The organism is Thalassospira sp. MBR-102, from assembly GCF_040549275.1.
Lineage (GTDB): Bacteria > Pseudomonadota > Alphaproteobacteria > Rhodospirillales > Thalassospiraceae > Thalassospira > Thalassospira xiamenensis.
This window is the reverse complement of sequence record NZ_JBEPTC010000013.1, coordinates 1-115,343: the sequence shown is the minus strand read 5'-3', so window position 1 is coordinate 115,343 and position 115,343 is coordinate 1. Positions and strand designations below refer to the sequence as shown.

The following is a 115,343-nucleotide window of genomic DNA, read 5'->3' as shown; positions in this document are numbered from 1 at the left end:
CCGCCGTTCCGATGGCCGATCTTCAGGCGACCTGTGCATGGCGGCGCGACAATGGCCGTGAAGACGAAACCGTTGCCCGACGTGGCCGTCTGTTTGATCTTGTGGTCATTGGCCGCGAACCGCGCGAAGCTGCCGCGTCGCTTACTTTTGATGCCGCCCTGATGGAAACCGGTCGTCCGTTGCTGGTTGCGCCGGAAAAAACACCCGAAACCGTTGGCGAAAAAGTCGTGATTGCCTGGAATGGCGGAGTGGAAGCCGCCCGTGCCGTGACATCGGCCATGCCACTTTTGCGTACGGCCAAGGAAGTCACCATCGTCAGTGTCGGCGAAGTCCCCCATGGGCGTGCCTGTGCCAAAGCATTGGCCGAACAGTTCCTTTGGCACGGAGTCGAGGCACGGGTGTCCGAATTGCCCGAACAGTCGCACGTTGCTAATGCCTTGATATCCGAGGCAGAAAAGGTCGGTGCCGATAGCATCGTACTTGGCGCTTACAGCCATTCGCGGTTCAAGGAGATGATCCTTGGCGGTGTTACACAGGATATGCTGGCAAAATGCACTTTGCCGCTTTGGATAATGCATTGACCCATAGGTCACGTAACATCCTGAAATCCGGATGATTATTTGTATGATCATTGGTATATGACAAAAAAGGCGTAGTCTTTTGCGCCTTTTTTGTTGCGTCTGCGAACAAAACCCGCCACCGTTACTGAAATCTTACAAAGACGACGGCCCGATCAACGAGGCCTTCGCCCGATAAAAGAACAGTGGAAGAAACGTCTGGCAGGGGAAAATCCCATGTTATCACTTCGCGATGTCATTGATTTCGCATCCATGTCCGAGGATCTGAGCCGGGAACTTACCCGTCAGAATGTCGGCTTGCCCGATCTTGGCGCTTTGGTTGCAAGCTATTCCGGTGTTGCTGCTGGCCCTGTTAGCAATTGCAATGAAGCACCATGTGCCGCCAACGATGTGGATGGCGAATAACTTACAAAGTCCCTGATGTCCCGATCAGAACAGGTTGATCTGGTCTTTTCACTTTCGCGAATTCTTTTTTTCAAAGACATCTTCTTCGCACCAATCCAGAACATGATTGGGCACGGGGCCCAGCATGTGACGCACGGCGTCAAATCCGTTGACCGGATCAAGCCATCCGGCGATATGGTTTGGCCCGATCACGGCGGGCATCCGGTCATGGATATGTGAAATTGCCTGTGCGGGGGCGCAGGTGATGATGACCGCCTCGCGTCCGTTTTCAAGCCCGGCAAACAGCACTGGCTGATGATCTGGCAGGGTGATGCGGGTCTTGTGCTTTGCCCTGCCGTCCTTGCGCCATTCAAACCAGCTTGTCGCTGGTATCAGGCAACGCCGATCCAGCAAGGGGCGAAAGGTTGGTTTCTGATCAAGGGTTTCGGCACGGGCATTGATCAGTGGCGCATTCAGCGTTGAAACGCTTAACCCCCAACGGCGCGAGGCAGCCTTTTGACCCGGCAGGATCACAATCACCGGATCGGTCGGGCGTCGAATGCCAGACAGGCTTTCAAATGCGGCTTGGTTCGCGTCTTCCAATGGCTTTTCGGTATCTCGTCGATCTGCATCCCGCCCGTCTACATCGCGGTCGGCTGCAAAATCCGATGCTTCCTTGCGAATGATATCGCTAAGGTCGATGGCCAGTTGTGCCTGAAACGCGTTCATGTCGTTGATAAGCTGGTATTGGCTGCACATCGGATTGTCTGTTCGTTCCTTAATTGACAATGATCATAGCCGTTTGACTGGTTTTGATACAACCTTCGTCCTATATAGGAACGCGTGTTGCGATGCGTGCTTGCGACGGATCGCAATGCTATAAGAAGATGACGATACGATATAACGTGCCACGTCGGCGCGCGGGATTTGAAAGAGCCACCCAATGAATGCCACTGCCCCGAAAACCGTTGTCCTGACTGGCGCAAGCCGGGGGATCGGCCATGTTACGGTCGGTTATTTTGCCGCGCGCGGCTGGCGGGTGATTTGCTGTTCACGTGAAGCTCCGCCGCCCAGTTGCCCGCGTGATCCGGCTCAGGGCATTCATATTGCCGCCGATCTTTCCAAACCCGAAGATGTCGAGCTTTTCATCAAGCAGGCCAACGAAGTTCTTGGCGATGATCCGCTGCATGCATTGGTCAATAATGCCGGGGTATCGCCCAAGACGCCGTATAAAGAACGGCTCGGCTGCCTGAATGGCGATATCGAGGCATGGCGTGATGTCTTCGAACTGAACTTCTTTACCCCGTTGACTTTGTCGCGCGGCTTTGCCGCAGCCCTGCATCGCGGCAAGGGGGCGATTTGTAATATCACCTCGATCGCGGGCCACTATGTTCATCCGTTTGCCGGATCGGCTTATTCCACGTCCAAGGCCGCCCTTTCGGGGTTGACACGTGAAATGGCGGTGGAGTTTGCCGAACTGGGCGTGCGGGTCAATGCCGTGGCACCCGGCGAGATCAAAACCGCAATGATTTCCCCGGAATACGAGGCACTGGTGCCGCGTATTCCGATGAACCGAATGGGCACCCCCGAAGACGTCGCCGCCGCCGTTCATTATCTGGTGGGGGAGGACAGCAGCTATGTTACCGGTACGGAAATTTTCGTAACCGGTGGGCAGCATCTGTACTGATTTTGCAAGTCTGTAGGGCTTTGATCGAAAAAAAACAGCCAGGAACTTACGGCTGTTTTTTATCGGTGGTGGTTCGAGGAAATGTAAAATGCCGAATCATATTCAGCCTTGCCCGCCGGAATATCATCAATCAACGGACGTGCCATGAAATACTGTTCCGGGACGCCGTCCAGTTTCAGGTCGGGCAGGGGAGCAAAGCCGAACCGGCTATAATAATCAGGTTCGCCCAGAACCACGCACCCCGCCGCATCATTGACCCGCAAGCGTGCAATGCCAGCCTGAATCAGTTCCGATCCGATGCCAAAACCCTGTCGGTCGGGACACACCGCAACCGGCCCAAGGCCGAACCAGTCGATATTTTTACCATCGATGGTAATCGGTGAGAAGGCTACGCACCCGACAAGTTCGTTATCTTCAATCGCGACAAGCGAAATGCTGAGCTTGCCCTTTTTGCGCAAGGCATCGACGATCAGATGTTCAGTTTGCTGACTATGAGGGGCTGTTGCGAATGCGCTGGCCAGCAATGCATGGATTGCCGGAATATCGGACTTTGTCTCATCGCGTATAAGCATGATCGTCCCGTCCCATCCTGTGACTTCACGCCTGCTACCTGCAGGTCTGTCACACGACTATAACGGGAAAATCAATTAGACCAACAGGCTTTTAAGCCAGTCGCGCTTTTGCTCCAGCCGACGGGCTTCCATATCAAGCCATCCGGTAAACGGGGCGGCTTCGTTTGCGTGGTCTTCACGCAGTGCCAGAACGCGATCAAGTTCCAGTTCGCAAACGTCATGCAGGATTTCGATCTGGTCGCGACGGGTTTCGTCATCAAGCAGATGCAAGAACCGCATTTTAAGCGCCATGACAAGCCGCGAAAGTTCGCCCGACGTATCGCGAAGCGTGCCCTGCATCAATTCCTGAAATTTATCGTGCCCGGCCTTGGTCAGCGACAATTGTGCATCTGAATAGGACCCGCTATTGCAATCCTCGCGCACCAGCCCTTCAAGCTTCAGAAGCTGAAGCGAGCTTCCCATCATATCAAGCGATGGCCCCATGATATGGGCGGTAAAATGACGCACTGAATTGGCCAGATCGGCATAGCTGATCGGTTTGTCCGAAAGGGCAAGGGTGCCAAGTGCGCAGAGGCGCAGACATTCTTTGGGCAGCAATGTTCTATCCGAATACATAAACGGTCCCTGTCATGTTGCAGGCACCTATGTTAACGCGAACGGTTCTTAATTGCAAGATATCGATGCCGGAGAAACTCCGGCACCGGTGAATATAGATCACAATCATGATTCCGCAAACAGACTGTCAAAGACATATCGTTCCCGTTCAGGGGGCAACGACGTCATGAACGGTCAGTTCCCGGACTTCACCATCGGGCGTTTGCCACCAGATGGTTTCACCCTTTCTGATACCGATCAGGGCTGCTCCAACCGGTGTCATGACCGAAATCCGCTGGGTGGATATGTCCGCTTCGGTGGGCATGACAAGAATTATGGTTTGCATGCCACCGGTCGCATTGTCGCGGAATGTGACTTCCGATCCGATGGTGATGGCATCAGGGGGGAGTTCGGATCGTGTGGCGATCACGGCCCTGTCTATTTCGTCAAGCAGTCGGTTGGCGACAATCGGGTTCCGGCCAATATTGGCCCGTGCAAGATTTTCAAGCTGATCGGCGATGGTCTGATCGATGAAAACGGCCGGATCATGGGACTGGGTTTCAGTGAAGGTTTTGATAGTGGTTTGCATTTCGAAAAGTCCTTTGGATGGGATGTGATGTTGCGAAACATAAGGTCGCAAACAGGATTCAGTCGAACGGGACCAAAAGCTCACCCCCCTGAAGGGGGAGCCTTCTGACTGTGCGTGGTTTCATGCCGATAAAACTGCGCAAATCAACGACGTTCGGATCGCGACTGTTGCCACCAGTGTTGGCTGAGTGATCATTGATATTGCCAATCATGGCTTTGAGGCTTGGTTAGGTTCAGGCTCAGGAACGATGTCTGTGGCGGTTGATCATTAATCGAAAAGCAGATGAAATCGCCCGGGCAGAGCCAGCCTGTCAGAGGGCGCAAAGTTTCAAGTCGTTTGAATTTCTGGGAGCGACCGATATGACGCGTGCGCACATCGTGTGTTTGCGTGCATGTGATGCTGTTTGGGGGAATGCCACCCAAAGCACGGCATTTCAAAGCTGTCATTGTAATCCTGCCTGCCAAACGATCCGGTTGGATGTTCATCGAAGGTCATTGAAGGTTTGACTTCAAAACCCCGAGTGCAGGTATAGGAATACGTTCCTCACCCCACTCGGGGTAAGGCTCCTGCGAGAAGGGAACCCGCATTGATTACAAAACGAATGTTTAATTGCTGCTTCAACATGACTGGATCAGTCTAGCATAACGGTCTTGAAATTGAATGATCTTATTGGTGCATAAAAAGCAAGACCGGCACATGGTCATGTCTGTGCCGGTCTTATGTGTTCCGTCGCGGATCGCGTGATTTTCCGCTTTATGCCGCTTTTGCGATGCCCAACTGGCCCCAAACGGTCAGAAGTGAATCGATCAGGTGATCGATCAGTTCATCATTGTGAAACGGGCCGGGGGTAAAGCGCAGCCGTTCTGTGCCGCGCGGTACGGTCGGATAGTTGATCGGCTGGACATAGATGTCGTGATCAAATAGCAACCGGTCGCTGGCTTCCTTGCACATGCTGGCGTCGCCCACCATCAGTGGCACGATATGACTTGGCGCATCCATGACCGGAAGACCGGCGGCACGCATACGTTCACGCAGCGTTTCGGCACGTTCTTTCTGCGCTTCGCGTTCGACATTGCTGTCTTTGAGGTGGCGAACCGATGCCAAGGCACCAGCCGCGATGCTGGGCGGATGGGAGCTGGTAAAGATAAAGCCGTTGCCAAAGCTGCGCACGAAATCGACGATTTCGGTTTTACCGGCGATATAGCCGCCAATAACGCCAAAGGCCTTGGCAAGCGTGCCTTGGACGATATCAACGCGGTCCATCACGCCGTCGCGTTCGGCGACGCCGCCGCCGCGCGGGCCATACATGCCAACCGCATGGACTTCGTCGAGATACGAAATCGCGTTGTATTTTTCGCACAGATCAAGGATTTCGGCGATCGGTGCGATGTCGCCATCCATTGAATAGACGGACTCGAACGCAACGATCTTGGCGCGGTTCGGCCCCAGATCGCGCAGGATTTCTTCAAGATGTTCGACGTCGTTATGTTTCCAGATCCGGCGTTCCGCCTTTGAATGGCGCATGCCTTCGATCATGGAATTGTGATTGAACGAGTCGGAAATGATCACACAATCCGGCAGCTTCGAGCCAAGGGTCGAAAGCGTCGTCCAGTTGGCGACATAGCCCGATGTCATCAGAAGGGCTGCTTCCTTGCCATGCAGATCGGCGAGTTCATTCTCGAGCGCGACATGCAGATGGTTGGAGCCGGAAATATTGCGTGTGCCACCCGCCCCGCCGCCCTGACCGGTGACGGCGTTTTGCATGGCTTCAAGAACCGTGGGATGTTGCCCCATGCCGAGATAGTCGTTTGAGCACCAGACCGTAATTTTGCGCGGTGTATCACCGTTATCGGGGTGATACATGGCCTTGGGAAATTCACCGACAATACGTTCAAGATTGGCGAACACGCGGTAACGGCCTTCAGCCTTGAGGCCGGACAACGCGTCTTTAAAGAAGGTGTTATAATTCATCTTTTGTGTCTTTCGCCTGTCTCTTTACCGCGGGTACGGGCTTGTGTCTCATCCCGTTCTCTCTCCCTTGGTAAAGCTCTGGTCCTGGCCGGATATGCGTACATCTCCGGTTCAGCATGGTCCCGTCTGACCGGGTCTTGATAACTTCCTTATCGGACATGGCTTCCGACTTGGCATTGACCCTTGTCAAAAATTTTAAAGCGATTCCAGTTTCAGCTAAAACTTTTCAGCAAAGCTTCACTGCGAACCACGCTGTCAAAGAAGGCGTCCATTCATTGTGTGTCGATCACGCCATCTCGTGGCGTTGGGCGGTTCCCCATTCACTTTCCAATTTGGCGCTATTGATCGCATTTGGCAAGGTTTTGAAAGGACTTCCGACCCACAATTAAATCAATTTAAACAAGCGGCAAAATCTATCGATTGTTTCATTTCGGAAGTTTAAGGCTATTTCCCTGCCGCCGTATTCGTTGGAGTGCGGCGGCAGGTGCTTGTTTTTAATGTGTTTTCTGGAATGTTATGGATTTAGCCGAGGCTTTCATGCCAGTCCGCAAGGGCCGCTTCGACCTTGTCGAACATGTCATGAACCTGTTCTTCGGTAATGATCAGTGGTGGGCAAAAGGCAACGCTGTCACCAAGTGCACGCAGGATCACACCGTGGTCCATACATTTTGCAACAACCGCCTTACCGGCAGCACCGACAGGCTGCATTGGTGTTTTCAGGCATTTGTCAGCGACCAGTTCAAATGCGCCAATCAGCCCGCGTCCGCGGGTTTCGCCGATATGTTCAAATTTGTTCAGGTCCTTAAGGCGTTTCTGGAACGGCGACATGACATTGCGGACATGTTCGACAATACCGTCCTCTTCGTAGATGCGCAGCGTTTCAAGGGCGACTGCGGCCGCGACCGGATGGCCGGAATAGGTAAAGCCATGGCCAAAGGTACCAATTTCATCGGATGCCTTTTTCGCCGCCTGATAAATCTTGTCGTTGATGAACAGGGCCGAAATCGGCTGATAGGCCGATGAAAGCTGCTTGGCGACCGTGATCATGTCGGGTTTGAGCCGGAAGGTTTCGGTGGCAAACATCCGCCCGGTCCGCCCAAAACCGCAAATGACCTCGTCGGCAATGAACAGGATATTGTAACGATCCAGAACTTCCTGCACCTTTTCGAAATAGGTGCGCGGCGGCACGATGACGCCACCGGCCCCCATGATCGGTTCTGCAATAAATGCGCCGACGGTTTCCGGGCCTTCGGCCTGGATCAGGTCTTCAAGCTGTTCGGCCAGACGGGTCGCGAAATCTTCTTCTTCCTCGCCGGGCTGGGCTTCGCGCCAGTAATGCGGGGTTTCGGTATGGATGATGCGGTCAATCGGCAGATCAAACATTTTGTGATTGCCCGGAAGCCCTGTCATCGAGGCCGCAGCCACCGTCACCCCGTGATAACCCTTCTTGCGCGAGATGATCTTTTTCTTTTCCGGCTGGCCGATGGCATTGTGATAATACCAGACCATCTTCACCGCAGAATCAGTTGCTTCTGAACCGCTATTGGCAAAGAACACCTTGGACATCGGGACGGGTACAAGTTCAAGAAGCTTCTCGGCCAGATCAATCGCCGGGTTGGTGCTGCGCGATGCGAATGTGTGATAGTAGGGCAGGGTTTCAAGCTGCTTTGTTGCTGCTTCAACAAGGCGCCTTTCGCCAAAACCAAGCGATGCACACCAAAGACCGGCCATGCCCTCGATAAAATCGCGGCCATTGTCATCGGTCACGTAAATCCCGTGGCCCTTTGAAATGATATGCGGCCCGGTTTTTTCGTGCGCGGCCAGGTTGGTATAGGGATGCAGATAGCTTGCGATATCGCGGCTGGCCGCGGAATTGCCTTTGGCCGATGGGGCAGTTGGGGCGATGGTGGCGTCTGTGGTCATGATAACCTCTGTTTCGTGCAGGAAAGTTCCTGATGCTTTCAGGCACTTTAGTCAGCATTCTGCGGGTTGGAAATCATTAGTTGGGCCCTGTTCTGGCGAAGATCCTTTGGCGGTTCGTCAAAACAGAAATCACCAAAACAGAAGCCCCAAAGCAAAACCGGCCGGGCAAGGGGCACCGGCCGGATTGGTAAAGATGTTGTCAGTCGTAACCTAGTGCGACATCAGAACCGGAACCGTCATATGCCGCAGAAGATGTTGGGTCACCCCCCCCAACATCAGTTCGCGAAGGCGCGGACGGCCATAGGCGCCGCAAAGGATCAAATCGATGCTTTCATCCGCCGCACGCGACAACAGAAGATCGCCAACACTGATGCCACTGGCATTCATGCTTTCCTTGCGGACATTGACACCGTGGCGTTCAAGCCGCGATCCGATATCGACACCAGGCACCGGAATGGAATCACGTGCCCCCTTGTTCGGATCGGCACAGAGAACGAGGGCCGATTTGGCATTTTCAAGAAACGCCATGCCGTCATTCACCGCACGGACAGCTTCGCGATAGGGTTTCCATGCAACCATGACGCGTTCGCCAATCGTTTCGAACCGACCGGCATAAGGTACGACCAGAACCGGGGTGCCAGCAGTGAGAATGGCCTTGTCGGGCATTTCCGAGGTCGAGGACGGGTCGGCACTGTCCGGATCATACTGGCCCAGAACCGTCAGGTCGTGATGGCGCGCATACATGGCAACCGTGTCGGCAATCTCGGCTGCAGAACATGGTGTTTCCTGCCAACTGAAGGTTACACCGGCATCTTCGCAGGCTTTGGCGAAGTCGCGCTTGGCTTCCTTGGCGGTTTCGGCCATTGCAGCACGTTGCTGATTGATGATTTCCTGGGAAATCTGAACTTCCATGAAACGCGGAATTTCCGCATAGGGCAGAAGAAACAGCCCGGTCAGGTGGGCTTTGTGCGCTTTGGCAACTTTCAGGGCAACCGAAAGCCGTTGGGCGCAAGGGGCCGAATTGTCGATATGAACAAGGATATCCCGATACATCTGCCAGTCTCCTTTTCCGGGCAGCCCCGCCTTCGATCAAGGCGGCTAGCGTGGTTATGAGAAGCAGTCTAATGCGATCAGTGCTGGCGTTCTTTGTTCTATCTCAAATTACACTTACCGCGTGTATAGAGTGTCGCGTAACCCTGTGGCGAGAAAATGACTGTCCGTGAATTGGCTCAGCCGTCGGCAGGACGTGACATCATCGGAATGGCCTTTTCCATGGTCGGGGTACTGTCATCGGGCATCGTGGCCGGACCAGATGATGACGTTCCTGCGGTTGGATCGGTCATCATTGGTGCGCCGGCAGACGGCATTGTTCCCATGCTGTCGCCCGAAATGATCGCAAGGCTTTTGCGCAATTGCTGTGACAGGGTTGACCAGTTGGTCTGCAGCGTGTTGCAGGCTGCCGGGTCGTTTTGCTGAACACAGCGTTGCGCCATGCGATCAAGTATACCAAGGGCGATACGCGCCTCGTCTATTTGCTGGCGCTGCATATCGGTGATTGCGGCCTTTTTCGGATCTGGCGCCATGACAAATTTGTCATTTGCAGTATTTGCTGGCGCATTTGCGAATGTTGACGTGGTCGGGCCACCCCACGGGGTTACGATTTCCGCCGTGGTATTGGTGGGGGAATTGCTTTGTGCGGTGGGCTGCACGCAGCCCGACAGCAGTGCCGCAGAAACAACAAGACCGGACAGGAGGCCAGCGCTTCTGATCTTCATGACTTGCTCCTTTGGCCGCAAGGCGATGTGCGCCGGGCCGTTCCCTTTACCTTACAGTGCCATTTATTGTACGGCCTTGCTTTTGCTTGTGAATATATTGGACCCAGTTACGCGTGATGTCCAGAAAAGGGCGCGTGACAGCTTATTGACCCCGGCTTTATTACCGAGCTGGCGATATCAAGCGGGGTTCGTTCTTAAGCGCATTTCCGAGCCATTGCAGAACCAGCTTGATGCGTTCAATGCGTTTGAGTTCTGGATGTGTAAGCACCCAAAGCCTGTTTGGTACGAATTGATGCAGAGACGTAACGCGTTCAAGATCTGGGATCGCCAGATCAGCAGGCAGGCAAGCATATCCAATTCCGGCGCGAGCAAGGCCTGCCATTGCAACAAAATCATCGCTACGATGGATGATCCGGTCAGCGTGGTTTTCGTCGAGCCATTTAAATACCGGATGATTTCTTAGGGCTCCGCTGGCGCCGATAAACCCACCGGGCAAGCGATCCGGAAATTTCATGGCATTGAAATTCTGCTCGGTTTTTTCCGCCATATCATGATTTGCGTAAAGTCCCCAATCTATCTTGCGAACTTCGCGGCCGACAAGATATTCGGGCGGGAGTTCCGCGACCCGTATCGCGATATCAGCATGGCGTTCTGCCATGTTGAATTCCTGATTACTTGCCAGAAGTTCAAGGCTGATATCTGGGTAGGCCGTCTGTAAGCGGGCAAAATAATCAGGCAGAATGAAATAGGCAAAGCTTGTCGGTGCGGTAATTCGGACCGTCCCAGCAGCGGCAATATCGCGCCCGGAAACACTTAGATTGATAGCTTCGAAATTGTTCAGGATTTGCCGGGCGGGACCAAGCATCTCTTCACCTGCTTCGGTCAGGCTGTAACGGCCTTTGATCCGTTCGAATAGGCGTGTTCCGGTTTCTTTTTCCAATGCATGGATATGGCGAAATACCGTTGTATTGCTGACATTTAGACGTTCGGCCGCTTTTTCAAGTGACCCGGCGTCGACAACGGCAAGAAACGATTTTACATAATTCCAGTCCATTTTGGCCTTTCAAATTTGCAATGTATTTATTCAAAATTGCCTATTTATTGTAAATTTGCAAATTCATACGATGGAGCCGATAAAGCCAGACAACCAAGAGAGAGCAAAATGATTGGTTATACATCGATTGGGACGAACAACCTTGCTACGTCCGGGGCATTTTACGACGCCATTCTTGGCATGATGGGGGCCAAGCGGGTGATGGAGATGGAGGATTTCATTGTCTGGGCACGCGCGGAAGGAGAGGCCAATTTTTCGGTTCATTTGCCTTTTGACGGCAGGCGGGCAACCGTTGGGAATGGTGTAATGATCGCCTTGCAGGGAAAATCAAAGGACGAGGTCGACGCCGTATACAGCAAGGCGATCAGCGTCGGGGCAGTATCGGAAGGGGAACCGGGCGCGCGCGGCGGTGATGATAGCGGTTTTTACGCAGCCTATTTTCGCGATCCGGATGGCAATAAAATCAACATTCATTACATGTCGTGATTTGCCTGAAACTTGGCGGTTTTTGGGAGAAAACGGCTAAAAGGAGGTGGGGGTGGAACATCCGCATTTTAAGCTGATAGGCCACCGGCTGTGCCCGTATGTGCAACGGGTTGCAATGGTTATGGGGCACTACGCGATTGATCATGAAAGGGAAGATATTCGTCTGGAAGACAAGCCAGCCTGGCTTGAAAAGTTCAGTTCGGAAAGGCAAGTGCCGGTCTTGCTTCTTGACCAAACGCGACCGCTAACCGAGGCTGCGGTTATTTGCGATTATCTCGACAGGATTAATGGTCGTGCGCTTTATCCGGTCGATCTGATTGAGAGTGCCGAACACAGTATCTGGATTTTACGAGCAGAGCGGATATTGTCGCTAACTGCAGATCTTGTGTATCGGGCTCATAATGAGCACGACTGCGATCTGACATTGCACAGGATCGGCCTGATCTTGGCCATACTCAACAAGAAGTTTGAAGCCGCCGGACCCTTTCGCGAGGTTGGGCTATGCATGGTCGATATGGCCTATGCGACCGCGTTTCGGGCATTTCCGGTATTGGTATACGGGCTTAACCGGGATTTGTTTGCGGGGTTTGAACATGTTCGTGGCTGGAGCGAACGATTGTTAAAAAACGATATCGTGCGGACGGTAGTCCCCCAAACGTATCATGGGGAACTTCATCATTTTATCGCATCAAGACAAAGCTACCTGGCCAAAAGGCTATCGATGCTTCCGGTGCCACAAAAGCCCGCCTTATCTGCCTCCCAATAACTTTGTCAGATTACAATTAACGGACTGAAAAGCCATCAATAGTGTATGTAGACTGTTGATGGCTTTTTTCTTTATGTTTTGTCTCGCGACACCATGGCGATGATGGTTTCAAAAAGTTCCTGCTTTGCCTGATCGGCGGTGATTTCGCCGGTTGCCGCTGCGTAAGAAAGGGATTCGGCTGCGCCCAGAAAGCCCCAAAGGCGGGGTATTGGTATTTTACCGGTCGGGCTGAAAGGGGACAGGATATCGCGGCATTTATCAATGAACAGAATGTGATAGTCGCGTTTGACCTGTTCCAGCTCCGGCGATCCGGCAAGTGATGCAATGACACCCGAAATTTCGCGCCCCTGTGACAGCACGCAATCAATATAGGCCGATGCGATCACCGATGCCTTGTCGCGCAGGGTATGGCTGCTTTGCGCAAGGGTAGAGTCCATCAATGCTGTCTGACGTCGATCGTAATCCTGATACAGCGCGATCAGCAAACCCGATCGTGTTCCGAAATGATCATAGACCACCGGCTTGGTGACTCCGGCTTGTTCGGCAAGACTGCCAAGGCTGAGTGCCTCGGTCCCGTCGTCATGGATCATCTTCCATGCAACGTCGAGAAGTTGCCGATTGCGATCTTCGCGCGCCATCCGTTTGCGTGGGGTATGTGACGGGGACTTTTTTGCGTCGCTGCTTGACATTTTTATATACCAAAAGTAACTTGCAGATAGTAACTTACTTATAGTATATAGTGATTGCCGTTGAGTGGCAATTGCCTAGCAAGGAGGTATGTCATGCGCGCGCTTGTTGTTGTCGCCCATCCAAATTCCGGTTCGTTCAGTCATGCGGTTGCCAATTATATTGGTAAGGGCATTGAGGATGCCGGACCTGAACACAGTTTCGAGTTTGCTGATCTGTCGGCCGAAGGGTTTGATCCGCGTTTCAGCCAGGATGATATCGCGGCCTTCGAGATGAGGGCCCCGTTCCCCGACGATGTGCTTGCCGAACAGAAACGGATTGATGCCGCCGATACGCTCGTTCTGGTTTTTCCGATTTATTGGTGGTCAATGCCCGCGATCCTGAAAGGCTGGATTGATCGGGTGTTTTCAAATGGCTGGGCTTATGAGGATATTGACGGTGAAAAGGTGATCAAAAAGCTGAACCATCTGAAGGTTCATCTTGTTGCAATTGGCGGTGCAGGGCTTGGCACATTTGCCCGGCATGGATATTTCGGGGCAATGAAATTGCAAATCCATCAGGGCATTTTTGATTATTGCGGAGTGGAAGTCGCAACTTCGGAATTGATGTTGCTCGCCGACGGCAATGACCCTGCGGAGCTCTTGAAAAAAGCACGCGAGGTTGGGGCGGCGATCCCGGCAAAGGTAACAAAGCCGGAATTGGATATGGCGGGATAAATCCCGTTAGACCGGCCATCAAAAGCAAAACGCCCGCAGGGAAAATCTGCGGGCGTTTGAGTTTGGCAATGTGCTGCTGGCTTAGTCGTGCTTGCCGCCATGGGCCTTGGACCAGCCGATCGGGTCGGCAAGGAAGGCGCGAACGCCTTCGATGGCTTCTTTGGGGAAGTATTTGCCTTCTTCGGCAACCGCCAGAATATCGGCCCAGGTTGCCAGGTAATGCAGTTCGATATCGTCTTTTTTCAGTTCTTCAAGCGCATTGGGGAACACACCATAGAAGAACACGACAAATGCATGTCTGCATTCGGCACCGGCTTCGCGGATGGCATTGACGAAGTTGACTTTCGATGCGCCATCGGTGGCAAGGTCTTCGACCAGAAGGACGCGCTGGCCTTCGTGGATGTCGCCCTCGATCCGTGCCTTGCGGCCAAATCCCTTTGGCTTCTTGCGGACATACTGCATCGGCAGGTCCAGAACATCGGCCAGCCAAGCGGAATAGGGGATGCCCGCGGTTTCACCACCGGCGACCGCATCAAATGCCTCGTAACCGGCCTTGTCGGAAACCTGACGGGCGGCAAGTTCCATGACCTTGCGGCGTGCGCGCGGGAAGGAAATCAGTTTGCGGCAATCAATATAGACCGGGCTCGCCCAGCCCGATGTCAGGATATAGGCCTCTTCCGGGCGGAAATTCACAGCCCCGATATCAAGCAAAATCTTTGCGACGGTTTTGGCAGCATACGAGCAATGCGCGGTCGAAGTTTCGTTGGTCATGGCGGCTATACCCTTTTCCGGATCGAATATTTGCGCACGTCTTAGCGTTTTTGGACGCAAAGCGCAAAGAAAAGCCGCTGTCCGGCTGGTCAGGATCAGGTGCCCGGCGATGTCGGGGGCAAATTTGCGGGCAGCAGGACCGGATGCGAATAAGACAATGCCGATTTGAAATGGCATTATTGATATCTGAAATATCATAATTGCAGTTTTAAATGCGTTTTGTTAGGCTTCGATCATGTGTGAATGAAGGATGCGCCCTATGATTACCGCGGGACAAATGCGTGCGGCGCGTGCGTTGCTGGGCATTGATCAGAAAACGCTGGCCGAAATGGCCGGGATTTCGGTGCCAACCATCCAGCGGATGGAGTCCAGCAAGGGTAATGTGCGTGGTGTGGTTGATACGCTGACCAAGGTCGTCGAAGCACTTGACCGTGCCGGGATCGAATTGATCGGGGATAACGTGCCCAGCATGGCAACCGGGCGCGGTGTGCGTCTGAAAGAACCGGAAATAAAACCGACACTGCCAGACGAGCAGGGCGAACAATAACGACCGCAACAATTTTGCGACGGCGACCGCCGACTTATGCCGACGATCCCGCCGCCTTTTGCAAGGCTGCCGGAGACTATGGAAACCAGAACCTCGAAAACCAATCAGGCATCCGACCCCGGATATGCCGACCTGTTTACCCCAAAACTTGTAACCGTCCTTCGCGAAGGTTACGGGTTTGCGCAGTTGCGGGCCGATGCGATTGCCGGTTTGACGGTGGCGATTGTCGCCTTGCCGTTATCAATGGCGATTGCGATTGCATCGGGCGTTTCCCCCGCACAGGGGCTTTATACCGCGATTGTCGGGGGGATTCTGGTATCGCTCCTGGGGGGCAGTCGCTTTCAGATTGGCGGACCAGCGGGGGCTTTCATCGTTCTGGTCGCAGGTACGGTTCAGACGCATGGCCTTGATGGCTTGATCATTGCCACTATCCTGTCGGGATTGATGTTGCTCGCCATCGGGGCGCTGAAGCTTGGTACCTATATCAAATTCATTCCCTATCCGGTGACGGTTGGCTTTACTGCCGGGATTGCGGTGATCATTTTCGCAAGCCAGATCAAGGATTTGCTGGGGCTGACTTTGTCAGGCAAAGAACCGGGGCCGCTTTTGGAAAAGCTCCCGGTGATCTGGGCGGCATTGCCGGGGATCGATCCGGTGACGGTTGCGTTGTCCGGCGCGACGATCCTTGTGATCATCGGCAGCAAACGGCTGCGCCCGCATTGGCCGGGCATGCTGATTGCGGTGGCCGGGGCCGCATTGGCAACCGCGTTGTTCAATCTGCCGGTATCGACCATCGGCAGCGTCTTTGGCGGTATTCCCGGTGACTTCCCCATGCCCATCTTGCCGGAATTCACCCTTGCCAAGGTCCAAGCGGTTTTGCCCAATGCGATTGCCTTTGCGCTTTTGGGGGCGATTGAGTCGCTTTTATCAGCCGTGGTGGCCGATGGCATGACCGGCCGACATCACAGATCGAACTGTGAGCTGGTGGCCCAAGGGGTGGCAAATATGGCGTCGGGTCTGTTTGGGGGCATTTGCGTGACCGGCACGATTGCAAGAACGGCCACCAATATCCGGGCCGGTGCGCATGGGCCGGTTTCGGGCGTTTTGCACGCGCTGTTTTTGTTGTTGTTCATATTGGTTGCTGCGCCGCTAGCCAGTTTCATTCCGTTGGCAAGCTTGGCCGGGGTGCTGGCGATTGTGGCATGGAACATGATCGAAAAGCACGCGATAGCGACCTTGCTGCGCGCATCGCGTGGCGATGCGGCGGTGTTGCTGGTAACATTTTTACTGACGATTTTCCGCGATCTTCTCGAAGCAATCGTTGTTGGATTTGCCCTTGGCTCGGTTCTGTTCATTCAACGCATGTCGAAAACAACCGCAATTGCCACTCACAGCCCGTTCGTATCCGAAGATCGGGCCGACGGTACGACCGGCGGCGGGGCATCGGATATTTCATCGACAACCGACCCCGACATCATGATTTACCGGATTACCGGCGTGTTCTTTTTCGGGGCGGCGGCATCCATTGGATCGGTTCTGGACCGGATTGGTGATACGCACCGGGCATTGATCATTGATTTTGCCGCTGTACCGTTTCTCGACTCAACTGCGGCCAATACGATTGCGGGACTTGCCCGCAAAACACGCGGGTGCGGGATCGAGGTGATCCTGACCGGCACATCGCATGACCTTCGACGGGAACTGTTTGCACATGGTATCAAGCCGCCGCTGGTTCATTATGAAACCGATATCGAGAAGGCGGTCGGGCGCCTTCGCGCGCATGGATTGCGTAACGTCACGGCATCCTGAGTTGCGACCGCAAAGACAGTGATAATGACCCAAGCCCTTGTCAGGCATTGGCAAAATCCGGTTTTGGGTTTATTTGGTATAGCTTTACCGAATTAAGCTGAAAGGCACTGCCATGTCGCAGGAAACCGGACTTGCCGTCGATATCAATGACGGCGGCATTGCAACCATCACCATTTCGCAGCCGGAGCGCAAAAACGCGCTGACCAAACCGATGTGGGGGGAGCTTGCCCGGATTGCCGATGATCTTGGCGGGGATAATAACCTGCGCTGTATCGTTATTCGCGGCGGCAGCGGGGCCGGGTTTGGGGCCGGAGCGGATATCCATGAATTTGTCCGCGAACGCGACGGGTTCGAAAAGGCACGTGATTATGGAATGCTTCATGCCGAGGCCTTGCAGGCGCTTCGGGTCTGTCAGCATCCGGTCATTGCCGCGATTGACGGGCCGTGCATCGGGGCATCATTTGTGTTGGCTGCGGCGTGCGATTTGCGGATTGCGGCCGATAACGCCAAATTCGCCGTGCCGCCGATGAAGCTTGGCGCGACGCTGGGCTATCCGGAATTGCAGATCATGCTCGATCTGCTGGGCGAGGCGGCGTTGTTTGAAATCCTGCTTGAAGGGCAGGTGTTTGATGCCGAACGCGCACGTGAAATCGGCTTTGTCGTCCGCCATGTGGCGATTGAGGCGTTCGATGCGGAAATCGCATCAACCGCCGCCCGTATTGCAAGCGGCGCACCCATCACCCAACGCCTGCACAAGAAAATGATCAATCGCCTCAAAGAAGGTGGTGCCATCGGTGCCAAGGAATTTGACGAAGGATACCGCGCCTTTGACAGTGCGGATTTTAAGGAAGGTTACACCGCCTTTCTGGAAAAAAGAAAAGCGGTGTTCGAAGGCAGGTAACGGTCAGATCACAATGGCAAATCCGGTGTCAGCGGCACATCGGTAATGCCGTAATCAAGGCCCATCTTGTGCAGCTCGCTTGTGATTTGCGATCTGTGATGGGTTTGGTGGTTGAAAAGCTGCATCAGGAAAAGCTGGCGCGGCAATTTGCGGGTTACACCATCCAGCCCCATCAATTCGCGAATGTCATCCTGCCAGCTGTGATCATTGGAATCGACGAATGCGGCAATCTCGGCGTCGGTTTCGATCCGCATTTTGCCGAGCATTTCGAAATCATCGGCCATTATGGTACGGGCATCAAACGGTTCGGCCTGTCCGGTTTTCAGGATACCGAGGATGCGGTGATCAATATACAGCAGATGGTTCAGCGTTGCATGGATGGAGCCAAAAAACATGCCGCGGTCACGACGGCGTTCCGCGTCGCCGATCTGTTCGCAAAGTTCGTACAGAACGCCATTCTGCCAGATGTTGTATTTGGCCATGGCGCGGCCATAATCGTTGAAATTCATCTTTGCCATTTTGGTGGGGCTCCTGTCTGGCTTTAATTGACTGTGTTTAGTCGGCGGCAACGACAACGGTATCGCCGCTTTGCGCCGGGGCGGGTTGTTCGATCTGTTTTGCCTCGGCCACGAAATGCACCATGACATTGGCGAAAATGCCAAAGGCCAGCATTGATGCGGTCGCAGGCAGGAGGCTGCCGTCATGAACCTGTCCGATGATGGTGCCTGCCAAGGCGCCAGTGGCAAACTGGATGGTGCCCATCAAGGCGGTTGCCGTCCCGCCGATATGCGGGAAATACTGCATGAAGGCCGCAGTTGCGTTTGGCGCTGTCAGCCCGATCATGCCAACGGCGACCATCACAAGTGGCACAACCGCATAAAGGGATGGTTCGAACACATTCACCGCAATGAACAATCCGATTACCGCCGCCAGTTGAAGGCCGGTGCCGATCGCCAGTATCTGATGACATTCAAGCCGTTTCAGCAACGGATTGTTCAGCCGGTTGCAGATCACGATGACAATGACATTGGCTCCGAACAGATAAGGGAACTGGCTGGGTGATACGCCAAAATAATCAATATACATGAACGGGCTGTCGGTCAGGAAACTGAACATCACCGCACTGGCGCCGGTATGGGCCAGCATGAAACCAACCGCCTTGCGGGTACGCAGAACTTCCAGATAGGTCCACAAAACCCGTCGCGCAGGCCCCGCATAGCGTGGGCGCAGCTTGGTGGTTTCAGGCAGCTTGAACCAGACAACCACCAGCATGATGCTGCCATAGATCACCAGCAGAACGAAAATTGCCTGCCACTGGAAATAAACCAACAGGGCCGAGCCGACCGTGGGCGCGACCAGCGGTGCAATCATCATGATTACCGCGATCAGGGCAAACATACGGGCCGCATCTTTGCCGTCAAACAGGTCGCGGACCGACGCACCGACGATGACAAGGGCAAAACCGCCGCCAATCGCCTGGATAAAGCGCATGACGTTGAGCGAGAAAGAACTGTCGACAAAGATGATCATCGCACTGGTGATGATGTAAATCACCAGTCCGACAAGGGCGACCGGACGGCGACCTACGCGATCCGAAAGTGGCCCGCCAATCAGTTGCCCCAGTGCAAAGCCGATCAGGAACATGCTGATCGATACTTCGACATTGTGGGTCGGCGCACCAAAATCGACCGCCATAGCCGGGATGGCCGGCAGGTAGGTATCAATCGCAAAGGGCGCAGTCGCGATCAGGGCGGCAAGCAGGATCGCAAGGCGCTTGGTATTGATCGGGGCGCTGGCATCTTTATTCGCCATGACTTCCGTATCCGTTTCTTATGGTGGCAGGTGGGGTGCGATCCGTCCGGTTTCTGGTGTAGATATTTAACGGACTTCCTTAATGCTGGCCACAATGACAGGTAATGGGGCAAATTCGCCGACCCCCGGATAACGGGAGGTGCGAAAATTCCGGTCAGATAGGGCCGTGGCGTTAGGAAGGCTGCGCCGTTACGAGTGACGGGGCCGGGTGGATCGCAACCTGAAACGATTCAAGTCATGCTATTATCCACGTAAATTCTGTTTTTTCCAGCTCGGCGATTTTTGCGGGCTGAATATCAGCTATGCATATAACCGTTTGAGGCGTTGGAAGAATATAGGCGGCAAAAGAAAACGGCACCCGCGATGGGGTGCCGTTTGCAAGGTTTTCGGTTTTCACCGGCCCTAATAATTCATGACCTTTTCCGGGCCCATCAACATGGTCGGAAGCCATGTCGAAATTGCCGGGATGTATGTCACGATGATCAGGAAGACCAGAAGGATCATCAACCACGGCAAAGCGGCGCGAACCACTTGAACCAGCGACATTCCGGTAATGCCCGACGTCACGAACAGGTTAAGTCCGACCGGAGGCGTGATCAGGCCGATTTCCATGTTCACGACCATGATGATACCCAGATGGATCGGATCGATACCGAGCTTTATCGCGATCGGGAAGAGGATAGGCGCCATGATCAGAAGGATCGCCGACGGCTCCATGAAGTTCCCGGCAATCAGCAGGATGATGTTGACCACAATCAGGAAGGCCCAGGGCTCCAGACCCCAGTTGATGATGGTTTCAGCAATGGTGTGCGGAATGCGTTCGGATGTCAGCACATGAGCAAACAGCATGGCGTTGGCAATGATGAACATCAGCATGATGGTCACTTTGCCTGCCTCAAGCAGCACGTGGCGGATATCCTTGTCGAACGGGATCATGGCAATGGCCTTGCCGATTTTCGGAAGGTTATGGCCAATAATGGCAGCAAAGCTCATGCCTTTTTCCGGAACCCATGCAACGCCTTTTATCGGCCCCATATCGCGATAGAACACGATGGCGACCAGCATGGCATAGACGGATGCAACGGCCGCGGCCTCGGTCGGGGTAAATATCCCGCCATAAATGCCGCCCATGATCACAACAACCAGAAGCAGGCCACCCGATGCTGAAAACAGGCCTTCAAGCCATTCGGTAACGCTCGGACGATCCTGTTTTGGCAGTTTCTTGATCCGGGCCACGATATAGATCACGGTCATCAGCATGATGCCGGCAATCAGACCGGGAATAACACCAGCCAGGAACATGCGACCAACGGAAACCTGGGTTGCCGCGGCATAAACCACCATCACGATCGACGGCGGGATCAGAATGCCCAGCGTCCCGGCGTTACAAATCACACCGGCGGCGAAATTGCGCGGATAACCCGATTTGATCATACCGGCAATCACGACGGAACCGATGGCAACAACCGTGGCCGGGCTTGAACCCGAAACGGCGGCAAACAGCATACAGGCCAGAACCGACGCCATGGCAAGACCGCCATGGAACCAGCCCACCGTATCGACGGCAAATCGGATCAGGCGGCGTGCCACCCCGCCAGTCGACAGGAAGGTCGAGGCAAGGATAAAGAACGGAATGGCCAGAAGGGTGTAATGTTCCATCCCGTTGAAAAGCTTTTCGATCAGGGTCGCAAGCGAGTCTGATCCGAAAAACAGGATGGTGGTGATGGATGACAGGCCCAGCGCCACGCCGATCGGGGTGCCAAGCGCCATCAACGCAAACAGCGTGATGAACAGATATGCGATTGTCATTTAAGGCGTTCCCCCGCGATCATTTATCGTTGTCGCGACGGACGATGCCGTCGGCCATGACGTCGGCTTTGTCGCCTTCGCCAATGGTTTCGATCGCCTCGCGTGCTTCATCGGCAAGCGAGAATCCGTTTTGCTGACCCGAAAGAATACGCCACAGGACCTGTCCGAGACGGAACAGCAGCAACGCACCGCCAAGTGGCAGGATCAGATAGACGACCCACATCGGGATCGGGGAATCTTCGGCCTCGATACCGATCATGTGATAGAAGGTCATGCTTTCCCAGCCGCCATAAAGAATAAGCGCGGCATAGGACATGCAGACCAAAGCAACAAAGATACCGGTGATGCGCTGGGCGGGTTTTGCAAACAGTTGAACAAGGGCATCAACCCCGATATGGGATCCGACCTTGACACCATAAGACATGCCGAAAAGCACAAGCCAAGCAAACAGAAATTCGGTGATTTCCATCGACCAGGTCATGCCGGAATTGAAGCCGTAACGAAGGACGACATTGACGAAGGTCAGCATCGTCATGGCGGCGAGAAGGAGGGCAATAATGCCCTCCTCCAGCCGGTCAACGACCGTTTTAATCATAGCGGTAACGGTCCTCTAGGTTCGAGGAATTACTTGTTGCAGGCGGCAGCGGCTTCGATCAGATCGGCACCGATATCGCCTTCGAACTGCGCCCAGACAGGCTTCATGGCTTCGCGCCATGCTTTGACATCGTCAGCAGACGGTTTGACGAGTTCGGTTTCACCCGAATCAACGATCAGCTGGCGCTGTTCGTCGGCCAGTTTGCCCGACAGGCCGTTGGCATATTCGGTTGCCTCGTCCATGGCCTGTTTCAGGCCAGCCTGGATTTCCGGATCAAGACCGTCCCACCATTTGGTCGAGGTCACGACGAGATAGTCGAGAAGACCGTGGTTGGATTCAGTGATGTAATCCTGAACTTCAAAGAACTTCTGGGAATAGATGTTCGACCAGGTATTTTCCTGACCGTCAACAACGCCGGTCTGAAGTGCCGAATAGGTCTCGGCGAATGCCATTTTCTGAGGAACGGCATCAACAGCTTCGAACTGTGCAGCAAGTACGTCCGAGCTCTGAATACGGAATTTCAGGCCAGCAGCGTCAGCCGGGGTCAGCAGCGGCTTGTTGGCCGAGAGCTGTTTCAGGCCGTTGTGCCAGTAACCAAGACCGGTAAGACCCTTGTCTGCCATCGACAGCAGCAATTCCTGGCCTTTTTCGCCTTTCTGGAAGCATTCAACAGCTTCCATGTCGTTGAACAGGAACGGAAGATCGAACAGGCCGAGCTTCGAGGTCCATTTGCCGAATTTCGCAAGCGACGGTGCTGCAAGCTGGACGTCACCACGCAGCATTGCCGGCAGAACCTTGTCGTCATCGAACAGCTGCGAGTTCGGGTAAATTTCGACTTTAACCTTGTCACCAAGGATTTCTTCGGCGCGCTTTTTGAAGAATTCAGCGCCCTGGCCCTTCGGGGTGTTCGGGGCAACCACATGGGCGTATTTGACAACAACCTGTGCGGACGCCGCGCTGGTCATGCCAAGAACGGCTGCCATTGCAACGCTGGTTGCGAGAAGTTTTTTGGTAATCGGACGCATCAATAGTCTCCCTATAAGCTTTGTGCGTTTTCCCAGTAGCGCGCCAATTATCGGCGTCGTTCAGGTCGCCGTTTGGCGCTGGGGTGCAACACTGCAATTGCCGGGCCAGTTCTGCATATCTGTCATTACGATAAGTAATATCAGCGGTTTGCAGTGTGTTTCGCAATGGTGCGGTGCAGCGTAAGTTCTTCTTTTTGTTGTCTTTCCCGCACATCCCTTCTTCGCAATGTGCGGTCTTCCGCACAATATCTCAAGTTGAAAATGCAAAATTTTTATCGATTGCAGGATTTTTGACGCAGGCGGGGCGGGTGGTTGGTAGGACCAATTGCAAAACGTGCGGCAAAGGCTTATCCCGCCAGTCGCTTTGTCAGATTACGGGCAGTATTGCGGGGCGATTTGCCCTGATCGTTCCTAACCGTCTGATTTATTGCGAAACTCTGCCGGGACGATGCCGTATTTGGCAAGTTTGTCATAGAAGGTTTTGCGCGGAACGCCCAGTGCATTGACCGTTGCCGTTACATGGCCGCCATGCTGACGGAGTGCCTCGCAGATCACGCCTTTTTCAAATGCTTCGACTTGCTGGGGCAGGGACAGGACATTTTCGGTTGCCTGTGCGCTGTCACCGGCAAACGGATCAAGGCCCAGAACCCGGCGTTCGGCAGCGTTGCGCAATTCGCGGACATTCCCCGGCCAGTCATGGGCAGTCAGGCGGGCGATTTCCGTGCCGTTCAACGGGGCAAATTCCCGGCCAAACCTTCCTTGCGCCTCTTTCATGAAATGCTGGAAAAGAAGGGGGATGTCATCCTTTCGATCACGCAATGGCGGGATGTGCAGTTGCACGACATTCAGCCGGTAATACAAATCCTCGCGGAATGCCCCGCGTGATGATGCCTCGCGCAGATCAATCTTGGTTGCGGCCACCACGCGCAAATCAATAGGTTGCAACTTGTTCGAGCCCAGCCGTTCCAGCGCGCGTTCCTGCAAAACCCGCAGCAGTTTGACCTGAAGCGATAACGGCATGCTTTCGATTTCATCAAGGAACATGGTGCCCTTGTCGGCAAATTCGAATTTGCCGATACGCTTGTTCTCCGCCCCGGTGAATGCGCCCGCTTCGTGGCCGAACAGTTCGGATTCAATAAGGTTTTCAGGCATTGCGCCGCAATTGACTGCCACAAACTGGCCGGGGCGGCCTGATGCCTCGTGCAGGGTGCGCGCAACCACTTCCTTGCCCGCACCTGTTTCGCCATTGATCAGGACATGGGCATCGGTCGCGGCGATATTGCCAATCAGCGTGCGTAGCTTTTCCATGGCAGGCGTGCGACCGATCAGGCCCGATACTTCCTTGCTGTGGCGGGCCAGTTCGGCCTTGAGCGTCCTGTTTTCAAGAACCAGCTGCCGATGGGCCATGGCCCGGCGCGCGATATCGATGAAATGATCCGGGTCGAACGGTTTTTCGATGAAATCAAACGCGCCTTCGCGCATCGCACGCACCGCGGTGGCAACGTCACCATGTCCGGTGACAAGGATCACCGGCATTTCCGGCTCAACCTTGCGCACCTGAGACAGCAATTCCATGCCGTCCATGCGCGGCATGCGGATATCAGTAATCAGGATTCCAGGCCAGCCGCGGCGAACACGTTCCAGCGCCGAACCGGCGTCACTGTGGCATTCGACAAGGATGTCGGCAAGCTCCAGCGTTTGCTGTGCGGCTTCCCGCACATCTTCGTCGTCATCGACAAACAGAACGCAATGGGCCGAGTTATTCAAATGCCTTCCCCTTTTAATCCGTTCCGGATCACGGGGCGATCATACGATGTACCAGCAGATCCGTTTCCGCGCCTTCTGTTTCGGCGGTTTGGCCGGATGTTGTATCAGGCATCGGCGATGCCGTCGAGGTTGATGTGCCGTCATGCCCGGACACCTGTTCTATGCATCGCAATTCAATCGTGAAACAGGCCCCGCCCATCGGGCGGTTTTCCGCACGTATCGTGCCGCCAAAGCTGCGCATGATGCCATAACAGATCGAAAGCCCCAGCCCCAGCCCGTCACCAAACGGTTTGGTGGTGAAGAACGGGTCGAACAGTTTGGGCAAATTTTCGGGCAGGATACCGGGGCCGTTATCGGTAATCGCGACCAGAACGCGACCATCCTTTTCCTCAAGCATGATACCGATTTCGGGGAATTCCTCATCCCGGCAGGCATCGGCGGCGTTGCTCAGGATATTGAGGAATACCTGTTCAAGCTGGTTTTCCTCGGCGGTGACTTTTGGCAGGTTTTCCAACGGCTGATAACGTATGTCGGCCAATCCGGCCCGGCCGGTTTCGCGCAGCAGATCAATCGCCTTTTCCAGCGGTTCGGCCAATTGCACCGGATGGGTGTCATGTTTTGGGCGGCGGGCAAAGGTTTTCAGATGGTTGGTGATCCGACCCATGCGTTCGGTCAGTTCAGAAATCCGGCCCAGATTACGGCTGGCGGTTTCGTCATTGCCGCGCGCAATGAATTTAAGCGCGTTTTCGGCGTAACTTCGAATGGCGGTCAGTGGTTGATTGATTTCGTGTGCAATGCCAGCTGACATCTGGCCAAGGGCGGCAAGTTTGCCAGCCTGCACCAGTTCGGCCTGTGCCGTGCGCAGGGCGTCTTCGGTGCGGCGGCGTTCGCTGATTTCCTCGGCAAGGCGGAGGTTTGTGCTCATGAGGTCGGCGGTGCGAAGCCGCACCTGACGTTCCAGTTCACGTTGCGACCAGTCGCGGATTTCTATTTGTTCGAGCATCGCGCGACGGCGTTGCAGCAGCACAAAAATCGTCCCCATGATGATGATATGCATGGCCCCGCCGATGAAGCCCGCGGTCAGGATCGACTGATCAAGAACCGCCTTGTCGGTCAGCAGATAAATATTCCAGCCCTGTTTGGGCAGGGGGCTTCGGATCACAAGATATGGTTTGGCATCATTTTTGGCTTTTCCGCTGGCTTCGGCGTCTGGTTTTGCCGTTGCAGCTTGCCCTGATTGAAGGGTTTCCGGAGTGATGACCTGTGCTGGTGCAAGTGACAGAATACTGATCCCGTCATCGCCGGGCCATTCGCCCTGATGAACGGGCATCGGATCGAGCGGGTATTCACCATATTTGCGCGAAAGCATCAGTTCAGGCCGGTCTTCGGGCGGAATACCGGTCAGGGCGCGAAACCGCCATTCGGGCCGTGATGTAATGATGACGATGCCGTTTTCATCGGTTACCAGAACATTCTCGTTCCCGCGTGCCCAGCGTTGGACAAGGGTTTCAAGGTGGGTCTTGACCACCATCACGCCTTCGAATGCCGCCCCGTTCGGGCGGACCGGATGCGAGATATAATAACCTGGGACATTCGACGTGATGCCAAAGGCAAAGTAATGCCCGGTCAGTCCGGCTTCGGCCTGTTTGAAATAGGGCCGGAACGCAAAATTTCGCCCGACAAAGGATGCATCGCTGTTCCAGTTGCTGGCCGCAATTGTTGTCCCGTTGCGATCCATGAAATAGATGTCGGATGCGCCACTGTCAGCGGCGAGTTTTTCCAGATAGAGATTGACCTCGGCCGCGTCCGACGGGCTGGAATGCAGGGCAAGGTCAAGGATACGTTTGTCACTGGCAAGCGTGATCGGAAGGTATTCGTGTTCCTTGATCGCTCCCTGAAGGTTGGAACGATAAAGTTCCAGCTTGTTGCGGCCGTCCTCGGTGATTTCGACAAGACGGGTTTCGCGCCACAGTTCCGTGGTCAGCCAGACGGTAACCGGCAGCAATATCAGCATTCCGGCCAAAACCAGCCGTGCACTTCGCTTTGCGGATATTGATGTCTTGAGCATTTCCCGCCAGACCGTTTCAAGAATTATGCCGGGGTATTATGATGACATATTGGTAACAATGCATAGCCGAAAAAGGCTTCGCGTGTCAGGCGCTTGATAAAAGTGCGCACTGTCTGTACCAATCAGGAAACGATCTGGCCTGATCGTGGCCCCACGTTTCCTGCCTGGACGGGAAATCCATATTCCGACAAGGATGTGACCCTGAATGACCGATGATGATGCACGCCTGATCTGGGTTCTGGCCGATGACCGTGCAGGAAACGTCAATCAGGCCATCGGTGTCGCAGAAGCACTGGCACAGCCCTTCAAGCGGGTCGATATCGGTTATACCAATCTGGCACGGTTGCCCAATGTTATCCGCCGGGCCAGCCTTTTGGGGGTGGATACCGGATCACGGGCGCGCCTTGTCGCACCCTGGCCCGATCTGGTGATTGCCGCAGGACGTCGTACCGCACCGATTGCCCGCTGGATCAAAAAGCAAAGCAACGGCCATACACGCATATGTCAGATCATGCGTCCGGATGGGGGCGAGGGGGCGTTTGACCTGATTGCGGTCCCGGCCCATGACCGGATGCCAGCGCGTGACAATGTTGTTGAAATCCCCGGTGCCCCGCATCGGGTAACCGAGACGCGGCTTCTGATCGAGGCCGATCTATGGCGGCCGCATTTCAAGGGGCTGCCAAGCCCGCGCGTGGCACTGATCATCGGCGGCAGCACCAAAAGTACGGTATTCACCGCGGATATGGCCCGGGAACTGGTTGGTCGGGCGATTGAGGCGACCGGGGCCATTGATGGTAGCCTGCTGGTCACGACCAGCCGTCGCACAGGCCCGGAGAACGAGGAGATCATTGCCGAAATGCTCGGCAATTCGGGGCTTGCCTATCATCTGCATGATTGGAGCTCGAAGGCGGAAAATCCGTATTTCGGGTATCTGGCGCTGGCCGATATCATCCTTGTTACCGGAGATTCGGTTTCGATGTGTTGCGAAGCGGCTGCCGCACCGGGCGGGGTTTATATCTATGCCCCCGATGGCATCGCAGGCCCCCGCCATCAACGTTTGCATCAGTCACTTTATGACGGTGGATATGCGCGGCCCTTGCTTCCCAACACGGAAATCGTGCCGTTCAGGCATCCATCCCTGCAACCGGCCCGAACGGTAGCGCAGCGGTGCCTTGAACTGCTAAGTGCACCTGTTTCCTGATCTGCCAGAATCCGCGATTTTATTTTTATCGTGATAGTGATCGTTACGGAAGTCGGATACCGTTTCCGTGCGGATCAATATGATTGACCAGAAAATCGATGAAGGCCCGGATGCGCGCGGCAAGATGTTCATGCCCGGCAAAGATCGCATGGATCAGCTGTTCGTCATTCGGGTTCCAGTCGGGCAGGATTTCAACCAGTGTTCCGGCCTTCAGATCGCCCTGAACATGGAACCGCCCCAACCGCGCCATGCCGAGCCCTGAAAGGCAAAGGCGGCGCATGGCCGGGCCGCTGTCGCAGAGGAAATTGCCCGATACCGTCCGGCCAAACCGTTCGCCGGTGTCGGGATTGGTGAAAGGCCATTCATTCATCGGGATCGGGAAGTTGAACCGCAGGCAATTGTGACTGTCCAGTTCGTCCGGATGGCCGGGCAGGCCGCGTTTGGCAATATATTCCGGTGATGCGACGATGGTGCGGCTGCTTTCGATCAGTTTGCGGGCCTTTAACGATGAGTCGGGCAATGATCCGGATCGGATGGCGATATCGGCCCGTTCCTCAAGCAGATCAATGATCCCGTCGGTCAGGGAAAAGTCCAGCTCGACCTCGGGATAGCGTTCGAGAAATGCCGGGATCAGCGGCTGAACATACATCACGCCAAACGCGATGGAGGCATTGACGCGCAACCGGCCACGCGGGGCGGCCTTGCCGCCGCTTGCGACCGCACGTTCGGCATCGTCGATTTCATCAAGAACGCGCTGGGCGCGGACCAGATACATTTCGCCTTCGGGCGTCAGTTGCAATCCGCGCGTGGACCTTACCAGAAGCCGGGTCGCCAGCCGGTCTTCGATCCGTGTGACAAGCTTGCTGACAGCAGATGGCGACAGATGCAGTTTCCGCCCGGCTTCGGAAAAGCTTCTGAGTTCCGCGACCCGGATGAAGACTTCCATTTCCCCTGCGCGATTATCCAACTGATCCTCCGGCTTTGAATTGAATTCAAAAGCATTTGTCGCGCAATCCGGATTATCGTGCAAGCATTCCATCGGCATAGTGGGCGGCAATGAACGGGGCGGGATGCCCCACCAACCATTTGTGCCCGCAGACGCATGGCGCGCGGGCCGGAGAATTGAAATGCCGCTTGCTTTATTTGCGTTGACGATCGCGGCCTATGCGATCGGCACGACGGAGTTTGTTGTCGTCGGCCTTTTGCCGACCGTGGCAAACGATCTTTCGGTGACCCTGCCGATGGCCGGGTTGATTGTCAGTGTCTATGCCCTTGGCGTCACATTCGGTGCGCCGGTTTTAACCGCCCTGACCGGGCGCATGCACCGCAAGACCCTGATGCTGGGGCTGATGGGGGTGTTTGTGGTTGGCAACAGTGCCGCCGCCCTTAGCCCGAGTTATGAAATGCTTCTGGTTGCGCGGGTGATTTCGGCCTTTGCGCATGGTGTGTTTTTCTCCATCGGGGCGACGATTGCCGCCGATCTGGTGCCGGAAAACCGCCGGGCATCGGCGATTGCGATGATGTTCATGGGGTTGACGGTTGCGATTGTGACCGGTGTGCCGCTTGGCACCTATATCGGTCAGATGTTTGGCTGGCGGGCGACTTTTTGGGGTGTTTCGCTTCTTGGCGTGATTGCCTTTGTCGGGATTGCGGCTTTGCTGCCCTCGAACCTCAGCCGGGCAGAGCCCGCACGCCTGCTTGATCAGGTGCGCGTGCTTGGCAGTGGCCGGTTGCTTCTGGTGTTTGGCATGACCGCTTTTGGTTATGGCGGCACGTTTGTCACCTTTACCTATCTGTCTGCCGTGCTTCAGGATATTACGGGTTTCAGTGAATCCAGTGTCAGCCTTATCCTCGTTGCTTATGGGCTTGCGATTGCGGTTGGCAACCTTGCCGGGGGACGCATTGCGGATCGGAACCCGGTCCGGGCGCTGACCATCCTGTTTGCCTTGCAGGCCGTCACACTTGTGATCTTTACCTTTACTGCCGTGTCGCCGATCCTTGCGGTTATTACGCTGGCGGCCCTTGGTTTCCTGCAATTTGCCAATGTGCCGGGGCTTCAGCTTTATGTCGTGCAACTGGCAAAGCTGCACCGGCCGGGCGGGGTGGATGTTGCATCGGCGCTGAACATTGCGGCCTTTAACCTTGGCATTGCGATTGGGGCGTGGGTTGGCGGGATTGTCGTGTCCTCGTCGCTTGGCCTGTCGGCAACGCCTTGGGTTGCGGCCCTTCTGGTCGCGTTTGCTGTCGGCCTGACCATGATCAGCGGCGCGCTGGACCGCCGGTCCGATAACGCCCTTCAGACCGCATAACCGATATCGGGGGTGCTACGTCCCGTGCACCGGATGTGGCACCCCTTTGCCGGAAAGACTTGTTTTAAGGGGCTTTCTGGCGTTTTCTGATTGTTCGCCCCACAAAACCGGTTTTGATATGTCCATTTCGACTGCCCTGCCTGCTGCCGTTCCTGAACATTTTCCGCGCCAGATTGCGGTTCTGATCCTTGTTGTTGTTGCCTGTTCCTTTGCCGGGAACCATGTGGCGGCAAGGCTGGCATTTGAAAACGGCACCGGGTTGCTTCTGGCGATCCTGTGCCGGTCGGGGGTGGCGTTGGCCATCCTCATCACGCTTGTGATCTGGCAACGCCAGACGGTCCGGCTTCCGGCCGGAAGTCGGAAATGGCAGATTTTGCTGGGGCTTCTGGTCACCATTCAAAGCCTGTGCCTGTATTCGGCGGTGGCCCGCATTCCGGTCGCACTGGCCCTTCTGACGGCCAACAGCTTCCCGATCATTCTGGCGTTGCTGACCTGGGCGTTGGGTGGGGCGCGACCGACATTGAAATCGGCGGCCCTGATGCTGTTCATCCTGTCGGGGCTTGTCCTGGCACTTGATGTGCCCGGCGTTCTGGCGATGGAGGGTGATGTCGGTGCGAACTGGTGGCAGGGGATTGTCTTTGCGCTTGGTGCGGCAACGTCCTTTGCCGTGGCCCTTTGGGTGACCGATCACAAATTGTCGGCTTTGCGCGGATCGGTGCGCAGCATGTTCACCATGCTGATTGTGTTTGCATCGATGATCGTGGCCGGTTTCGCCGAACTGGTGCCGGGCGGGATGAATTTGCCCGCGGCAACGCCTGGCTGGCTTGGTCTTGGTGCATTGGTATTGCTTTATGGTGGTGCCTTTTCCGTCCTGTTTATTTCGGTGCCGCGGCTGAATATGGCGCGCAATGCGCCGGTGATGAATATGGAACCGATTGCCACCCTGCTGTTTGGCTGGGTGGTGCTGGAACAGATGATCAGCCCGGCCCAGATGCTGGGCGGGTTGGTCGTGATTACCGGGATTGTCATCCTGACGCTGCGCAAATCGGCCTGAGTGCCGGAATTATCGGAACCTTCGGGTTTGGCAGCCGTTGCGAAGACAGTCGCGACATTTTCAATGAGGAATTCAGATGTTTGATGTATCTGCAAATGGTGCGGTGATTCCCGCCCTTGGCTTTGGCACTTTTCGCATGCCCGAAGCCGACGTTCTGCGTATCGTGCCACAGGCGATCAAAACCGGCTTTCGCCATATCGATACGGCCCAGATTTACGACAACGAAGCCGCGGTCGGGCAGGCGATCCTTGATAGCGGCGTCCCGCGCAAGGACATCTTCCTGACCACCAAGGTCTGGGTCAGCAATTACAGGCATGATGCCTTTATCAAATCGGTCGATGAAAGCCTTGAAAAGCTTAAAACCGATTATGTCGATCTGCTGCTGTTGCATTGGCCGAACAATGATGTGTCGCTTGCCGATCAGATCGGGGCGTTAAACGAGGTCAAGCAGGCCGGCAAGGTGCGCCATATCGGGGTCAGCAATTTCAACATTGCCCTGATGGACGAGGCCGCCGCGCTATCGGATGCGCCGCTTGTGACCAATCAGGTCGAATATCATCCGTTCATTGATCAGACCAAGGTCATGGACGTTGCGCGCAAACATGGCATGGCCCTGACCGCCTATTATGCGATGGCCGATGGCAAGGTGCTGGAGAATGAGCAGCTTGGCGAGATCGCCAAATCGCATGACAGGTCGGTCGCACAGGTTGTTCTGCGCTGGTTGTTGCAGCAGAATGATGTGATTGCCCTGTCGAAAACCGCAACCGAAAGCCGGGTCGCGGAAAATTTCGACATCTTTGATTTCGAACTGAGCGGCGAGGAAATGCAGGCCATTCATGGTCTGGCCGATGAAAACGGCCGGATCGTCAGCCCCGACGGGTTGGCACCCGATTGGGACTGATGCTGCTTTCAGGAAGCGACAGGGCCGGGGAAACAGATTTTCCCGGCTAAGATATTGAGAAATATATCTTTTATGTCTTAATGAGTTTTGATTAGGAACTTTTTCCGGTTTTCTGGAAAAAAGTTCTTGATTTGTTCTTTTCGTTGTGGCATAAAGATAAAGTCAACAGGACAAATGGGTCCGGAGACAAAACCCGCAAAGCGTGATTCGCTTTTGCGGGTTTTTTGCGTTTCGGGCGGCAAAAACAGGAATGAGACGATGACAGGGCAGCGATCTGAAAGGCCGCAATGGCGAGGGCGGTATCGCCAAAGGGACGTTCATGGCGCATGGAAAAGTCATTACGGGGGTGGTGCGATCAGGCCGTAAGGCCGTCGGATATTTGCGAAAAACTGTGGTTTATCATGACGGGAGAGTTGTGCCCTTGGGGCAAGGGCGTTTGAACGGGGCAGCGAGAGCCGGGGCCAATTTGGTTCGGTCCAGTTCAGCCCGGTCGGTGAAGCGTGACAATGCCGAGAATCAGCGGGCCCGAATTGCGCCCGGATTGGATCGGCACTGGATCGTCTGACCGGGATTGGCTGGCAGGATCGTCAGCGGGCTGGTGGACCGTTTGGCGATGCCGAAAGGCTGGTCATCGATGGCGGGAGTTGTGTGTCTGCCATGCGGCAACATGTGGCCCTTGGGGTGAGGTGCGTTTGCGGCGTCAACCGAGGGCGGTAGGTGCTTGTTCAGGGCAGCGGGGTCCGTCCGGGGTGCGGTTGGTGGCGGTTGGCAATGCCGGGGGCAACGGGCTTGGCGGGATTGGATCGGTTTGCCCGGAGCGGCGGGCAGGATTGCTTGCCAGCGGGGCGAGGTGCGTTTGTGGTGTCCATCGAAAGCCCGAGGTGTTTGTTCGGGGCAGCAGGGACTGGGGCTAGGTCGGTCTGGTGCAATCCGGTTCAGTCCTGTCCGTCCAGCCCACCTGGTCGGTGGCGTTTGGTGATGTCGAGGGCAGCAGGGCTGGTTGGCTGGCAGGAATGGCCTGGCGATTGATCAAATCGTCATTCCGGGCGCAGCGGAGCGCAGACCCGGAATCTGCGCCCCATTGAAAGAGCTGGATTCCCGCCTTCGCGGGAATGACGGTCAGGTTGGGAATGCCGATCAGGTTGGGAATGACAATCGGATTGGGAGTGCTGTGTCAGCGGTCTGAGGGCCGGGTTATCCGGCCCTGTTGACAGCCACATCTAGACCGCCTGCGAATGCCGCCCGTGGGCGTGATCAAGATAGGTGTCAAACGCCGCACAAACCGCACGGACAAGCGGGCGGCCGTTTTCGGTCAGGTGGATGTGTGTGCCGTTAACTTCGACGATGCCATCCTGTGTCATGGCGCGGACCCGGTCGATTTCGCATGTGAAGCGGTCGACGGATGTGCCGTGATCGGCGCAGATGGCGGCGACATCAACCGTCAGGTTGCACATCAGTTCGTTGATGATGTCGCGCCGGATGCGATCTTCGTTGCTAATCGCGATACCCTTTTCAATCGCACATTTTCCGGCCTCTACCGCGCGTTGCCAGCGAGCAAGGGCCGGGTCGTTCTGGGCATAGCCGTGCGGCAGGGACGAAATCGCAGAGGGGCCAAAACCGATCAATGCTTCGGCGCGGTCGGTGGTGTAGCCCTGAAAATTACGATGTAACAGGCCGCTTTTCTGCGCGATGGCCATGGCGTCGTCATCGCGGGCGAAATGGTCAAGGCCGATGGCGCTGTAACCATGCGAGGTCAGTTGGGTCTGGATGGCTTCGTACTGGGCCCAGCGGGCTGCGGTGTCAGGCAGGGCTTCGGTCGGGATCAGGTTCTGATGCTTTTTCATCCATGGCACATGGGCATAACCGAATACCGACAGGCGGTCGGGGTTGAGCGTAACCGTCTGATCAACGGTTTCGATGATGCTTTCCACGGTCTGGAACGGCAGGCCATACATCAGATCGACATTGATGCCCGAAATTTTGTGCGCACGCAGACGGGCAATGACATCTTCGACCAGCTCAAACGATTGCACGCGGTTGACCGCACGTTGCACAAACGGGTTGAAATCCTGAATGCCGATGCTGGCGCGGGTAAAACCGCAATCGGCCATCACATCGATAAATTCCGGTGTGGCCGTGCGCGGATCCATTTCAAGGGCGACTTCGGCATCGTCAAGGATATCGATGCGGTCCGTCAGATCGGCCATGATCGCGCGGAGGTCTTCGGGTTTCAGTGCCGTCGGGCTGCCGCCGCCAAAATGAATGTGCGACACCTTGAAACGATGGGCGGGATCAAGCTTTGACAGCAGGCTTGCGATTTCAGCCCGAAGGGCGACAACAAAATTGCCGACCGGGTCATATTGCTTGGTGATTTTGGTATTGCAGCCGCAGAACCAGCACATTTCCCGGCACCACGGAATATGCAGATAAAGCGATAAGGGTTGTGCGGGATCGAGGTCACCCAGCCAGCTTTCGAAAACCCTGCCATTTACCGACGCACTGAAATGCGGTGCGGTCGGATAGCTGGTATAGCGTGGCAGACGCAGGTCGTATTTTTCGTAAAGGGCGAGTTGCATGACGGACATCCCGAAAATTCGTTCTGTCCGTCTTTTGCATTATTCCAAATTCATCTTCCTTGATATGCGTCAAGGAGCGGCAAAGCGGGAAATTACAGATGCTTGAAAGCCGAAATCAGATCAGCCCGCAGGATCGCCAGCCGTTCATTGCCGGTTTCCTCGTCATATGGTTCGGCCTTGCCGACACCCCAGATCGGGCCGGGCCATGCGGCATCATTTTTGAACCGGGCCACGACATGACAATGGAGTTGCGGGACCATGTTGCCCAGCATCGCGACATTGGTTTTATCGGCGTTGAAACGGCGTTTCAGCGTTGCAGAAACAATCGCGCATTCATCACCCAGCAATTTGCGTTCATCCGCGCTCAGATCATCATAATCGACCAGATTGGCGCGTTTTGGCACAAGGATCAGCCACGGATAGCGGGCGTCATTCATCAACAGGACATGGGACAGCGGGCCATCGGTGACGAGATCGGTGTCGGCGGCAAGTTGTGGATGAAGGGCGAAGTCGTTGATCATGGGGGCCTCTTTTGGGGCTTGGGGGGCTTGGGGCGGATGAATGTAAAATCTTATAATCGGAACGCATCAGCTTGTCGTGCGTTCCGGTAAGAGGACAAAAATGTCCATCCAATTGTTGTTTTTGAATAACTTGCAATAATCGTGGTTTGTGCGTAGCTAGAGCCGGGGTCGGACAAATGCGATACAGGAGCATGACCGGCATGGCGGACAGAAAGCGGGTGGTAATCGTTGGCGCAGGTTTCGGCGGCATGAGTGCCGCCAGGAAACTTGCGGGCAAGGATGATGTTGACGTTGTCCTGATCGACAAACGCAATCATCATCTGTTTCAGCCGCTGCTTTATCAGGTGGCGACGGCCGACCTGTCACCGGCCGAAATCGCCTGGCCGATCCGCAGTATTTTCAGCCGCTATCCCAATGTTTCCGTCTTCATGGGCGAGGTCACCGGGCTTGATTTGCCAGGCAAGCGGATCATCGCCGGGGATCGCGACCTTTCGTATGATTATCTGGTGATTGCGACCGGGGCGGTGACATCCTATTTCGGGAATGATCACTGGGCGATGGTAGCACCGGGCCTTAAAAACATTACCGAGGCGACCGATATCCGCAAAAGCCTGCTTCTGGCGTTTGAGCGCGCGGAAAACAGCGAGGATGCGGAAGAACGGCGTCGGTTGCTGAACTTTGTTGTGGTTGGCGGCGGGCCGACCGGGGTTGAGATGGCCGGGGCGATTGCCGAACTTGCCAAGCAGGCATTATCCCATGATTTTCGCCGGATTGACCCGCGTGATGCACGCATCATCCTTGCCGAAGGTGGCCCCAGATTGCTGGGCGCATTCCCGGAAGATCTATCGGAATATACCCGAAAATCCCTTGAAAAAATCGGGGTCGAGGTCCGGGTCAATCAGCAGGTTTCAGACATTACCGCGATGGGTGCGCAGATCGGCGATGAATTCATTCCGAGCGCCAATGTGATCTGGGGTGCGGGTGTCCGGGTTGATCATCTGGCCGACTGGACCGGGCGGGAATGTGATCGGGGTGGCCGGGTGATGGTCAATACCGATCTGTCGGTGCCGGGATATGAGGATGTTTTTGTCATTGGTGATGCTGCGCATGTGCCGTGGCGCGATGGCATGACGGTGCCGGGGATTGCGCCAGCAGCCAAGCAGCAGGGCAAGTATGTTGGCGGGCGTATTCTTGATCATATGGCAAGCCGTGAAACACCGCCATTCGCCTATCGTCATGCCGGAAATCTTGCGACGATTGGCCGTCACCGGGCGGTGATTGACCTGAACGGGTTCAAGCTGCGCGGCTGGCTGGCGTGGTGGTTCTGGGGGCTTGCGCATATCTATTTCCTGATTGGTTTGCGCGCGCCCGCCCTTGTGATGGTGCAGTGGGTGTGGAGTTATCTGTTTCGTAAAAAGGGTGCGCGCCTGATCACCGGATTGATGGCGGGAGAGGTATCGGAACAAATAAGTCCAGCGCAAAAACCGGCACAAAAAACGGCAAAAACACCACCGGGAGAATGAGGGGCGTTCGTCCCCCGGTGATGGTGCCGTCATGTTGTTCAGGCCGTCATGGCGATATCGGAAACCTGCGTATGACGTGCCTGCAATTCCACGACGATATCGGTAACCTTTGCCTCGGCACCGGCGATGGATTTTTGGGTGCGTTCATCGCCGAATTCGTCATATTCGATGGCGGCACTATGTTGATCGGTGATGCCGATATATTCCAGCGGGGCAAAGACGCCGCCTTCGACATGGTTAAGATGGGCGACACGTCCGCCCGGATCATATCCGAAATCGCCGCGCGAGGATAAAACCACCAGTGATTTGCCACCGGTCAGCATCGGCCAGTAGGGGACGCCATCACGCGACCGGTCAAAGCCGAAGGTGACGCCGACGCGGACGATATTTTCGATCCATGCCTTCATCTGGGCAGGCATGCCGAAATTATACATCGGCACCCCGGCAACAATCACATCGGCACGCAGCAATTCGGCAAGCAGTTCGTCGCTTTCGGCCAGAACCTGATGCATCCAGTCTTCGCGCTGATCGGGTTTGGTGAAGGCGGCGTGAACCCAGTCACCGGTTACCGGGCTGGGCGGATTGGCGCCGACATCGCGATAGATGATTTCGTCATCCGGGCGGGTGGCGCGCCATTGTTCGATGAATTTGGCGGTAAGGCGGCGCGAGTGGGAGCCGTGGGCGCGGGTGTCGGATCGGCCGGGGCGGGCGCTGCTGTCGATATGAAGGATGGTTGTCATGGGGCACCTTTGATCGTTAATGATGATCTGTGATAATCTGTGTTCATCTGTTTCGATTTGCGTTGCCCCATATTTGACTTGGATACAGGTTTTGATCAAAATCGAATATCTCAGCCAATAGATGAATTGAGTTCATCCATATGTCCTTGCCCCCGCTTGCGACGCTGCGTGCTTTTGAGGCCGCCGCCCGACACCTTAGTTTCAAGCGGGCGGCGTCCGAACTTGCCGTGACGCCAACCGCGATCAGCCATCAGGTGCGATTGCTTGAAGAAACGCTTGGTGTGCGGTTGTTCGATCGCAAGCCAAGGCAGGTGACACTGACCGCCGCCGGGCAGGAACTTTATCCGACGTTGCGCGACGGCTTTGCCGGTTTTGCCGTGGCGATTGACCGGGTCAAGGCGCGCAAACCCCAACGCGGGCTGACGGTATCGGTGCTGGCATCGTTTGCCGCCAAATGGCTGTTGCCGCGCCTTGGCGGTTTTCAGACAGCACATCCCGATATTCATTTGCGGCTGCATACATCGGCTGAGACGGTTGACCTTCATTCGGGGATGGCCGATGCGGCGGTGCGATATGGCAGGGGGCCATTTCCGGGGATGGTGGTGCAAACCCTGTTTGCCGACCGGTTCGCGCCGGTTTGCAGCCCGATGTTAAACATCCGACAGCCCAACGACCTGCGCGGGCAGACCTTTTTGCATCTGGAATGGTTGCGCCCGGACGAGGCAACGCCGACCTGGGCGCGGTGGTGCAAGCGGGCCGGGTTGGATGATGTCGATTTATCAAGCGGGCTTAGTTTCAGTGACGATACCCATGCCATTCAGGCCGCGATTGCGGGGCAGGGTGTTGTTCTGGCCAGTTCGGAAATGGTGCGCTCGGAAATCGCCGCAGGGCTTCTGGTGCAGCCATTCGGCCCGGTGATGGAAGGGCATCATTATCACCTGATCCATACCGGCAGGAGTGCGAACATCAAGGAAATCGAGGCATTCGGTGCGTGGCTGGCGGACGAAATTGCCAAAGATGGTGCCGTGTGATGAAGGTGTCCGGGGTGCCGTCCTGCTTTGGCATTGACGCGGCGGCGGCGATGCGAAACCATGATATTCCGAAATCATCCCCCAAGCAGGTGCCCGATGCCCCGTTTTAGTGCCAATCTTTCATTCCTGTTTGCCGATCTGCCGTTTGAAAAACGGTTTGCCGCGGCGGCGGCGGCCGGGTTTGGCGGGGTCGAATATGTCGGCGCCTATGACATGCCGATGGCCAGCGTCAAATCGCTGCTGAGCGATAATGGCCTTGAACAGGTTTTGTTCAACATGCCGACCGGCGATTGGGAAAAGGGCGAACGCGGGCTTGCCTGCCGGCCGGGGCGCGAGGATGCGTTTCGCGATTCCGTGGTCAAGGCGCTTGATTACGCAGCCGCGACCGGATGCAGGATGGTGCATTGCATGGCGGGTGTGATGGGCAAGGGCGAAGATGCCGGGGAACTGGCGCGGCTTTATTGCGACAATCTGCTTTATGCCGCCGATCTGGCCGAACAGGCCGGGGTCAAAATCCTGATCGAGCCGATCAATCCGCTTGATATGCCGGGATATTTGTTAAATTCGGTCGAACAGGCCGCCGTGATCCTTGATCAGCTTGATCATCCCCATCTGGCGCTGCAATTCGATATTTATCATGCGCAGATTGTCGGCGGGAATATCGCCGCGCGTCTGGACAGGCATCTGGACAAAACCGCCCATATCCAGATTGCCGGTGTGCCGGGCCGCCGTGAACCCGATAGCGGCGAGCTTAATTATCCGTTCCTGTTTTATATGCTGGATCGGGTCGGGTATGACGGCTGGATCGGCTGCGAATACAAGCCGCATGGCGATACTGTGGCGGGGCTGGAGTGGATACGCCCGTGGATGCCGAAACCCTGATCAGGGTTATTCAATCAGGATGGCGCGGAAGTCGTTTACGTTGGTCAGGGTCGGGCCGGTGATCAGGAGATCGTCGATTTTGGCAAATGCGCTATAGGCGTCGTTATTGGCCAGATATTCCCGCAGATCGACGCCTGCCGAAATCGCCTTTTGCCAGCTTGTCGGGTCGATGATGGCACCGGCGTTATCTTCGCTGCCATCGATGCCGTCGGTATCAATCGCAAGCGCGCTGAACCCGGCATGATCGCGGAACTGGATCAGGAGGGAGAGCAGAAATTCGCTGTTGCGGCCACCACGGCCGCCCTTGGCGCGGACCGTGACGGTTGTTTCACCACCTGATAACAGCACACAGGGTCTGGCGGCGGGTTGGCCGTGATTGGCGACCTGATGGGCGATCCCGGCATGGACGATGGCGACCTCGCGTGCTTCGCCTTCGATGGCGTCGCCCAGAATGACCGGATTGATGCCAAGGTCACGGGCGACTTTGGCCGCGGCCTCCAGACTATCCTGCGGGCGTGACAGCATGATCACTTCATGCCCGTCAAAGCATCTGTCGCCCGGTTTGACGGTTTCATGGATGTCGTTATTCAAAAGTTCGGTCGCGGCAAGCGGGATTTCGATCCGGTAACGGCGGATGATATCAAGCGCATCCTGCCCGGTTGTCGGATCGGCAACCGTGGGACCGGATGCGATGATTGCCGGATCGTCGCCCGGTACATCGGAGACCAGATAGGTGACCATGCGCGCAGGCGCACAGGCGGCGGCAAGCCTGCCGCCCTTGATCGCGGACAGGTGTTTGCGCACACAGTTCATTTCGGAAATGGTTGCGCCGCTATGAAGCAGGGATTTGCTGATCGCCTGTTTGTCTTCGAGTGTCAGACCCGGACCGGGCAGGGCCAGCAGGGCCGATCCGCCGCCCGAAATCATGCAGACCACCAGATCATCGGGACCAACGGATTTGACGATATCAAGAATGCGCTGGGCGGCCTTTTGCCCAGCGGCATCGGGGACCGGGTGGGAGGCTTCGACAATTTCGATTTTGTCGCACGGGACGGCATGACCGTAGCGGGTGACGACCAGACCGGAAATATCGCCATCCCATGCCTGTTCAAAGGCGCGCGCCATATTGGCCGATGCCTTGCCCGCACCGATGACGATGGTTTTGCCCTTGGGCTTTGACGGCAGGTTGCGCGGAATCTGGACCGCAGGATCGGCGGCCTTTAGGGCGGCATCCATCAACTGCAAAAGCGTGTCGCGCGATGTCGTCATGTCTGGTTTCCCTGATTGGTCGTATTTTTATCGTTCTTGTAATTGTCTTTGTATTTGCGGCTCAGTTCGGTTTGTTCACTGCGGCCAGTTTGAAATATTCGATGACCGCCTGTAAATGTTCGGACATGGCTTTTTCCGAGGCGTCCGGGTCACGGGCGGCGATGGCTTCGACAATCGCATAATGATGTTCCTGCACCATCCGGTCAAAGGATGGGCCGGACAGATTGTTAAAGCGGATTTCGGTCAGGGCGGCCTGCAGTACATCGTGAAGCATTTTCATGACGTGGTAATAGATGATTGATCCGCTGGCGCGGCCGATCATCATATGCAGGCGATGGTCATCATCGGCACGGTATTTCGGCGCGCGACGTGGATCGTGGGCCTGCCGGTAGGCGATGCGCAGCAGTTCGATATCCTCGTCACTGGCATTGATGGCAGCCCGCCGTGCGGCCCATGTTTCCAGCGTGCAGCGGATTTCCTGCAGGTCACGGAGGTTGTTAAGCGAATCCCGGACAAGATCGGTCATCGCGGTGTCCATTTCGACCCCGGTGGATGACAGGACTTCGGTGCCGCCGCCCTGAACCGCGCGAAGGTAACCACGGGTTTTAAGCTTTTGCAGGGCGGCACGGACCGAAACGCGGCTGACTTTCATGTCTTCGGCAAGCTGTCGTTCGCCCGGCAGACGGTCCCCGGGCAGGAACATGCCCGCAGTGATCATGTCGAGAAGCTTGTCGGCAACCTGATCGGCAATCCTTTTGGGCCGGTTGGCATCAACCGTGTCGGAAGATTGTGCAGGTTTGACAGGCGGCATGTTTTGAACACTCCAGCAGCGACCGAGACCAGCCGACAATGCGTTTCGTTTTATTGGTCATACCACTTTACGGGATGTTTTGCGTTGCTGCAAAGTGTCCGTTGAACTGTTGTAAAGGGGGCGTGCGGGCGAGCTTGTCAGTCCTGCAATAAATTGATAGTTCAACGGGGTCCGATTGCCGGTCTGTGCCGGTTTTGGACCCGAAAATTTCAAGCTGCCCCAATTTCAGGAGAATTCGCGTGAGCCACCATACCGGGTCGCTGCTGGGCCATGATGATCCAGCACCGTTTGAGGTTTTGAACGAGAACGGCAAGGGGCATTCGCTTTTTGTCTGTGACCATGCGTCGCGCGAAATCCCCAAAAGCCTTGGTACGCTGGGCCTGCCGGAAGAAGAACGCAAACGCCATATCGGTTGGGATATCGGCGCGCGCAAGGTGACCGAAATTCTGGTGGAGCGGTTTGATTGCCCGGCGGTTCTGGGCGGGTTTTCGCGGCTGGTGATCGATTGCAACCGGCAGCTTTGGGACCCGACCGGAATGCCCGAAATCGCCGATCAGACCGTCGTGCCGGGCAATAAAAACGTTTCACCGACGGAGCATATGAAACGCATCCGCGAGATTTTCCTGCCCTATCACGGTGCCATCGAAGAACGGATTGCCAATTTCCATGCCCATAAAATCGTTCCGGCCCTGATCGCCATTCACAGTTTTACCCCGGTTTTCCAAGGGTTTGAGCGGCCGTGGGAAATCGGCATTCTTTGGGATCGCGATGATCGTATTCCCGTACCGTTGCTGGCAAAGCTTCGCGAACAGAATCCCGATTTGACGATTGGTGATAACGAACCCTATTCCGGGCAGCATATGGCCGATTACACCATCGATCATCACGGCGAAGCCGGTGGATTGCCCTGTGTGTCGATTGAAATCCGGCAGGATCTGATTGATACTGATGCGGGATGTGAAAAATGGGCCAAAATCCTTGGCGATGCGTTTGTCGACATCCTGGCCGACCCGAACCTTTATAAAATCAGGAGAGACTGATTTGGCGGTGTCCCATTCGCGCGAACCGGGCTTTTCCATCGGGATCGAGGAAGAATTCTGGCTGGTGGACCGCGAAAGTCGCGATCTGGCGACGGACCCGGCAGCGGATTTTCTGAAAGACTGCAAGGATGCGCTGGGCGATCAGGTATCAAGCGAATTCATGCGCTGCCAGGTCGAAACCGGCACCAAGGTTTGCAATAGTGCAGCCGAGGCCCGCGACCAACTGACGCATATGCGCAGCACGGTTGCCGATATTGCCGCACGTTATGACATGGCGTTGCTGGCGGCATCGACCCATCCGTTTGCGCAATGGGACAGCCAGAAACACACCGAGGGCGAGCGTTACAGCACGATTGCGCGTGACCTTCGCACGGTTGTTGACCGGCTTCTGATTTGTGGCATGCATGTGCATGTCGGGATCGAGGATGATGACCTGCGGATCGAGCTGATGGCGCAGGCGAGTTATTTTCTGCCGCATCTTCTGGCACTGACCACCAGTTCGCCATTCTGGCGGGGGCGTGATACCGGGCTTCAGACCTTCCGTCTTTCGGTGTTTGATAATTTGCCGCGTACCGGATTGCCCGAAGTGTTCGGATCATGGGCGGAATATCGCCGCCATGTCGATATGTTGATCCAGGCCGGGGTGATCGAGGATGGCACCAAGCTTTGGTGGGATTTGCGCCCCAGTGACCGTTGGCCGACGCTTGAGATGCGGATTGCCGATGTCTGTACCGATCTGGAAGACGCGATCTGTGTGGCGTCGATCACGCGATGCCTGATGCGGATGCTGTATCGTTTGCGGCGCAATAACCAGCGTTGGCGGATTTATTCCAACATGCTGGTGCGTGAAAACCGTTGGCGGGCGTGCCGGTATGGAAGCGACGCCGGGGACAAGACCGGGCTGATCGATTTTGGCCGGGCGGAGATCGTGCCCTATGCCGATCTGCTTGAGGAAATCATCGAACTGATCCGCCCGGATGCCGAACATTTCGGCTGTGTCGCGGAAGTCGAACATGCGCGCACCATTATTGCACGCGGCACAAGCGCACGCCGCCAGCGCGAGATTTACACCGATGCGGTGAAAAAGGGGGCAAGCCCGCGCGATGCGTTGCTTGCGGTGGCCGATCACCTGATTGCGCATACGGTGCCAGGCGAAAAATCGGCGGTCTGACAGCCGTTTGGAAGCCGTTTGGAAGTTGCCGGGCGAACGGGTCTTGTCATGGCAAAGCGCATTGAGTATCGTCGCGCCGCATTAAAATTCAGCGCACCGGTTTCCGCTGCGCAATCATGATCGGAGAATATCAGGAATGACCGAAGTCGGTGGAATCGCAGCCGATCAGCTTGCGAGCTATGTCGAACGTATCGAACGCCTTGAAGAAGAAAAGGCCAACCTGATGGCCGATATCAAGGAAGTTTACGGTGAAGCCAAGGCGCTTGGTTATGACGTGAAAATCCTGCGCCAGATTATCCGTCTGCGCAAAATGGAAGACCACGAACGCACCGAACAGGAAGAAATCCTTGAGGTTTACAAACGTGCGCTTGGCATGAGCTGATCTGCTGTGTCAGGAGTGTCGCGCCAAGATGCAAAGCCCGCTTTCGAGCGGGCTTTGGTTTTTGTATCCTGTGGCAATGAATGACCGGACCCGCCCCCAAATCACAAGCGAAGTCACAGAAGGCGTTTGCCGTCTTTTGTATCATCACCGCATGGCATGCCTGACCGAACTTAGGCTTGGTAACGGGCGGAGGCTTGATGTGCTGGCCCTTGGCGAAAAGGGGGATCTTTGGGCGATTGAGGTCAAATCGTCGGTCGAGGATTTTCGCGTTGATCAGAAGTGGGAAAGCTATCTTGATTATTGCGACAGGTTTTTCTTTGCCGTGACGATGGAATTCCCGCGCGACCTGATCCCGGTTGATGTCGGGTTGATCGTTGCCGACCGGTTTGAAGCGGCCATTGTGCGCGCGGCACCTGAGCCGGACCGGAAACTGTCGGCAGCGCGAAGAAAGAAATTACTGATTTCATTCGGAAGGACGGCAGCAGGCCGGATGACTCCGGGGGCGGACAGTGAAATCTTCGTGCTTTAAATTATAAATGGCTAAATTAGAAAACAGTATAAATCTGTGAATGTATAAGTCTTTGTTATGTAATACTTATACGATACCCCGATAGGAAACGGATACCTTAGGGTAGTATTTCTTGTCTCATTTTTGAACTAATATCCTAACAAACATGTCACTTGGTTGTGCTAGTGGTCGCTGACTACACTCTGCCGCGCGGTCAGGTGATAGAAGAAAATATCCCTGGAAACGATCAAGATCGGTTCATGCCGCGGAAACCTGTATGACGGGGTGCATTTTTGCGCGCCTGTCGGATCGTGGGGGTACGATGGCGGGGATGGGACGGGCTGCGAAAGCGTTAGCAGGCCACGGGCTTGTATCGGGGGACGGCATCGGGACGCGGGGGCGTCATATCCGGTATGCCGGTCCGAAGCTTATCCGGCGCGGGGCTGCACATATATCCGTGCCCGGCCATGCCCGGCACATCACCACATTTTCAATAAAAACAAACGGTCGGCATTTGCCGCGCACGTATTTCGCAGCCTGCGAAATGGTGCGGGCGGATGATCGCTGTGTCGCCAATGACGTGGTTAAGGGACATCGCAAAAACAAGGGTGACGCCATAGTCACCACCTTCCGGGAAGCTGTTGGGGCAGCAGCCTGATATCCTTGTAGTTACAATTGGTTAGAACGTTACAGAATGAAAACTTTCGTCAATCTGAATATCGGTACCAAGTTGGCGGTTCTGCCGCTGATCGGGGTTATCGCCATTGCCATTGTGGGCGTCATCGGGGGACGCGCGATTGTATCACTTAGCAACGGTCTGGAATTTGCCGTTTCGGAGGCCTATCCGGAGGTCCGCGACATCAGCAATATCGACCGCAATGTCACAAAGGTTCATCAGACGGTCTATCGTCTGCTGTCATGGTCGGCCGCAGGCGTTGACGAAGACCGCATGAGCAGCGTGAATGCGGAATTGCAGTCGCAGATTACGGCGGCCCGCGATGCGTTTACCCAGATGCTGGGTGATCGGAACATGCAGGGGCCGGAACGCGAAATCGCGGAAGGCGCGGCCAAGCTTTACGAAGGTTACCTTGCCAAGATCGACCAGGTTCTGGGGATGCTTGATATCGAGTATACCGGGGCGCTGAGTTTTTCGTGGTCAGCACAGTCGGATTACGAAAGCCTGATGGCGACATTGGCCGAGCTTCGTGAAACGGCGGAAAACCGCATGGATGTTGCCAGTTCGGATGCGATGGCAGCCGGCATGGCAGCCCAGAATCAGACAATCATTGCATCGGTTGTTGCCGTCCTTGCGATGGTGTTGATCAGTTTTGCCATCACGCGCGTGATCGGCGTACCGGTCAAACGGTTGACGGCGGTGATGCGCGAACTTGCCGATGGAAGGGCCGATATCGATGTGCCCTTTACCGGGCGGACCGATGAAATGGGCAGCATGGCAGGGGCGGTTGAAGTGTTCCGCCAGAATGCCGAAAGTTTGCAGGAAGCCGAGCGCAAACGCATAGAGGACGAAGCCAAGGCGGCCGAGGAAAAACGCCGGATCATGCAGGAACTTGCCGCCGAGATCGAAACATCGGTCAAGGGAACGGCAACTGCGGTCAGTGCCGCAATCGAGGAAATCGGCGCATCGGCCAGTGCGATGCTGACCAATGCCGAACGCACCGATCAGCAAAGCGAGAATGCCTATGATGCGTCGGGCAAATCCAGCCGCAATATGGGCGAGATTTCAGAGGCCGCCAACAGCCTTGCGGCCGCGATTTCCCAGATCAGTAATGAAATCCAGGAAAGCAGCCGCCGCGCACAGGCCGCAAGCGAGCAGGCACTGGATGCGGATGCCAAAATCCGCAAGCTTGAAGAAGCCAGTGTCCGGATCGAGGATGTGGCGGCACTGATCGGCAATATTGCCGAACAGACCAACCTTCTGGCCCTTAACGCGACGATTGAATCGGCCCGTGCCGGGGATGCCGGAAAGGGCTTTGCGGTTGTGGCCAACGAGGTCAAGAACCTTGCCAGTCAGACGGCACGTTCGACCGAGGAGATTGCGACCGAAATCGCCAATGTCCGCACGGAAACCGTTCTTGCGGTCGAGGCGATCCAGACGATTGTTGCCAGTGTCAATGACGTCAACGGTATCCTTAAAGCCATCGCCGATGCGGTGCTGGAGCAGGGGACGGCCACCGGCCAGATCAGCAACAGCATTTCGGAGGCCGCCGGGTATGCCGAAACCGTATCAGGCGGGATTGGCGATGTACGTGAAATTGCCCGTGCCACCCGCGAGTCCGCGGATTCCGTCGGGCAGGCAACCGGCGAGCTTGGCCGCCAGATGACCGGTTTGAGTTCATCTGTGGACGGGCTTGTCGCCCGTTTGCGGGCGGTCTGATCCATTTTCCATTTTTCTTCCAACAGGTTCATCAAAGGGGATTACCTGATGACAACATTTATGCGTCTTTTTGTTTCTGCCGTGACCGCACTTTGCCTGACCACCGGCCTTGCACAGGCCCAGGACAAGGCGGCAACCGCACAGGAACTGGTCGATAAGGCCATCGCACTTTATGACGAAGTTGGCCAGGATCAGTCCTTTGCCACCTTCAACGACAAGGACGGCGAATATGTTTTTGACGAATATTATGTGATTGTCGCCGATGGTGAAAAGGGCACGTTCCTGACGCATGCGATCAATCCGAAGCTGATCAATAATCCGAAAATCTGGGATCTTCAGGATGTGAACAGCAATTTCATCATTCGCGACATGGTGGAAACCGGCAAGACGAACCCGGATGGTGGCTGGTCCAACTATACCTGGACCCACCCGGAAACCAAGAAACTTGCCGAAAAGAAAACCTGGGTAAAGCCGCATGACGGCAAAATCTTTATGGTCGGTTATTACGAATAACGGGTTGCCGAATCGTGGAATTACAGAAGGTCGCCCAAGTGGCGGCCTTCTTTATTTATGATATTGGCGATCATGGAAGTATATTTCTGCCTGTGACGACCGTCACATCAATAGTGAAATAAAAGTTACGAAGAATTTTACTGGTATAGTCATTTGCGATTTCACACTATTCGATGGTCTATATTTGTTCCAAACTTTCATAAGTTTGATGTCGAATGGTAAATTATCTTAAATATTGAATAGGTTATAATGCTTGTAGGGTAAGGACCCATTAATTTGGTTGAAATGGTCAATCAGATTTGTGCGGATACGCGAAGCAAAGCCGCAGGAAGATATATATCTTTTAAGGCTTTGCGACAAAGTAGCCCGTGCAAATCTGATTGATCCGAAGGACAGGTGTTATATTTGCGAACTCCGACGTCAAATCCCTTGTCCGGGATGCCGACCCGCACTGCGGGCTTTTCCTTGGATTTCGCAAATCTAACACCTGCCATTCCAATCAAATTAATGGGACCTGACCCTAGCTTCGTAGGCCCGCGCAAGACGGGCCGATATCTCCTGGGTGGAAGCGCTGGCAACTGCGGCGTTATTCCAACGCAGCGTTCGGGTGTTCAGCCGTTTAACGGCAAATGAGTGGGAGATAGCTGTGAGAAAAGTCAAACGGGCAATCTTTTTGTCCGGCGGGGGACCTGCCGTCGGGCTCAGTATCGGGGTTCTGAAACGACTTCAGCAGGAACCCGATATCACGTTCGATATCTGGTCTTCTGCCTGCATCGGTGCGTGGTTATCTGTGGCCTGGCATCAGGCGGACGAGGGACAGGAACTTGATCAGACCATCGGGTTTTTCCGCAAGATATTCCGCCCGGCAAGCGTTTATGACCGCTTTCCGATTGCATCGGCCTTTGCGCCGGATTTCTTTTCCGATTTCGCCAACCGGCTTTCCTATTTCTTTAACCCGGACAGTTATCAGGGGCTGATCGTGCCAGAAGCGATGGCCGAAGCCGCCGAGCATGTCCGCCATTTCATGGGCAATCCGAAATACTGGACGCCCCATAACCTTAACGATGTGCTGTTGAATGGTATTCTGGCGGTCAATCCGCTGTCGCGCTTTATGGTGGGCGCGATGTATCAGACCAAGACCAAGGGATTGGCGAAAATCTATTCGCCAGACAGCATGTTCCTGGATCGGCTTGATTTTGACCGGTTGTATCAGCCCGATAAACCAGCACTTTTCCATAATGCCTATAACCTGACACAGCAGCGGCTGGAGCTGTTTACCAACAAGCCCGATCATTACAATCTGCCGCAAATGAATGCGCAAACGCTTTGTGCCTGTTCGGCCCTGCCGTTTATCGAGGAACCGGTTGAAATAAACGGCGATACCTATTGCGAGGGGGCGACGGTTGATACGGTCAATTTCTTTGATTTCCTGCATCATCATCCCGATGTCGAGGAAGTCTGGGTCAGCCGTATTCTGGACCTTAAGCAGGTGCGTCAGCCGGAAAATCTTTATGACGCGCTGAATAACCTGATCATGCTGTTTGCCGCATCGGCAAGCGAGGATGCCGTCAAGGCCTTCAAGCGTGAAGTCGCCGAAAGCGGGCGAAAGATCGACATCATCGAAATCCCGGTTTCACCCCATATCAATTACGACTGGACGTGGGAGAACCTTGATCGCGGGATTGATGACGGTTATCAGGCGACCGATGACATGATCGCCAGTTACCGCAGCCGACAGCTTCGCGAACATCCGGTGCGTGATCTGCGCCGTCGTGCGGCACGGGTTCTGCCCGATCTGCATTTCCCGTTTGGCGGGCCACGGCCAAGACTGGCGTAAGTAACATCATCAAACAAAGGGGCCGCTGATCTGATCATGCGGCCCCTTTGATTTTGGAAGGCCTCGTTACTCGGCGGCTTTCAGATGTTCCGGCGGGTTGCGGAACTGTTCAAGCAGTTCGGCCTTGCGGGTTTTGACCTTGTCGATATTGCGATCCTTGATATGGCCGTAACCACGGATCTGTTCGGGCAGGGCCAGAAGGGCGTTGGCAATGCGGGCATTGTCGTGATTAAGACCGTTGATGACCTCGTCCACCAGTGCCTCGTAATCGGCAATCAATTGACGTTCCATTTTGCGTTCATGGGTACGACCGAACGGGTCGATTGCCGTGCCGCGCAGGAATTTGAATTTGGCAAGAATGCCAAAGGCGCTCATCATCCAGGGGCCAAAGGCCTGCTTTTTCAGATGGCCGGTTTCCGGGTCCTTGTCGGCGAAGGCCGGTGGGGCGAGATGGAAACGGATTTTGTAATCGCCGGTGAAGTTTTTGGCGAGTTTGGCCCTGAAAGCCGGATCGGTATAAAGGCGGGCCACTTCATATTCGTCCTTGTAGGCGAGCAGCTTGAAGTAATATTTCGCCACCGTCCGGGCCAGATCATCGCCATCATCAAGGCGTTTTTCAGCCGCCGCAACCCTGTCGACCAGTGCGACGAACCGGTTGGCATAGGCTGCGTTCTGATAATCGGTCAGGAAGGCTTTGCGTTTGGCGACAATTTCCGAAAGCGTGGTGGCAATCGGATGTGCCTCTGCCTCGTTCGGGCCGATGACATCAAGGACGCGTTTCGGATCATGGGCAAACAGGCGGCCCCAATAGAAGGACTGCTTGTTCATATCAATCGCGACACCGTTCAGATCAATCGCCTGCATCAGGGCTTCTTCGGTGATCGGGATCAGGCCGCGCTGCCACGCAACACCCAGCATGAACAGGTTGGTGGCAATCGAATTGCCCATCAGGCGGGTGGCGATATCGCTGCCTTCGACAAAGTTCACGGCATCCGCACCACAGGCGTCCGAGATGACCTTCATATGCTCGTTTGATTTCAACTGGAAATCGGGGTTGCGGGTAAAGGCACCGGTGACGGTTTCATGGGTATTGATCACGGCCTGGGTAAAGTTGCGGCGCATCTTGGCAAGGCCTTCGAAGCTTGCCGCGACCAGAAGATCGCAGCCCAGCACCACATTGGCCTCGCCCGCCGGAATGCGGGCGGCATGGAGTTTTTCCTGCGTATCGGCAAAGCGGATGTGGCTTACGACCGCACCGCCTTTTTGCGCCAAGCCCGCCATATCAAGACCGACAATGCCCTTGCCCTCGATATGGGCGGCCATGCCAAGCAGGGCCCCGATGGTCACGACACCCGTGCCGCCAACGCCCGTGATCAGAACCGACCATGGATCGGTGATATCGGGCAGGGTCGGGCGCGGCAGGCTGGCGAAGATGGCATCGCCTGCATTACCGCTTTTGGCAGCGGCTTCGGGTTTGCGCAGCGATCCGCCTTCGATGGTGACAAAGCTTGGGCAGAAGCCATTCAGGCAGGAGAAATCCTTGTTACAGGCGGACTGGTCAATGGCGCGCTTGCGGCCAAATTCGGTTTCGACCGGCACGACGGCCAGACAGTTGGATTTTTCACCGCAATCGCCACAACCCTCGCAGACCAGATCGTTGATGAAGACCCGTTTGGGCGGATCGACCATCAGTTTGCGTTTGCGACGGCGGCGTTTTTCAGCCGCACAGGTCTGATCAAAGATCAGGATGGTGACACCTTCGATTTCACGCAGTTCTTTCTGGGTGTTTTCCAGTTCGTCGCGATGACGGATATCAACACCATCGGCAAAATGCGATGCGACCGGATATTTATCGGGTTCATCGGACAGAACGATGATGCGTTTCACCCCTTCATCGGCCATCTGGCGGGTGATTTGCGGCACGGTCAGCGGACCGTCAACCGGCTGGCCGCCGGTCATGGCGACCGCATCGTTAAACAGGATTTTATAGGTGATGTTGACACCGGCCGCGACGGCGGCACGCACCGCAAGCGACCCGGAATGGTAATAGGTGCCATCGCCCAGATTCTGGAAGACGTGCTTGGTGTTGGTAAACGGGGCCTGCCCGATCCAGGTGACACCTTCGCCGCCCATATGGGTAAAGGTTTCGGTCGAACGGTCCATCCAGTTGACCATGTAATGGCACCCGATCCCGGCCATGGCACGGCTGCCTTCGGGGACCTTGGTCGAGCTGTTATGCGGGCAGCCCGGGCAGAACCACGGAATGCGCGCGACATCCGGGCGTGGTTCGGCGATTTCGCGTTCTTTCTGTTCCAGCCAGTCGATGCGTTCGTGGATTTTCGGGCTGTCATAGAAACGGTTGATGCGCTGGGCGAGGACAACCGCGATGCGCGCCGGGGTCAGTTCATCCATCGAGGGCAGAATCCATTCGCCCTTTTCATCGAATTTGCCGATCACGGTCGGGCGGACATCTTCGCGCCAGTTATAAAGCTGTTCCTTGACCTGGTTTTCCATCACCGCGCGTTTTTCCTCGACGACGATGATTTCCTCAAGCCCCATGGCAAATTCGCGCACATCGTCGCGGTTGAGCGGCCAGCTCATGCCGACCTTCAGCACGCGAATACCGATCTTGGCGGCATCGGCCTCGGATATGCCAAGGTCATCGAATGCCTGCATGACATCAAGATAGGCCTTGCCGGTCGTGATGATGCCAAGCCGTGCATTCGGGCTGTCGATGACGGTTTTGTTCAGCTTGTTGGCGCGCGCATAGGCAAGGGCGGCATAGAGTTTGTATTTCATCAGGCGGTGTTCCTGATCCTTTGGCGTGTCGGGCCAACGGATATGGAGCCCGCCTTCGGGCATGTCGAAATTATCGGGGATGATCGGCGTGATGCGATTAGGCGCGACATCGACCGCAGCCGAACTTTCAACCGTTTCGGCGATGGTTTTCATCGCGACCCAGCAACCGGAATAGCGGCTCATGGCCCAGCCGTGGATCCCGAAATCAAGGATATCCTGCACCCCCGACGGGTTCAGAACCGGGATTTGCGCATCGATAAAAGCATATTCGGTCTGATGGGGCAGGGTGGATGATTTGCAGGAATGGTCATCACCGGCCAGAACCAGAACACCGCCATGTTTTGACGTACCGGCATAGTTGGCGTGTTTGAAAACATCGCCTGAGCGGTCAACACCCGGCCCCTTGCCGTACCACATGCCAAAGACGCCATCATATTTGGCGTCCTTGTACATATTGACCTGCTGGCTGCCCCAAACGACGGTGGCGGCGAGGTCTTCGTTTACGCCAGCCTGAAATTCGATCTGCTGTCTGGTCAGGAATTTCTTGGCGCGCCAAAGCTGCTGATCAAGGCCGCCCAGCGGTGATCCGCGATAACCGGAAATGCATCCGGCAGTGTTCAGGCCTGCGCGCGCGTCAAGCTGGCGCTGCATCAGGGGCAATCGAACCAACGCCTGGATACCGGTCAAATAGACCCGGCCTTCTTCAAGCGTATATTTGTCATCAAGGCTAATTGCCGCCAATTGTGCCATGACCAGTCTCCCTCGGGATCTCTCTCTGATTGCGGGGTCGCGTGGGCCAGTTGCGCTGCTTTTATTGATATAAGTTTACGCGCAGGGTTTTGGTATGGCCCGTAAAATTCTCTTTGCTGTCATTGGCGTTCCGGCTTTGGCGTTTGGTCGGGACGGATCGCTGTCTGACAGGATAATGGTAATGAATGCTGACCTTTTTTCAAATCAACTCGCATTGCAATGTGCAAAACGCCTGATTGCACTGGTTGACGTTGGGTCAACTTGATATTTACTTATTCCGGTACCGATTTGCGCGCAATTTTATTGCGGTCGTGCTGCGGTGCAAAATTACCGATGTGATCGAGTCTATCCTCGGCAACATCAAAGTCGGGTGTTAAGGTCGGCGCGGGTTTTGGGTGCTTTAGGGTCAAGACCCATTAATTTGATTGGAATGGCAGGTGTTATATTTGCGAAATCCAAGGAAAAGCCTGACGTGCGGGCGGCATCCCGGACAAGGGCTTTGACGCGGGAGTTCGCAAATATAACACCTGTCCTTCGGATCAATCGGATTTGCACGGGCTACTTTGTCGCAAAACCTTGAAAGATGCACATCTTCCTGTGGTTTTGCTTCGCGTATCCGCACAAATCTGATTGACCATTTCAAACAAATTAATGGGCCTTGACCCTGAGAGTTGGAGCATGAAATGGATCAACGTGTATCGCTGATTACACTTGGCGTGGCCGACCTTGACCGGTCGCGGCGTTTTTACGAGGACGGACTTGGTTGGAAAGTCAGCGAGATGGTCGAGGGGCAGGTGGTTTTCTATCAGCTGTCCAACGGGCTGGCGCTTGGCCTGTTTGGCCGTGAAGATTTGATCAAGGACGGGCAGTTTGAGGATGATACCGGTGCCCGTTTTGCCGGTCTGACGATTGCCTATAACGCACGGGACGAGGCCGAAGTTGATGCGGTGATGGCAGAGGCGAAAAAAGCCGGTGCCGTCATTCAGAAACCGGCGGAAAAGGTGTTCTGGGGCGGGTATTCCGGATATTTCCGCGATCCGGACGGGCATGCCTGGGAAGTGGCGTATAACCCGTTCTGGAAACTGGATGCCAAGGGTAATCTGACGATCCCGCAGCCGGAATGATTTTAACTGCGGCACTAAAAAAGGCCCTGCCGGTTATCAGCAGGGCCTTTTGTATTTAACTGGCTTTGTGTTTGCGCAGATGGGTCAGGAAATAGATCAGCCCCCCGGCCAGCAATCCCCAGAACGCCCCGGCAACCCCGAAAAAGGATAGACCGGCGGCGGTGACAAGGAAGGTTACGGCGGCGGCTTCGCGGGCGTCATCATCCTTGAAGGCGGCAACCACCGATCCGGAAAACGCCCCGATCAGGGCAAGGCCTGCGACCGCTTCGATCAGGATCGAGGGGGCGAGACTGACAAATGCGGTGACAAGCCCGGCCAGCAAGCCGAACAGGATGTAAAACACCCCGCCAAAGGCCGCCGCCCAATACCGTTTTTTCGGATCGGGATGGGCATCTTCGCCCGCACACAGGGCGGCAATGATCGCGGCAAGGTTGACGGCGTGCCCGCCAAAGGGGGCCGCAAGTAACGAGAAAAAGCCGGTGGTGGCAAAAAGCGGACCGGGCGGGGTATCGTAGTTATTGGCGCGCAAAACTGCCGTGCCGGGAATGTTTTGTGATGCCATGGTGACGATAAACAAAGGCAGGGCAATGCCGACCAGACCGGCCAATGTGAATTCCGGTATGACGAATTCGACCGGCGGCACGATGGCACCACCAAGACTGCCAAGCGTGTTTTCGGGGAATTCGACACCGACCACCATGACAATGATGAAGGCCAGCAAGGCCGCAGGCACGGCAAACAGGCGATTGATCCGCCCGACCACCAGCCAGGCAATGACAATCGGCAGGCCCAGAAGCGGATTGAACGCAACCGCCTTGATCGGTGCCAGACACAGGCCTAGCAACACACCGGCCAGCATGGCATTGGCAAGCGGGGCGGGGATGGCGGCAACCGCACGGCCCAACGGCTTCCAGATGCCGCAGATGATGATCAGGATCGCGCAAATGATAAACGCCCCGACGGCCACGGCAAAACCGCCGTCAATTGCACCGGACGTTGCCAGCAATGCCGCGCCGGGGGTGGACCATGCGATGCTGATCGGCATGCGGGTACGTAGCGACAGATAGATCGAACACAGACCCATGGCGACCGATAGCGCCATCAGGCCCGATGCTGCCTGATCGGGCGTTGCGCCAACGGCACCAAGCCCCTGAAGGACGACGGCAAAGGAACTGGCCGATCCGACAAAGGCGGCAAGAATGCCCATGAACAGATTTTGGGGCGAGATATCGCGCAGCATGGTGGCTCCGTCAAACAGGTAAAACGGATGGATGGGAAATGCGGTGGCAGAGCGGGTGAATTTAGTGGGATCGTGCGATACAGACCAGAAAAAAAGAAAGCCCCGCAGGCCTTTGCCGGGGGCTTCTTTTGTAGACGGTTATTCAGAGCAGGTGATCAAAGCATGTCGCGCTTGGTGTGCGGGGTTGCCACCTCGTGGGTGCCGATCAGTTTGGCCTGATGGCGGGCAAGGATATCTTTGGCGCGGTTTTCCGTTGTGTCGTCGGGTGTCTGAACCCATAGCAACAACCCGTTGTCATCAAGCTCGTCCTGCAATTCGCCGGAATATTTTTTGCCGATCATGGCGGCGACCACACCGCCGGCCGCAGCACCGATGCCACCGGCACCGACGATGGCGGCAATGGTTGGTGCAATCGGGCCACCCGCGGCAATCATGACGCCTGCGGCACCAAAGGCGGCGGCATACATGGGGGCACCGACCAAGACGCCCTCCGCATTGCCAATCGGGGTGGGGGCGGTATAGGCAAGCGGGGGCATGTCGGGATCGTTATCGATATCTTCGACCTTGCGATAGACATGGCCCAGTTTGTCTTCGATGGTGCGTTCGGTTGCAAGCAGGCTTAGATCGGAATGTTTGAAGCCGGCTTCTTCCAGATCCTCTGCGGTTTTTTGCAGGGCAGGAAGGTCATGAAAAACGCCAACGGTTTCGTTTCGGGTCCTGAGGATGGACATTGTGGCCTCCTTTTATTGAAAGGCTCCCTGTCTAACCAACGTGCCGATGCGCCGATTGGTTCCGCAAATTTTTCAATATGTTGGAATGATGCCAGAACAAAAACGGCACCCGCATGGGGTGCCGTTGGTGATCTTTATGGTGCCGGTCTTACCGTTCGGTGATCTTGAATTCGATACGGCGGTTGCGGCGATAGGCGATTTCGTCGTCGCGGTTATCAAGCGGCTGATATTCGCCAAAGCCCGCAGCAACCAGCCTGTTTGGCGGCACACCGCGTTCGATCAGGAATTTGACCACCGAAATGGCGCGTGCCGCCGACAGTTCCCAGTTTGACGCGAATTTCAGGTTACGGATCGGAACTTTATCCGTGTGACCATCAACGCGCATGACCCAGTCAATGTCATCGGGGATTTCGGCCGAAATGGTTTTCAGGGTATCGCCAAGCTTTGCCAGCTGTTCCTGACCGTCTTCGCCAAGATCGGCGGAGCCGGATGTGAACAGGACTTCGGACTGGAAGACAAAGCGGTCACCCACCACGCGGATATCCTGACGGTCGCCCAGAACTTCGCGCAGGCGGCCAAAGAATTCCGAACGATAACGCTGCAATTCGGCGACCTTGGTGGCAAGGGCGGCATTCAGGCGCTGCCCGAGATTGACGATCTGGGCCTGGGCGTCTTCGTTCTCGCGCTCGGACGCTTCGAGGGCGGCTTCGATGCGGGCAAGCTGCTGACGCAGGGCCAGCATCTGCTGGTTCAGGGCGGCGACCTGTGCCTGTGCCTCGGTGCTGAGCTTTTTCTCGTCTTCGAGTTCGGCGGCGCGCGAGGCCAGCAGGGCGGAAAGTTCGTCGATGCGGGTTTCCTGATCGGCAAGCTGTTCGTCGGCTTTTTCGCGTGCGGTGCTGAGCTCGGCCTCTTTTTCCTCAAGATTGGCAAGCGCTGCCAGAAGTTTCTTTTCCATCTCGTCCGCAGACAGTTCGGCGGCGGAAAGCTGGCTTGCGAGGGCGGCGGCACGGTCGCGCAAATCGTCGCGCTGGTCACTGGTGTTGGAAAGTTCGGTCGTGAGCTGTGTCAGTTCGAGTTCCATGCGCTGATTGTTGGTGCGTTCGAGCGACAAAAGATTGGTCAGCTCGTTCACCTGTGCGGTCAGGTCATTCAATGCCTGATCACGTCCCGAAAGGGCAGCACCCAGATAGACCTGTGCGACGACGAAAATCATCAGCAGGAAAATGATCACCATCAACAGCGTGGCCAGGGCATCAACAAAGCCAGGCCAGGTGTTGACGTCGCGATTTCGGCGGCGTGACAACCCGGTCATGCGATCAGCCCTCCTCGGCGATCGCGGCGATGGTGCGGGCCAGAAGCTTGATCTCGCTTCTGATTTCCTGGGTCGATTGCTGACGGCCCATGGTCAGTTCCTCGCCAACGCGGGCAAGGGTGTTATCGAGCGAGCGGATATGGGCGCGGGTATTGTCATCAATGCCGAAGCTGCCGATTTTCATCGAATCGGAAAGCTGATCAAGCACGGGTTTCAGATGCATCTGGTTTTCCGCCAGCTTGACCATAAGCTGCTGTTCGGCCTTCATCTGATCGGTCAGGGTCGAAAGTTTGTCGGCCAGGTCGATCAGGGTGTTATGCGATTTGATCTGCGAGCTTTCGGACCGCTGGATCGAGTTTTGCAACCCTTCCATATTATCGGCCATCTGTTCGATCAGGGCCGAAAGATAGGCCGGAACCGACTGTTCCCCGTCCGAAACCGGACCGCCCGAAGACAGGCGGGTAAAGCCCGAAAGCCATTCTTCAAGTTCGTTAAAGAAGCGGTTCTGGGCCTGACCGGCCTGCATGTCGATCAGACCAAGGGCGAGCGAACCGGCCAGACCGAAGAGCGAGGACGAGAACGCCGTTCCCATGCCGCCAAGCGGCTCGGCAAGGCCCTGTTTCAGTTCGTTGAACCACAGATCGATATTCTGGCCCGAACCAACATTGACATCACCGATGACATTGGCAACCGAGTTGACGGTCTGAAGCAGGCCCCAGAAGGTGCCAAGCAGGCCAAGGAAGACCAGAAGGCCGACAACATAGCGCGACAGTTCGCGGCTTTCATCCAGACGCGAACGGATCGAGTCCAGAATGGTGCGGGTCGCCATGGTCGAAAGTTGCGGACGGTCGCGGCGCTGTTCGGCCATCATGCGAGCCATGGGCAGCAACAGTTTCGGCGGGACCTGAGACGTCAGACCCGGACGGTTGCGACGGAAATCTTCGATCCAGGTGACTTCGGCCGACAGGCCAGCAACCATGCGGAAGGTATAGATCACACCGACAACAAACACGCCAAGGATCAGTCCGTTCAGAACGGCGTTGGCCATGAACGCATCGGAAAGTGCCGGAAACAGCAAGGCACCGACGGCGGCGATGATGGCGATGAAAATCCCCATCCGCGTCAGGTAGCTTCCCGGTTTGGTCACGACAGGAAGGGTTGCCATGCCGTTGGCCGAATTATTGCTCATGACGGGTCAATCCTAGCGTTGAACGGTTTTGATATCGACACGATCAGCCGGACCGGACGGCACATTGGCGCCCAGCGCACGGACATCGATGCGCGTGGACCGCACACCTTTGTCGATCAGGTAGGAACGGACCTGCAGGGCACGCGAAAGCGACAGACGGCGTGCCTTGCTGGCGTTGTTGGAATCACCTTCGGCATAGGCCTGAAGCTGGATACGCATGTTTTCATCGCTGCCCATGTTCTTGACGATGCTGTCAAGCTGGGTGCGGGCGGCGTTGTTCAGCTCGAAACTGCCGGAACCGAAGGCAAGGCTGTATTCACCGGCACCAGATGGTGCGGATGCAACCGGGTCCTTGGCCGCAGGCGGAACAGCGGCGGTTTCCGCAGCCGGTTTCGGTGCGGGTGTGGGTGCAGGTGCAGGTGTGCTCGGCGCAGTTGCAACCGGTGCCGGTGCAGCTGGTGCCGACGGTTGGCTGTCGGAACGCTGTTCCAGCATTTCCTGCGGCGAGGTCGTAGTGTCAGGTGCCGGGCTTGGGGCGTCTGGCACGTTTGATTTGTTCGGTACAACCGGCTCAGGTGCGGGCGGCGGTGGTGCCTGTTTGGTTTCCTCGGCCGGAAGCGGCGGGGCTTTGGGTGGCTCGACCTCGGCCGGTTTTGTTTCGACTTTCGGGGCCGGTTCGGCCTTGGGGGCCTCGGCCATTTCCGCAACTGGCGCAGGGGCCGGTTTTGGGGCCGGGGTCGGTTTGCCTAGCGGGACCGGTGCGCTGCCGCTGGTTGCCTGTGCGGCGGCCGGGCTGGCCGGTTTGGCGCGCGGTGCGGCGGTGGGTTCGGGCCGGTTAAGGGCGATCACCTGATTTGCGCCATCATCGTAGGATGGGCTGGTGGTGACACCGGGGACACCATAAAACTGCGATTGTGTCGGAACGTCGTTGCTGCCCGAACCGTCGATGACAACGGTTTCAAATCCGTCGCCATAGGTTGCGCCACCGGTATCCTGCGCAAAGCGGTCGGCGGCAAGGAATTCTGAATGCGGGCGGGTTTCAGGATAGATCAGGTCGCTGCCGGCAATCGAAATATGGTCACGCGGAACCGAGGGTGAAAGATAGTTCGGTACGGTCGGTTGTCCGCCAAACCCGTCGGCAACATCCCAGTTTACCTGTACGTTGCTGTCAACGGATACGGGGGTGTATTGCTGTGCGGATGCTCCGCCACTGACAACCACGTTACCGCCCAGTGCGGCCATGAATGCCAGCACCGAAATCTTGGAATACCCCATCATCAAATCGCAGGCCCCTTGTTACCCTGTGTTTGAACACGTTTTTTTATAACGCACAGTTTTGTGTCGATCTTTTGGCACATCGTTTTGTTTGGCGTGCCACCCCGGTCTGCTCACGCGGATAAATCCATGATCAGACGGCAAGTACCATAGCTTAGAGCTTGATGATGAACAACCGCTTTGACCGGCACATGCACGTGAATGCAAAAAGGGCATCCGTGCGAAAGCAGGGATGCCCTTTCAAAAAACGGTAATAAAAGCTGATACTTACTCGGTAACGGCTTTTTTAAGCGTCTTGGCCAGCACGGGCTGGATATAGTCGTTGGCGGCAACGACGCTGCCGGTGCCAAGCATGTTGGTGCCACCTTTGGCATCGCGGACATAGCCGCCTGCTTCGGTGATCATCAGAAGGCCTGCGGCGATATCCCACGCGTTAAGATGAGATTCCCAGTAACCGTCAAAGCGACCGGCGGCGACATAGGCCAGATCAAGCGATGCGGCACCCATGCGGCGCACACCGGCACAACGATCCATGACCGAATGCAGCTGCTTTTCAAACGCGGCGTGATCGCCATGCCCGATATGGGGAACGCCACATGCCAGAACGCATTCGTTCAGACGACGGCGGCCCGAAACACGCAGGCGACGGTTATCAAGATAGGCGCCAACGCCTTTTTCGGCCCAGAAGAATTCATCCTTGGCGACATCGTAAATGATGCCAGCGATGATTTCGTCACCCTTTTGCAGGGCCACGGAAATCGCAAAATGCGGAATGCCGTGCAGGAAGTTGGTGGTGCCATCAAGCGGATCGATGATCCAGCGGTGCTCCGGATCGGAGCCCTTGATTTCGCCGCCTTCTTCCATAAGGAAACCATAGCCCGGACGGGAACGTTCAAGTTCTTCGCGCAGACGTTTTTCGGCACGGTGATCGGCCGCAGAGACGAAATCTGCCGGGCCCTTCATCGATACCTGAAGGTTTTCGACTTCACCGAAGTCGCGTTTAAGTCCATAGGCCGCCTTTTCGACGGCCTTGAACATGACATTGATATTAGCTGAACGACGGGCGGCGCCACGCACGGCTCATCTCCCGGTGTTTGAAAGTAAAAAAGGAAGGCCCAAGGACGAATGTCCTTAGTCTTTTGCACGTTCGAGATAGGTGCATTCGGTCGTGTTCACGACAACGCGCGTACCCGATTCAATATGCGGCGGAACGAGAATGCGAACGCCATTATCAAGAACGGCCGGCTTGAAGGAAGAAGACTGGGTCTGCCCTTTGACAACCGCGTCGGCTTCGACGATCTGGCAGACAACATGTTCGGGCAGGGTCACGGCAAGCGGTTCGCCTTCGAAGGATTCGATGGTAACAACCATCCCGTCCTTAAGGAAAACAGCAGGCTCGCCGATCAGGTCGGAATTGACTGTGATCTGTTCGAAAGTTTCGCTGTCCATGAAGGTGATCATGTCACCATCGGCAAACAGATAGGTATATTCATTCTGTTCCAGACGAACACGTTCGACGGTTTCCGAAGCCCGGAAACGTTCGTTCAGCTTGGTGCCGGTACGAATGTCTTTGAGTTCAACCTGGTTAAACGCACCGCCTTTACCCGGCTTCACAGCCTGGCATTTTACCGCACGCCACAGGGCACCTTTATGTTCGATAAGGTTACCCGGACGGATTTCGTTGCCGTTGATTTTCATGGCACCAACCGTTCTTTCAGATCACAGATTCACGATGTAAGCGGGACACCCGTCCCATTAAAGTCGGGCTTAACTACCAGTTTGGCGAATTTGCTGCAAGCAGATTGATCAGGGTTTGCGTGCATGGCAAACCGTCATTCGCGCATGGCTGTCGCCAAATCCCTGCGGTAAAAAGGGGATAAACCGGGCTGGATTTCAGTCCGAAGCAGCAGCAATCGCGGCCTTGATTGCCTTCGCCCCGGCCTCGGGACCGTCCGGATGGTTCCAGACTCCGCCCGTGACGGCAATGAAATCGGCACCGGCTTCGACAATCGGGCCAAGGTTATCGGCCGTGATGCCGCCAATCGCGACACAGGGCACCGTGGTAAAGGTCGTCCAGATTTCGATGATTTCGGGGGTGACGCTGGTTTTGGCTTCTTTGGTCTGGGTCGGATAGAACGCGCCAAACGCGACGTAATCGGCCCCTTTTTCGCCAAGCTCCATGGCGCGGTGGCGGCTGTCATAACAGGACACGCCGACAATGTGTTCTTCGCCCATGATGGCGCGCGCTTCGTCGTAGCTGGCGTCTTCTTCGCCGACATGCACACCGTCAACGCCCGATTTTTTGGCAATGTCAGGGCGGTCATTAAGGATCAGGGGAATGTCGCGGTCCGAGCACAGCGGCAGGATCGCATCAATCGCCTTGCGGATTTCATCATCGGAAACGTCTTTGAGACGCAGCTGCAAACAATCAATCGCACCGGTATCAAGCACGGATTTCAGGCGGTCCGGAAATACGGCCAGATCGATTTTGGGCGGTGTCAGAAGATAAAGGCCGGTTTGGTCGTCTGCGTTCACAATGGTCATTCCTGATCAAAAACTGCGTATCATGTAACGTTTCATCACCCTTTTGGCAATCACCCAGCCAAAAACGCCGCAAGGCGACGGTCAAGTTCCGCATCGGGCAGATGATCGTCACCGGTTTCGTAAATCCGGTCCGGGTCGGGCAGGGCGGTGCGTATCTGGCATCCCGATTTTGAGCCGAGATTTTCAAGCCGGGCTTTCAGATCATCGGGCAGATCGTCATCGAGCAGGACCGCATCAATTCCGGCCTCCATCGCGGCCAAGGCCGATGCGCGACGTCCGCGACAATCAAGGATGCCGTGGATGAGGGCATCGGGAAAGTCGGTTCGTAATCTGGCGATCAGGGTGGCAAACCATTGTGCACCAAGCGACGCCCCGGCATTTTCCGGCGACAGCAGATTGATCCGCGCACGCCCTGCAACGCGGCAGGCCGATTGCCCGCCTGCCATGCCATGAATGCGAATGAAAAGGTTTGTGGTGTCTTTCATCGGGGCAAAATATCACCGGGTCGGGATTTGCCAAACAGAAAGGGCGACCCGAAGGCCGCCCTGATCCGGATAGATACCTTCAAGTTCCGATTAAAGGAACTTTGCCATTGCAACGGCGGTATCAGACATACGGTTCGAGAAGCCCCATTCGTTGTCGTACCAGGACAGGATACGGACGAAGTTGCCGCCGATAACCTGGGTCTGGGTGACATCAAAGGTCGAGCTGTTCGGGTTGTGGTTGAAGTCAATCGAGACCAGCGGAGCTTCGCAAACGCCCAGAACGCCTTTGAGCGGGCCGTTTGCGGCGTCCTTGATCGCGGCATTGATTTCATCAGCCGTGGTGTCGCGACCGGCAACGAAGGTCAGGTCAACCATCGAAACGTTCGGGGTCGGGACACGGATGGCGGTGCCGTCAAGCTTGCCTTTGAGTTCCGGCAGAACCAGACCGACGGCCTTGGCCGCACCGGTCGAGGTCGGGATCATCGAAAGCGATGCTGCACGGGCGCGGCGCAGATCCTTGTGCAGGCTGTCGACGGTGTTCTGGTCGCCGGTGAAGGCGTGAACGGTGGTCATGAAGCCCTTGGTGATGCCAACGGTCTTGTTCAGAACGTCTGCAACCGGTGCCAGGCAGTTGGTGGTGCAGGACGCGTTCGAAACGATGATGTCGGATGCGGTCAGGCTGTCGCTGTTGACACCGTAAACGACGGTTTTGATGTCGCCCTTTGCCGGGGCGGAAATCAGAACGCGTTTGGCACCGGCGGTCAGGTGTTTGCCGGCACCCGCTTCGTCAAGGAAGATGCCGGTGCATTCGAATGCGATATCGACATTCAGAGCGCCCCACGGCAGGTTCGCCGGGTCGCGTTCCGAGCAGACCTTGATCGCCTTGCCGTCGATGACAAGGTCGTTGCCTTCGGCTTTGACGTCATTGGCAAGAACGCCATGAACGGAATCGTATTTCAGAAGATGTGCGTTGGCGACGACGTCACCCAGGTCGTTGATGGCCACGACTTCAACATCGGTACGGCCGCTTTCAACGATGGCACGCAGAACCAGACGGCCAATACGACCAAAACCATTAATCGCTACGCGAATAGCCATTCATCCCTCCAAAATTATGATGATTGGTACCTGGGGAGTATCAATCACGGCTTGGGGTTTAACCCCATAGAAAAAAGGCCGGATCGGCATATTACCGATCCGGCCCCTTGAATTAAACGAGTTCTTTGGCCGCCTTGACCAGCGCCTCGGCGGTGATGCCGAAATGCTCGTAAAGGACTTCGGCCGGTGCCGAGGCACCAAAGCCGTGCATGCCAATGACTTTGCCGTTGTCGCCAACGTATCTTTCCCAGCCGAAGACCGACAGGGCTTCGATGGCGATACGCGGTTTGTCGCCAAGGACTTCCTTGCGGTATTCCGGTGACTGTGCGTCGAACAGTTCCCAGCTTGGCAGGGAGACGACGGCGGCATTGATGCCGTCGGCCTTGAGTTTCGCCTGGGCGTTTACGGCAATTTCGACTTCGGAGCCGGTCGCGATCAGGGTGACCTGACGATCACCGTCGCAATCGGAAATCACGTAACCGCCGCGCGCGACAAGGTTGTCTTCGCGGTATTCGGTGCGCAAGGTCGGCAGGTTCTGACGGGTCAGCGCCATGACGGTCGGGCCGGTTTCGTTGGTGATCGCCATTGCCCATGCTTCGGCGGTTTCAACCGCATCGGCCGGACGGATGACGGTCACGTTCGGCATTGCGCGCAGGGACGCGACATGTTCGACCGGCTGGTGGGTCGGGCCGTCTTCGCCAAGACCGATGGAATCATGGGTCATGACATAGACAACGCGCTGGTTCATCAGGGCCGACAGACGGATTGCCGGGCGGCAATAGTCGGTGAAGACCAGGAAGGTGCCGCCATAAGGCAGAACACCACCATGGAGTGCGAGACCATTCATGGCCGCCGCCATGCCGTGTTCACGGATACCGTAATAGATATAGCCGCCATGATAGCCGCCATCAGCGGTGATCGGGGCCTGAACGCCGGTTTTGGTGTTGTTCGAACCGGTCAGGTCGGCAGAACCGCCGATCATTTCCGGGATTGCCTTGGTCAGAACTTCAAGAACGTTCTGGGACGATTTGCGGGTTGCGACTTTCGGCAGTTCAGCGGTGATCTGCTTTTTGTAGTCGTTGAACGCATCGATCCAGTTTTCCGGCAGTTTGCCTTCGACGCGGCGTTCGAATTCGTCTTTGAGGGAGGCTTCGAGATTTTCGAAACGCGCACCCCATGCATCGAAATCGGCCTTGCCACGCGCACCGGCATTGCGCCATGCGCCGAGAATGTCGGCGGGAATGTCGAACGGCTCAGACGTCCAGCCGAGTTTTTCACGCGCACCGGCAAGTTCGGTCGCGCCAAGCGGCGAACCATGCGTTGCCGAGGTGCCACCCTTGGTCGGGGCGCCAAAACCGATAACGGTTTTGCAGGCGATCATCGAGGGGGTATTGGTGGTTTTTGCCTTGGCAATCGCGGCTTCGATGGCGACCGGATCGTGGCCGTCAATCTGCTGCACGTCCCAGCCTGCGGCTTCGAAACGTTTTTTGTGATCTTCGGACGTCGAAAGCGAGGTCGGGCCATCAATCGAAATGCCGTTATCGTCAAACAGGACGATCAGTTTCGACAGTTTCAGGTGACCGGCCATCGAAATGGCTTCCTGGGAAATGCCTTCCATGAGGCAACCGTCACCGGCAATCACATAGGTGAAGTGATCGACAACATCATTGCCAAAGCGCGCATTCATGATGCGTTCGCCAAGCGCGAAACCAACCGAGGTTGCAATGCCCTGACCCAGCGGGCCGGTGGTGGTTTCGATACCGGCACCATGGCCGAATTCCGGGTGACCGGCAGTACGCGAACCCATCTGACGGAAATTCTTGATCTGATCCAGATCGAAATCTTCGTAACCCGTAAGGTGCAGAAGCGAATAAAGCAGCATTGAGCCGTGACCAGCGGACAGGATGAAACGGTCGCGGTCGGGCCAGTGCGGGTGCTTTGGATCAAATTTCAGGAATTTGGTATAAAGAACAGTCGCGACGTCTGCCATGCCCATCGGCATGCCGGGATGTCCGGAATTGGCTTTTTCGACTGCGTCGGCCGAAAGAAAGCGGATGGCATTGGCCATGCGGTTGTGTTCTGTTTGCGTCGTCATTGGATGCGGTTCCTGGGGGTTTCGCGGTCGGGCGATGAAAACACTTTTGATACATGTATTCCATGTTAACGGAATTCGCGCGGAACATGCCCGTACGGGGGGCATCCGTCAACCGCTTCTGTCGAAAAACTGCGCCAATTGTCCTAATTGTGGTTAACGAAAATGACAAACATGCCGGGTTGCCAAGGTGCATGTTGACGCGTCCTGATCCTGCCCCCTATGTTGCCGTTTGGCCCGGCGTTCCCTGTATCCTTTCGGTTCGGTGAACGGTGCGGGTAACGTTGCGCATGTCATGACGGGCTTTTCCATACGGTTTCCGGGCATTATTCCGTGGGGCAGATATTTGATGCCACGGGTTTGTTCGGCAACAAATCAGCCTTTTTCATGACAAAGTCGGTTGGCAGGGTGGCCAATCTTGCGATTGGGTACGGGTTTTGCCTGTGCCGACCGGGTAGTTTAACAAAGCTGGATATTGAATATGTCGCGTTTGCTAGAAGCGAGTATCCGACTTAAAGCGGCCATCGACAGTCTTGATGCTGCCGTGGAGTCGCGTATGGCCAAGGATATCGGAAATCAATCCGATGCTGCCGGTGAAGTCGAAACCCTGAAAAGCCAGCTGGCAGCCGTGCGTCAGGATTATGACAAGCTCGCAACAGCAACCCAGACCGTCTCGGCCCGTCTTGACGGTGCCGTGGGGCAGTTGCGTCTGGTCCTTGATGATGATCGCGAACAAAGGCAGGCATAAAATTCATGGCACAGGTTTCAGTACGAATTAACGGGCGCAGCTATGATGTTGCCTGCGACGATGGTCAGGAAGAACGCCTGATGAACCTTGCGCAATATGTCGATGAGCGGGTTCGAGAGATTGCCGGAGCGGTTGGTCAGATTGGCGAACAGCGCCTTTTGGTGATGACCAGTCTTCTGATTGCCGACGAGCTGGGCGACATGCATGAAAAATTGCGCAAGGGCCAGACAAGTGTCGAACCGGAACCCGGCAGCGTAAGTGCGGCCGAAGGTGACGCGATTGCGGAAAACATGGAAAGCATGGCTGTTCGCATCGAAGCTATTGCGCAAAAGCTTTCGCAGGACTAAGTTCCGGACGCTGACTGTTTTCGATGCGCCGTTCGCGGTGATCGGGTGCAGCGGCAAATCGGGGGCTGCCCTGTTCGTCAGGTTCGCTAATTCCCGGGGCCGATGCTCATTTCTCTAGGGAGCTGTCCCTGTCGAGGCCGTGGTCTCGTTATACGGCGCCCACCTGCACACGCAGGTCACGAGGAATTACCACATGGCCAACGGCAGCGGTGGCTCCCACTTAATTCATATCCCCAATTTATCTATGTTGTGCATCAATCGGTGCGTCTGACAGGGGCATCGGTTACAGGCATGTCCGGATTTCGGGCGTGCGACGAAACGGGAAATACAATGCGTTTACTCCATCTTGGCGACGTTCTTGGCCAATCCGGTCGTACTGCAGCACTTGAAGCGTTACCGATGCTGCGGGACCGTCTTTCGGTCGATATCGCGGTGGTAAACGTGGAAAATTCGGCGCATGGTTTTGGTGTGACGGCGAAAATCTGCAAGGAATTCTATGATGCCGGTGCGGATGTCCTGACGACGGGCAACCATGTCTGGGACCAGCGCGAAATCATTGCCTATATCGATGAAGATGAAAAACTGCTGCGCCCGTGGAACTTCCCCGACGGGACACCGGGCAAGGGCGATTACGTTTTCAAAAGCCGTTCGGGCAAAAAAGTTTGCGTTGTCAACATGATGGGGCGGTTGTTCATGGACCCGCTTTCGTGCCCGTTCCAGGGCGCGAACAAACTTTTTGCCAAACACAGGCTTGGCAAGAATGTTGATGCGATCATCATCGATTTCCATGCCGAAACCACGTCGGAAAAAATGGCGTTTGGCCATCATTGCGACGGGCGGGCATCGCTTGTTCTGGGGACGCACACCCATGTGCCGACGGCGGATGCCCAGATATTGCCGGGTGGAACGGCCTATCAGACCGATGTCGGCATGTGCGGCGATTTTGATTCCGTGATCGGGATGAAAAAGGAAAATTCGGTCCGCAAATTCATCACCAAAATGCCGACCGGCCGGTTCGAACCGGCAGACGGCCCGGCAACGGTGTGTGGTGTTTATGTCGAAACCGACGATGCCACCGGCCTTGCCAAACGGATCGAGCCGGTCCGGATCGGCGGGCGGCTTAAGGGTAGCTGGCCCAGCGCCTGAATATTGTCGATATCGCTAACGTATACGTCACGTGGCGAAGTAATCTTTTGGCTGTTGTGAGTTCACAAGTATTAAATCAGCTACGTTTTCCCAACAGTCCACACCTGAGATTTCTAATCCATCTTTCAGATAAGAAACTGCGAGGAGCGTGGATTGTAGGACTATGCATACTCTGAATATAGGGGAGGCTAGTGAGTTGATGACAATTTCAGTTTCTTCTGAGCTCTTGATCCTAACTACACCAAGGTCGACCTCTCCTAAATAGGAGCTAGTGTTAAACTGAGCAGTAACCTTACCGCGAGGTGAGACCAATGTGTCTGTTTTGTCAATTGGTGTCGGGTCCGATGTATAGTGGGTGGAGACTCCTGCGGTTAGAGCATTTTTCATCATAATCGCAAAGCCTTGGTAGGTGATAACACCTCCAGAAGTTTTAATGTTGAAAAATGAACCTGAAATCTTTCTCCAGATACGTAGCAACTGCCCATATGCATTTTTGACTAAAGTGGGTGATAAGGAGGAGTGAGGCAGGTGTGATTTTGGAAATTTTGCATGCTGTAACTTACAGCGAACATCTTGGTATTGAGTTTTCACAATATATTTAACAGGTGATTCTCCTTTTGGGACGAATTCAGTCAAAGATATATTTTTGTGTATCATGGTGAGTGCTCTTTCTAACCACTTTCTTTCCCCTTCATTATTTTTCTTTGGGTGCAAATTATTTAGTTGCGCCTCAAAAGCTAGAAATAGATTTCTATAGGCTTCAAACGAGTCATCAGAGCATTGCGAAAGGCGGTAGTATCTGAAGGATTCATTCCAAACGGGGACAGGTTCAGGTGTCGGAGGCACTAAATTACCCTCGGAGTCAGTATGTTGTATCTCGACATTTATCCCCATAGGCATAGGGAACTGGTTGTAGGTTGTTAGAATTGTTTGTTCGTCTTTAGTGTGCACGCAGATGTTGCTAGTCGCTGGGGCATTTACGGTCGTAGACATGATGCCTTGAACTGATAAAATATCGAGAAATTGCTGGATATGCTTTAGCCCGAACGATTGAACTTCTGAGTGAGATAAACGCGACGTTGTCCTTGCTACGATGTATTTGCTGGATGATTGAACTTCAACAATCCACTCAGAATCCGGAATGTGAAAAATAGTTGATACCGGTGAGGCCGAGGTTAGAGAATAAGAGACTCCAGATTTGTAAATACCGTCAAAGCCATCATCACCTGCGATAAAAAAATTGCCAATCTTAGCCAAGATCACCTCGCTTATTTCTTATCAGTATTAAAAGAAATATTGAATTGAGACTGTATCGGGTTTTCTTTTGTCCGCAAATTAAAAGGCCCGCCGAATGACGGGCCTTTCAGCACAATAAAGACAGTGGGTTGTGATCAGGCTGCGCGACTGCGGGCCTGCTCGCGAAGGTCTTCGAGGATGCCGTTGATGCGCGCACGCAAGGCTTCGACCTTGTGCGAGGCATCCTGTGCGGTGCTCAGAACTTCGCCCGACAGCTGGCCGGTTTTGCCGGTTTCACTTGCCACATCATTGATCGAGGACGAAACGGTTCGGGTGCGGTCGGCTGCACTGCGGACGTTACGCGTGATCTCGTCGGTTGCCGCACCCTGTTCTTCAACCGCGGCCGAAATGGTGGTGGCAATCTCGTTGATGTTTTCGATGATGCGACCGATATCCTCGATGGCGGTAACGGATTCCCCGGTCGCCTTCTGGATGCCGGAAATCTGACCGGCAATTTCCTCGGTCGCCTTTTCGGTCTGGTTGGCGAGGTTTTTGACCTCGGCGGCGACAACCGCAAAGCCCTTGCCCGCATCGCCAGCACGGGCCGCTTCGATGGTGGCGTTAAGGGCCAGCAGGTTGGTCTGTTCGGCGATGTCGGTGATCAGTGCGATGACCTCACCGATGCGGTTTGCCGATTGCGACAGGCTGACCACCAGCTGGTTGGTTTCCTGTGCGCGGTCGGCGGCATTGTTGGAAATGCGGGTCGATTCCGCCATCTGGCGGTTGATTTCCGCGTTCGAGGCCGAAAGCTGTTCGGTGGCGGCGGCAACGGTTTCGACGTTGCCGGTGGCTTCCTGGGCCGAAGATGCGACATCTTCGGTCTGGCCGGAAACCAGTTCGGCGCTCTGGCTCATTTGACCCGACACACCCTGAAGCTGTTCGGCGAGGGCGGCGATTTCACCGACCGCACTTTCGACTTCGTTTTGCAGGGTATCGGCAAGGCCAAGCAGTTCATCGCGGAGTGCTTCGTTGCGTTCACGGTTCAGGCGTTCTTCTTCGGCCTGAAGTTCGCGCACCTTAAGGGCGTTGTCCTTGAACACCTCGACCGCGCGGCCCATGGCGGTGATTTCGTCATTGCCCTTGACCGGGACGTCGATATCAAGATTGCCATCGGCCAGTGTGACCATGGTGGTTTGCAGACCAGCCAGACGACGCAGAAGGTTGCCACGCACATAGACCACATAAATGATCAGCGAGATCAGGATGGCCGCACCGGCAACGCCATACATGATCTGCGAGCTTTGCGCATTCAGGGTCTGGGCCGATCCGGCGGCCGCGTCGACATCCGATTGCAGGCTTTCGACCAGTGCCTTGACGCTGTTTTCCATGTCGGCGGCGTATTGGGTGCTTTGATCGACGATCTGCTGCTGGGTTGCGGCGGCTTCAAGATACTTGATCCGCAAGTCAGGAAGACTGCCATCGCCAATAGAGAGTTCAAGCATGTCACTGACGATGTTGGAGTAGAACTTTTTGAGTTTTTCGTTGTCGAGACCTTCGATCAATTTTTGCAGCGATGTGAAGCTGCCGCGGACCTGCACGCTGATGACCGAAAGCCGGGTCGGGTCGTCGAGCGAGCTTGATGTCAGGATCGTGTTGACGATGTCGCTGCCCATCCGGCTGAGTTCAAGAACCGGTCCGCGCGATGCAACGGCATCGTCGAGGTCGTAAAGCAGTTTGGTTGTGCGGACCTGATCTTCGTAGGGCAGGGGATCGCCTGATTTGCGCAGATCTTCGACGGAGGCATTGATCCCGGCAATGGTTGTCTGGGTGAAAGACAGGAGCGGGGTGATCATGCTGCTGTAACGCCCGCTTAGCTGCTGAAACTTGTTCAGTTTTCCGGCAATGTCATCGGCGATGGCAAACCGGTTCAGGGTCATTGCATGCAGATTTTCCAGCGCGTCGCGCAGATTGGCACTGTTGGTATCAATACCATCGAGGATTTCGGCTTGAAGATTTGTTTCGCGCAATTGCGCGACATTTTCGTCAAGCCCGGCCAGCAGCGTATCAAGTTCTGCTTTGACAGCCTGTTCTTCGTCGGGGGTTTTCGATGCGATGATCCGCGGCGCGATGGCCACGATCTTTGCGCTGTCGGTCGCGAGTTGTTGTGCCGAAAACATCGGCGGCAGTTTCGAATGCGTGATGTCCGCAAGTTCGGAGCCGAACTTGTCGAAGGATATGACGGCGACGGTGGCCGCCACGACGGCCATCAGGCCGACAAGTGCAAATGATGCCGCCAGTTTCCCCTGAACGCCGAAGCCTTTTGCGGTCTTGTTGACCGGCTTCTGGCGATCATCAGATTTGATAGTCTTTCCCATTACTCACCTAACCCCGATTACGCATAAGCAGCGCACCGGCATCTGTCATGCCGGTAACACGCGTCTGTTTGATTTTCCTGGATGAAACCTTCCTGTGGTTTCCGCATTCGGGGAGTCCCGCGATATCGGTTAGGAACGATAAGGATGCGCGACAATTGAAGGCGGAAGTTCTTGTTTTTCTTATGTTGAAAATTTCTATAGCACACGCGCCGGTGCAGAATAACCCAAATGTTTCTCTAATGTGGCAGTCCTGTCCATCTGGATAAGTCCTTTGTACAAAAGCTTGTGGCCATTCTGACCAATAGAAAAGGCCCGCCGGGTGGCGGGCCTTGCACAGAAGAAGGTTTGGCAGATTTCGGCAGATCAGGAGGCGCGATCACGTGCCTGCTGACGGAGATCCTCGAGGATGCCGTTGATCCGCGAACGCAGATTTTCGACCTTTTCGGATGCGGTCTGTGCCGTTGCCAGAACCTGACCGGAAAGTTCGCCGGTTTTGCCGGTTTCACTTGCCACATCATTGATCGAGGACGAAACGGTGCGGGTGCGATCAGCCGCACTGCGCACATTACGCGTGATCTCGTCGGTTGCCGCACCCTGTTCTTCGACCGCGGCCGAAATGGTTGTGGCAATTTCGTTGATGTTTTCGATGATGCGACCGATATCCTCGATGGCGGTAACGGATTCCCCGGTCGCCTTCTGGATGCCGGAAATCTGACCGGCAATTTCCTCCGTCGCCTTTTCGGTCTGGTTGGCGAGGTTTTTGACCTCGGCGGCGACAACCGCAAAGCCCTTGCCCGCATCGCCGGCACGGGCCGCTTCGATGGTGGCGTTAAGGGCCAGCAGGTTGGTCTGTTCGGCAATATCGGTGATCAGTGCAATGACCTCGCCGATGCGGTTTGCCGATTGCGACAGGCTGACCACCAGCTGGTTGGTTTCCTGTGCGCGGTCGGCGGCATTGTTGGAAATGCGGGTCGATTCCGCCATCTGGCGGTTGATTTCCGCGTTTGAGGCCGAAAGCTGTTCGGTGGCGGCAGCAACGGTTTCGACGTTGCCGGTGGCTTCCTGGGCCGAAGATGCGACATCTTCGGTCTGGCCGGAAACCAGTTCGGCACTCTGGCTCATCTGGCCCGACACACCCTGAAGCTGTTCGGCGAGGGCGGCGATTTCACCGACCGCACTTTCGACTTCGTTTTGCAGGGTATCGGCAAGGCCAAGCAGTTCATCGCGGAGTGCTTCGTTGCGTTCACGGTTCAGGCGTTCTTCTTCGGCCTGAAGTTCGCGCACCTTAAGGGCGTTGTCCTTGAACACCTCGACCGCGCGGCCCATGGCGGTGATTTCGTCATTGCCCTTGACCGGGACGTCGATATCAAGATTGCCATCGGCCAGTGTGACCATGGTGGTTTGCAGACCAGCCAGACGACGCAGAAGGTTGCCACGGACATAGACCACATAAATGATCAGCGAGATCAGGATGGCGGCGATGGCGACAACGGCCAGTGCCGTCAGGCTCTGTTTTTCGACGACTTTTGCCTGTGTGGCGGCGTCATTGACTTCGGAGTTCAGGGCGGCGACCAGTTCGGAAACGCCGCTGCGCATTGCGTTGGCGTATTCACCGCTCTGGATGACCAGACGCTGGCTTTCCTCGGCGGCGGCAAGTTCGCGCTTGCGAAGCTCCGGCAGGCTGTCATCCCCGACCGATAGCTTCTGCATCTTGTCGATCAGTTCGACATAGAAGTTCTTCAGGCGCTCGTTCCCGATGGAATCAAGGGCGGCCAGCGCATCGGAATATGTACCGCGAATACGCACCGGAATGATCGACAGACGCACGGCCTGTGTTTCGGTGGTTGACGCGATGATCATGTTGGCAGCAGACGAACCAAGACGTTCGATTTCCAGAACCGGTGAACGTGCGCTGATGGCCTCGTTCATCTTGATGAAGTTTTCAATGACTTCTTCGGTGCTTGCCGTGTATTTGGCGGACGGATCGTCTTTTAATGACTGCGCATAGGCGTTGCCCTGCGCGATGTCATTCTGGGTATAGGACAGAACCGGTTTCAGCGTATCGCCATAGCGTTTTGCAAGGTCCTGGAACTCGCTTAGTTTTTCGGCCTTTTCGGTCGAAATGGCAAAACGTTCCTGGGTGACGGTATGCAACTGACCAAGGGTGTCCTGCAACTGAATGCGGTTGTCATTGATCGTGGCAATCACGTCAGGCATGAAGCCGGTGGCTTCGATTTCGTTGATCTTGTTGACCAGTTCCAGCAGGCGGAAATCAAGTTCTTCCTTGATGGCCAGTTCTTCATCTGTGGAATTGGATGCGACGATGCGCGGCGCAATCGCGACGATTTCCGCGCTTTCGGTCGCCAGTTGCTGTGCCGCAGCGATCGGCGGCAGTTTTTCTTCTGTAATGGTGGTCAGAGCTTCGCCGAACTTGTTGAAAGACACGGCACCCACAACGGCAGAAACCACCGCATCAATCCGACCAATGCAAACGATATCAGAAGTTTGCTTTGGACCCCGAACTTAATTCCCATTCTGTCCTACCTTCTTGTGCTGTTTTCCCCGAGCGGCTTCTGTGTCCGTCCGGGTTTCTTGGATCAGGCAACGGGTGTTTTGTTCTTTTCGTCGCCCAGTTCGTAACCCCCGAAGAGTTATACTTTAGAGTTATTTTTTCTTATTAAGGGACATTATTGAAATATTATTCACAGAACTGCAAGGCGTAAGCAGTTCTGCGACAAAAAATCACGGTTAAATCCATAAGTTGTATAAATCAGAGGTGATGCGCCCGCGGTTTCGGTGCGCGCCGGTTGATGAATGCGGGCAGATGACGGATAGCTGGACCTTGAAGCGCAAACAGGATATAGGAGCGGTCGAAATTTCTGCCTGTCAGTTTGTCCGGTCCGGTTCGGTCCGCCGGACTGGCGCGCAATCATCGCGAGACCGGTCTGCCCGGGAAGATCCCGCAGTTACCGGCCGGTGCCCGATTTGCACTGATCGACAACACGAAAAGAATACAGGTTTCAGGTTATGGCCGGCCATTCCCAATTTAAGAACATCATGCACCGCAAAGGCGCGCAGGATAAAAAGCGCGCCAAAATCTTCACCAAACTCGCCCGTGAAATCACGGTTTCGGCGAAAATCAGTGATGATATCAACAGCAACCCGCGTCTGCGTGCAGCGATTGCCGCCGCGCGTGTTCAGAACATGCCCAAAGACAACATTGATCGCGCGATTAAAAAGGCGACCGGTGCAGGCGAGGGCGACAATTATGAAGAGGTCCGTTACGAGGGTTACGGGACGGCCGGTGTTGCCGTGATCGTCGAGGCGCTTACGGATAACCGCAACCGTACCGCATCCGAAGTGCGTGCCGCATTCGCCAAAAGCGGTGGCAACCTTGGTGAAACCGGTTCGGTCGGCTTCATGTTCAACCGTCTTGGCGAAATCGTTTATCCGGCCGACAAGGCCGGTGCGGATGAAATGTTTGAGGCCGCCCTTGAAGCGGGGGCTGCAAACGTGGAATCGGATGATGAGAGCCACGTCATCGAAACCGAGATCGAAGAGCTTAACAATGTGCGTGAAGCGCTGACCGAGAAGTTCGGGGACCCGGAAAGTGCGAAGCTTGTCTTCCGCGCGGTGACCGAAGCCGACATCAGCATCGATCAGGCACAGAGCATCATGAAGCTTGTTGATGCGCTTGAAGATAACGATGATGTCCAGAATGTCTGGACCAACGTTAACTGGACCGACGAGATCGCTGCTGCGCTTGATAACTGATTACGCTTGCTTACGCCCGTCATTCCCTTTTGAATGACGGGCGTATTTTATTTTGCTTATGATAATAAGGTGAGGCGACGTGGTCAGGGTTCTAGGTATCGATCCCGGTCTTCAACGCACGGGCTGGGGGGTGATCGACCTTACAGACAACCGGATGCGTCATGTTGCCAATGGTGTCGTGACCTCGACACAGTCGCTATCGCTGGCGGAACGGCTTGATCAGCTTCATAGCGGGCTTATGGACGTGATTGCGGCCTGGACGCCCGATGAGGCCGCGGTCGAGGAAACCTTCGTTAACAAAAACCCTGTTTCGACGCTTAAACTGGGGCAGGCGCGCGGTGTTGCGCTGCTTGCGCCGGCACGTTGTGGCATTCCGGTAACGGAATATACACCCAATGCCGTCAAAAAGACGGTGGTGGGTGCGGGTCATGCGGCCAAGCAGCAGGTTGAAATGATGGTATCCACCCTGCTGCCGGGATGTCAGATCCATGGCGCAGATGCGGCCGATGCACTGGCGGTTGCGATTTGTCATGCACAACATGCCGGAACCCGCGCGCTTGCGGGGATAACAGCCGGACCGGGGAGAAAATACAGGTGATCGCAAAACTTCGCGGAATTGTCGATTTCATTGGCGAGGACAGTGTCATCATCGATGTGAACGGGGTCGGATACCTTGTTTTTGCATCGCGCAGAACATTGACCATGCTGCCGCCAAAAGGCGGCGAGGCGGGCTTGATGATCGAAACCCATGTCCGCGAAGATCACATTCATCTTTATGGTTTTGCCGATAACGCCGAAAAGCAGTGGTTTGCCCTTTTGACGACGGTTCAGGGGGTTGGGGCCAAGGTTGCGCTGGCCCTTTTGTCGGTTTTAAGCCCGACCGATCTTTTGCGTGCGATTGCCGCGCAGGATACCACGGCCCTTTGCCGGGCGCCGGGGATTGGCCCGAAGGTGGCGACGCGTGTTGTGGGTGAGCTTAAAGACAAGGCGTCGCGCCTTAACCTTGGTCCGGTTGCGGCCCCGGCGGCACCTGTGGCACCGCCCGCCGCAACTTCGTCAAAAAAATCTGCAAAATCGGCCAAACCGCTTGCTGATGTGAGTATAGACACAGGCGATGCCGCGCCGGTTGTCGATGATGGCGCGGTTCTGGCCGATGCGGTTTCAGCGCTGGTCAATCTGGGCTATGGCCGGTCCGAGGCATTTGGCGCGGTTGGCAAGGCCGCCCAGCAGGCCGGTGAGGACAAGACACTTGATACCCTGATCCGTCTGGGATTGAAGGAGCTTAGCGCGTGAGCGAGGAAGAAGACCGTTTGCTTAGCGGGGAACGCCGCGAAGAGGATTATCAGGACGGCTCTTTGCGTCCGCGTCGGCTGGACGATTTTACCGGCCAGAAGGAAGTGCGCGAAAATCTTGATGTGTTCATTCAGGCCGCGCGAGGCCGCGAAGAGGCCATGGATCATGTGCTGTTTTTCGGGCCTCCGGGCTTGGGGAAAACGACACTGTCGCAGATTGTTGCCAGCGAGCTTGGCGTCGGTTTTCGGGCGACGTCCGGCCCGGTGATTGCCAAGGCCGGTGATCTTGCTGCCCTTCTGACCAATCTTCAGCCGCGCGACGTTCTGTTTATTGATGAAATCCATCGCCTGAACCCGGCGGTCGAGGAAATTCTGTATCCGGCGATGGAAGATTTCCAGCTTGATCTGATCATCGGCGAGGGACCGGCTGCACGTTCGGTGCGGATTGATCTGCCGCCCTTTACGCTTGTCGGGGCAACGACACGGTCGGGGCTTCTGACGACGCCGCTTCGTGACCGGTTTGGTATTCCGTTGCGGTTGCGATTCTATGAGCCCGAAGAGCTGGTCGAGATCGTGGCGCGCGGTGCGCGGTTGCTGAGTTTCGATATGACGCGTGAAGGGGCGATGGAAATTGCCCGCCGGTCACGGGGAACACCACGTATTGCCGGGCGATTGTTGCGCCGGGTGCGTGATTTTGCGGTGGTTGCCGGAAAATCGCCCGTTGATAAATTCATCGCCGATGCGGCGCTAACACGGCTTGAGGTCGATAACCTTGGCCTTGATAGCCAGGACCGGCGTTATCTGAACTGTATTGCCGGGAATTACGGCGGCGGGCCGGTTGGTGTCGATACGCTGGCAGCCGCCTTGTCGGAAGAACGTGACACGATTGAAGACGTGATCGAGCCGTATCTGTTGCAGCAGGGATTGATACAGCGCACCCCGCGGGGCCGTATGCTGGGCATCAAGGGATACAAACATCTTGGGCTGGTGCCACCGCGCGAAGGCAATGGTGTGCCGTTGGCGGACCTGTTTGATCAGCGCGCGACCAAGGCCGCAGACGGGACAGAGGAATGACGGATAAGCGCGAAAACAGCCTGCTCGGTCATATCGAGGGCAAGCGGCATATTTTCCCGTTAATGGTGTTTTACGAGGATACCGACGCAGGTGGAATTGTATATCACGCCAACTATCTCGCCTTTGCCGAGCGGGCGCGTTCAGCGATGCTTAACCTGTTGGGCGTTAGCAATAGTAGCCTTGCAGAGCGCCACAAAGTTGCCATAGCCGTTCGACACTGTACGCTCGATTTTCGTCGGGCGGCCCGGTTGGAAGACAGGCTGATTGTGGATACTCGCCTGATCAAACTGGGGGGCGCGTCGCTGGGATTCGAACAGAAGATCATGCGGGACGGCGAGGTGCTCGTGGTTATCGAGATATATCTCGCCTGCGTGTCGCTGCAAGAGTTACGGGCGCAACGGATGCCCGATGAATTGAGAACGGCTTACGCAACCTATCTGGATGTGAACGAGGACTGAAGAGAATATGGAAAATCAGGTGGTCGACGCGGTAACGCTGGGGCAGTCGGTCATGGCCCATGACATGTCCATGTGGGGGCTGTTCATGCAGGCCGGGATTGTCGTCAAAACGGTGATGATCGGGCTGATGCTGGCATCGGTTTGGGTCTGGGCAATTGTCATTGAAAAGCTGATCCGGTTGCGCAAATTGCGCGCCCAGGCAAACACATTTGAAGAAGCCTTCTGGTCGGGCGGATCGCTTGAAGACCTGTATGACCGAATTGCTGATCAGCCGCGCGATCCGATGTCGGCGATTTTCGTTTCGGCCATGCGCGAATGGCGTCGTTCGAACGCGCGCGGGGTCAAGGGCGAAACAATGCGCGCCCGCCTTCAGCAGCGCCTGGAACGGTCGATGGAAATCACGCTGGGCCGTGAAATGGACCGGGTTGAACGTTATATGACCTTCCTTGCGTCTGTTGGCTCGACCGCACCGTTTGTCGGCCTGTTCGGGACGGTCTGGGGGATCATGGTTTCCTTCCAGGCGATTGCGGCGTCGAAAAACACGTCGCTTGCGGTTGTCGCACCGGGGATTGCCGAGGCACTGCTTGCAACGGCGATGGGCCTTGTCGCGGCAATTCCGGCGGTGGTGGCCTATAACAAGATTTCCAGTGACCTGAACCGTTATGGCAACCGCCTTGAAGCGTTTGTTGACGAGTTCACGTCGATCCTGTCACGCCAGCTTGACGACGCGAGAGACTGATATGGGCGCTCAACTCGCATCCGGATCCGGCGGAGGACGCCGCCGCGGTCGCCGCAGCAACCGCCGCCGCGCCATGAGCGACATCAACGTCACCCCGATGGTTGACGTGATGCTTGTTCTGCTGGTGATTTTCATGGTGGCGGCACCTTTGATGACGGTCGGTGTCGAAGTGGACCTGCCGGAAACATCGGCCGCGCCGATGACCGGTCAGGACGAACCGCTTGTCGTGTCGGTCACGGGGGATGGCACCCTTTATATCATGGACAGTGAAGTCGCCCAGGACACGCTGGTCGAAAAGCTTTCGGCCATTACCGAGAATAAACGCGATACCCGTATTTTCGTGCGCGGTGACCGGACAATTGATTACGGCCGTGTGATGGAAGTCATGGGCCTGATCAGCGAGGCCGGGTTTAGCAAGGTTGCGCTGATCGCGGAGCTGCCCGCAAAGGGCAAGTAAACCGACATGTTTCGCAGTGTTCTGATTTCTCTGGCAGCCCACCTGGTGATCTTTCTGATTGCCTGGTTAGGCTTGCCGGAACTGTTCGAGGAAACGCCGCTGGAACTGCAATCGATTTCGGTCGAGGTGGTGACAGTCGATGAATTCTCGGCTGCTCCGACCAAGGCGCTGCCAAAGCCGAAAGCCGAAGAAAAGCCGAAACCGAAACCGGTTGCAAAGCCAGAGCCAAAGCCGGTTCCGAAGCCGGAACCCAAACCGACCCCGAAACCGGAACCCAAGCCTGCGCCAAAGCCAGAGCCCAAACCGGAACCGAAGCCTGAGCCGAAACCGGAGCCGAAGGTCGAGCCCAAACCACAGCCGAAACCGGAACCGAAGGTCGAGCCCAAACCACAGCCGAAACCGGAACCCAAACCCGTTCCGAAGCCGGAAGTGAAGAAGGAACCGACCCCGACCCCGGAAAAGCCGAAACCAAAGCCGGTTGAGGCCAAAAAGCCAGAGCCAAAGCCGGAACCGAAGCCCGAGCCGAAGAAGCAGCCCGACCCGGAGCCGAAGCGGACACTTGCCGATATTCTGAAGGATGTGCGCAAAACCGAACCGAGCGCACAGCCGACACCACAGGATACACCGGAAGATACGCCCGAAGACAATGCAAGCGAGGTGGTTGCGACCCGTCTGGACGCGCGTTTGACTATGAGCGAGCTTGACGCCGTCAAAAGACAGATCGAACGCTGCTGGAGCCCACCGGCCGGAGCCAAGGAAGCCGGGAACTTTGCGGTCGAAATACATGTCAGTGCCAATCCGGACGGCACCGTCCGGCAGGCACGAATTAGCAACTCTGGCGAGATTGGTGGTGATCCTTCACGCCGTACGATTGCAGAAAGTGCTCTTCGAGCTGTGCTAAATCCGCAATGCAGTCCTCTAAAACTGCCGCTGGATAAATACGAAATGTGGCGCACATTCACGTTCAATTTTGACATGCGTGAAATGCTGGGCCTGTAATGAATAAAATCATAAGTCCCTCAAAACGCGTGGAAAATAGCGAGGCAGGATGACCATCAAGACCAACGCATCAAAACGAGATTGGGTTACACGCAGTCTGGCCGGACTGTGTGCCCTTGCCGTTGTCGCTGGCCTGGCCGTTGTACCCTCGGCACCGGCGCATGCCGAACTCCGTATCGACATCACCCGGGGTGAAGTCAAACCGATGCCGATTGCCGTTACCCGTTTCCCGGGTGAAGGTGTTTCGGAAACCGAAGTCGGTCAGAACATCACGTCGGTGATCAGTGCCGATCTGGCGCGATCGGGTCTGTTTGCGCCAATTGACGAAAAAGCCTTTATCCAGAGTGCCAGTTCGCTGGCGGTCAATCCGAACTTTGCCGAGTGGCGCGCGATCAATGCGCAGGCACTCGTCAATGGCCGGGTTGTTACCGAACCGAACGGGCTTCTGCGTGTCGAATTCCGCCTTTGGGATGTTCTGGCTGAAAACCAGATGGCAGGGGTGGCCTATCGCACCCAGCCGAACAACTGGCGGCGTATCGCACACAAGATTGCCGACGAGATCTATAAACGCATTACCGGGGAATCGGGTTATTTCGATACCCGTATCGTTTATGTCTCCGAATCGGGCCCGGGCGATAAACGCGTCAAGCGGCTGGCCATCATGGATCAGGACGGTGCGAACCACCGTTTCCTGTCGGACGGCAAGTTTCTTGTTCTGAACCCGCGTTTTTCTCCGACGGCCCAGGAAGTGGTTTATATGTCGTACTTCAACGATAAACCACGTGTCTATGTTCTGGATATCGATACCGGCGAGCTTGAATTGCTTGGCGATTTCCCGGGCATGACCTTTGCCCCGCGTTTTGCCCCAGACGGCAATTCCGTGGTGATGTCCCAGGCTTTGGACGGCAATAGTGAAATCTACCAGCTGGATCTGCGTACGCGCGAAAAACGCCAGTTGACGCGGCATCCTGCAGTTGATACATCGCCGTCATATTCTCCTGATGGTTCGCGCATTACGTTCAACTCGGACCGTAGCGGATCACAGCAACTTTACGTGATGAATGCGGATGGAAGCGGTGTCCAGCGCATCAGTTTCGGTGGTGGTCTTTATGCCACACCGGTCTGGTCGCCACGCGGTGACCTGATCGCATTCACCAAGTCACAAGGAGGTCGGTTCTATATCGGTGTCATGCGTCCAGATGGCAGTGGAGAGCGGCTTTTGGCCGAGGGCTTCCTTGTCGAAGGCCCGACATGGGCACCGAACGGAAGAGTGTTGATGTATCACCGCCAGCACCCGTCCAGGGACGGGACCAAGGATCGCTATCGTCTGTATTCGATCGATTTGACCGGTTTTAACGAGCGCGAGATCGTGACACCGGCGGATGGATCGGATCCGGCATGGTCACCCTTGATTCCCTGATATCTCAAGAGTATAGTCATCGCGAAGCACTGAATGCGATTCGCATTAATCGCGGGCATTTTCGGTGTCGCGAGACATGGAAAACACCACAATCGGGCGAATGCGTCCGGTGTTAAGGGGAAAACTTAAATGAAACTTCGGATTCTGAGTGTTTTTGCTGCTGCCGCACTTCTGGCTGCCTGTGAAACCGCACCTGACAGCTCGGCAACTTCTGCTGGCGAAGGTGTTTCGACCACCAATCAGCCGTCTTCCACTTCGAGCACGCTTTCGGAAAGCAGCCCGGAATGGTTCGCGGTTAATGTTGGTGATCGCGTATTCTTTGGCTTCGACAAATATGACCTGTCGGGCGAAGCACGCCGTACGCTGGAACTTCAGTCTGCCTGGCTGAAAAAATACCCGCAGTACAAAGTGGTTGTCGAAGGCCATGCCGACGAACGCGGTACCCGTGAATACAACCTTGCACTGGGTGAGCGTCGCGCGAACTCCGTGAAAGATTACCTCGTTGCGCTTGGCATCGATCCGTCACGTGTCGAAACCATTTCTTATGGTAAAGAACGTCCGGTCGCGCTTGGCCACGACGAAGAAAGCTGGGCTAAAAACCGCCGCTCTGTTTCGGTTATCCGTTAAGCGCGTGCAGGTGAAAGCCTGAATTTCAAGGCGCCTGTTCCGAAAGGGACAGGCGCCTTATTTTTGCCGCCTGAAAATGTTGCAACATTAGACATTCCTTGATGATATCAGGAATGTGATGTTCGAAATTACGACGAAGGACCCGAAAATGATCCGAGTTGGCCCGAAAACCGGTTATCGCAATGACGCCCTGCCGTACCAGATTTCCGCAGCGGCGCATTCACCAACCGTTGGGGGAAAACAGGGGGCGCTGCGCCGTCGCCCGGTCGGCTATCTGTCGGTGTTTGCCGTCGCGGCCCTGCTGGGGATGACTGTTCCTGGCGGTGCACCGGTACGGGCGCAAGAATCCAACATGACCCGTCAGGTCGAACAGTTGCGCAAGGATCTTGATCTGTTGCAGCGTTATGTCTACCGCGAGGGTGTTCCTTCGGGTGGTGTTGCCGATGGTGGTTCAAGTGATGGAAGTCCGGCTGCGGCGCGCCAGCAGGTTCAGATCAACGAGATCGAACGCGCGGTGACCCAGCTTACCGGCCAGATCGAAGAATTCGACTTCCGCATTCGCAAGATTGAAGATCGCCTTGATCGTCTGGTTTCCGATGTTGATTTCCGCCTTGGTCAACTTGAAGGCGGCGCCAATGCCGGTGGCACGCAGACCGGTGCTGTTGCCCCGTCGGCGGCGGCCGGAGCGGCGGCAAACGGTGCGAGCGCATCGAATGCCCAGCCAAATACCGCCGGTACGGGGCAACGGGTTGATGACCGTGGTACCCAATTGTTCGGTGTGATCGAGAATGAAGGTTCGCCGCCCTCTGTTCCGTCCGGCCCATCCAATACAGGGGCAGGTAGGCAGGCACCTGCCGCGGCCGCATCTGGTGGCGGTGGTGCCCTTCCGGCCGGGACACCGGAAGAACAGTATCGTTATGCTTTTGATCTTTTGCGCAAACAGAACTTTGCGGCGGCGGAAACCGCCCTTGCCGCGTTTGTCAAAAGCCATCCGGACAATGCATTGGCCGGGAATGCGCAATACTGGCTTGGCGAAACGTTTTATGTTCGCGAACAGTATGATCAGGCGGCTGTCGCGTTTACCGAAGGTTTCCAGACCTATCCCGATAGCAGCAAGGCAGCCGATAACCTGCTTAAACTTGGCATGTCGCTTGGCAATCTGGGCAAGAAGGACGATGCCTGCACGACGTTTGGCCATCTGATTTCAAACTTCCCGAATGCGTCGGCGGTCGTGCTTGACCGTGCCCGTCAGGAACGCAAGAACCGCGGCTGTTCCTGATCGCAGTCTGATGGCAGACCAACCGGAAAATATGATCAATCCCGATCCGGCGTCCGATGGAACCCCATTGGACGCCGTTGTCTTTTCGCGCCTGATGAATGTTTTTGGCCCGTTTGAAGATCGGCCGAAAATTGCCGTGGCGGTTTCGGGTGGCGCGGACAGCATGGCGTTGGCGTTACTGGCGCATGAATGGTGCGGGTCAAAGGGCGGCGAATTGACCGCCATCACGGTTGATCACGGCCTGCGTGCGGAGGCGGCAGAAGAAGCGATCCGGGTTGGGGAGCAGCTTCGAAAACATGGCATTGATCATCGTATTTTGCGCTGGGACGGGGCCAAACCGCAAAGTGGTATTCAGGAAGCGGCGCGCAAGGCCCGCTATGACCTGCTGGACCGCGCGTTGGGGGAAATGGGCATCCTGCACCTTTTGGTCGCCCATCATCGCGATGATCAGCATGAAACGCTTGTGATGCGGCAACAGCGCGAGAGTGGCGTGATCGGCCGGGCCGGGATGGCGGCGCGGCGTTATCTGCGCAATGCAAGAGTGTTGCGGCCTTTGCTGCCCGTGGCCAAGGTTGATCTGATTGCAACGCTTCGGACCCGCCAGCAGGACTGGATCGAAGACCCGTCCAACCGCAATGTCCGTTTTGAGCGCGTGCGCATCAGACACAACCCGATGATGGACGGCCCGAAAAAAGAGATGGTTCAAAGCGGTGCCGATGCACGCCAGACCGCGGAATACCGGATTGCCGATCTTCTGGCATCGGCAGTGCAGATTACAAATTGCGGTATTGCACGTATCGATTATTCGAAATGGCGGGATGTTGGCGGTGATGAAGTAACCGCACGCTATGCCCTTGGGCATATTGTCCGGGTGGTTGGCGGGGAAAATTATATGCCGGCACTGGGCGCGTTGACGGCGGCCCTGCTGCAAATCAACGAGAAGGAAGATGCGCGGGTCAGTCTGGGCGGATGCGTGTTGCATCGCCGGGGAGGCATTTTGCTGGTTTATAGAGAGATCGGGCGCGTGGATGCCCATCCGGTTCGCATCAACGCCGATTGGATGCGCGATGGTTTCGGGCAGCGTTGGGACAATCGGTTCGAGCTGTTTTTCGCAGATCATGGCGCGGGGGTAACCGCGGATTACAGTGATTTGGGGCGGTTTGTGATTGCGCCGCTGTCGGCTTGTGATGCGTTTCACACGCGTGCCTTTCGGACCGCCATTGGCAAAATCGCGCCATTTGTGGATCATTTACCGCGCGCGGCCCTTGCATCCATACCCGCACTTTATGATAAAGAAGTTCTGCTTTCCGTTGGCGGGCTTGAGGTTTCAGGCATTTCCGACGTATTATCCGCCGCCGGTTGCCGCACGGCCCCGATGGGGGTAGAAAACGCAATCGGCATGCGATGGCGGTTTGCACCCCCGACACCTTTGTGGGAAAGTGGGTTTAAATCGTCGCCGAAACCCGACGTCCTACTTGCGTAAAGGTACCTTATCATTATCTGATGGTCAGGCCGTGCGCAGGGCGATTGCGCGTCATGGCGAACACAAATTGCGATCAGTAGCTTGGAATGAATATGGGAAAAAATCTCGCACTGTGGGTTATCATAGCCATCCTTTTGGTGGCTTTGTTTAACCTGTTTCAGTCGCCATCAGGACGGAGCGGCCAGTCAACGCTGGCGTTTTCGGACTTCCTGGCCGAAGTTGACAGCGGCCAGATTTCAGAAGTTACGATCCAGGGCAACACTCTTACAGCGCAAACCCGCGATAACCGGACCGTTAGTGTTTATACCCCTGATTATCCGAGCCTTGTCGAACGTCTGAACGACAAGGGCGTTCGTATTATTGCCCAGCCGGAAGAAAGCCTGTCGCCGCTTATGAGCGCGCTGATCAGCTGGTTCCCGATGCTGCTGATTATTGGTGTGTGGATTTTCTTCATGCGTCAGATGCAGGGCGGCGGCGGCAAGGCCATGGGCTTTGGCAAATCAAAGGCCAAGATGCTGACCGAGAAATCCGGTCGGGTGACCTTTGAAGACGTGGCCGGGATAGAGGAAGCCAAGGGCGAGCTTGAAGAAGTCGTCGACTTCCTGCGCGATCCGCAGAAATTCCAGCGCCTTGGCGGTAAAATCCCCAAAGGCATGCTTCTTGTCGGACCTCCGGGTACGGGTAAGACGCTTCTGGCACGTGCGATTGCCGGTGAAGCCAATGTGCCGTTCTTTACGATTTCGGGTTCCGATTTCGTGGAAATGTTTGTTGGTGTCGGCGCATCGCGTGTGCGTGACATGTTCGAACAGGGCAAAAAGAACGCCCCGTGCATCATCTTCATCGATGAAATCGACGCCGTTGGCCGCCATCGTGGTGCTGGTCTTGGCGGCGGAAACGATGAACGCGAACAGACCCTGAACCAGCTTCTGGTCGAGATGGACGGTTTTGAGGCCAACGAGGGCGTTATCCTTGTGGCCGCAACCAACCGTCCGGATGTTCTGGACCCGGCATTGCTGCGCCCCGGTCGTTTTGACCGTCAGGTTGTTGTGCCGAACCCCGATCTTGAAGGTCGTGAACGTATTCTTGGTGTTCACGCCCGCAAGGTTCCGCTGGGGCCGGATGTTGACCTGCGCACGGTTGCGCGTGGCACGCCGGGCTTCTCGGGTGCGGATCTGGCAAACCTTGTCAACGAGGCAGCGCTTCTTGCCGCCCGTCTTGGCAAGCGTGTCGTCACTATGGCCGATTTTGAAAACGCCAAGGACAAGGTGATGATGGGGGCGGAACGCCGTTCCATGATCATGACCGACGACGAGAAGAAGCTGACGGCTTATCACGAAGGTGGCCATGCGCTTGTCGCGCTGCATACCCCGGCATCCGATCCGATCCACAAGGCAACCATCATTCCGCGCGGTCGTGCGCTGGGTATGGTGATGCGCCTGCCGGAACGCGATCAGGTTTCCAAATCCTACGAACAGCTGATTTCCGACCTGGCGGTTGCCATGGGTGGCCGCGTTGCCGAGGAAATCATCTTTGGCAAGGACAAGGTCACCACGGGTGCATCTTCGGACATCAATATGGTGACGCAGTATGCGCGCAAGATGGTCACCGAATGGGGCTTTTCGGACAAGCTTGGCAATGTCAAATATGTGGATAATCAGGAAGAAGTGTTCCTGGGTCACAGCGTTGCCCAGCACAAGAATGTTTCGGAAAAAACAGCCCAGCTGATCGATGAGGAAGTCCGTCGTTATTCTGACGAGGCTTATGTTTTCGCCAAGCGGGTTCTGACCGAGCATCTTGACGATCTGCATGTTCTTGCCAAGGGGCTTCTGGAATACGAAACCCTGTCGGGCAAGGAAATCGATGCGCTTCTGCGCGGCGAGGAAATCAACCGTGCGGGCCATTCCAATGGTGGTGGCAAGGACGCGGGCGGCGGACGCCGTTCGACGGTTCCGACCACCGGTGGTGCGCGCAAGGAAAACCCGGGTGAAGGTGGCGGGGATTTGTCCCCGGAGCCACAGCCGGGCAGCTAACTGAAAGAGACTGATGGACAAGATCGAAGGATCGGTCCTGCGAAGCCCCGCCGATGTGCGGGGCTTCGCTGATTTTGACGGACCGTTATATTACGCACCTACCGGTTTCATCGACCATGCCGATGATCCCAATACGTTACCACTTGCCGGATCGCGCCGCGGCTTTTCCGCCCTTGAAATCATCCGCCGTCGCGACGGCGGCGGTGCCGAAAGCATGATCCTGCCGTTGCTGGCCCTTGAAGGCTGGGTCCAGAATTCCGGCCGGGTGGATGAAATCAATGATGTCCTGAACCGTCTGACAACCAAACGCGCCGATTTTGCCGGGCTTGATATGGCGTCCTGCCATGTGATGGGCATTATCAATGTCACGCCGGACAGTTTTTCGGATGGCGGCGATTACAACAGCACCGATCAGGCGATTGCGCGCGCGCGCGCCCTGGCGGCACAGGGGGCATCCATCCTTGATATCGGCGGGGAGTCGACCCGGCCGGGGGCGGAAGCCGTGTCCGAAGCCGACGAGATCGCCCGCGTTGTTCCGGTGATCCGGGCCCTGGCCGAAGACGGCCATTGCGTTTCCATCGATACCCGCCATGCAAGCGTGATGGAAGCCGCGATTGAGGCCGGTGCGGCGATCATCAATGACGTGACCGGGCTTGAAGGCGATGAACGGTCGATGGAAGTCGCCGTGGCATCGGGCAGGCCCGTGATGCTGATGCATATGCAGGGCGAACCGGGCACGATGCAGGAAAACCCGCAATACGATTGTGCGGTTCTGGATGTGTATGACTATCTGCTGGACCGGATCGAAAGTTGCGAACGGGCCGGGATTGCGCGCGATCGTATCTGTGTTGATCCGGGCATCGGTTTTGGCAAGTCGCTGTCGCACAATCTGGAACTGTTATCGCGTCTGGCGATTTTTCATGGGTTGGGTTGCCCGGTGTTGCTGGGCACGTCGCGCAAATCATTTATCGGCAAGATTGATCCGGCAGCATCCCCCAAGGAGCGGCTGGGCGGATCGATTGCATCGGCGGTCAATGGATGGCGGCACGGTGTTCAGATGATCCGGGTGCATGATGTTCATGACACGGTTCAGTCGATTTCGGTCGCGACTGCGACATCGATGGTATAGCTGTTTTTGGCCTGCAATCTATGGATGTATAGGTTGACCGGTTTGAACAACGAATTATAAAAGGCCCGCCGTTCTGGTGCATTTTCGAGTGCCAGAATTGCGGGTCTTTTTTTGGTCCGGTGAATCTGGCAATTTCTGACAGATCGTGCTTGGGGCTTGCGGATTTTACCCAATCGCCACATACCATTAAAGATAAAGAGAATTGCGATCAGGAAGATCGCGCAAATGGTTGGTTTCGTGCAAACAGCGAAGGCGAAGTTGAATGAATGGATACAGCGCGCACGCGCGCGTTGAACAGCCGGAAAAGGCTGCGGGTCAGGAAACGATGGCGACTTGTGTTTTCGTGGTCGAGGACAATGCCGATCTTAATCGGGATTTGTGCGAATACCTCGAGATGTGCGGTTTTGATGTTGTCGGTTGTGAAACCGGCGCAGCGTTTCATCGTGCGCTGCAATCCAAAACACCTGCGGCGGTCATTTTCGATATCATGCTGCCGGATGCCGATGGCTATGAATTGGCCAAATATGCGCGCGCCAACCTTGATTGCGGAATCATGATGCTGACATCCCTTGCGGGGATGGATCATCATCTTACGGGGTATAAATCCGGTGCGGATGTTTACCTGACGAAAGACAGCCCGCTTTCGGTGATCGAGGCGGCCCTGCGCCCGTTGTTGCGCCGGGTTGGCAAAAAAGATGACGATGTGGTTGAAGACCCGGAAAAAGACGGGGCCTGGACCCTTGATATGCTGAACTGGACGCTGAGCAATTCGGGCGGCGGTTCTTCGACTTTGACCGCGACGGAACGCACCATCGTGCAATTGCTGGTCGAGGCAAACGGGGCGTGGCTGACACGCCCGGAAATCGTCATGGCGCTGGGCAAGGCCGATACGGCCGAAAATTGCCGTAACCTTGATACGGCGATCCGGCGCGTTCGTCAGAAAGTCCTGCGCGAAACGGGCGATGAATTGCCGGTTCGGACCGCATATGGGCGGGGCTATGCCTTTACTTCGCCCGGTATCATTGTGGGTGCTGGCGAAACCGCCTGATTGACTGTTATCCGTTCAGATGTCGAACGACCCGGTGCTGTCTTCGCATGGCAGCAACAGGCATAGCTCGATCCCGTCGGTGCCCTTGTCACGCAATTTGATTGATCCGCCATGTGCATCAACGATGCGCTGCGAGATATGAAGCCCCAGCGCATTCTGCATTGCGGTTGGCCCGATATCCTGGCGGAAGAGGGCGTCACTGATGCGCAGGATTTCCTGGTTGTTCAAATCTTTGCCGTGGCAGGGAATATCGATTTCCACCAGCCATTCGCCATTGCGACGAACAGTGATATGGATCGGAGATCCTTGGGCGTAGCGCCGTGCGGTTTCAATCAGGTTGGTGATCGCAAGCCCGACCAGTGTGGCATCGACATAGGTTTCAAGCTGTTCGGTCCCGACGCATTCCAGAGTGATTTCGGCATCGGCGCGCGATGTATCTGCGACAAAGTCCGTCAGCAGACGATTGACCGGCACCAGTTCGCGGGCCAGCGCAAAGTCACCGTCATCGATGCCATCCTTGTTGAGGAAAATATCCACCAGACGCGATAGTTTGCGTGCCTGATCCTGAATGCGCTGCAGGCGGTCGGTGACGTCGCTGCGGGCATCGCGCAGCCGAAGCAGCAGCATTTCGGAAGACCGTTGAATAACCGCAAGCGGTGTGCGGAATTCGTGCGAGAGCATGGAAATCAGTTTTCGCTGTTCCCCGACAAGCGATGTTGTTGCCGCGGTGACCCTGAGCATGTTCATGCGTTCCTTTTCGATCTGCGAAAGGCGGAAACCCATGAGGATGCCCATCGCGCACATATGGAAAAACAGCGTGAACTGATGCAGGCCAAGCCGGAACGGCGTGGCGGCAATCAATCCGGCATGGGTCAGTTGCAACAGCACGGCCCCGCCGATCGGGATCACAATGACAACCAGATAGATCCACAAAAGCCACTGCCTTGGCGCCCGGATGATCCGGTAGGCAACAATCAGGGACAGTGTCGTGAGTAACGCGGCATGCAGCGGCACGACATATGTGCCGTAAAGCGCATAAAAATCGGTGGTCACGGTCAGAGCGCAGGCAACCGAAAGCCCGCAATAGACTTTAGCGATCCGCGCGATCACAACATTCTGTTTGCCAAGATCAAGAATATAGAACCAGAGAAAAATGGAGGCAGCCGAGCCGACGACATTGGTCACCCCGACAATCAGATCATTGGCATAGGGCCATTCGGGTTGAATGATCGCGAGCACAAGCCCGTTGACCGCGGATGCCAGTGTGCCAATCAAAATAACGCAGACACCATATGTCGCAATCGCACGATCCCGGACGAGAGAGCCCAGAACGGTGTAAACCACGCCGAGCATCAGGATGACACCGAAATAGATGCTCATTGCCCCGTCGCGGAGCGTCAGACTGGAAAAAAGCTGATCGGTTGGCCAAAGTTTGGCGATCAATAACTGGGTGCTGTTCGATTTGGTGCGGATGAAAAGAGTATAATCACCTGGTTCGAGTGGCGGGAAGCGGTCGACATGCTGACTGCCGCGGGTGGGGCGCAGGCCTGCCGGGACATGATCGCCCATATGGCTTTGCCACAGATGGCGCGATGTTCCCTGCCTGATCAGATAGGCATCGATGAAATTCATGTAGTTTGGCTGAATTTCAAGTTGCAGGGATTGTGTCAGGCCCTGCGGAACAGACAGTTGCAGCCGGTACCAGACGCTATCGCCCGTATAGCCAAAACTTGGCACGCCGGTACTTGGGGTGAAATCATCGATTGGCAGGTTCAAAACGTCATTGAGTGTCAGATCGTTTGTCCGGTCTTCAAGCCACAGAACGTGATCATGCAAATTCACAGGGGCCGCGATGTCCGGCAGAAGGGTCAGTTTGCCGACTTCCGTTGCCGTTGCCGTTGCTGTGGCCGGGGACAGCGGGGCCGTGACCGACAGCATGGTCAGTAGCGCCAGCAGGAGCCGGAAACAGAAAAGCATCGGTCTGTTTTTCGGATGACTCATGACGCATTTTCTGGGTCGCAGGCAGGTGCCGTCGGGGGATCAAGATTGGTGGTGCGCGCCGCTTCAATGTTGTTTTTGGTCAGTTCGCGGTCATAGGGCAGGCGGATCAGGATGGTGGTGCCACCGTTTTCGCCGACGCTGACTGTCATGCGACCCATATGCCCGATGATGATCCGGTTGGTGATATGCAGACCCAGACCGACGCCATGGGTGCTGCCCGATCTGTTGCCACGGTAAAATGCGTCGGCAACAAGCGACAGATCATCGGGCGAAATTCCCGGCCCATTGTCGGTGACGCGGATATAGACATTTCCATCGCTGCGGTGGGTGAATCCGATGCGAACACTGGCATCCGGGGCATATTTCCGGGCGTTTTCAATCAGATTGCATATCGCGCGTTCGATCAGGGTTCTGTCGATGCTTGCGACGGTAAAATCCACCTCTTCCAGCTCAATGTCATGATCGGGCGTCTCGCGCTGACGTCGGAGGACAAGGTCGTGCAGGAACGGTGCCAGAACGGTTGGTCTGGGGGAAATACGGAAATTGGTGCTATCGAGTGTTTCCTTTGTCAGGAACACATTCACCAGCTCAGACAGTTGGGTCGCATTTCTGCGAATGGTTGCGATCCGGCTGGTTATGGCTTCCGGGGCGTCGCGAACATGAAGCGAAACCATTTCGGCGGCGCGCTGGATAATGGCCAGTGGTGTTCGGAATTCATGGGATAGCATGGTGATGAATTCGCGCTGCTCGTCGGCGAGCTGATTGGCGCGCGTACTGTTTTGAACGGCTGTGACGCGCTGGCTGGCAAGTGCGTATGTCCGGCCTGCCATGGCAATGCCGAGCAATAGCAGGTGCACAAGTGATGCCACCTGATAGCAGTTGCTGGTAAATCTGTTGGCGGGAACAAGGCCCATCAGCATCAGCAGATGCACGATTGCCGCAGCGGCGGGCAATCCCAATGCGACGAAATAGATCCGAAGCTTTCGCGCATCGGGCTTGGTCGCGCCAAAATAGAACAGATAGCCATAGAGGATCAGCAGCACACCGATATGGAACAGGAAAAAGCTGCGCGCAAAATGGATGTACAGGTCGCTGACCGATGTCAGGGAACACAGGCTTGCAAGTGCCGCGTAAACCGCAAGAGCGGTGAATACGGTGCGCTTGTATTTGTCCAGTTCAATGATGTAGGCCCACATCATCACACTGGTCGCAAGCGAGAAGGCCGTGCCGGCACCGGTGATGGCATCACTGGCAAATTGCCATGTGCCGGACAGAAGAAGCTGGGCATAGCCAGAAATGCCCGCCGTTCCGGCAAACAGGGCCAGAACATAAAGCCCGTACCAGACAATCGCCCGGTCGCGGATCAGCAGACCCAGCGTGAAATAGACCATGAAGCCGATTAAAAGGATGCCAAGATAAAGCCCGTACAGAAACGTATCCTGCACGTTTTCGGTGATCAGGGTTGTATCGGATTTTATAGACGCATTCAAAAGCTGGGCGCTGTTGCTTGAAACGCCGATCACCAGCCAGTATTTTCCTGCCGGAAGGTTGGGCCATGCGCTTAGATGCTGGCGGCCCCGGGCTTCGGATGGGTTCGGGGGGATATGATCCCCAACGACATCGTTCCAGACGGTTATCCGTGTCTCGGCATCAAGGATCGCAAGCCTTATCCGGTTCAGATAAGGCGGTGAAATTTCAAGATAGCGTTTGAGTTCAAGCGGTTTTTCGCCGTCCTTTGTGACAAGGATCTGCATCCGGTACCAGACGGCTTCAAGCGTGTAACCGGGGCCGGTTGATCCCATAAGCGGTGTGAAATCGTCTGCCGGGAGCATGGCGACATCGGCGGCTGTTCGAACCTGCCGTTTGGTTGACAGACGTTCGATCAGCGGTGCGAGGTCAATATCATCCTGATCGGCGGAATAGGATCCGATGACAAGTTCATGAGGGCCCATATAAGCAAGGGCAGGGCGGGTCATGAAAATCATCGCGATGATGACCTGCACTATGATCCCTGTGATATAACCCTTGCGGCAACCGGTTTTCCGCAAAATGCCCCCGATTTCGGAATATTCAAACGCTTCGTATCCTAGATACCGGGTTTTAAAAGCAAGGTCATGGCTTTTATAAGCGAAGAGTAAAGGATGCGATTAACGGATCGGTTGCTTGTGAGAGGTATAATCGATCACTTGCCGGTAGCATTGCGCGGACACTTTGATATAACCGGCAGTCAGGAAAAATAACCCGCACGCCGATGTGCCGGGATGGAAGCAGAGAAGACGAGCATGAGCCGTAAATATTTCGGGACCGACGGTATTCGCGGAACCGCCAACACCGCCCCCATGACAGCCGAAGTCGCGCTTAAGGTCGGGATGGCCGCTGGCCATTATTTCACCCGTGGCGATCATCGTCATCGTGTGGTGATTGGCAAGGATACCCGTCTGTCGGGCTATATGCTTGAACCGGCTTTGGTGGCCGGTTTTACGTCGATGGGGATGGATGTGATGCTGGTCGGGCCGATGCCGACCCCGGCCGTTGCCATGCTGACCAAATCGATGCGGGCTGATATCGGCGTGATGATTTCGGCCTCACACAACCCGTTTCAGGATAACGGCATCAAGCTTTTTGGCCCGGATGGTTTCAAACTGTCTGACGAGGTCGAACTTGAAATCGAAGCCATGATGGACAGCGACATGTCGGCGTTGCTGGTGGCTGCCGACAAACTTGGCCGTGCGCAGCGCATTGATGATGCGCCGGGCCGCTATATCGAGGCGGTCAAATCATCGCTGCCGTCTTCCGTGACGCTTGAGGGGCTCAAGATCGTTCTGGATTGCGCCAATGGGGCGGCTTATTCCGTGGCGCCCAAGGTCCTGCGTGAACTTGGCGCGGATGTCATTGAAATCGGGACCAAACCGAACGGTCTTAACATCAATGCCGAATGTGGTTCGACGCATACCCAAACCATGTGCGACCGGGTGTTGGCCGAAAAGGCGGATGTCGGGATTGCCCTGGATGGTGATGCCGACCGGGTTCAGATGTGTGATGAAAAAGGCCAGTTGATCGATGGGGATCAGTTGATGGGCCTTGTGACCACCCATTGGAAACGCACCGGGCAGTTGCGCGGCAATGCCCTGGTTGCGACGGTGATGTCAAACCTTGGTCTTGAACGTTACCTTGAAAGCAATGGGTTGCGTCTGATCCGTACTAAGGTCGGGGATCGTTACGTTGTGGAACAGATGCGCGCCCTTGATTGCAATGTCGGCGGGGAACAGTCCGGGCATATCGTGCTGTCGGATTTTGCATCGACCGGTGATGGCTTGCTGGCGTCCCTTCAGGTTCTGGCGGTTCTGGCGGATCGCGATGGTCCGGTTTCGGAAGTAAGCCGCGTTTTCGATCCGCTGCCGCAAATCCTTAAAAACGTGCGTTATGTGGCGGGTTCCGATCCGCTGTCACACAGCAGTGTGGTTGATGCGATTTCCAGTGCCGAACGGGCCTTTAACGGCGATGGTCGCGTTCTGATCCGCAAATCGGGAACCGAACCGCTGATCCGTGTGATGGCCGAAGGCGATGACGCGATCAAGGTCGAACAGATCGTTGATGGCATTGTTGCCGAAATCATGGCTGTTGCGGGTTAAGGCAGCAGGACTATCTTGAGGCGAATATCAGAAGTGCTTGGAGGTCGATCATGAAAGGTCGCGTATTGATCATTGCCGGCTCTGATTGTTCCGGCGGGGCCGGAATTCAGGCCGACATCAAAACCGTGACTGTTCTGGGTGGATATGCCGCAACCGCGATCACGGCGCTGACGGTGCAAAATACCACCGGTGTTTTTGATGTTCTGGGCATTGATCCGAAACTGATCGTCCATCAGGCCGAAGTCACGATTGATGATATCGGGGCCGATGCGATCAAGACCGGTATGCTGCATAGTGTGCCGGTGATCGAAGCGGTTGCAAAATTCATCCGGGACAAAGCCGCCGATATTCCGATTGTTGTTGATCCGGTGATGATATCGCAAAGCGGATCGCGTCTTTTGAACGAAGACGCGGTTGATGCGCTGATCAAAAACATGGTGCCGCTGGCGACCGTCCTGACCCCGAATATTCCCGAGGCCGAAGTGCTTTCGGGGATGAAGATTTTGACCGAGGGTGACATGATCGAAGCCGCCCGCAAGATCGGTGAGCTGGGGGCCAAGGCGGTGCTGGTCAAGGGCGGCCATGCCGACGGCGAGCGGATTGTTGATATTCTTTGGCGGCATGATGGTGATATCGAAGGGTTTGAGGCGGATCGTATTCCGTCGGAAAACAACCATGGGACGGGTTGTTCGCTTGCCAGTGCGATTGCGACGGGGCTTTCGCAGGGCATGGGGCTTAGCGATGCGGTGGCGCGCGCGCGGGCGTTTGTGCGTGAAGCGATCCGCACGGCCCCTGATTTTGGCAAGGGCAATGGCCCGTTGAACCACGCGCATCCTGTTACTGGTGAATAGTCAGAATACAACCTCCGTCGGGATTTCTAATGGCTTTTAACATTTCACACCGTACGAAGCGCCGGTTGTTCCTGATTGCGATCATCGCATTGGTTGCCGCAACCGTGGCAGAAGAATCACGGCGTTTCATTGCCGATCAGATCTGGACGGATGATGCCGCACTCTGGGAAAAGGTGACAGCGGTTTATTATCCCGATACGCAGAAACAAACCGATATCCGTATTTCGGATGCAAGGTTTGATGACGTTGCGCAATGCCGCGAACATATTGCCAAGCTGGCAACTGAAAACGGGGATGCGGACCTGCAAAAGGGACGGTCAGAATGTGCCGTCGGGTTTTACCGCGATGGCACGGGCGAGGGCAGCTATCGCCTGATCATCGAATAGGACGCCGGACCTAAAGCACGTACCACAATAGGCCGGGCAGGGCGATGGCGGCAAGGAAGCTTGAACTGATGACCACACCGGCGACTTCTTCGGGTTCGCGGTTGTAAAGCTGGGCAAACAGATAGCAGAACACCGCAACCGGCATCGAACATTGCAGGATGACGACCCCGCGTTCGATCCCGGTAAGCCCCATGGCTTCGGAAAGGCCGACGCCAACCGCAAAGCCCATCACAAGGCGCAGCATGCTAAGTGCGGTGCTGCGTGCGAGGCTGACCGGGCGGAGGCGGGCCAGTGACACACCCAATGTAAACAGCATTAACGGAATGGTGAGCTGCCCGATCAGGTTGGTCGTGTTGTAAAGCCATGCCGGGACTTCGGTATTGGTCGCAAGGAAGCCGGTTGCAATCAGGGTTGCCGGGATGATCGGCATCTTGATGATCGATTTAAGCGAGAAACTGCCCGAAACGAACGCCACCCCGATGGTGAGCTGTAAAACTACGTAAACCGCAAAGAACGCGACCGACAGTGCCAGACCATCCTGCCCGTATGCCAGCATGCAAAGCGGCAGACCGACATTGCCGACATTCGGCCAGGTCAGCGATTGCAGATAGGTCCGCGGGGCCAGTTTGAAAACTTTCAGGATCGGCCAGCCGATCAGAACGAAAATGATGTTCGCGGCAAGGGCGGCAGTACCCATCGATACCAGCGCATCCGCACCAAGATCAACCGTGGCAAGGGCGGCAAAGGTCAGGCAGGGGGTGGCAAAATAGGTGACGATGGATGTCACCAGTCCCGTATCGAAATGTCTGCCGGACCGTGCCCAGATATAACCAAGACCCGTGGTTATGAAAACCGGCGCAAGAATGGCAAAGATATCGGCAAACATGAAATTCAGTATCCCCAGATGGCTTGGCCCCAATGGCCCCCGGGTGAAATTGTCATGACCGATAGTCGCGGGGCAAGCGAATAATGGTAATACCAGTTGGTTTTCCGCATCGCGATAAGTCGACGCAAACCTGCGTCGTGAAAACTTGTCATTCCGGATGTTGATGGTGCATGTTAGCCCGTCCATCAGCCCCAGAGACAAAAAGACAGGGTCAGGCATGAGCCCCAGAAAATACGATTTCGTTCACCGCCATTTCATTGATCCGGCTCCGCGCTGGCGCGATCAGCGCCATCCTGTGCCTGCGGTTTTTCTTGATCGTGATGGGGTGGTGAATGAAGAAGTCCATTATCTGTCAAAGATTGACGATCTTGCCCTGATTCCCGGAACCGCCACAGCCATCAAACAGCTTAATGATGCCGGTATTCCGGTGGTGATCGTGACCAACCAGTCGGCGGTGGCGCGGGGCTATCTGACCGAGGCGGGCCTTCGTGACCTGCATGAGGCGATGCTTGCGATGCTGGCGCGCGCGGGGGCATCGGTGCAGGGGATTTATTATTCGCCCTATCATCCCGACGGGGTTGAGGGATATCGCCGCGAAAGCGAATGCCGCAAACCGGGCCCGGCCATGATCCTTGCCGCGGCCGAGGATTTTGTGATTTCGCTGGGCGATAGTGTTCTGATCGGGGATCGGATCAACGATATTCGTGCCGGACGTGCGGCGGGCACCCATGCGGTGATCGTTAAGACCGGGCACGGGGCAAAGGAAACAATCTGGCCCGAGGCGGCAGAGGCGGACTTTATCGCCGATGATTTGCAGGCCGCAGTGACCGAACTTTTCGCGCGCGGTGTTCTGGCGCGCTAGGGCTGCTTGGTGATGATCATAACGCACACCAGGTTTTCCACATATCCCGGCAGGATTCTTCAAGTTCGCGCGCGGTGGCCGCACCGTTCATGGCCTTGCTGTTTTTCATCCGGTCACGCATGCCGGCCCGAATGGTGGTAAGGGCGTTGATGTCCTGTGTCAGAAGGACGGCCTTTTCGACGTAACCCTTTTGCGTTTCCGCCGTCAGCGCATCGAGCCCGATATCTGATAACAGGCAAAGCCCTGCGCGTGATGCCGGTGTTTCACCCGCCATCGTGACAAACGGAATACCGTGCCAAAGCATATCGAAATAGCGTGCGATATCGATCATCGGGAACGGGGCCAGTCCGATATCGATCCGGGCGTAAAGATCGGGTTTATCTTCGGGGCTGACCGCACCAATCAGATTGACACGATCCGTATGAAGCCCGGCCTGGCGCAGACGATCCAGCATCGTCTTTCTGGCAAAGGCATCGCCCAGAACATCATCCTGAATGACAAGGCGACTGTTCCTGACCTTGTTTAATATGCGGGCAAAGCAGTTCAGGCTGGCGTCACTGATGTTTGATAACCGGTCAAAGCAGCCAAAAGTCACGGCTTCGTCAATTGCGGCTGGAAGCAGGCTGAGCATGGCGGCATCATTCGCGCCGACATAGGCAAAAGGCCCCGATCCCAGATGCTGCACATTTTCACAAAACAGCTTGTTTTCGGCCGGTTTAGCCGGGATCGCGCGATGATGGACAAGGATGTAATCCATCTGACTGATGCCCGTCGTCATTGGTGCGATGCTGGCCTGAACCGGGGCGGCGCGATGGGCGAATACCGTGATCGGTTGATCCGTCACCGGGCCTGTCAGGTCAAACAGGATATCGACCCGGTCCTTCCGGATGCGCTCAGCAATCTGAAGCGGGCTTTGGCCGTAAACCTCGCGCCAGCCATCGGCCATGACCTGCCATGAACGGGTGGTCTGATCCGGGCGCGGGGTGGCCGAATACAGAAACAGTTCGACCTCGTTGCGGTTCAGGTGCCGGGCAACCCCCGCCAGCAGGGCAAAGGAGGCATGTTCGCAAAAATGCGGTGACAGCCAGCCGATGCGAAGCCGTTTATCGACCTGTTTGCTGTTGATAAATTTCGGTTCGGGCATTGTCGGCATGTGGCTTCGTGCCCATTGGCGGGCCTGTTTGAGATATTCGACCCCGCCGATATCGGGCAGCCTGGCAACCGCTGCCAGAAGGGCTGTGTGGGCATCCGCATTTGCCGGGTGTTTTTCCACAAGCACGGTCAGTTCGGCAATCGCACTTGCGATATCGCCGCACCGCAATTCGATATCAGCAATTTCAAGATCGATTTCGATCCTGCCTTTGGCAAGGCGCTTGGCGGTTTTAAGGATCGCAATCGCCTTGGCATATTCGCCTTGTGCCGATAGCGCCCGCCCCAGCCCGTGCAAGGCGGGGACATGACGGGGATCGATGCTGAGCGCGCGTTGATAAAGGTTTTGCGCCATGCCGGGATATCCAAGGCGCAGCGACACATCACCAACACGGCAAATCATATCTGGGGTGATCCCGGCTGCCTCGGCAGCGCGGTCAAGGGATGCGAGTGCTGCTTCTTCCTGCCCCAGTGCGTGCAATGCCTCGCCAAACAGCAAAAGTCCGTCAAAGTGATCGGGTTTCAGACCCAGCAACCGCCCCAGAAGGTCCACCGTCTGCCCGATATGGCCGCGCGGCATTTCAAGGCGTGCCAGATGATAAAGGGCGGTCGGGAAATCGCCATGATAGCTGATGGCCTGACGGAATTCGTCAATCGCCTTTTCGATCTGCCCGGCCCGTTCCAGCGCAATCGCGAAATTGCACCGCACTGCCGGGTTGGCACCAAGTCGCGGCAGGCAGCTATCAAACAGTTCAAGGGCTTCGCGGTGGCGATCAAGGCTGGTCAGAAGAGTCGCCAGAAGATGTTCGACTTCGGGGTTGCCGGGCGACAGCGACAGCGCACGACGGTAAATTTTTTCGGCCTCGTCAGGACGGTTGCCTTCGTGCGCGCTTAGTCCACGCCTGAGCAGGGTCTTGAGATCGGCCGACATCGATATGCTTTACCTCGTAAGCTGGACAGTCCTGATTGCTGTCATATCCATCAGCATGCAGAAAAAGGAACGTTCTGTCATTGCTTTAAAGCATTTCGTTCTTTGATCAAAAGAAATGATCGGGCCGGAAAAAGCATAAAAAAAACCCCGGGCCTGCGACGCAGGCCGGGGCGAGAATGGGAGTGGGAGAATCGCCTGGCGGCGATAATCACCTGTTAAGATATGGATTATGGTCGAGGTCGTCGCCTATCTAATGGGATAGGATTGCGGGTCTTTGGTGTAGGTTCGCCCCCGAGAGGTGATGGAATTCCCGAAACTTAACCCGATGAGTGAAAGTGCTGCCTTGGAAATGGTGGTTATCTTTCAGGTAGCATTCGTTCCATATGGCGCAAAAACACGAAATTTTCGGGCAAAAAACTGTCATTGGGCGCGAAGACTGTGCTAGAACCCCTAAATATGTAACAATGATAAACACCCCGCGAAGATAGAGAGGTTCGACCATGCCGGAATATCGGTCCCGTACAACCACCCATGGCCGCAATATGGCCGGTGCGCGCGGCCTTTGGCGCGCCACGGGCATGAAGGATGAAGACTTTGACAAGCCGATCATTGCGGTCGTCAACAGCTTTACCCAGTTCGTGCCTGGTCACGTTCACCTGAAAGACCTTGGTCAGATGGTGGCCCGCGAAATCGAAGCCGCCGGTGGTGTTGCCAAGGAATTCAATACCATTGCGGTCGATGACGGTATCGCGATGGGCCATGACGGCATGCTTTACAGCCTGCCGTCGCGTGAAATCATTGCGGATTCCGTCGAATATATGGTCAATGCCCATTGCGCGGATGCGATGGTCTGCATTTCCAATTGTGACAAGATCACGCCGGGCATGTTGATGGCCGCGATGCGCCTTAACGTTCCGGCGGTGTTCGTTTCCGGTGGCCCGATGGAGGCCGGGAAGGTCACCATTGATGGCAAGGAACGTCATCTTGACCTTGTTGATGCGATGGTCGAAGCCGCCGATCCGAAAATCTCGGACGAACAGGTTGCGGTTGTCGAACGGTCGGCATGCCCGACCTGCGGTTCGTGCTCCGGCATGTTTACCGCCAATTCAATGAATTGCCTGGCCGAGGCGCTTGGCCTTGCACTGCCGGGGAATGGTTCGGTGCTGGCGACGCATGCCGCGCGTCAGGAACTCTTCCTTGAAGCAGCGCGCACATCCGTCAAGCTGGCGCGTCGTTATTACGAGGAAGAAGACGTTACCGCGACCCCGCGGGGCATCGCGACGTTTGAAGCCTTTGAAAACGCCATGGCGCTTGATATCGCGATGGGCGGTTCGACCAATACGGTTCTGCATCTGCTGGCGATTGCGCGCGAGGCCGAGGTTAACTTTACCATGGCCGACATGGATCGTCTGTCGCGCCAAATCCCGCATCTGTCGAAGGTTGCGCCCTCGCATCCGCTATATCACATGGAAGACGTCCATCGTGCCGGCGGCATCATGCGTATTCTGGGCGAGTTGGAACGCGGTGGGTTGCTGCATACCGATGTGCCGACGGTTCATAGCAAAACCATGGCCGATGCCCTTGAAAAATGGGACATCCGGCGCACCAAGAACGACGCGGTGCATAAATTCTTCCGCGCCATGCCGGGTGGCATCCCGACCCAAACCGCGTTCAGTCAGGAACGGTATTGGGATGATCTTGACCTTGACGAAAAAGAAGGCTGTATCCGCGATATCGAACATGCCTACAGCAAGGATGGCGGTCTGGCGGTTCTGTTTGGCAATATGGCGGTCAATGGCTGTATCGTTAAAACCGCCGGTGTCGATGCCAGCATCCTGAAATTTACTGGTCCGGCCGTGATCTGCGAAAGCCAGGACGAGGCGGTTGCCAAGGTTCTGGGGGGCGAGGTCAAGGAAGGCGATGTTGTCGTCATCCGTTATGAAGGCCCCAAAGGTGGTCCGGGCATGCAGGAAATGCTGTATCCGACCAGCTATCTGAAATCGATGGGGCTGGGCAAGGCCTGTGCGCTTGTCACCGATGGGCGTTTTTCGGGCGGGACGTCGGGTCTTTCGATTGGCCACGTATCGCCGGAAGCCGCGGCAGGCGGGGATATCGCATTGATCGAGCCGGGCGATATCATCGAAATCGATATTCCGAACCGGTCGATCAGGATTGCGGTTGATGATGCGGTTCTGGCGGCGCGCCGTCAGGAAATGGAAGCCAAGGGCAAGGATGCCTGGAAACCGGCCAAGCCGCGCAAACGCAAGGTGACAACGGCCCTTCGTGCCTATGCCGCGCTTGCAACCAGTGCCGATCAGGGTGCGGTTCGCGATGTGACGCAGGTCGAATTTTAAGTCGTCCAAACCATAACAGCCAAAAAGCCGTCCGGTTCGCCGGGCGGCTTTTTGTTTGGGGTATCAAGAATGATCAGGGTTTGCGAAGCGTGCTGAACCCGTGTGCAAGGCTGTGGCCGAGGTTGGGCAGGGCATTGGCAATCGCCTGCACGGCAAAACCGATAAACAGAATTCCGGTGGCGCGCACGATCCAGATTTCGTGGCGCTGATACATCCGGCGCAACACGCCAAGTCCGACAATCCAGATCAGGATCAGATCGGCGATCAGAAACCCGACGGCAGAGGCCAGTAAAAGCCCCGTCATACTGTCCCAGCCAAGCGACGCTGCATCCTGTGCCAGGAGGGCTGTGAACATCGCGACCGCGACCGGATATCCCTTGGGATTGGTGATCCCGAAAATAATGCCGCGTCGCCAAGGGTTGCGAACCGTGATGGTAACCGCGCCATCGACCTTGCGCTTGGCGGTGACAGCCCGGATACCAAGCCAGAACAGGTAGACCCCGCAAATCATCGCCAGAATATCAAACACCATCGGATCAAGGACGCGCGACCCGATGATCGCCACCAGCGCCAGACTGGCCCACATGATATCCCCGGCAAAATGCCCGAACAGGAAACCGGCACTTGCCCGGCGGCCCTGTGCGGCACCAATGCCCAGCATCGCCAAAAAGGCCGGGCCGGGTGTCAGGGTATAGATGGCGGCCGCGACCATCGCCCCGATCAGCATCGATATTTCCATGATCTTCTCCCCAATGCTCAGGACAAGATTAGCGTAGATGAATTTGTTTCGGCAAAGTGATTTCCGGTATCCCGACTAAAAAAGGCCGGGTAGCGAGACCCGGCCAAGTGAAAGACAGCAATATGCTCTGGAGGCTGTCTTTTTTGTCTGGCCTAAGGGAGATTAGCCAGACAGGTGGAGTTTGGTTCAATCCGATGATGAAAGACGCAGGGCGGCGTTGGCGATCACGCGAACGGCGGTTGCGATACAGGTTTCATCAAGATCGAAATTGCTGCGATGAAGCATGGTGGCGCGATCCGTTGCTTTGGAGCCGATGCGCAGATGTGCGCTTGGAATACGCGACGAAAATTCGGCAAAATCCTCGCTACCCATAGAGCCCTGCGGCAGGCAGATGACCTGTTCATCGCCAAGGATGTCGCGTGCGGTTGCGACAACCTGTTCAAGGATCGCCGGATCGCTTTTGACCACACCAACACCTTGCAGGAATTCGACATCGATCTTTGTCCGGGTGGCGGTGCCGACGCCTTCGGCGATGCGAGTGATGGCATCCTTGGATGCGGTGCGGACGTCTTCGGAATGGGTGCGGATCGCGCCCTGAAGGGTCACCGTATCGGGGATCTGGTTGCGTGCGGTACCGCCTTCGATTTTTCCGATCGTGACCACCGCCGCGTTAAGGGGGGCGATTTCCCGGGAAACGATATTCTGGACCTGGGAAATGAACTGGGCCGCGGCAACAATGGGATCAACGGAAAGATGCGGATGTGCCCCGTGCCCGGAAAGACCGGAAACCGTTACATCAAAAGGATCAGAGGACGCAAAGGAGACTTCGTGGTGCCAGCCGACCGAACCGCCGGGAAGCAGCGGCCAATTGTGATAGCCCAGCATGATATCTGGCTTGTGTTTGTCAAAGACACCATCGGCAAGCATCGCCCGTGCACCGCCAAGGCCTTCTTCTGCCGGCTGGAACAGGACCATGGCGCGGCCTTTGAAATCTTCACCAAGTCTTGCCAGAACCGTGGCAACGCCAAGGGCGATGGCAGTGTGGGCATCATGTCCGCAAGCATGCATGACCCCCTTATTTTCCGAGGCAAAGGGAAGCCCGGATTCTTCGGTGATCGGTAGCGCGTCGATATCGCCGCGAATACCGATAAGGCGGCCCGCCGCCGCAGGATTGATAATGGCAGCGACACCGGTTTTTCCAAAGCCGCTGCTATAGCTGATGCCAAGATCGTCAAGGTGGCTCTGAATTTTCGCAGAAGTTCTCTGTTCCTGAAAACCCAGTTCCGGGTGGCGATGCAAATCCCGACGAATATCGATCAACTGATCGTTGATATCATCGACAATGGCATCGATCTTTCTTGCGATTTCGCTGGTGGCGCTTGGGGACATTCTTCAATCAATCCTTTTGGTGGCGGGCCGTGGTTTTAAGGGATCTCGGGGTTAGTCGAGGTCCTTCTGACCGATTTCGGCAACTTTCTTGTAGACTTCCTCGCCCCACATTTTGGTGCCGAGTTCGTCACGAACCGACTGGGTTGCTTCGATGAAAGGTGCGATATCCGGGTGGGTGAAAACGATGCCGGCAGCTTCCATATCGGCGATCATTTTTTTTGTCTGCTCGGGCAGCATTTTTTCAATGACAGCATTGGATGCATCATTGGCCCGTTTCAGCAGTGCCTGATCTTCTGCATTCAGACCTTCCCAGAAGCCGTTTCCGATCATCACGTAAGCCGGTTTTTTGATGTAATCGACCATCGCGATGGATTTCTGGACTTCATAGAATTTGGCGGCATAGATGGTTTCGATCGGGTTTTCCTGACCATCGACAACGCCAGCCTGCAGGCCGGTGTAAACCTCGGCAAAGGCCATCGGGGTCGGGTTGGCACCAAGGGCGCTTAGGGATTCGACATAGTAATCACGCTCTGGCGCACGCAGTTTCAGACCTTTGAGGTCGTCAATGCTGTTGATTTCGACATTCGCGCTAATCTGGCGCGGGTTACGCGGCATGAAACCAAGAAGGCGGATTTCGCGTTCATCGATCAGCTTCTTGTTCCATTCCGCGCCAAAGTCGGTTTCAAGCACGGCGTTGTAGTTTTTCAGATCCTTCATCAGGAAGGGGATCGCCAGATATTCGATGTCCTTGATGCCGGGATCGCCGCTGGCTGAAATCTGGGTAATACCGAGCGCAAGCTGGGTGAAAAGTTCACGCGGGGTGCCAAGTTGTTCACCGCCGTAAATCGTGACGTTGTAGCGACCGTTGGATTCTTCCTCTACGACACGTTTGAATTCAAGCGCGCCTTCATACTGGGCTTCGCCGGGATTGGCCCAGATGGAATAACGGATTTCTTCGGCCGCATTTGCATGGCCAAGGCCAAGAGTTGCCAGACCTGCTGCAAACAGCGTTGTTGTGAGTGTTTTACGCATATTCAAAACTCCCTGATGAAGGTTAAGCGCTGACTTTTGGGTTCTGATCGGAGAAGTGACGGATGAAGTCCGTGCAATATTCGACGAGGTAACTGACGATTTTTTCGCCTTTTTCGGCACTCGACTGCGCCGGGTCGCCGCCGGCAATACCGTTGCCGCAACGATCGGTAACATCCACGGCAAGAGCGATTTCAACATCGCGGAAACGGACACCCGCCAGGCCGGCGGTTGGCAAACCAAGCATTTCACCCTTGCTGTCCTCTTTGGACAAAAGGTCCATGCGCATCAGTTCCGGGAACAGATGCAGATAAACAGAGGTCAGCGGATCGCCACCATGACCGAGTGCCTTAGCCCCCATTTCCGGATGCAGTTCTTTCCACATTTCGGCTGGGATCAGGCGCCACATATTGAGGCAGGGGATCAGCAGGCCTTTTTCGCGTTTGATTTTGCGAATGACCTGATCGATCAGCGGATAGTTGCCGCTGTGACCGTTCAGGATCACGATTTTATTGATGCCGTGATCGGTGAAGTTTTCGATCATGTCGGTCAGTATGGCGCTGAAGGTTTCCGGGCGGAGCTGGATGCCACCGGGCACCGTACGGAAATAGTCGGCATAGCCAAACGGCATGATCGGGGCGGCAATCGCACCTGATTTTTCGGCAATTTTACCGGCCAGAACATCGGTGAGCATGTAGTCACCCATCGGGGCGACCGGCCCCTGTTCTTCCTGGGATCCCAGTGAAATCAGAATTACGGGATCTTCGCTGAGGCGTTCGCGAAATTCGATGAACGTCATGTCTTTGAGCAAGTGCTTGCGCACAGCTTTAATGGCCGTCATTTGGGGCTCCGGTATCGATTGATGGCTATCAGGAACCGAACACGATGTTCGGCAGGAACAGGGTGATCTGCGGGAATGCCGCAAGCAAAATCACCGCGAAAAAGAGAGGGATGTAAAACGGGATCATCGCGCGAACCATTTGCGCATGCGAGATTTTGGCAATGTCCTGAGCGATGAACATCAGGATGCCAACCGGTGGCGTGGCCCCCCCGATGATGAGGGTGAAGACCATCAGAACACCGAAATGAACCGGATCGATTCCAAATTGCATGACAACGGGAACAAGGATCGGGGTCAGCACGATTTCAGCCGAAGAGGCCACCATGAACAGCCCGACAAGCACCAGAACCAGCAGAACGATTGCAAGAACAATGATCGGTTCGCTGGAAATGGTCGAAATGCCGATGCCGATGCTTTGGGGAACGTTTTCGCGTACCATGACCCAGCTGAAAGCTGCCGATGCAGCAACAATCAGCAAGATGCGGCAACTGCCCAGACCAACATCTACAAGAACCTTGCCAAGCTGGCGCAAATTCATGTGACGGTACAGAAGGCCAAGTACCAGACCGTAAAGCACGGCAACTGCCGCGGCCTCGGTCGGAGAGAACATACCCAGCAGGATGCCGCCGACAATAATGACCGGAAACAGCAGGGCAGGGCCGCCCTCGACAATCGAGTTTCCGATTTCACATATGCTGGCGCGTTCATAGCGGGGATAGCCGCGTTTGCGGGCAATGAAATAGGTGAATACCATCTGGCTGAGGATGATCACCACACCGGGAATGATACCGGCCACCAGCAGGCGCCCGATGGAAACATTTGCAAGGGTGCCGTAAATCACCAGTGCGACGCTTGGGGGAATCATTGGGCCGACAAGCGCCGATGCAACGGTTACAGCGGCCGAAAAAGGTGCGGGGTAGCCTTCCTTTTTCATCGCCGGGATAAGAACCGAACCAAGGGCGGTGGTGTCAGCGGTTGCCGAGCCGGACATGCCCGAGAAAATCATGCTGGCAAAAATATTGACCTGTGCCAGGCCACCGTGAATGTGTCCGACCAGCGCGCGTGACATATTGATGATCCTGTCCGTCAGGCGGCAGGCATTCATCAACTCGCCCGCAAGATAGAAAAACGGGATCGCCAGAATAAGGAAACTGTCGATTGACGCCGTCATGCGCTGTGTCAGCATCCCGGCATCGATGCCGGTCAAGTAAAGATAGGCAGTGGTGGTGACGCCCATTGCAAAAGCCAGTGGCATACCGGCCAACAGCAAAACAACGAGAAGGGCGAGAATAATTGCGATTGTCATTTCTGGCCCTTACAGCATCGAGTTTTCGTCATTTTCGGTTCGCACATTGCGAAGCCGATCAGACAGGAAAAGACGGGCAAGGATGACAACAAGCATCAGTATTCCGCCAACGGTCGCGGCAAGGCGCACCGTACCGGCAGGCAAGGGAAGGATGCTCATTTCCTGAAAGTTTTCGAGTTTGACAATACGAAAGCTTTTCCAGGTCATCACGCCAAGGAAGGCCAGTGCTAGAATCTGATTGGAAATGCGGATGATCTTTCTGACTTTTTCCGGCATCAGATTTACGAAAACATCGACGGAAAGATGACGTCCTTGCCAGCACACAACGGCAGCACCGATAAATGTCATCCAAACCACGAGTAATCGGCTTAGTTCGTCGCTCCATAAAAGCGGACTGTCAAAGAAGTATCGAAAGACAACCTGTGCAAGGGTCAGTGTCACAATGATTGCCAGCGTGGCGCCGGTCAGGATTTTTAGCGGAAGCGCAAGGTCGAGCCTTCGCTTCGGCAATGCCGGTTCAGTTGATTGCATCTCTAGCCTCTCCATCATGGCCCTGCGAGCTTCTTGTTCGGCTTTTTGGCAGGGCGCCTCCTGAGACTATAAAATCAGCCGGACATTAATCTTGTCAAATATATAAATGGAGTATATTTATATCTGATGAGTATCAATAATCGCGTTGAATTACGCCATCTGCGTTATTTTATTTGTGTGGCTGACGAAATGCATTTCGGGCGGGCTGCCGAACGTCTTGGCATCGCGCAGGCTCCGCTTAGCCAGCAAATCAAGCAGCTTGAGGAACGGGTTGGCGGGCAACTTTTTGAACGCACGACCCGAAGTGTTCGCCTGACGCCAGCGGGAGAAGTTTTCCGTGAAAAGGCGTTGCTGGCGTTATCAAGTGTCGAGGAGGGAGTCGAGGCCGCCCGTTTCGTGATGGGGCAGGCAAATCGCAAGCTGACGATTGGTTGTGTTTCACCTGCGATTTTTACATGCCTGCCGGAAATCCTGCGGATGTTTCATGCCAAATGCCCGGATACGCGGATTGATATCAAAATACTGACGACCAACGAGCTGCTTGATGCGATGATAGAGGGGCAGGTGGATGTTGCCTTTATTCGCCCGCCAAGGGCCAAGGCCAACCTCAATATCATGAATTTGTTCAGCGAGGCCTTTGTTGGGCTTGTTCCGGTGGATCATGCGCTTTCCGGAAATAAAACGCTGTCGCTAAGCGATTTTACGGGACTGCCATACATTGCCTATGCGCCGATTTTGGGGGTCAGTTACCAGAACGTGGTCATCCAGCATGCGCGTGATGTCGGGGTATCTTTGGACATCGTTGAAGAAGTTGGTCACACATTTGGAATCGTGGCACTTGTTGCCGCGGGAATGGGGGTTGGCGTGGCCCCCAGCTGGGTTACCCATACACCCCATGTCGGCGTTGCCTATATTCCAATGCCGGAATTACCAGCCGATGCGGTCAATCTTGCATTGGCATGGCCCGAAGACACAATGTCGCGGGTCATTGATGAATTTGTGAAATGCGCACGTGCCTTTGTTCGTGATCTGAACGGCTTGTAAAATGGCCGCCCCGGCAAACGAGGCGGCCATTTGGGTCTGATGCAACGCCGCTTGGTCAGTTGAGGACTTTTTGCAGCGGAATGTAATCGTAGCCAAGATCACGTGCGACGGCCTCATAGGTGATGCGACCTTCGTGAACGTTTAGCCCTGCTGCCAGATGGGGATCTTCCTGGCAGGCTTTTTTCCAGCCCTTGTCAGCAAGGGCAAGGGTGAAGGGCAGGGTTGCGTTGTTGAGCGCAAAGGTCGATGTGCGGGCCACCGCACCGGGCATGTTGGCAACACAGTAATGCACCACGTCATCGACGATATAGGTCGGATCGGCATGGGTGGTGGCTTTGGATGTTTCAAAGCAGCCGCCCTGATCAATCGCGACATCGACAATCACCGAACCCGGCTTCATTTTTGAAAGCTGGTTCTTATGGATCAGTTTCGGTGCCGCGGCACCAGGGATCAGAACTGCACCGACAACCATGTCGGCATCATAGACCAGTGCCTCGGTATCATCGATGGTGGCATATTGCGTTTTGATGCGCGGGCCAAACACATCGTCAATATAGGTCAGGCGTTTGACATTCTTGTCGAGAATGATGACATCCGCGCCCATGCCCGCGGCAATGCGGGCGGCATTGGTGCCGACAACACCACCGCCGATTACAACGACCTTGGCGGGGGCAACACCGGGCACACCGCCTAGCAACATGCCACGCCCGCCATTGGCCTTTTGCAGGGCAGCAGCCCCCACCTGCGGTGCCATGCGCCCGGCAACTTCGGACATCGGGGCCAGTAATGGCAGGCCACCATTTTTATCGGTAACGGTTTCATAGGCAATCGCCGTCACCCCGGATTTGATCAGACCGGCGGTCTGTTCCGGATCGGGCGCCAGATGAAGGTAGGTAAACAGAAGCTGCCCTTCGCGGAGCTGCTCGTATTCGACTTTCTGCGGTTCCTTGACCTTTACGATCATTTCGGATTTGGCAAAGATTTCGGCCGCGGTATCGACGATTTTTGCACCGGCGGCGACGTAATCATCGTTGCTGCAACCGATACCGGCACCAGCATTGGTTTCGATGATGACGTCATGCCCGTGGGCCGTGGCTTCACGCACGGAACTCGGGGTCAGGCCGACGCGATATTCATGGTTTTTGATTTCTTTCGGAATGCCAATCAGCATTGTTTCTCTCCCGGACAAACGTGGCGATGATAACGGTTTTCCCGTTTTTAGTTATCTATGCAGGATACCCGAAAATTGTGGCAATTTCCCTTCAATCATCGGTGAGTTTGATGGTATTAATGCTATATAATTTTAAAAAATCCGCTTCAGGCAGGGAGAATATTCGAAATGCAGATGGACGAACGTGACCGGATGATCCTGCGGCTGCTTCAGCGCGACGGTCGTATCAGCAACGCCGAACTGGCCGAAAAGGTCAATTTATCGGCGTCGGCCTGCTTGCGCCGTGTCAGGCTTCTGGAAGAAGCCGGTCTGATTGACCGTTACACGATGCTGCTTAATCCGGCCCGCATCGGCAAACCGGGCAATGCATTCGTCAATATCTCGATCGCGCGCCAGACCCGTGAGGCGCTTGAAACCTTTGAAAAGGAAATCCAGTCGGTTCCCGAAGTCGTGGAATGTTACCTTCTCGCGGGGCAGAGCGACTATCTGGTGCATGTGGTTTACAGCAATACCGCCGACTATGAACGCATCCACAGCGAAGTCCTGACCCAGCTTCCGGGGGTGGAACGGGTCCAGACGATCATCACCCTGCGCGAAGTCAAACGCACGACCGAATTGCCGGTCTGATCCACTCAAGCGAGGCGGGCAGGTTTATGGCCTGTCCGGTTCCAACGTGGTTAGTCGCAGACCGTTTGCAAGGCTTTCCAGTCCTGCGGATTGATATCAAGCGTACCTGTGATGTCGCTTTGTTCAAACAGGTCGATCCGCCCGGTCATTTCCGGGTGCGAGCTTAGGATTTCAGGCAGGAAACTGGCAATTTCGGCATATCTGCTTTCGGTGGAGATTGTGCGAAACAGCTTTGCCGTGCTTTGGGTTTCGATGCTGGCGTCACCCATCAGTTCAAGGGCAAAGTGATCGGCATCGGTTTCCATGTCCCGGGAATAGCTTTGTTCCATGACAAAGCCGACCGGAAGGTCGGCCCCGCCGGTCATCAATCGGACAAGCTGGCCAAGCGCGATACCTGAAAACAGTTTTTTAAGGCCATGCTGCATTTCCGTATGGCCGATTTCATGGGCCAGAACGCCAGCCAGAGCTTCGGGATTTTCCGCTTTTTTTATCAGTTCGGAAAATACAATGATCTGCCCGCCGGGCAGGGCAAGGGCGTTTTCGATATCGCTGCGCAGTACGGTGGTTTGGTAGTCATATGTCAGTGCGCCGGTTTGTTCAAAGCGGCCCAGAATGGTGGTGATGACCTTTTGTGCGGGATCGTTGATCGCACACGCACTTGTCCCGTCGCGGTCTTCGCCCATGATCGCCACGATCTGTTCGCGCGCATTGCGTCCCATATCCATTTCCATGGAACGTGGATACACCGCGATGACCAGATCGATCACCAACGGCATGCCCTGCCAGATCAGCAGGGCAATTGCCGCGGAGAAACCGATGATACCAGCCGCAAGCCGGACTTTTGCCCGTGTGGCCCCTTCGTCCACGGCAAGTCCGAGCAGGGTTTCAAGAATGAAGGCCTTGGAGTGCGGATCGTCAAAAATCAGGCGAAATCCATCATCCTTGCGCTTTCGCAAACGAAGCGGTTTTCCCTTTTCGGTCTTTTCACACAGATAAACACTGTCTTTTGACAGCACCTGTTCCCCGCCCTCTGGCAGATACAGGGTAATGTAACGGTCGGATATGCCGACCGTTACATTCGTTGCCAACGATGTTTTACCGTCAAAAAGACGGGCATTGGGCAAGCTGTTCATCAAAATGCCTTGTTAAATCCCGCCCAGATCAAAGGCTTCTGCAAGACCTTCGCCGGTGCGCGGGACGTTCTGTGCATCCGTGTTCTGATGCAGTTCTGCGATGTCACCGTCATATACCAGCGATGAAACATGCAGTGCCAGCATCGGATGGGTCAGCCCGACAAATGTCAGGATGCCGAAGACCGGCGTTGCAAGCAGCATCAGGATAAAGAACGGTGCCAGGATCGCCAGAACCTGTTCCGGGGGCATATAGGATGCCGCGTTATTTGCAAGGATCGAGAATGCGGCAAAACCACCGGTGACCGACAGCAGGGCAACAAAAACAATCCCCGCCAAAACCATCAACAGCAGGAAGCGCAGCAACAGTTTGATATATTGCCCGGTCGCGAGCGTGCTGCCAAATTGCAGGCCTGCAAGGGTGGTGTTTTCGCTTTGATACCGGAAGCACCATACATGGTACCAGGCCATCCCGAAGACGATCACGAGATACGGAATAAAGGCCAGCGGCACGATATAAAACGGGGAGTGTGTAAGGTTAACCGCCGCCGCAATAATGCCGCCCGACATGGCAATCGCGACCAGACACAGGAGCCAGGTCAGGATCCACTTTTTGAATGCGGGGCCGAATGTGCCGGTAAAGCGTGCCTGATGGTCGCCGATCCAGGTGTTGTTGGTTTCATAGCGCGTTAGCGTGATAAAGCTGAGCGGCATCAGAATGCCCAGCGACAGGATGGCTGCCAAAAAGCTGCCAAAGCCGATCAGGGCATATTTGAAGGACGAACCGCCCAGTTTTCCGCGAATGCCGCGCCAGAAGGTGCGGCTCATGCGATAGCGCGTGGCGCGATAGATCGCGACAAAAATCAGAAACAGAATGACGGCATACATCACGATAATCTGCAATCCCTGCATGGCCGGGGGCAGTTGGGCCGAGATAAAGCCCAGTAGCAGGGACGCGGGGATAAAGATGACCGAGATAATCAGGAAGCCAAGGAAAAGTTCCAACCCGCGGCCGGTATATTCCAACGCATCACCATCAATGACGATGTTGCTCCAGATATAGCGGCGCATCCGGGTTTTGGCCCAGAAACGGAATATGCCCAATGTCAGGATGGTCCAAAGCGTGTTCCAGCAGCAAAGTTTCAGAACGTCCTGCCAGCGACCGTAATATTGAATCTGGCCGTTATGGTATTCGGCGTTTTCGCTGTTTTCAGCAATATCTGCCGCCGCCTGAGAGCCATTATCGGCTTCAGGAAGTTCATTTTCGTCGTGTATGCTCATAGTCCCCTCGGTTCTAAGACCAGTTTCAGGATCAGTGGTGAAAAATGACACCGCTTGTTTTCGCGGATTTTAATCTTCCCCACGTTTGATTTAACGTGGTTTATCAACAAGATCACCCACTCAAAAGGTTAGGGACGCCCAATCAGGGCCATTTTTGTTACCCGAAGGAACGGGTGGTTGAATGGTTTTGGTATGAAGGCTACCCATCAGGTATTTCGCGCATGCCGCAATCGGGGCTTCGCAGCTGCAGCGAATCAAATCTGTACAGATTCGCGATTTTTGTTCGCAAATACGTTTCGTGATTGCTGTGTGGTGACTATTGTTCATCTAACGCGCGCTCAAAAAATGCAGGCGAACTGTTTGTTACATCGACGTTTCTTTGATTTTATCTATCGAAAGTCACCGCGCGATTTGACTTTTGAATGAATTAATAGGCATTAATATAAGTTCAGGGAGAATGTTGGGGGAATAATTCTCTATGGAAAACGAATGTCTTGTTCGTGCGCGTAGCCACGAGCAAAAACTGAAACGTAGAAACGATATACTTGTCGCAGCTGAGGCGCTTTATCTTGAGGGGGACGGACAACTGCCATCGGCAGCCGAAGTCGCCAAAAAGGCCAGTCTCGCCAAAGGCACGCTGTATCTTTATTTTTCAAGCAAGGAAGCCCTTTTTCTGGAAGTCCTGCGCGGGTTCCTGAAGGGGTGGTTTGAAAACAACCTTGAAGTGATTGAACAGGAAGCGTTGCGCCGTCCCGAAGAACGGGATTCAGCACGCGTTGCACAACAATTCGTGCAGTATCTTGTCAAACGGAAGCAATTCCTGCATCTGGCGTCCCTGTCACAAGGGGTTCTTGAGCAGGGGACGGACGATGAAGCGGTTCTAAGCCATCGAAGATTTATTTCTTCCATGGTGAAACGGACGGCAGATGCCCTGTCCGAGCTGTATGCCATCACGCCAGAGAATGCCAACAAGCTGATGCGGACATCCTATGCATTGGTGATTGGCATGTGGCAGATGTCACAGATTCCGGAACGTGTTGCCGAACTGATGCGCCAGAACGCGCTTGATAATCTGATTATCGATTTCAGTGTGGCAACCGAAGAAGCGGTGGTGTCGTACTGGCGTGTTCTTGCGCCGGGTATGAAATGTCGTGAATTCCTGCGTCAGATGGAAGAACAGAACCGGGCCTGATTTCGGTTTTGCCATCGGCTTTTCAATCAGCATCATAAAAAAAGCAGCACCCGCGAAGGTGCTGCTTCAGACCGCTGACAAACCCCGTCATATTTTGGCGGGGTTTTTCTTTTAGAGGTGTTTGAAAGCTGGCTTGAGTGTGCCGAGGGGATTATGCCTCG

104 protein-coding genes and 1 other RNA gene (1 of these 105 running past the window's edge) are annotated in these 115,343 nt (G+C 55.6%); 53 read left to right on the top strand and 52 right to left on the bottom strand.

Annotation, left to right across the window (positions count from 1 at the left end; translation table 11 throughout):
* Nucleotides 1-581, top strand: partial view of a universal stress protein gene (locus ABIE64_RS19110; protein ID WP_051682248.1) — the 3' portion only. 277 nt of this gene lie to the left of the window's left edge; the window shows 581 of its 858 coding nt (coding positions 278-858); its start codon lies off the left edge, out of view; it ends in the stop codon at nucleotides 579-581.
* A 213-nt stretch (nucleotides 582-794) separates the two neighbouring features.
* Nucleotides 795-983, top strand: coding sequence for a hypothetical protein (locus ABIE64_RS19105; RefSeq protein ID WP_063095421.1), 189 nt, complete (start codon nucleotides 795-797; stop codon nucleotides 981-983).
* Nucleotides 984-1,031: 48 nt separating this feature from the next.
* Here the strand turns inward: ABIE64_RS19105 and ABIE64_RS19100 are convergent, their stop codons facing one another.
* Nucleotides 1,032-1,721, bottom strand: coding sequence for an SOS response-associated peptidase (locus tag ABIE64_RS19100; RefSeq protein ID WP_071239675.1), 690 nt, complete (start codon nucleotides 1,719-1,721; stop codon nucleotides 1,032-1,034).
* A 184-nt stretch (nucleotides 1,722-1,905) separates the two neighbouring features.
* Here ABIE64_RS19100 and ABIE64_RS19095 point away from each other — a divergent pair, with 184 nt between their 5' ends.
* Nucleotides 1,906-2,649: an SDR family NAD(P)-dependent oxidoreductase gene (locus ABIE64_RS19095; protein ID WP_071239676.1), complete on the top strand. Its 744-nt coding sequence runs from the start codon at nucleotides 1,906-1,908 to the stop codon at nucleotides 2,647-2,649.
* A 59-nt stretch (nucleotides 2,650-2,708) separates the two neighbouring features.
* On the opposite strand, the gene ABIE64_RS19090 is transcribed toward ABIE64_RS19095, so the two are convergent.
* From ABIE64_RS19090 to ABIE64_RS19055, 8 genes are all read right to left on the bottom strand, one after another.
* Entirely contained in the window at nucleotides 2,709-3,221 is a 513-nt protein-coding gene (locus ABIE64_RS19090) for a GNAT family N-acetyltransferase (protein WP_037989965.1), read from the bottom strand.
* 75 nt (nucleotides 3,222-3,296) lie between these two features.
* The gene (locus tag ABIE64_RS19085; protein WP_007090909.1) at nucleotides 3,297-3,836 is read right to left on the bottom strand and encodes a hypothetical protein; all 540 of its coding nucleotides are present in this window, start codon (nucleotides 3,834-3,836) and stop codon (nucleotides 3,297-3,299) included.
* A 148-nt stretch (nucleotides 3,837-3,984) separates the two neighbouring features.
* Nucleotides 3,985-4,404, bottom strand: coding sequence for a nucleoside diphosphate kinase regulator (gene rnk, locus ABIE64_RS19080; protein ID WP_354378265.1), 420 nt, complete (start codon nucleotides 4,402-4,404; stop codon nucleotides 3,985-3,987).
* 753 nt (nucleotides 4,405-5,157) lie between these two features.
* On the bottom strand, nucleotides 5,158-6,375 hold the full coding sequence (hemA, locus tag ABIE64_RS19075) for a 5-aminolevulinate synthase (RefSeq protein ID WP_354378264.1): 1,218 nt from the start codon (nucleotides 6,373-6,375) through the stop codon (nucleotides 5,158-5,160).
* Between the two features lie 522 nt (nucleotides 6,376-6,897).
* Nucleotides 6,898-8,298, bottom strand: coding sequence for an aspartate aminotransferase family protein (locus ABIE64_RS19070; protein WP_354378263.1), 1,401 nt, complete (start codon nucleotides 8,296-8,298; stop codon nucleotides 6,898-6,900).
* A 210-nt stretch (nucleotides 8,299-8,508) separates the two neighbouring features.
* The gene (locus tag ABIE64_RS19065; RefSeq protein ID WP_007090914.1) at nucleotides 8,509-9,351 is read right to left on the bottom strand and encodes a universal stress protein; all 843 of its coding nucleotides are present in this window, start codon (nucleotides 9,349-9,351) and stop codon (nucleotides 8,509-8,511) included.
* 176 nt (nucleotides 9,352-9,527) lie between these two features.
* A complete protein-coding gene (locus ABIE64_RS19060; RefSeq protein ID WP_354378262.1) occupies nucleotides 9,528-10,073 on the bottom strand; it encodes a hypothetical protein in 546 nt (181 codons plus the stop codon).
* A gap of 160 nt (nucleotides 10,074-10,233) precedes the next feature.
* Complete coding sequence (locus ABIE64_RS19055) at nucleotides 10,234-11,127, bottom strand: LysR family transcriptional regulator (protein ID WP_071239680.1); 894 nt, start codon at nucleotides 11,125-11,127, stop codon at nucleotides 10,234-10,236.
* Nucleotides 11,128-11,235: 108 nt separating this feature from the next.
* Here ABIE64_RS19055 and ABIE64_RS19050 point away from each other — a divergent pair, with 108 nt between their 5' ends.
* Nucleotides 11,236-11,613 carry a VOC family protein gene (locus tag ABIE64_RS19050; protein ID WP_037989946.1) on the top strand — a complete coding sequence of 126 codons (378 nt, stop codon included), beginning with the start codon at nucleotides 11,236-11,238 and terminating at the stop codon, nucleotides 11,611-11,613.
* 52 nt (nucleotides 11,614-11,665) lie between these two features.
* Nucleotides 11,666-12,379: a glutathione S-transferase family protein gene (locus tag ABIE64_RS19045; RefSeq protein WP_063095407.1), complete on the top strand. Its 714-nt coding sequence runs from the start codon at nucleotides 11,666-11,668 to the stop codon at nucleotides 12,377-12,379.
* Nucleotides 12,380-12,450: 71 nt separating this feature from the next.
* On the opposite strand, the gene ABIE64_RS19040 is transcribed toward ABIE64_RS19045, so the two are convergent.
* Nucleotides 12,451-13,068, bottom strand: coding sequence for a TetR/AcrR family transcriptional regulator (locus ABIE64_RS19040; RefSeq protein WP_037989943.1), 618 nt, complete (start codon nucleotides 13,066-13,068; stop codon nucleotides 12,451-12,453).
* 93 nt (nucleotides 13,069-13,161) lie between these two features.
* Here ABIE64_RS19040 and ABIE64_RS19035 point away from each other — a divergent pair, with 93 nt between their 5' ends.
* The gene (locus ABIE64_RS19035) at nucleotides 13,162-13,782 is read left to right on the top strand and encodes an NAD(P)H-dependent oxidoreductase (RefSeq protein ID WP_354378261.1); all 621 of its coding nucleotides are present in this window, start codon (nucleotides 13,162-13,164) and stop codon (nucleotides 13,780-13,782) included.
* Nucleotides 13,783-13,863: 81 nt separating this feature from the next.
* Here ABIE64_RS19035 and ABIE64_RS19030 read toward each other — a convergent pair whose 3' ends face one another.
* Complete coding sequence (locus tag ABIE64_RS19030) at nucleotides 13,864-14,553, bottom strand: orotate phosphoribosyltransferase (protein WP_037990021.1); 690 nt, start codon at nucleotides 14,551-14,553, stop codon at nucleotides 13,864-13,866.
* 259 nt (nucleotides 14,554-14,812) lie between these two features.
* On the opposite strand from ABIE64_RS19030, the gene ABIE64_RS19025 reads away from it, so the two are divergent.
* From ABIE64_RS19025 to ABIE64_RS19015, 3 genes are all read left to right on the top strand, one after another.
* Entirely contained in the window at nucleotides 14,813-15,100 is a 288-nt protein-coding gene (locus ABIE64_RS19025) for a helix-turn-helix domain-containing protein (protein WP_007090922.1), read from the top strand.
* 78 nt (nucleotides 15,101-15,178) lie between these two features.
* Entirely contained in the window at nucleotides 15,179-16,909 is a 1,731-nt protein-coding gene (locus tag ABIE64_RS19020; RefSeq protein WP_354378260.1) for a SulP family inorganic anion transporter, read from the top strand.
* Between the two features lie 112 nt (nucleotides 16,910-17,021).
* Nucleotides 17,022-17,810, top strand: a complete 789-nt coding sequence (locus ABIE64_RS19015; RefSeq protein WP_354378259.1) for an enoyl-CoA hydratase/isomerase family protein — start codon at nucleotides 17,022-17,024, stop codon at nucleotides 17,808-17,810.
* A gap of 8 nt (nucleotides 17,811-17,818) precedes the next feature.
* On the opposite strand, the gene ABIE64_RS19010 is transcribed toward ABIE64_RS19015, so the two are convergent.
* From ABIE64_RS19010 to ABIE64_RS18980, 7 genes are all read right to left on the bottom strand, one after another.
* Nucleotides 17,819-18,328 carry a DinB family protein gene (locus ABIE64_RS19010; RefSeq protein ID WP_354378258.1) on the bottom strand — a complete coding sequence of 170 codons (510 nt, stop codon included), beginning with the start codon at nucleotides 18,326-18,328 and terminating at the stop codon, nucleotides 17,819-17,821.
* A 37-nt stretch (nucleotides 18,329-18,365) separates the two neighbouring features.
* Complete coding sequence (locus ABIE64_RS19005) at nucleotides 18,366-19,622, bottom strand: multidrug effflux MFS transporter (protein WP_071239685.1); 1,257 nt, start codon at nucleotides 19,620-19,622, stop codon at nucleotides 18,366-18,368.
* Nucleotides 19,623-20,024: 402 nt separating this feature from the next.
* Nucleotides 20,025-21,431: a TRAP transporter large permease gene (locus ABIE64_RS19000; protein WP_007090926.1), complete on the bottom strand. Its 1,407-nt coding sequence runs from the start codon at nucleotides 21,429-21,431 to the stop codon at nucleotides 20,025-20,027.
* A gap of 19 nt (nucleotides 21,432-21,450) precedes the next feature.
* Nucleotides 21,451-22,026, bottom strand: a complete 576-nt coding sequence (locus ABIE64_RS18995) for a TRAP transporter small permease (protein WP_037989934.1) — start codon at nucleotides 22,024-22,026, stop codon at nucleotides 21,451-21,453.
* A gap of 29 nt (nucleotides 22,027-22,055) precedes the next feature.
* Nucleotides 22,056-23,051, bottom strand: a complete 996-nt coding sequence (locus tag ABIE64_RS18990; protein WP_007090928.1) for a TRAP transporter substrate-binding protein — start codon at nucleotides 23,049-23,051, stop codon at nucleotides 22,056-22,058.
* Between the two features lie 411 nt (nucleotides 23,052-23,462).
* Nucleotides 23,463-24,818: a sigma-54-dependent transcriptional regulator gene (locus ABIE64_RS18985; protein ID WP_341363694.1), complete on the bottom strand. Its 1,356-nt coding sequence runs from the start codon at nucleotides 24,816-24,818 to the stop codon at nucleotides 23,463-23,465.
* A gap of 28 nt (nucleotides 24,819-24,846) precedes the next feature.
* Nucleotides 24,847-26,886: a sensor histidine kinase gene (locus tag ABIE64_RS18980; protein WP_354378257.1), complete on the bottom strand. Its 2,040-nt coding sequence runs from the start codon at nucleotides 26,884-26,886 to the stop codon at nucleotides 24,847-24,849.
* 205 nt (nucleotides 26,887-27,091) lie between these two features.
* Here ABIE64_RS18980 and ABIE64_RS18975 point away from each other — a divergent pair, with 205 nt between their 5' ends.
* Nucleotides 27,092-28,087 (top strand): mitochondrial fission ELM1 family protein, encoded by a 996-nt coding sequence (locus ABIE64_RS18975; RefSeq protein ID WP_007090931.1) that lies wholly within the window; start codon nucleotides 27,092-27,094, stop codon nucleotides 28,085-28,087.
* A gap of 43 nt (nucleotides 28,088-28,130) precedes the next feature.
* Here the strand turns inward: ABIE64_RS18975 and ABIE64_RS18970 are convergent, their stop codons facing one another.
* On the bottom strand, nucleotides 28,131-29,054 hold the full coding sequence (locus ABIE64_RS18970; protein ID WP_354378256.1) for a LysR family transcriptional regulator: 924 nt from the start codon (nucleotides 29,052-29,054) through the stop codon (nucleotides 28,131-28,133).
* A 160-nt stretch (nucleotides 29,055-29,214) separates the two neighbouring features.
* Here ABIE64_RS18970 and ABIE64_RS18965 point away from each other — a divergent pair, with 160 nt between their 5' ends.
* From ABIE64_RS18965 to ABIE64_RS18955, 3 genes are all read left to right on the top strand, one after another.
* Nucleotides 29,215-30,396, top strand: coding sequence for an MFS transporter (locus tag ABIE64_RS18965; RefSeq protein ID WP_007090933.1), 1,182 nt, complete (start codon nucleotides 29,215-29,217; stop codon nucleotides 30,394-30,396).
* A 118-nt stretch (nucleotides 30,397-30,514) separates the two neighbouring features.
* Complete coding sequence (locus ABIE64_RS18960; RefSeq protein WP_114095075.1) at nucleotides 30,515-31,450, top strand: EamA family transporter; 936 nt, start codon at nucleotides 30,515-30,517, stop codon at nucleotides 31,448-31,450.
* Nucleotides 31,451-31,526: 76 nt separating this feature from the next.
* Entirely contained in the window at nucleotides 31,527-32,351 is an 825-nt protein-coding gene (locus ABIE64_RS18955) for an aldo/keto reductase (RefSeq protein WP_007090935.1), read from the top strand.
* A 1,220-nt stretch (nucleotides 32,352-33,571) separates the two neighbouring features.
* Here ABIE64_RS18955 and hemN read toward each other — a convergent pair.
* Together hemN and ABIE64_RS18945 are read right to left on the bottom strand one after the other, a co-directional pair.
* Nucleotides 33,572-34,927, bottom strand: a complete 1,356-nt coding sequence (hemN, locus tag ABIE64_RS18950; protein WP_354378255.1) for an oxygen-independent coproporphyrinogen III oxidase — start codon at nucleotides 34,925-34,927, stop codon at nucleotides 33,572-33,574.
* Nucleotides 34,928-35,019: 92 nt separating this feature from the next.
* Nucleotides 35,020-35,448, bottom strand: a complete 429-nt coding sequence (locus tag ABIE64_RS18945) for an HIT domain-containing protein (protein ID WP_037990888.1) — start codon at nucleotides 35,446-35,448, stop codon at nucleotides 35,020-35,022.
* 200 nt (nucleotides 35,449-35,648) lie between these two features.
* Between ABIE64_RS18945 and ABIE64_RS18940 the strand changes: the two genes are divergently transcribed.
* Nucleotides 35,649-36,971, top strand: coding sequence for an NAD(P)/FAD-dependent oxidoreductase (locus tag ABIE64_RS18940; protein ID WP_247643523.1), 1,323 nt, complete (start codon nucleotides 35,649-35,651; stop codon nucleotides 36,969-36,971).
* 38 nt (nucleotides 36,972-37,009) lie between these two features.
* Here ABIE64_RS18940 and ABIE64_RS18935 read toward each other — a convergent pair whose 3' ends face one another.
* Nucleotides 37,010-37,711, bottom strand: a complete 702-nt coding sequence (locus ABIE64_RS18935) for an FMN-dependent NADH-azoreductase (protein WP_354378254.1) — start codon at nucleotides 37,709-37,711, stop codon at nucleotides 37,010-37,012.
* 140 nt (nucleotides 37,712-37,851) lie between these two features.
* Between ABIE64_RS18935 and gcvA the strand changes: the two genes are divergently transcribed.
* Nucleotides 37,852-38,742: a transcriptional regulator GcvA gene (gcvA, locus tag ABIE64_RS18930; RefSeq protein WP_007090943.1), complete on the top strand. Its 891-nt coding sequence runs from the start codon at nucleotides 37,852-37,854 to the stop codon at nucleotides 38,740-38,742.
* A gap of 96 nt (nucleotides 38,743-38,838) precedes the next feature.
* On the top strand, nucleotides 38,839-39,624 hold the full coding sequence (gene otnI, locus ABIE64_RS18925; protein WP_354378253.1) for a 2-oxo-tetronate isomerase: 786 nt from the start codon (nucleotides 38,839-38,841) through the stop codon (nucleotides 39,622-39,624).
* A 6-nt stretch (nucleotides 39,625-39,630) separates the two neighbouring features.
* On the opposite strand, the gene ABIE64_RS18920 is transcribed toward otnI, so the two are convergent.
* Both ABIE64_RS18920 and ABIE64_RS18915 read right to left on the bottom strand, forming a co-directional pair.
* Nucleotides 39,631-40,893, bottom strand: coding sequence for a glycerate kinase type-2 family protein (locus ABIE64_RS18920; RefSeq protein ID WP_354378252.1), 1,263 nt, complete (start codon nucleotides 40,891-40,893; stop codon nucleotides 39,631-39,633).
* Nucleotides 40,894-40,954: 61 nt separating this feature from the next.
* Complete coding sequence (locus tag ABIE64_RS18915) at nucleotides 40,955-41,704, bottom strand: FadR/GntR family transcriptional regulator (RefSeq protein WP_007090947.1); 750 nt, start codon at nucleotides 41,702-41,704, stop codon at nucleotides 40,955-40,957.
* Between the two features lie 239 nt (nucleotides 41,705-41,943).
* Between ABIE64_RS18915 and ABIE64_RS18910 the strand changes: the two genes are divergently transcribed.
* The 8 genes from ABIE64_RS18910 (at nucleotide 41,944) to ABIE64_RS18875 (ending at nucleotide 49,550) form a co-directional block, all read left to right on the top strand.
* Nucleotides 41,944-42,744 carry an N-formylglutamate amidohydrolase gene (locus ABIE64_RS18910; RefSeq protein ID WP_341363706.1) on the top strand — a complete coding sequence of 267 codons (801 nt, stop codon included), beginning with the start codon at nucleotides 41,944-41,946 and terminating at the stop codon, nucleotides 42,742-42,744.
* A 1-nt stretch (nucleotide 42,745) separates the two neighbouring features.
* Nucleotides 42,746-43,915 (top strand): carboxylate-amine ligase, encoded by a 1,170-nt coding sequence (locus ABIE64_RS18905; RefSeq protein WP_354378251.1) that lies wholly within the window; start codon nucleotides 42,746-42,748, stop codon nucleotides 43,913-43,915.
* 136 nt (nucleotides 43,916-44,051) lie between these two features.
* The gene (locus ABIE64_RS18900) at nucleotides 44,052-44,297 is read left to right on the top strand and encodes a DUF2312 domain-containing protein (RefSeq protein ID WP_007090950.1); all 246 of its coding nucleotides are present in this window, start codon (nucleotides 44,052-44,054) and stop codon (nucleotides 44,295-44,297) included.
* 28 nt (nucleotides 44,298-44,325) lie between these two features.
* Nucleotides 44,326-44,826: an MmcB family DNA repair protein gene (locus ABIE64_RS18895; RefSeq protein ID WP_354378250.1), complete on the top strand. Its 501-nt coding sequence runs from the start codon at nucleotides 44,326-44,328 to the stop codon at nucleotides 44,824-44,826.
* A gap of 256 nt (nucleotides 44,827-45,082) precedes the next feature.
* Nucleotides 45,083-45,463, top strand: coding sequence for a hypothetical protein (locus ABIE64_RS18890; RefSeq protein ID WP_354378249.1), 381 nt, complete (start codon nucleotides 45,083-45,085; stop codon nucleotides 45,461-45,463).
* A gap of 36 nt (nucleotides 45,464-45,499) precedes the next feature.
* Nucleotides 45,500-47,200, top strand: coding sequence for a methyl-accepting chemotaxis protein (locus tag ABIE64_RS18885; protein ID WP_354378248.1), 1,701 nt, complete (start codon nucleotides 45,500-45,502; stop codon nucleotides 47,198-47,200).
* Between the two features lie 48 nt (nucleotides 47,201-47,248).
* Nucleotides 47,249-47,713: a cache domain-containing protein gene (locus ABIE64_RS18880; protein ID WP_354378247.1), complete on the top strand. Its 465-nt coding sequence runs from the start codon at nucleotides 47,249-47,251 to the stop codon at nucleotides 47,711-47,713.
* 646 nt (nucleotides 47,714-48,359) lie between these two features.
* Nucleotides 48,360-49,550 carry a patatin-like phospholipase family protein gene (locus ABIE64_RS18875; protein WP_007090955.1) on the top strand — a complete coding sequence of 397 codons (1,191 nt, stop codon included), beginning with the start codon at nucleotides 48,360-48,362 and terminating at the stop codon, nucleotides 49,548-49,550.
* A 66-nt stretch (nucleotides 49,551-49,616) separates the two neighbouring features.
* Here ABIE64_RS18875 and ABIE64_RS18870 read toward each other — a convergent pair whose 3' ends face one another.
* Entirely contained in the window at nucleotides 49,617-53,099 is a 3,483-nt protein-coding gene (locus ABIE64_RS18870) for an indolepyruvate ferredoxin oxidoreductase family protein (RefSeq protein WP_354378246.1), read from the bottom strand.
* A 94-nt stretch (nucleotides 53,100-53,193) separates the two neighbouring features.
* Here ABIE64_RS18870 and ABIE64_RS18865 point away from each other — a divergent pair, with 94 nt between their 5' ends.
* Nucleotides 53,194-53,364, top strand: coding sequence for a hypothetical protein (locus ABIE64_RS18865; protein WP_341363713.1), 171 nt, complete (start codon nucleotides 53,194-53,196; stop codon nucleotides 53,362-53,364).
* Between the two features lie 418 nt (nucleotides 53,365-53,782).
* Nucleotides 53,783-54,223 carry a VOC family protein gene (locus tag ABIE64_RS18860; protein ID WP_341363714.1) on the top strand — a complete coding sequence of 147 codons (441 nt, stop codon included), beginning with the start codon at nucleotides 53,783-53,785 and terminating at the stop codon, nucleotides 54,221-54,223.
* A 55-nt stretch (nucleotides 54,224-54,278) separates the two neighbouring features.
* Here ABIE64_RS18860 and ABIE64_RS18855 read toward each other — a convergent pair whose 3' ends face one another.
* From ABIE64_RS18855 to tkt, 11 genes are all read right to left on the bottom strand, one after another.
* On the bottom strand, nucleotides 54,279-55,463 hold the full coding sequence (locus tag ABIE64_RS18855; protein ID WP_354378245.1) for a benzoate/H(+) symporter BenE family transporter: 1,185 nt from the start codon (nucleotides 55,461-55,463) through the stop codon (nucleotides 54,279-54,281).
* Nucleotides 55,464-55,618: 155 nt separating this feature from the next.
* Entirely contained in the window at nucleotides 55,619-56,194 is a 576-nt protein-coding gene (locus tag ABIE64_RS18850; RefSeq protein ID WP_354378244.1) for a hypothetical protein, read from the bottom strand.
* Between the two features lie 148 nt (nucleotides 56,195-56,342).
* On the bottom strand, nucleotides 56,343-57,506 hold the full coding sequence (locus tag ABIE64_RS18845; RefSeq protein ID WP_354378243.1) for a peptidoglycan -binding protein: 1,164 nt from the start codon (nucleotides 57,504-57,506) through the stop codon (nucleotides 56,343-56,345).
* A 4-nt stretch (nucleotides 57,507-57,510) separates the two neighbouring features.
* Nucleotides 57,511-58,695 (bottom strand): hypothetical protein, encoded by a 1,185-nt coding sequence (locus ABIE64_RS18840; RefSeq protein ID WP_007092447.1) that lies wholly within the window; start codon nucleotides 58,693-58,695, stop codon nucleotides 57,511-57,513.
* 12 nt (nucleotides 58,696-58,707) lie between these two features.
* Nucleotides 58,708-59,973, bottom strand: coding sequence for an OmpA family protein (locus tag ABIE64_RS18835; RefSeq protein ID WP_354378242.1), 1,266 nt, complete (start codon nucleotides 59,971-59,973; stop codon nucleotides 58,708-58,710).
* Nucleotides 59,974-60,237: 264 nt separating this feature from the next.
* Nucleotides 60,238-61,047: an inositol monophosphatase family protein gene (locus ABIE64_RS18830; RefSeq protein WP_007092445.1), complete on the bottom strand. Its 810-nt coding sequence runs from the start codon at nucleotides 61,045-61,047 to the stop codon at nucleotides 60,238-60,240.
* Between the two features lie 54 nt (nucleotides 61,048-61,101).
* Complete coding sequence (efp, locus tag ABIE64_RS18825) at nucleotides 61,102-61,668, bottom strand: elongation factor P (protein ID WP_007092444.1); 567 nt, start codon at nucleotides 61,666-61,668, stop codon at nucleotides 61,102-61,104.
* 195 nt (nucleotides 61,669-61,863) lie between these two features.
* Nucleotides 61,864-62,514, bottom strand: a complete 651-nt coding sequence (gene thiE, locus ABIE64_RS18820; protein ID WP_354378241.1) for a thiamine phosphate synthase — start codon at nucleotides 62,512-62,514, stop codon at nucleotides 61,864-61,866.
* 50 nt (nucleotides 62,515-62,564) lie between these two features.
* Entirely contained in the window at nucleotides 62,565-62,999 is a 435-nt protein-coding gene (locus ABIE64_RS18815) for a hypothetical protein (protein WP_354378240.1), read from the bottom strand.
* 90 nt (nucleotides 63,000-63,089) lie between these two features.
* The gene (gene gap, locus ABIE64_RS18810; protein WP_354378239.1) at nucleotides 63,090-64,097 is read right to left on the bottom strand and encodes a type I glyceraldehyde-3-phosphate dehydrogenase; all 1,008 of its coding nucleotides are present in this window, start codon (nucleotides 64,095-64,097) and stop codon (nucleotides 63,090-63,092) included.
* A 112-nt stretch (nucleotides 64,098-64,209) separates the two neighbouring features.
* Entirely contained in the window at nucleotides 64,210-66,192 is a 1,983-nt protein-coding gene (tkt, locus tag ABIE64_RS18805) for a transketolase (RefSeq protein WP_354378238.1), read from the bottom strand.
* A gap of 478 nt (nucleotides 66,193-66,670) precedes the next feature.
* Between tkt and ABIE64_RS18800 the strand changes: the two genes are divergently transcribed.
* The 4 genes from ABIE64_RS18800 to ABIE64_RS18785 all read left to right on the top strand — a co-directional run bounded on the left by ABIE64_RS18800 (nucleotide 66,671) and on the right by ABIE64_RS18785 (nucleotide 68,430).
* Complete coding sequence (locus tag ABIE64_RS18800; RefSeq protein WP_007092439.1) at nucleotides 66,671-66,937, top strand: DUF4164 family protein; 267 nt, start codon at nucleotides 66,671-66,673, stop codon at nucleotides 66,935-66,937.
* A 5-nt stretch (nucleotides 66,938-66,942) separates the two neighbouring features.
* A complete protein-coding gene (locus ABIE64_RS18795; RefSeq protein WP_037990853.1) occupies nucleotides 66,943-67,284 on the top strand; it encodes a cell division protein ZapA in 342 nt (113 codons plus the stop codon).
* A gap of 59 nt (nucleotides 67,285-67,343) precedes the next feature.
* Nucleotides 67,344-67,504: non-coding RNA, 6S RNA (ssrS, locus tag ABIE64_RS18790), on the top strand.
* Nucleotides 67,505-67,614: 110 nt separating this feature from the next.
* Nucleotides 67,615-68,430, top strand: coding sequence for a TIGR00282 family metallophosphoesterase (locus ABIE64_RS18785; RefSeq protein WP_354378237.1), 816 nt, complete (start codon nucleotides 67,615-67,617; stop codon nucleotides 68,428-68,430).
* A 27-nt stretch (nucleotides 68,431-68,457) separates the two neighbouring features.
* On the opposite strand, the gene ABIE64_RS18780 is transcribed toward ABIE64_RS18785, so the two are convergent.
* From ABIE64_RS18780 to ABIE64_RS18770, 3 genes are all read right to left on the bottom strand, one after another.
* Entirely contained in the window at nucleotides 68,458-69,687 is a 1,230-nt protein-coding gene (locus ABIE64_RS18780; RefSeq protein ID WP_354378236.1) for a hypothetical protein, read from the bottom strand.
* A gap of 134 nt (nucleotides 69,688-69,821) precedes the next feature.
* Entirely contained in the window at nucleotides 69,822-72,041 is a 2,220-nt protein-coding gene (locus tag ABIE64_RS18775; protein ID WP_354378235.1) for a methyl-accepting chemotaxis protein, read from the bottom strand.
* A gap of 363 nt (nucleotides 72,042-72,404) precedes the next feature.
* A complete protein-coding gene (locus ABIE64_RS18770) occupies nucleotides 72,405-74,510 on the bottom strand; it encodes a methyl-accepting chemotaxis protein (protein ID WP_354378234.1) in 2,106 nt (701 codons plus the stop codon).
* Between the two features lie 558 nt (nucleotides 74,511-75,068).
* Between ABIE64_RS18770 and ABIE64_RS18765 the strand changes: the two genes are divergently transcribed.
* The 15 genes from ABIE64_RS18765 (at nucleotide 75,069) to ABIE64_RS18695 (ending at nucleotide 89,850) form a co-directional block, all read left to right on the top strand.
* Nucleotides 75,069-75,815 (top strand): YebC/PmpR family DNA-binding transcriptional regulator, encoded by a 747-nt coding sequence (locus ABIE64_RS18765; RefSeq protein WP_007092141.1) that lies wholly within the window; start codon nucleotides 75,069-75,071, stop codon nucleotides 75,813-75,815.
* A gap of 79 nt (nucleotides 75,816-75,894) precedes the next feature.
* On the top strand, nucleotides 75,895-76,413 hold the full coding sequence (gene ruvC / locus ABIE64_RS18760; RefSeq protein ID WP_037987931.1) for a crossover junction endodeoxyribonuclease RuvC: 519 nt from the start codon (nucleotides 75,895-75,897) through the stop codon (nucleotides 76,411-76,413).
* The gene (gene ruvA, locus ABIE64_RS18755) at nucleotides 76,410-77,108 is read left to right on the top strand and encodes a Holliday junction branch migration protein RuvA (RefSeq protein WP_114095310.1); all 699 of its coding nucleotides are present in this window, start codon (nucleotides 76,410-76,412) and stop codon (nucleotides 77,106-77,108) included. Before ruvC ends, ruvA begins: the two co-directional genes overlap by 4 nt.
* A complete protein-coding gene (gene ruvB, locus ABIE64_RS18750; RefSeq protein ID WP_007092138.1) occupies nucleotides 77,105-78,181 on the top strand; it encodes a Holliday junction branch migration DNA helicase RuvB in 1,077 nt (358 codons plus the stop codon). The genes ruvA and ruvB overlap by 4 nt, the downstream gene beginning before the upstream one ends.
* The gene (locus ABIE64_RS18745; RefSeq protein WP_354378233.1) at nucleotides 78,178-78,639 is read left to right on the top strand and encodes a YbgC/FadM family acyl-CoA thioesterase; all 462 of its coding nucleotides are present in this window, start codon (nucleotides 78,178-78,180) and stop codon (nucleotides 78,637-78,639) included. The genes ruvB and ABIE64_RS18745 overlap by 4 nt, the downstream gene beginning before the upstream one ends.
* A gap of 7 nt (nucleotides 78,640-78,646) precedes the next feature.
* The gene (gene tolQ / locus ABIE64_RS18740; protein ID WP_007092136.1) at nucleotides 78,647-79,378 is read left to right on the top strand and encodes a protein TolQ; all 732 of its coding nucleotides are present in this window, start codon (nucleotides 78,647-78,649) and stop codon (nucleotides 79,376-79,378) included.
* Between the two features lies 1 nt (nucleotide 79,379).
* On the top strand, nucleotides 79,380-79,835 hold the full coding sequence (gene tolR, locus ABIE64_RS18735; RefSeq protein WP_354378232.1) for a protein TolR: 456 nt from the start codon (nucleotides 79,380-79,382) through the stop codon (nucleotides 79,833-79,835).
* Between the two features lie 6 nt (nucleotides 79,836-79,841).
* Nucleotides 79,842-80,834, top strand: a complete 993-nt coding sequence (gene tolA / locus ABIE64_RS18730; RefSeq protein WP_354378231.1) for a cell envelope integrity protein TolA — start codon at nucleotides 79,842-79,844, stop codon at nucleotides 80,832-80,834.
* A 49-nt stretch (nucleotides 80,835-80,883) separates the two neighbouring features.
* Nucleotides 80,884-82,254, top strand: coding sequence for a Tol-Pal system beta propeller repeat protein TolB (tolB, locus tag ABIE64_RS18725; protein ID WP_007092133.1), 1,371 nt, complete (start codon nucleotides 80,884-80,886; stop codon nucleotides 82,252-82,254).
* Nucleotides 82,255-82,383: 129 nt separating this feature from the next.
* On the top strand, nucleotides 82,384-82,881 hold the full coding sequence (pal, locus tag ABIE64_RS18720; RefSeq protein ID WP_007092132.1) for a peptidoglycan-associated lipoprotein Pal: 498 nt from the start codon (nucleotides 82,384-82,386) through the stop codon (nucleotides 82,879-82,881).
* Nucleotides 82,882-83,029: 148 nt separating this feature from the next.
* Nucleotides 83,030-84,160, top strand: coding sequence for a tol-pal system protein YbgF (gene ybgF / locus ABIE64_RS18715; RefSeq protein ID WP_354378230.1), 1,131 nt, complete (start codon nucleotides 83,030-83,032; stop codon nucleotides 84,158-84,160).
* Nucleotides 84,161-84,170: 10 nt separating this feature from the next.
* Nucleotides 84,171-85,643, top strand: coding sequence for a tRNA lysidine(34) synthetase TilS (gene tilS / locus ABIE64_RS18710; RefSeq protein ID WP_354378229.1), 1,473 nt, complete (start codon nucleotides 84,171-84,173; stop codon nucleotides 85,641-85,643).
* A gap of 86 nt (nucleotides 85,644-85,729) precedes the next feature.
* The gene (ftsH, locus tag ABIE64_RS18705; RefSeq protein ID WP_007092129.1) at nucleotides 85,730-87,673 is read left to right on the top strand and encodes an ATP-dependent zinc metalloprotease FtsH; all 1,944 of its coding nucleotides are present in this window, start codon (nucleotides 85,730-85,732) and stop codon (nucleotides 87,671-87,673) included.
* Nucleotides 87,674-87,686: 13 nt separating this feature from the next.
* A complete protein-coding gene (gene folP / locus ABIE64_RS18700) occupies nucleotides 87,687-88,802 on the top strand; it encodes a dihydropteroate synthase (protein ID WP_007092128.1) in 1,116 nt (371 codons plus the stop codon).
* A gap of 262 nt (nucleotides 88,803-89,064) precedes the next feature.
* On the top strand, nucleotides 89,065-89,850 hold the full coding sequence (locus ABIE64_RS18695) for a response regulator transcription factor (RefSeq protein WP_354378228.1): 786 nt from the start codon (nucleotides 89,065-89,067) through the stop codon (nucleotides 89,848-89,850).
* Between the two features lie 15 nt (nucleotides 89,851-89,865).
* Here the strand turns inward: ABIE64_RS18695 and ABIE64_RS18690 are convergent, their stop codons facing one another.
* Complete coding sequence (locus ABIE64_RS18690; RefSeq protein WP_354378227.1) at nucleotides 89,866-91,851, bottom strand: sensor histidine kinase; 1,986 nt, start codon at nucleotides 91,849-91,851, stop codon at nucleotides 89,866-89,868.
* On the bottom strand, nucleotides 91,848-93,854 hold the full coding sequence (locus ABIE64_RS18685) for a sensor histidine kinase (RefSeq protein ID WP_354378226.1): 2,007 nt from the start codon (nucleotides 93,852-93,854) through the stop codon (nucleotides 91,848-91,850). Before ABIE64_RS18685 ends, ABIE64_RS18690 begins: the two co-directional genes overlap by 4 nt.
* A gap of 279 nt (nucleotides 93,855-94,133) precedes the next feature.
* On the opposite strand from ABIE64_RS18685, the gene glmM reads away from it, so the two are divergent.
* From glmM to ABIE64_RS18670, 3 genes are read left to right on the top strand one after another with little or no spacing between them, the layout of a single operon-like run.
* Nucleotides 94,134-95,483, top strand: a complete 1,350-nt coding sequence (gene glmM, locus ABIE64_RS18680) for a phosphoglucosamine mutase (protein WP_007092124.1) — start codon at nucleotides 94,134-94,136, stop codon at nucleotides 95,481-95,483.
* A 50-nt stretch (nucleotides 95,484-95,533) separates the two neighbouring features.
* On the top strand, nucleotides 95,534-96,334 hold the full coding sequence (gene thiD, locus ABIE64_RS18675; protein WP_071239557.1) for a bifunctional hydroxymethylpyrimidine kinase/phosphomethylpyrimidine kinase: 801 nt from the start codon (nucleotides 95,534-95,536) through the stop codon (nucleotides 96,332-96,334).
* A gap of 29 nt (nucleotides 96,335-96,363) precedes the next feature.
* Entirely contained in the window at nucleotides 96,364-96,720 is a 357-nt protein-coding gene (locus ABIE64_RS18670; RefSeq protein WP_071239558.1) for a hypothetical protein, read from the top strand.
* Nucleotides 96,721-96,730: 10 nt separating this feature from the next.
* On the opposite strand, the gene ABIE64_RS18665 is transcribed toward ABIE64_RS18670, so the two are convergent.
* Nucleotides 96,731-97,606: an AEC family transporter gene (locus ABIE64_RS18665; RefSeq protein ID WP_007092121.1), complete on the bottom strand. Its 876-nt coding sequence runs from the start codon at nucleotides 97,604-97,606 to the stop codon at nucleotides 96,731-96,733.
* 217 nt (nucleotides 97,607-97,823) lie between these two features.
* On the opposite strand from ABIE64_RS18665, the gene ABIE64_RS18660 reads away from it, so the two are divergent.
* Complete coding sequence (locus tag ABIE64_RS18660; protein ID WP_071239559.1) at nucleotides 97,824-98,468, top strand: D-glycero-alpha-D-manno-heptose-1,7-bisphosphate 7-phosphatase; 645 nt, start codon at nucleotides 97,824-97,826, stop codon at nucleotides 98,466-98,468.
* Nucleotides 98,469-98,484: 16 nt separating this feature from the next.
* On the opposite strand, the gene ABIE64_RS18655 is transcribed toward ABIE64_RS18660, so the two are convergent.
* Nucleotides 98,485-100,548 (bottom strand): tetratricopeptide repeat protein, encoded by a 2,064-nt coding sequence (locus ABIE64_RS18655; protein ID WP_071239560.1) that lies wholly within the window; start codon nucleotides 100,546-100,548, stop codon nucleotides 98,485-98,487.
* 500 nt (nucleotides 100,549-101,048) lie between these two features.
* Between ABIE64_RS18655 and ilvD the strand changes: the two genes are divergently transcribed.
* Nucleotides 101,049-102,902 carry a dihydroxy-acid dehydratase gene (gene ilvD / locus ABIE64_RS18650; protein ID WP_071239561.1) on the top strand — a complete coding sequence of 618 codons (1,854 nt, stop codon included), beginning with the start codon at nucleotides 101,049-101,051 and terminating at the stop codon, nucleotides 102,900-102,902.
* 73 nt (nucleotides 102,903-102,975) lie between these two features.
* Here the strand turns inward: ilvD and ABIE64_RS18645 are convergent, their stop codons facing one another.
* The 6 genes from ABIE64_RS18645 to ABIE64_RS18620 all read right to left on the bottom strand — a co-directional run bounded on the left by ABIE64_RS18645 (nucleotide 102,976) and on the right by ABIE64_RS18620 (nucleotide 108,737).
* The gene (locus tag ABIE64_RS18645) at nucleotides 102,976-103,641 is read right to left on the bottom strand and encodes a LysE family translocator (protein WP_071239562.1); all 666 of its coding nucleotides are present in this window, start codon (nucleotides 103,639-103,641) and stop codon (nucleotides 102,976-102,978) included.
* Between the two features lie 186 nt (nucleotides 103,642-103,827).
* Nucleotides 103,828-105,030 (bottom strand): M20 metallopeptidase family protein, encoded by a 1,203-nt coding sequence (locus tag ABIE64_RS18640; RefSeq protein WP_354378225.1) that lies wholly within the window; start codon nucleotides 105,028-105,030, stop codon nucleotides 103,828-103,830.
* A gap of 51 nt (nucleotides 105,031-105,081) precedes the next feature.
* Nucleotides 105,082-106,062 (bottom strand): TRAP transporter substrate-binding protein, encoded by a 981-nt coding sequence (locus tag ABIE64_RS18635; protein WP_037987904.1) that lies wholly within the window; start codon nucleotides 106,060-106,062, stop codon nucleotides 105,082-105,084.
* Nucleotides 106,063-106,084: 22 nt separating this feature from the next.
* Nucleotides 106,085-106,900 carry a creatininase family protein gene (locus ABIE64_RS18630; RefSeq protein ID WP_354378224.1) on the bottom strand — a complete coding sequence of 272 codons (816 nt, stop codon included), beginning with the start codon at nucleotides 106,898-106,900 and terminating at the stop codon, nucleotides 106,085-106,087.
* A gap of 28 nt (nucleotides 106,901-106,928) precedes the next feature.
* Entirely contained in the window at nucleotides 106,929-108,206 is a 1,278-nt protein-coding gene (locus tag ABIE64_RS18625) for a TRAP transporter large permease (RefSeq protein ID WP_354378223.1), read from the bottom strand.
* A gap of 9 nt (nucleotides 108,207-108,215) precedes the next feature.
* A complete protein-coding gene (locus ABIE64_RS18620; RefSeq protein ID WP_007092112.1) occupies nucleotides 108,216-108,737 on the bottom strand; it encodes a TRAP transporter small permease in 522 nt (173 codons plus the stop codon).
* Nucleotides 108,738-108,863: 126 nt separating this feature from the next.
* On the opposite strand from ABIE64_RS18620, the gene ABIE64_RS18615 reads away from it, so the two are divergent.
* The gene (locus ABIE64_RS18615) at nucleotides 108,864-109,781 is read left to right on the top strand and encodes a LysR family transcriptional regulator (RefSeq protein ID WP_354378222.1); all 918 of its coding nucleotides are present in this window, start codon (nucleotides 108,864-108,866) and stop codon (nucleotides 109,779-109,781) included.
* A gap of 55 nt (nucleotides 109,782-109,836) precedes the next feature.
* Here the strand turns inward: ABIE64_RS18615 and ald are convergent, their stop codons facing one another.
* Nucleotides 109,837-110,952: an alanine dehydrogenase gene (gene ald, locus ABIE64_RS18610; protein ID WP_354378221.1), complete on the bottom strand. Its 1,116-nt coding sequence runs from the start codon at nucleotides 110,950-110,952 to the stop codon at nucleotides 109,837-109,839.
* A 168-nt stretch (nucleotides 110,953-111,120) separates the two neighbouring features.
* Between ald and ABIE64_RS18605 the strand changes: the two genes are divergently transcribed.
* Nucleotides 111,121-111,579, top strand: coding sequence for an Lrp/AsnC family transcriptional regulator (locus ABIE64_RS18605; RefSeq protein WP_007092109.1), 459 nt, complete (start codon nucleotides 111,121-111,123; stop codon nucleotides 111,577-111,579).
* A gap of 50 nt (nucleotides 111,580-111,629) precedes the next feature.
* On the opposite strand, the gene ABIE64_RS18600 is transcribed toward ABIE64_RS18605, so the two are convergent.
* Nucleotides 111,630-112,712 carry a M48 family metallopeptidase gene (locus tag ABIE64_RS18600; protein ID WP_354378220.1) on the bottom strand — a complete coding sequence of 361 codons (1,083 nt, stop codon included), beginning with the start codon at nucleotides 112,710-112,712 and terminating at the stop codon, nucleotides 111,630-111,632.
* Between the two features lie 12 nt (nucleotides 112,713-112,724).
* Nucleotides 112,725-113,990 (bottom strand): YjgN family protein, encoded by a 1,266-nt coding sequence (locus ABIE64_RS18595; protein ID WP_071239570.1) that lies wholly within the window; start codon nucleotides 113,988-113,990, stop codon nucleotides 112,725-112,727.
* Nucleotides 113,991-114,468: 478 nt separating this feature from the next.
* Between ABIE64_RS18595 and ABIE64_RS18590 the strand changes: the two genes are divergently transcribed.
* Nucleotides 114,469-115,182: a TetR/AcrR family transcriptional regulator gene (locus ABIE64_RS18590; RefSeq protein WP_007092106.1), complete on the top strand. Its 714-nt coding sequence runs from the start codon at nucleotides 114,469-114,471 to the stop codon at nucleotides 115,180-115,182.
* Nucleotides 115,183-115,343: the final 161 nt, after the last annotated feature.

Excerpts from the sequence above, each read along its gene's own strand:
- ABIE64_RS19025 (WP_007090922.1), top strand. The coding sequence starts at position 14,813 with ATGATTACCGCGGGACAAATGCGTGCGGCGCGTGCGTTGCTGGGCATT.
- ABIE64_RS18655 (WP_071239560.1), bottom strand. The coding sequence starts at position 100,548 with ATGTCGGCCGATCTCAAGACCCTGCTCAGGCGTGGACTAAGCGCGCAC.
- ABIE64_RS18960 (WP_114095075.1), top strand. The coding sequence starts at position 30,515 with ATGTCCATTTCGACTGCCCTGCCTGCTGCCGTTCCTGAACATTTTCCG.
- ABIE64_RS19050 (WP_037989946.1), top strand. The coding sequence starts at position 11,236 with ATGATTGGTTATACATCGATTGGGACGAACAACCTTGCTACGTCCGGG.
- rnk (WP_354378265.1), bottom strand. The coding sequence starts at position 4,404 with ATGCAAACCACTATCAAAACCTTCACTGAAACCCAGTCCCATGATCCG.
- ABIE64_RS18945 (WP_037990888.1), bottom strand. The coding sequence starts at position 35,448 with ATGATCAACGACTTCGCCCTTCATCCACAACTTGCCGCCGACACCGAT.
- ABIE64_RS18795 (WP_037990853.1), top strand. The coding sequence starts at position 66,943 with ATGGCACAGGTTTCAGTACGAATTAACGGGCGCAGCTATGATGTTGCC.
- ABIE64_RS18980 (WP_354378257.1), bottom strand. The coding sequence starts at position 26,886 with ATGCTCAAGACATCAATATCCGCAAAGCGAAGTGCACGGCTGGTTTTG.
- ABIE64_RS19020 (WP_354378260.1), top strand. The coding sequence starts at position 15,179 with ATGGAAACCAGAACCTCGAAAACCAATCAGGCATCCGACCCCGGATAT.
- folP (WP_007092128.1), top strand. The coding sequence starts at position 87,687 with ATGGACAAGATCGAAGGATCGGTCCTGCGAAGCCCCGCCGATGTGCGG.
- ABIE64_RS18870 (WP_354378246.1), bottom strand. The coding sequence starts at position 53,099 with ATGGCACAATTGGCGGCAATTAGCCTTGATGACAAATATACGCTTGAA.
- ABIE64_RS18635 (WP_037987904.1), bottom strand. The coding sequence starts at position 106,062 with ATGCGTAAAACACTCACAACAACGCTGTTTGCAGCAGGTCTGGCAACT.
- gap (WP_354378239.1), bottom strand. The coding sequence starts at position 64,097 with ATGGCTATTCGCGTAGCGATTAATGGTTTTGGTCGTATTGGCCGTCTG.
- ABIE64_RS18860 (WP_341363714.1), top strand. The coding sequence starts at position 53,783 with ATGGATCAACGTGTATCGCTGATTACACTTGGCGTGGCCGACCTTGAC.
- ABIE64_RS18885 (WP_354378248.1), top strand. The coding sequence starts at position 45,500 with ATGAAAACTTTCGTCAATCTGAATATCGGTACCAAGTTGGCGGTTCTG.
- ABIE64_RS18935 (WP_354378254.1), bottom strand. The coding sequence starts at position 37,711 with ATGACAACCATCCTTCATATCGACAGCAGCGCCCGCCCCGGCCGATCC.
- ABIE64_RS18670 (WP_071239558.1), top strand. The coding sequence starts at position 96,364 with ATGGCTTTTAACATTTCACACCGTACGAAGCGCCGGTTGTTCCTGATT.
- ABIE64_RS18775 (WP_354378235.1), bottom strand. The coding sequence starts at position 72,041 with ATGGGAAAGACTATCAAATCTGATGATCGCCAGAAGCCGGTCAACAAG.
- ABIE64_RS19040 (WP_037989943.1), bottom strand. The coding sequence starts at position 13,068 with ATGTCAAGCAGCGACGCAAAAAAGTCCCCGTCACATACCCCACGCAAA.
- ABIE64_RS18915 (WP_007090947.1), bottom strand. The coding sequence starts at position 41,704 with ATGCCGCCTGTCAAACCTGCACAATCTTCCGACACGGTTGATGCCAAC.
- pal (WP_007092132.1), top strand. The coding sequence starts at position 82,384 with ATGAAACTTCGGATTCTGAGTGTTTTTGCTGCTGCCGCACTTCTGGCT.
- ald (WP_354378221.1), bottom strand. The coding sequence starts at position 110,952 with ATGCTGATTGGCATTCCGAAAGAAATCAAAAACCATGAATATCGCGTC.
- ABIE64_RS18955 (WP_007090935.1), top strand. The coding sequence starts at position 31,527 with ATGTTTGATGTATCTGCAAATGGTGCGGTGATTCCCGCCCTTGGCTTT.
- ABIE64_RS18590 (WP_007092106.1), top strand. The coding sequence starts at position 114,469 with ATGGAAAACGAATGTCTTGTTCGTGCGCGTAGCCACGAGCAAAAACTG.
- ABIE64_RS19055 (WP_071239680.1), bottom strand. The coding sequence starts at position 11,127 with ATGGACTGGAATTATGTAAAATCGTTTCTTGCCGTTGTCGACGCCGGG.
- ABIE64_RS18620 (WP_007092112.1), bottom strand. The coding sequence starts at position 108,737 with ATGCAATCAACTGAACCGGCATTGCCGAAGCGAAGGCTCGACCTTGCG.
- ABIE64_RS19070 (WP_354378263.1), bottom strand. The coding sequence starts at position 8,298 with ATGACCACAGACGCCACCATCGCCCCAACTGCCCCATCGGCCAAAGGC.
- ABIE64_RS19100 (WP_071239675.1), bottom strand. The coding sequence starts at position 1,721 with ATGTGCAGCCAATACCAGCTTATCAACGACATGAACGCGTTTCAGGCA.
- ABIE64_RS19095 (WP_071239676.1), top strand. The coding sequence starts at position 1,906 with ATGAATGCCACTGCCCCGAAAACCGTTGTCCTGACTGGCGCAAGCCGG.
- ABIE64_RS18665 (WP_007092121.1), bottom strand. The coding sequence starts at position 97,606 with ATGTTTGCCGATATCTTTGCCATTCTTGCGCCGGTTTTCATAACCACG.
- ABIE64_RS18615 (WP_354378222.1), top strand. The coding sequence starts at position 108,864 with ATGAGTATCAATAATCGCGTTGAATTACGCCATCTGCGTTATTTTATT.
- ABIE64_RS18595 (WP_071239570.1), bottom strand. The coding sequence starts at position 113,990 with ATGAGCATACACGACGAAAATGAACTTCCTGAAGCCGATAATGGCTCT.
- ABIE64_RS18765 (WP_007092141.1), top strand. The coding sequence starts at position 75,069 with ATGGCCGGCCATTCCCAATTTAAGAACATCATGCACCGCAAAGGCGCG.
- ABIE64_RS18940 (WP_247643523.1), top strand. The coding sequence starts at position 35,649 with ATGGCGGACAGAAAGCGGGTGGTAATCGTTGGCGCAGGTTTCGGCGGC.
- ABIE64_RS18600 (WP_354378220.1), bottom strand. The coding sequence starts at position 112,712 with ATGAACAGCTTGCCCAATGCCCGTCTTTTTGACGGTAAAACATCGTTG.
- ABIE64_RS18845 (WP_354378243.1), bottom strand. The coding sequence starts at position 57,506 with ATGACCGGGTTGTCACGCCGCCGAAATCGCGACGTCAACACCTGGCCT.
- ABIE64_RS18965 (WP_007090933.1), top strand. The coding sequence starts at position 29,215 with ATGCCGCTTGCTTTATTTGCGTTGACGATCGCGGCCTATGCGATCGGC.
- ABIE64_RS18880 (WP_354378247.1), top strand. The coding sequence starts at position 47,249 with ATGACAACATTTATGCGTCTTTTTGTTTCTGCCGTGACCGCACTTTGC.
- ABIE64_RS19060 (WP_354378262.1), bottom strand. The coding sequence starts at position 10,073 with ATGAAGATCAGAAGCGCTGGCCTCCTGTCCGGTCTTGTTGTTTCTGCG.
- tilS (WP_354378229.1), top strand. The coding sequence starts at position 84,171 with ATGGCAGACCAACCGGAAAATATGATCAATCCCGATCCGGCGTCCGAT.
- ABIE64_RS18695 (WP_354378228.1), top strand. The coding sequence starts at position 89,065 with ATGAATGGATACAGCGCGCACGCGCGCGTTGAACAGCCGGAAAAGGCT.
- ABIE64_RS18630 (WP_354378224.1), bottom strand. The coding sequence starts at position 106,900 with ATGACGGCCATTAAAGCTGTGCGCAAGCACTTGCTCAAAGACATGACG.
- ABIE64_RS18975 (WP_007090931.1), top strand. The coding sequence starts at position 27,092 with ATGACCGATGATGATGCACGCCTGATCTGGGTTCTGGCCGATGACCGT.
- ABIE64_RS18990 (WP_007090928.1), bottom strand. The coding sequence starts at position 23,051 with ATGCGTCCGATTACCAAAAAACTTCTCGCAACCAGCGTTGCAATGGCA.
- ABIE64_RS19005 (WP_071239685.1), bottom strand. The coding sequence starts at position 19,622 with ATGGCGAATAAAGATGCCAGCGCCCCGATCAATACCAAGCGCCTTGCG.
- ABIE64_RS18890 (WP_354378249.1), top strand. The coding sequence starts at position 45,083 with ATGACGGGGTGCATTTTTGCGCGCCTGTCGGATCGTGGGGGTACGATG.
- tolR (WP_354378232.1), top strand. The coding sequence starts at position 79,380 with ATGGGCGCTCAACTCGCATCCGGATCCGGCGGAGGACGCCGCCGCGGT.
- hemA (WP_354378264.1), bottom strand. The coding sequence starts at position 6,375 with ATGAATTATAACACCTTCTTTAAAGACGCGTTGTCCGGCCTCAAGGCT.
- ABIE64_RS19085 (WP_007090909.1), bottom strand. The coding sequence starts at position 3,836 with ATGTATTCGGATAGAACATTGCTGCCCAAAGAATGTCTGCGCCTCTGC.
- tkt (WP_354378238.1), bottom strand. The coding sequence starts at position 66,192 with ATGACGACGCAAACAGAACACAACCGCATGGCCAATGCCATCCGCTTT.
- ABIE64_RS18835 (WP_354378242.1), bottom strand. The coding sequence starts at position 59,973 with ATGATGGGGTATTCCAAGATTTCGGTGCTGGCATTCATGGCCGCACTG.
- hemN (WP_354378255.1), bottom strand. The coding sequence starts at position 34,927 with ATGCAACTCGCCCTTTACGAAAAATACGACCTGCGTCTGCCACGCTAT.
- ABIE64_RS18895 (WP_354378250.1), top strand. The coding sequence starts at position 44,326 with ATGCAAAGCCCGCTTTCGAGCGGGCTTTGGTTTTTGTATCCTGTGGCA.
- ABIE64_RS19015 (WP_354378259.1), top strand. The coding sequence starts at position 17,022 with ATGTCGCAGGAAACCGGACTTGCCGTCGATATCAATGACGGCGGCATT.
- thiD (WP_071239557.1), top strand. The coding sequence starts at position 95,534 with ATGAAAGGTCGCGTATTGATCATTGCCGGCTCTGATTGTTCCGGCGGG.
- glmM (WP_007092124.1), top strand. The coding sequence starts at position 94,134 with ATGAGCCGTAAATATTTCGGGACCGACGGTATTCGCGGAACCGCCAAC.
- ABIE64_RS19065 (WP_007090914.1), bottom strand. The coding sequence starts at position 9,351 with ATGTATCGGGATATCCTTGTTCATATCGACAATTCGGCCCCTTGCGCC.
- otnI (WP_354378253.1), top strand. The coding sequence starts at position 38,839 with ATGCCCCGTTTTAGTGCCAATCTTTCATTCCTGTTTGCCGATCTGCCG.
- ABIE64_RS18995 (WP_037989934.1), bottom strand. The coding sequence starts at position 22,026 with ATGATTAAAACGGTCGTTGACCGGCTGGAGGAGGGCATTATTGCCCTC.
- tolA (WP_354378231.1), top strand. The coding sequence starts at position 79,842 with ATGTTTCGCAGTGTTCTGATTTCTCTGGCAGCCCACCTGGTGATCTTT.
- ABIE64_RS18800 (WP_007092439.1), top strand. The coding sequence starts at position 66,671 with ATGTCGCGTTTGCTAGAAGCGAGTATCCGACTTAAAGCGGCCATCGAC.
- ftsH (WP_007092129.1), top strand. The coding sequence starts at position 85,730 with ATGAATATGGGAAAAAATCTCGCACTGTGGGTTATCATAGCCATCCTT.
- ybgF (WP_354378230.1), top strand. The coding sequence starts at position 83,030 with ATGATCCGAGTTGGCCCGAAAACCGGTTATCGCAATGACGCCCTGCCG.
- ABIE64_RS18785 (WP_354378237.1), top strand. The coding sequence starts at position 67,615 with ATGCGTTTACTCCATCTTGGCGACGTTCTTGGCCAATCCGGTCGTACT.
- gcvA (WP_007090943.1), top strand. The coding sequence starts at position 37,852 with ATGTCCTTGCCCCCGCTTGCGACGCTGCGTGCTTTTGAGGCCGCCGCC.
- ABIE64_RS18840 (WP_007092447.1), bottom strand. The coding sequence starts at position 58,695 with ATGAGCAATAATTCGGCCAACGGCATGGCAACCCTTCCTGTCGTGACC.
- tolQ (WP_007092136.1), top strand. The coding sequence starts at position 78,647 with ATGGAAAATCAGGTGGTCGACGCGGTAACGCTGGGGCAGTCGGTCATG.
- ABIE64_RS18690 (WP_354378227.1), bottom strand. The coding sequence starts at position 91,851 with ATGAGTCATCCGAAAAACAGACCGATGCTTTTCTGTTTCCGGCTCCTG.
- ABIE64_RS18640 (WP_354378225.1), bottom strand. The coding sequence starts at position 105,030 with ATGTCCCCAAGCGCCACCAGCGAAATCGCAAGAAAGATCGATGCCATT.
- thiE (WP_354378241.1), bottom strand. The coding sequence starts at position 62,514 with ATGACCATTGTGAACGCAGACGACCAAACCGGCCTTTATCTTCTGACA.
- ABIE64_RS19090 (WP_037989965.1), bottom strand. The coding sequence starts at position 3,221 with ATGCTTATACGCGATGAGACAAAGTCCGATATTCCGGCAATCCATGCA.
- tolB (WP_007092133.1), top strand. The coding sequence starts at position 80,884 with ATGACCATCAAGACCAACGCATCAAAACGAGATTGGGTTACACGCAGT.
- ilvD (WP_071239561.1), top strand. The coding sequence starts at position 101,049 with ATGCCGGAATATCGGTCCCGTACAACCACCCATGGCCGCAATATGGCC.
- ABIE64_RS19105 (WP_063095421.1), top strand. The coding sequence starts at position 795 with ATGTTATCACTTCGCGATGTCATTGATTTCGCATCCATGTCCGAGGAT.
- ABIE64_RS18815 (WP_354378240.1), bottom strand. The coding sequence starts at position 62,999 with ATGAAAGACACCACAAACCTTTTCATTCGCATTCATGGCATGGCAGGC.
- ABIE64_RS18645 (WP_071239562.1), bottom strand. The coding sequence starts at position 103,641 with ATGGAAATATCGATGCTGATCGGGGCGATGGTCGCGGCCGCCATCTAT.
- ABIE64_RS18605 (WP_007092109.1), top strand. The coding sequence starts at position 111,121 with ATGCAGATGGACGAACGTGACCGGATGATCCTGCGGCTGCTTCAGCGC.
- ABIE64_RS19030 (WP_037990021.1), bottom strand. The coding sequence starts at position 14,553 with ATGACCAACGAAACTTCGACCGCGCATTGCTCGTATGCTGCCAAAACC.
- efp (WP_007092444.1), bottom strand. The coding sequence starts at position 61,668 with ATGAAAATCAACGGCAACGAAATCCGTCCGGGTAACCTTATCGAACAT.
- ABIE64_RS18900 (WP_007090950.1), top strand. The coding sequence starts at position 44,052 with ATGACCGAAGTCGGTGGAATCGCAGCCGATCAGCTTGCGAGCTATGTC.
- ABIE64_RS18660 (WP_071239559.1), top strand. The coding sequence starts at position 97,824 with ATGAGCCCCAGAAAATACGATTTCGTTCACCGCCATTTCATTGATCCG.
- ABIE64_RS19035 (WP_354378261.1), top strand. The coding sequence starts at position 13,162 with ATGCGCGCGCTTGTTGTTGTCGCCCATCCAAATTCCGGTTCGTTCAGT.
- ABIE64_RS18865 (WP_341363713.1), top strand. The coding sequence starts at position 53,194 with ATGGCCCGTAAAATTCTCTTTGCTGTCATTGGCGTTCCGGCTTTGGCG.
- ABIE64_RS18625 (WP_354378223.1), bottom strand. The coding sequence starts at position 108,206 with ATGACAATCGCAATTATTCTCGCCCTTCTCGTTGTTTTGCTGTTGGCC.
- ABIE64_RS19000 (WP_007090926.1), bottom strand. The coding sequence starts at position 21,431 with ATGACAATCGCATATCTGTTCATCACGCTGTTTGCGTTGATGGCGCTT.
- ABIE64_RS18850 (WP_354378244.1), bottom strand. The coding sequence starts at position 56,194 with ATGTCCATCCTCAGGACCCGAAACGAAACCGTTGGCGTTTTTCATGAC.
- ABIE64_RS18745 (WP_354378233.1), top strand. The coding sequence starts at position 78,178 with ATGACGGATAAGCGCGAAAACAGCCTGCTCGGTCATATCGAGGGCAAG.
- ABIE64_RS19010 (WP_354378258.1), bottom strand. The coding sequence starts at position 18,328 with ATGGCAAAGATGAATTTCAACGATTATGGCCGCGCCATGGCCAAATAC.
- ABIE64_RS18855 (WP_354378245.1), bottom strand. The coding sequence starts at position 55,463 with ATGCTGCGCGATATCTCGCCCCAAAATCTGTTCATGGGCATTCTTGCC.
- ABIE64_RS18920 (WP_354378252.1), bottom strand. The coding sequence starts at position 40,893 with ATGACGACATCGCGCGACACGCTTTTGCAGTTGATGGATGCCGCCCTA.